The sequence below is a fragment of the [Phormidium] sp. LEGE 05292 genome, assembly GCF_015207735.1.
Taxonomy (GTDB): Bacteria; Cyanobacteriota; Cyanobacteriia; order Cyanobacteriales; family Aerosakkonemataceae; genus Floridanema.
On sequence record NZ_JADEWG010000002.1, the window covers coordinates 57,303 to 172,645 of the forward strand.

Annotated in this window: 98 protein-coding genes and 2 pseudogenes (2 of these 100 cut by a window edge); 65 read left to right on the forward strand and 35 right to left on the reverse strand. The window is 40.5% G+C overall.

What is annotated here, in order from left to right; translation table 11 throughout:
- The 5 genes from IQ264_RS01155 to IQ264_RS01175 all read right to left on the reverse strand — a co-directional run.
- Positions 1-510, reverse strand: partial view of a glycosyltransferase family A protein gene (locus IQ264_RS01155; protein ID WP_193977767.1) — the 5' portion only. 675 nt of this gene lie to the left of the window's left edge; only the first 510 of its 1,185 coding nucleotides appear in the window; it begins with the start codon at positions 508-510; the stop codon falls past the left edge of the window.
- Positions 494-1,678, reverse strand: a complete 1,185-nt coding sequence (locus IQ264_RS01160; protein WP_193977769.1) for a glycosyltransferase family 4 protein — start codon at positions 1,676-1,678, stop codon at positions 494-496. The genes IQ264_RS01155 and IQ264_RS01160 overlap by 17 nt, the downstream gene beginning before the upstream one ends.
- A 90-nt stretch (positions 1,679-1,768) precedes the next feature.
- On the reverse strand, positions 1,769-2,734 hold the full coding sequence (locus IQ264_RS01165) for a glycosyltransferase family 2 protein (RefSeq protein WP_193977771.1): 966 nt from the start codon (positions 2,732-2,734) through the stop codon (positions 1,769-1,771).
- Positions 2,731-3,642, reverse strand: a complete 912-nt coding sequence (locus IQ264_RS01170) for a glycosyltransferase (RefSeq protein WP_193977773.1) — start codon at positions 3,640-3,642, stop codon at positions 2,731-2,733. The genes IQ264_RS01165 and IQ264_RS01170 overlap by 4 nt, the downstream gene beginning before the upstream one ends.
- A 156-nt stretch (positions 3,643-3,798) precedes the next feature.
- Positions 3,799-3,987 (reverse strand): hypothetical protein, encoded by a 189-nt coding sequence (locus tag IQ264_RS01175; protein WP_193977775.1) that lies wholly within the window; start codon positions 3,985-3,987, stop codon positions 3,799-3,801.
- Between IQ264_RS01175 and IQ264_RS01180 the strand changes: the two genes are divergently transcribed.
- From IQ264_RS01180 to IQ264_RS01190, 3 genes are read left to right on the forward strand one after another with little or no spacing between them, the layout of a single operon-like run.
- A complete protein-coding gene (locus tag IQ264_RS01180; RefSeq protein WP_193977777.1) occupies positions 3,977-4,540 on the forward strand; it encodes a hypothetical protein in 564 nt (187 codons plus the stop codon). The two genes, IQ264_RS01175 and IQ264_RS01180, sit on opposite strands and share 11 nt — an antisense overlap.
- The gene (locus tag IQ264_RS01185) at positions 4,518-5,039 is read left to right on the forward strand and encodes a hypothetical protein (RefSeq protein WP_193977779.1); all 522 of its coding nucleotides are present in this window, start codon (positions 4,518-4,520) and stop codon (positions 5,037-5,039) included. The genes IQ264_RS01180 and IQ264_RS01185 overlap by 23 nt, the downstream gene beginning before the upstream one ends.
- A complete protein-coding gene (locus tag IQ264_RS01190; RefSeq protein WP_193977781.1) occupies positions 5,036-5,185 on the forward strand; it encodes a hypothetical protein in 150 nt (49 codons plus the stop codon). Before IQ264_RS01185 ends, IQ264_RS01190 begins: the two co-directional genes overlap by 4 nt.
- On the opposite strand, the gene IQ264_RS01195 is transcribed toward IQ264_RS01190, so the two are convergent.
- From IQ264_RS01195 to IQ264_RS01230, 8 genes are all read right to left on the reverse strand, one after another.
- Positions 5,151-6,176, reverse strand: coding sequence for a tyrosine-type recombinase/integrase (locus IQ264_RS01195; RefSeq protein WP_322744574.1), 1,026 nt, complete (start codon positions 6,174-6,176; stop codon positions 5,151-5,153). The two genes, IQ264_RS01190 and IQ264_RS01195, sit on opposite strands and share 35 nt — an antisense overlap.
- Before the next feature lie 429 nt (positions 6,177-6,605).
- Positions 6,606-9,815, reverse strand: a complete 3,210-nt coding sequence (locus IQ264_RS01200) for a DUF3854 domain-containing protein (RefSeq protein WP_193977783.1) — start codon at positions 9,813-9,815, stop codon at positions 6,606-6,608.
- Between the two features lie 731 nt (positions 9,816-10,546).
- On the reverse strand, positions 10,547-12,067 hold the full coding sequence (locus IQ264_RS01205; protein WP_193977785.1) for a type IV secretory system conjugative DNA transfer family protein: 1,521 nt from the start codon (positions 12,065-12,067) through the stop codon (positions 10,547-10,549).
- A gap of 26 nt (positions 12,068-12,093) precedes the next feature.
- Positions 12,094-12,549, reverse strand: a complete 456-nt coding sequence (locus IQ264_RS01210) for a hypothetical protein (protein ID WP_193977787.1) — start codon at positions 12,547-12,549, stop codon at positions 12,094-12,096.
- Positions 12,550-12,663: 114 nt separating this feature from the next.
- Positions 12,664-14,238 (reverse strand): DnaJ domain-containing protein, encoded by a 1,575-nt coding sequence (locus IQ264_RS33605; protein ID WP_193977789.1) that lies wholly within the window; start codon positions 14,236-14,238, stop codon positions 12,664-12,666.
- Positions 14,231-15,007: a vWA domain-containing protein gene (locus tag IQ264_RS01220; protein ID WP_193977791.1), complete on the reverse strand. Its 777-nt coding sequence runs from the start codon at positions 15,005-15,007 to the stop codon at positions 14,231-14,233. Before IQ264_RS01220 ends, IQ264_RS33605 begins: the two co-directional genes overlap by 8 nt.
- Positions 15,008-15,136: 129 nt before the next feature.
- Positions 15,137-16,753, reverse strand: a complete 1,617-nt coding sequence (locus IQ264_RS01225) for a helix-turn-helix domain-containing protein (protein ID WP_193977793.1) — start codon at positions 16,751-16,753, stop codon at positions 15,137-15,139.
- 233 nt (positions 16,754-16,986) lie between these two features.
- Positions 16,987-18,090, reverse strand: coding sequence for a hypothetical protein (locus IQ264_RS01230; protein ID WP_193977795.1), 1,104 nt, complete (start codon positions 18,088-18,090; stop codon positions 16,987-16,989).
- Positions 18,091-18,448: 358 nt separating this feature from the next.
- On the opposite strand from IQ264_RS01230, the gene IQ264_RS01235 reads away from it, so the two are divergent.
- Positions 18,449-18,883 carry a helix-turn-helix domain-containing protein gene (locus IQ264_RS01235; protein WP_193977797.1) on the forward strand — a complete coding sequence of 145 codons (435 nt, stop codon included), beginning with the start codon at positions 18,449-18,451 and terminating at the stop codon, positions 18,881-18,883.
- 458 nt (positions 18,884-19,341) lie between these two features.
- Here IQ264_RS01235 and IQ264_RS01240 read toward each other — a convergent pair whose 3' ends face one another.
- Positions 19,342-19,809, reverse strand: a complete 468-nt coding sequence (locus IQ264_RS01240; protein ID WP_228061201.1) for a glycine-rich domain-containing protein — start codon at positions 19,807-19,809, stop codon at positions 19,342-19,344.
- A gap of 555 nt (positions 19,810-20,364) precedes the next feature.
- On the opposite strand from IQ264_RS01240, the gene IQ264_RS01245 reads away from it, so the two are divergent.
- From IQ264_RS01245 to IQ264_RS01255, 3 genes are all read left to right on the forward strand, one after another.
- Positions 20,365-21,192 carry a hypothetical protein gene (locus IQ264_RS01245; protein ID WP_193977799.1) on the forward strand — a complete coding sequence of 276 codons (828 nt, stop codon included), beginning with the start codon at positions 20,365-20,367 and terminating at the stop codon, positions 21,190-21,192.
- Positions 21,193-21,537: 345 nt separating this feature from the next.
- Positions 21,538-23,013: an NB-ARC domain-containing protein gene (locus IQ264_RS01250; protein ID WP_193977801.1), complete on the forward strand. Its 1,476-nt coding sequence runs from the start codon at positions 21,538-21,540 to the stop codon at positions 23,011-23,013.
- Positions 23,014-23,030: 17 nt separating this feature from the next.
- A complete protein-coding gene (locus IQ264_RS01255) occupies positions 23,031-24,719 on the forward strand; it encodes a tetratricopeptide repeat protein (protein WP_193977803.1) in 1,689 nt (562 codons plus the stop codon).
- Here IQ264_RS01255 and IQ264_RS01260 read toward each other — a convergent pair.
- Positions 24,716-25,972: a hypothetical protein gene (locus tag IQ264_RS01260; protein WP_193977805.1), complete on the reverse strand. Its 1,257-nt coding sequence runs from the start codon at positions 25,970-25,972 to the stop codon at positions 24,716-24,718. The genes IQ264_RS01255 and IQ264_RS01260 overlap by 4 nt on opposite strands.
- A 336-nt stretch (positions 25,973-26,308) precedes the next feature.
- Between IQ264_RS01260 and IQ264_RS01265 the strand changes: the two genes are divergently transcribed.
- The 29 genes from IQ264_RS01265 to IQ264_RS01405 all read left to right on the forward strand — a co-directional run bounded on the left by IQ264_RS01265 (position 26,309) and on the right by IQ264_RS01405 (position 60,740).
- Positions 26,309-26,560 (forward strand): hypothetical protein, encoded by a 252-nt coding sequence (locus IQ264_RS01265; protein ID WP_193977807.1) that lies wholly within the window; start codon positions 26,309-26,311, stop codon positions 26,558-26,560.
- Positions 26,561-26,635: 75 nt separating this feature from the next.
- On the forward strand, positions 26,636-27,550 hold the full coding sequence (locus tag IQ264_RS01270) for an ATP-binding protein (RefSeq protein ID WP_193977808.1): 915 nt from the start codon (positions 26,636-26,638) through the stop codon (positions 27,548-27,550).
- Positions 27,551-27,553: 3 nt separating this feature from the next.
- Positions 27,554-27,895 carry a hypothetical protein gene (locus tag IQ264_RS01275; RefSeq protein WP_193977810.1) on the forward strand — a complete coding sequence of 114 codons (342 nt, stop codon included), beginning with the start codon at positions 27,554-27,556 and terminating at the stop codon, positions 27,893-27,895.
- Positions 27,896-27,993: 98 nt separating this feature from the next.
- Complete coding sequence (locus IQ264_RS01280) at positions 27,994-28,401, forward strand: hypothetical protein (protein WP_193977812.1); 408 nt, start codon at positions 27,994-27,996, stop codon at positions 28,399-28,401.
- Between the two features lie 207 nt (positions 28,402-28,608).
- Positions 28,609-30,291, forward strand: coding sequence for a hypothetical protein (locus IQ264_RS01285; protein ID WP_193977814.1), 1,683 nt, complete (start codon positions 28,609-28,611; stop codon positions 30,289-30,291).
- 69 nt (positions 30,292-30,360) lie between these two features.
- On the forward strand, positions 30,361-31,881 hold the full coding sequence (locus IQ264_RS01290) for a hypothetical protein (protein WP_193977816.1): 1,521 nt from the start codon (positions 30,361-30,363) through the stop codon (positions 31,879-31,881).
- 33 nt (positions 31,882-31,914) lie between these two features.
- Positions 31,915-33,720 (forward strand): GTPase domain-containing protein, encoded by a 1,806-nt coding sequence (locus tag IQ264_RS01295; RefSeq protein WP_193977817.1) that lies wholly within the window; start codon positions 31,915-31,917, stop codon positions 33,718-33,720.
- 105 nt (positions 33,721-33,825) lie between these two features.
- Positions 33,826-36,177: a GTPase gene (locus tag IQ264_RS01300; RefSeq protein WP_193977819.1), complete on the forward strand. Its 2,352-nt coding sequence runs from the start codon at positions 33,826-33,828 to the stop codon at positions 36,175-36,177.
- 25 nt (positions 36,178-36,202) lie between these two features.
- Positions 36,203-39,223 (forward strand): tetratricopeptide repeat protein, encoded by a 3,021-nt coding sequence (locus IQ264_RS01305; RefSeq protein ID WP_193977821.1) that lies wholly within the window; start codon positions 36,203-36,205, stop codon positions 39,221-39,223.
- Positions 39,224-39,225: 2 nt separating this feature from the next.
- Positions 39,226-40,509, forward strand: a complete 1,284-nt coding sequence (locus IQ264_RS01310; RefSeq protein WP_193977823.1) for a hypothetical protein — start codon at positions 39,226-39,228, stop codon at positions 40,507-40,509.
- A 37-nt stretch (positions 40,510-40,546) separates the two neighbouring features.
- The gene (locus IQ264_RS01315) at positions 40,547-41,080 is read left to right on the forward strand and encodes a hypothetical protein (RefSeq protein ID WP_193977824.1); all 534 of its coding nucleotides are present in this window, start codon (positions 40,547-40,549) and stop codon (positions 41,078-41,080) included.
- A 15-nt stretch (positions 41,081-41,095) separates the two neighbouring features.
- A complete protein-coding gene (locus tag IQ264_RS01320) occupies positions 41,096-43,108 on the forward strand; it encodes a dynamin family protein (RefSeq protein ID WP_193977826.1) in 2,013 nt (670 codons plus the stop codon).
- Entirely contained in the window at positions 43,071-44,660 is a 1,590-nt protein-coding gene (locus tag IQ264_RS01325; protein ID WP_228061202.1) for a dynamin family protein, read from the forward strand. The genes IQ264_RS01320 and IQ264_RS01325 overlap by 38 nt, the downstream gene beginning before the upstream one ends.
- 5 nt (positions 44,661-44,665) lie before the next feature.
- Positions 44,666-45,301: a nucleotide exchange factor GrpE gene (locus IQ264_RS01330; protein WP_193977828.1), complete on the forward strand. Its 636-nt coding sequence runs from the start codon at positions 44,666-44,668 to the stop codon at positions 45,299-45,301.
- A 292-nt stretch (positions 45,302-45,593) separates the two neighbouring features.
- Entirely contained in the window at positions 45,594-46,652 is a 1,059-nt protein-coding gene (locus IQ264_RS01335) for a class I SAM-dependent methyltransferase (RefSeq protein ID WP_193977830.1), read from the forward strand.
- Between the two features lie 88 nt (positions 46,653-46,740).
- Positions 46,741-47,970, forward strand: coding sequence for a fatty acid desaturase (locus tag IQ264_RS01340; RefSeq protein WP_193977832.1), 1,230 nt, complete (start codon positions 46,741-46,743; stop codon positions 47,968-47,970).
- Between the two features lie 95 nt (positions 47,971-48,065).
- On the forward strand, positions 48,066-48,704 hold the full coding sequence (locus IQ264_RS01345; RefSeq protein ID WP_193977834.1) for an alcohol dehydrogenase catalytic domain-containing protein: 639 nt from the start codon (positions 48,066-48,068) through the stop codon (positions 48,702-48,704).
- 500 nt (positions 48,705-49,204) lie between these two features.
- Positions 49,205-50,707, forward strand: coding sequence for a reverse transcriptase domain-containing protein (locus IQ264_RS01350; RefSeq protein ID WP_193977836.1), 1,503 nt, complete (start codon positions 49,205-49,207; stop codon positions 50,705-50,707).
- A gap of 65 nt (positions 50,708-50,772) precedes the next feature.
- Positions 50,773-51,198: a zinc-binding dehydrogenase gene (locus IQ264_RS01355; RefSeq protein WP_193977838.1), complete on the forward strand. Its 426-nt coding sequence runs from the start codon at positions 50,773-50,775 to the stop codon at positions 51,196-51,198.
- A 528-nt stretch (positions 51,199-51,726) separates the two neighbouring features.
- Entirely contained in the window at positions 51,727-52,437 is a 711-nt protein-coding gene (locus IQ264_RS01360) for a glycine-rich domain-containing protein (protein WP_193977840.1), read from the forward strand.
- A 328-nt stretch (positions 52,438-52,765) separates the two neighbouring features.
- Entirely contained in the window at positions 52,766-53,158 is a 393-nt protein-coding gene (locus IQ264_RS01365) for a hypothetical protein (RefSeq protein ID WP_193977842.1), read from the forward strand.
- Between the two features lie 3 nt (positions 53,159-53,161).
- A complete protein-coding gene (locus tag IQ264_RS01370; protein ID WP_193977844.1) occupies positions 53,162-53,590 on the forward strand; it encodes a hypothetical protein in 429 nt (142 codons plus the stop codon).
- Complete coding sequence (locus IQ264_RS01375) at positions 53,591-54,331, forward strand: hypothetical protein (protein ID WP_193977846.1); 741 nt, start codon at positions 53,591-53,593, stop codon at positions 54,329-54,331.
- Positions 54,289-54,993 (forward strand): hypothetical protein, encoded by a 705-nt coding sequence (locus IQ264_RS01380; protein WP_193977848.1) that lies wholly within the window; start codon positions 54,289-54,291, stop codon positions 54,991-54,993. Before IQ264_RS01375 ends, IQ264_RS01380 begins: the two co-directional genes overlap by 43 nt.
- 2 nt (positions 54,994-54,995) lie before the next feature.
- The gene (locus IQ264_RS01385) at positions 54,996-55,589 is read left to right on the forward strand and encodes a hypothetical protein (protein WP_193977850.1); all 594 of its coding nucleotides are present in this window, start codon (positions 54,996-54,998) and stop codon (positions 55,587-55,589) included.
- A gap of 156 nt (positions 55,590-55,745) precedes the next feature.
- Positions 55,746-56,582, forward strand: coding sequence for a ThiF family adenylyltransferase (locus IQ264_RS01390; RefSeq protein ID WP_193977852.1), 837 nt, complete (start codon positions 55,746-55,748; stop codon positions 56,580-56,582).
- The gene (locus IQ264_RS01395; RefSeq protein WP_193977854.1) at positions 56,579-57,826 is read left to right on the forward strand and encodes a hypothetical protein; all 1,248 of its coding nucleotides are present in this window, start codon (positions 56,579-56,581) and stop codon (positions 57,824-57,826) included. Before IQ264_RS01390 ends, IQ264_RS01395 begins: the two co-directional genes overlap by 4 nt.
- Before the next feature lie 104 nt (positions 57,827-57,930).
- A complete protein-coding gene (locus tag IQ264_RS01400; protein ID WP_193977856.1) occupies positions 57,931-59,340 on the forward strand; it encodes an ATP-dependent DNA helicase in 1,410 nt (469 codons plus the stop codon).
- A 680-nt stretch (positions 59,341-60,020) separates the two neighbouring features.
- On the forward strand, positions 60,021-60,740 hold the full coding sequence (locus IQ264_RS01405; RefSeq protein WP_193977858.1) for a hypothetical protein: 720 nt from the start codon (positions 60,021-60,023) through the stop codon (positions 60,738-60,740).
- A 101-nt stretch (positions 60,741-60,841) separates the two neighbouring features.
- Here the strand turns inward: IQ264_RS01405 and IQ264_RS01410 are convergent, their stop codons facing one another.
- Both IQ264_RS01410 and IQ264_RS32575 read right to left on the reverse strand, forming a co-directional pair.
- Positions 60,842-61,984 (reverse strand): IS4 family transposase, encoded by a 1,143-nt coding sequence (locus IQ264_RS01410; protein WP_193977860.1) that lies wholly within the window; start codon positions 61,982-61,984, stop codon positions 60,842-60,844.
- A gap of 315 nt (positions 61,985-62,299) precedes the next feature.
- Positions 62,300-62,593, reverse strand: coding sequence for a hypothetical protein (locus IQ264_RS32575; protein ID WP_228061208.1), 294 nt, complete (start codon positions 62,591-62,593; stop codon positions 62,300-62,302).
- A gap of 28 nt (positions 62,594-62,621) precedes the next feature.
- On the opposite strand from IQ264_RS32575, the gene dnaN reads away from it, so the two are divergent.
- The 4 genes from dnaN to IQ264_RS01430 all read left to right on the forward strand — a co-directional run bounded on the left by dnaN (position 62,622) and on the right by IQ264_RS01430 (position 66,746).
- Complete coding sequence (dnaN, locus tag IQ264_RS01415) at positions 62,622-63,791, forward strand: DNA polymerase III subunit beta (RefSeq protein ID WP_322744580.1); 1,170 nt, start codon at positions 62,622-62,624, stop codon at positions 63,789-63,791.
- A 105-nt stretch (positions 63,792-63,896) separates the two neighbouring features.
- Positions 63,897-65,285: a DNA polymerase III subunit gamma/tau gene (gene dnaX / locus IQ264_RS01420; RefSeq protein WP_193977864.1), complete on the forward strand. Its 1,389-nt coding sequence runs from the start codon at positions 63,897-63,899 to the stop codon at positions 65,283-65,285.
- Positions 65,282-66,220: a DNA polymerase III subunit delta gene (gene holA, locus IQ264_RS01425; RefSeq protein ID WP_193977866.1), complete on the forward strand. Its 939-nt coding sequence runs from the start codon at positions 65,282-65,284 to the stop codon at positions 66,218-66,220. Before dnaX ends, holA begins: the two co-directional genes overlap by 4 nt.
- 112 nt (positions 66,221-66,332) lie before the next feature.
- Positions 66,333-66,746 carry a hypothetical protein gene (locus IQ264_RS01430; RefSeq protein ID WP_193977868.1) on the forward strand — a complete coding sequence of 138 codons (414 nt, stop codon included), beginning with the start codon at positions 66,333-66,335 and terminating at the stop codon, positions 66,744-66,746.
- Between the two features lie 447 nt (positions 66,747-67,193).
- On the opposite strand, the pseudogene IQ264_RS33795 reads toward IQ264_RS01430, so the two are convergent.
- Positions 67,194-67,415, reverse strand: a pseudogene (locus IQ264_RS33795) (helicase-related protein); the annotation flags it as partial.
- A 189-nt stretch (positions 67,416-67,604) separates the two neighbouring features.
- Between IQ264_RS33795 and IQ264_RS33800 the strand changes: the two are divergent.
- The 8 genes from IQ264_RS33800 to IQ264_RS01475 all read left to right on the forward strand — a co-directional run bounded on the left by IQ264_RS33800 (position 67,605) and on the right by IQ264_RS01475 (position 75,296).
- Positions 67,605-67,784 (forward strand): AAA family ATPase, encoded by a 180-nt coding sequence (locus IQ264_RS33800; protein ID WP_193977870.1) that lies wholly within the window; start codon positions 67,605-67,607, stop codon positions 67,782-67,784.
- A gap of 26 nt (positions 67,785-67,810) precedes the next feature.
- Positions 67,811-69,325 (forward strand): ATP-dependent nuclease, encoded by a 1,515-nt coding sequence (locus tag IQ264_RS01445; RefSeq protein ID WP_193977871.1) that lies wholly within the window; start codon positions 67,811-67,813, stop codon positions 69,323-69,325.
- On the forward strand, positions 69,315-71,108 hold the full coding sequence (locus IQ264_RS01450) for a UvrD-helicase domain-containing protein (RefSeq protein ID WP_193977874.1): 1,794 nt from the start codon (positions 69,315-69,317) through the stop codon (positions 71,106-71,108). The genes IQ264_RS01445 and IQ264_RS01450 overlap by 11 nt, the downstream gene beginning before the upstream one ends.
- Before the next feature lie 471 nt (positions 71,109-71,579).
- Entirely contained in the window at positions 71,580-72,281 is a 702-nt protein-coding gene (locus tag IQ264_RS01455; protein ID WP_193977876.1) for a hypothetical protein, read from the forward strand.
- A 17-nt stretch (positions 72,282-72,298) separates the two neighbouring features.
- Positions 72,299-72,580 carry a hypothetical protein gene (locus IQ264_RS01460; RefSeq protein ID WP_193977878.1) on the forward strand — a complete coding sequence of 94 codons (282 nt, stop codon included), beginning with the start codon at positions 72,299-72,301 and terminating at the stop codon, positions 72,578-72,580.
- Positions 72,577-73,050: a DUF7221 family queuine tRNA-ribosyltransferase-like protein gene (locus IQ264_RS01465; protein ID WP_193977880.1), complete on the forward strand. Its 474-nt coding sequence runs from the start codon at positions 72,577-72,579 to the stop codon at positions 73,048-73,050. The genes IQ264_RS01460 and IQ264_RS01465 overlap by 4 nt, the downstream gene beginning before the upstream one ends.
- Before the next feature lie 96 nt (positions 73,051-73,146).
- Complete coding sequence (locus tag IQ264_RS01470; RefSeq protein ID WP_193977882.1) at positions 73,147-73,809, forward strand: response regulator; 663 nt, start codon at positions 73,147-73,149, stop codon at positions 73,807-73,809.
- 134 nt (positions 73,810-73,943) lie between these two features.
- On the forward strand, positions 73,944-75,296 hold the full coding sequence (locus tag IQ264_RS01475; protein ID WP_193977883.1) for a cytochrome P450: 1,353 nt from the start codon (positions 73,944-73,946) through the stop codon (positions 75,294-75,296).
- 13 nt (positions 75,297-75,309) lie between these two features.
- Here IQ264_RS01475 and IQ264_RS01480 read toward each other — a convergent pair whose 3' ends face one another.
- Positions 75,310-76,467: a hybrid sensor histidine kinase/response regulator gene (locus IQ264_RS01480; RefSeq protein ID WP_193977885.1), complete on the reverse strand. Its 1,158-nt coding sequence runs from the start codon at positions 76,465-76,467 to the stop codon at positions 75,310-75,312.
- Positions 76,460-78,385, reverse strand: coding sequence for a type IV secretory system conjugative DNA transfer family protein (locus IQ264_RS01485; RefSeq protein WP_193977887.1), 1,926 nt, complete (start codon positions 78,383-78,385; stop codon positions 76,460-76,462). The genes IQ264_RS01480 and IQ264_RS01485 overlap by 8 nt, the downstream gene beginning before the upstream one ends.
- 172 nt (positions 78,386-78,557) lie before the next feature.
- On the opposite strand from IQ264_RS01485, the gene IQ264_RS01490 reads away from it, so the two are divergent.
- Positions 78,558-79,559, forward strand: a complete 1,002-nt coding sequence (locus IQ264_RS01490) for a DUF5895 domain-containing protein (RefSeq protein WP_193977889.1) — start codon at positions 78,558-78,560, stop codon at positions 79,557-79,559.
- Between the two features lie 70 nt (positions 79,560-79,629).
- On the opposite strand, the gene IQ264_RS01495 is transcribed toward IQ264_RS01490, so the two are convergent.
- From IQ264_RS01495 to IQ264_RS01525, 7 genes are all read right to left on the reverse strand, one after another.
- The gene (locus IQ264_RS01495; RefSeq protein WP_193977891.1) at positions 79,630-80,256 is read right to left on the reverse strand and encodes a hypothetical protein; all 627 of its coding nucleotides are present in this window, start codon (positions 80,254-80,256) and stop codon (positions 79,630-79,632) included.
- A 12-nt stretch (positions 80,257-80,268) separates the two neighbouring features.
- Positions 80,269-82,305: a hypothetical protein gene (locus IQ264_RS01500; protein ID WP_193977893.1), complete on the reverse strand. Its 2,037-nt coding sequence runs from the start codon at positions 82,303-82,305 to the stop codon at positions 80,269-80,271.
- A 115-nt stretch (positions 82,306-82,420) separates the two neighbouring features.
- On the reverse strand, positions 82,421-82,639 hold the full coding sequence (locus IQ264_RS01505; RefSeq protein WP_193977895.1) for a hypothetical protein: 219 nt from the start codon (positions 82,637-82,639) through the stop codon (positions 82,421-82,423).
- 328 nt (positions 82,640-82,967) lie between these two features.
- Positions 82,968-83,279, reverse strand: a complete 312-nt coding sequence (locus tag IQ264_RS01510; protein WP_193977897.1) for a DUF4926 domain-containing protein — start codon at positions 83,277-83,279, stop codon at positions 82,968-82,970.
- Complete coding sequence (locus tag IQ264_RS01515; RefSeq protein ID WP_193977899.1) at positions 83,276-83,623, reverse strand: DUF6883 domain-containing protein; 348 nt, start codon at positions 83,621-83,623, stop codon at positions 83,276-83,278. The genes IQ264_RS01510 and IQ264_RS01515 overlap by 4 nt, the downstream gene beginning before the upstream one ends.
- Before the next feature lie 135 nt (positions 83,624-83,758).
- Positions 83,759-84,748, reverse strand: a complete 990-nt coding sequence (locus tag IQ264_RS01520; RefSeq protein WP_193977901.1) for a hypothetical protein — start codon at positions 84,746-84,748, stop codon at positions 83,759-83,761.
- 212 nt (positions 84,749-84,960) lie between these two features.
- Positions 84,961-85,188 carry a hypothetical protein gene (locus IQ264_RS01525; protein WP_193977903.1) on the reverse strand — a complete coding sequence of 76 codons (228 nt, stop codon included), beginning with the start codon at positions 85,186-85,188 and terminating at the stop codon, positions 84,961-84,963.
- 208 nt (positions 85,189-85,396) lie between these two features.
- Here IQ264_RS01525 and IQ264_RS01530 point away from each other — a divergent pair, with 208 nt between their 5' ends.
- Positions 85,397-87,331 (forward strand): bifunctional 3'-5' exonuclease/DNA polymerase, encoded by a 1,935-nt coding sequence (locus IQ264_RS01530; protein ID WP_228061203.1) that lies wholly within the window; start codon positions 85,397-85,399, stop codon positions 87,329-87,331.
- A gap of 235 nt (positions 87,332-87,566) precedes the next feature.
- Here IQ264_RS01530 and IQ264_RS01535 read toward each other — a convergent pair whose 3' ends face one another.
- A complete protein-coding gene (locus IQ264_RS01535; RefSeq protein ID WP_193977905.1) occupies positions 87,567-92,819 on the reverse strand; it encodes an ATP-binding protein in 5,253 nt (1,750 codons plus the stop codon).
- A gap of 350 nt (positions 92,820-93,169) precedes the next feature.
- Here IQ264_RS01535 and IQ264_RS32585 point away from each other — a divergent pair, with 350 nt between their 5' ends.
- Together IQ264_RS32585 and IQ264_RS01545 are read left to right on the forward strand one after the other, a co-directional pair.
- Positions 93,170-94,402 carry a hypothetical protein gene (locus IQ264_RS32585; RefSeq protein WP_228061204.1) on the forward strand — a complete coding sequence of 411 codons (1,233 nt, stop codon included), beginning with the start codon at positions 93,170-93,172 and terminating at the stop codon, positions 94,400-94,402.
- Positions 94,403-94,616: 214 nt separating this feature from the next.
- A complete protein-coding gene (locus IQ264_RS01545; RefSeq protein WP_193977907.1) occupies positions 94,617-95,501 on the forward strand; it encodes an AraC family transcriptional regulator in 885 nt (294 codons plus the stop codon).
- A 36-nt stretch (positions 95,502-95,537) separates the two neighbouring features.
- Here IQ264_RS01545 and IQ264_RS01550 read toward each other — a convergent pair whose 3' ends face one another.
- On the reverse strand, positions 95,538-97,133 hold the full coding sequence (locus IQ264_RS01550) for an ATP-binding protein (protein ID WP_193977909.1): 1,596 nt from the start codon (positions 97,131-97,133) through the stop codon (positions 95,538-95,540).
- Positions 97,134-97,285: 152 nt separating this feature from the next.
- Here IQ264_RS01550 and IQ264_RS01555 point away from each other — a divergent pair, with 152 nt between their 5' ends.
- Positions 97,286-97,987: a primosomal protein gene (locus tag IQ264_RS01555; RefSeq protein ID WP_193977911.1), complete on the forward strand. Its 702-nt coding sequence runs from the start codon at positions 97,286-97,288 to the stop codon at positions 97,985-97,987.
- A 130-nt stretch (positions 97,988-98,117) separates the two neighbouring features.
- Here IQ264_RS01555 and IQ264_RS01560 read toward each other — a convergent pair whose 3' ends face one another.
- On the reverse strand, positions 98,118-98,447 hold the full coding sequence (locus tag IQ264_RS01560) for a hypothetical protein (protein WP_193977913.1): 330 nt from the start codon (positions 98,445-98,447) through the stop codon (positions 98,118-98,120).
- 183 nt (positions 98,448-98,630) lie between these two features.
- Here IQ264_RS01560 and IQ264_RS01565 point away from each other — a divergent pair, with 183 nt between their 5' ends.
- From IQ264_RS01565 to IQ264_RS01585, 5 genes and pseudogenes are all read left to right on the forward strand, one after another.
- Positions 98,631-98,876, forward strand: coding sequence for a helix-turn-helix domain-containing protein (locus tag IQ264_RS01565; RefSeq protein WP_193977915.1), 246 nt, complete (start codon positions 98,631-98,633; stop codon positions 98,874-98,876).
- A gap of 886 nt (positions 98,877-99,762) precedes the next feature.
- The gene (locus IQ264_RS01570; protein ID WP_193977916.1) at positions 99,763-100,119 is read left to right on the forward strand and encodes a hypothetical protein; all 357 of its coding nucleotides are present in this window, start codon (positions 99,763-99,765) and stop codon (positions 100,117-100,119) included.
- Positions 100,120-100,717: 598 nt separating this feature from the next.
- Entirely contained in the window at positions 100,718-101,209 is a 492-nt protein-coding gene (locus IQ264_RS01575) for a hypothetical protein (RefSeq protein WP_193977918.1), read from the forward strand.
- 18 nt (positions 101,210-101,227) lie between these two features.
- Complete coding sequence (locus IQ264_RS01580) at positions 101,228-101,659, forward strand: hypothetical protein (RefSeq protein ID WP_193977920.1); 432 nt, start codon at positions 101,228-101,230, stop codon at positions 101,657-101,659.
- Between the two features lie 85 nt (positions 101,660-101,744).
- Positions 101,745-101,819, forward strand: a pseudogene (locus IQ264_RS01585).
- Between the two features lie 48 nt (positions 101,820-101,867).
- Here IQ264_RS01585 and IQ264_RS01590 read toward each other — a convergent pair.
- From IQ264_RS01590 to IQ264_RS01610, 5 genes are all read right to left on the reverse strand, one after another.
- Entirely contained in the window at positions 101,868-102,890 is a 1,023-nt protein-coding gene (locus IQ264_RS01590; protein ID WP_193977922.1) for a DUF6753 family protein, read from the reverse strand.
- 89 nt (positions 102,891-102,979) lie between these two features.
- Complete coding sequence (locus IQ264_RS01595) at positions 102,980-103,762, reverse strand: mobilization protein MobD-like protein (RefSeq protein WP_193977924.1); 783 nt, start codon at positions 103,760-103,762, stop codon at positions 102,980-102,982.
- 13 nt (positions 103,763-103,775) lie between these two features.
- Positions 103,776-104,294, reverse strand: a complete 519-nt coding sequence (locus tag IQ264_RS01600; protein WP_193977926.1) for a hypothetical protein — start codon at positions 104,292-104,294, stop codon at positions 103,776-103,778.
- Positions 104,287-105,636, reverse strand: coding sequence for a ParM/StbA family protein (locus tag IQ264_RS01605; protein ID WP_193977928.1), 1,350 nt, complete (start codon positions 105,634-105,636; stop codon positions 104,287-104,289). The genes IQ264_RS01600 and IQ264_RS01605 overlap by 8 nt, the downstream gene beginning before the upstream one ends.
- Before the next feature lie 260 nt (positions 105,637-105,896).
- Positions 105,897-106,814: a LysR family transcriptional regulator gene (locus tag IQ264_RS01610; RefSeq protein ID WP_193977930.1), complete on the reverse strand. Its 918-nt coding sequence runs from the start codon at positions 106,812-106,814 to the stop codon at positions 105,897-105,899.
- A 100-nt stretch (positions 106,815-106,914) separates the two neighbouring features.
- Here IQ264_RS01610 and IQ264_RS01615 point away from each other — a divergent pair, with 100 nt between their 5' ends.
- The 7 genes from IQ264_RS01615 to recG all read left to right on the forward strand — a co-directional run.
- Complete coding sequence (locus tag IQ264_RS01615; protein ID WP_193977932.1) at positions 106,915-107,562, forward strand: SDR family NAD(P)-dependent oxidoreductase; 648 nt, start codon at positions 106,915-106,917, stop codon at positions 107,560-107,562.
- 123 nt (positions 107,563-107,685) lie between these two features.
- A complete protein-coding gene (locus tag IQ264_RS01620; RefSeq protein WP_193977934.1) occupies positions 107,686-109,254 on the forward strand; it encodes a DJ-1/PfpI family protein in 1,569 nt (522 codons plus the stop codon).
- 8 nt (positions 109,255-109,262) lie between these two features.
- Positions 109,263-110,723: an alpha/beta hydrolase domain-containing protein gene (locus IQ264_RS01625; RefSeq protein WP_193977936.1), complete on the forward strand. Its 1,461-nt coding sequence runs from the start codon at positions 109,263-109,265 to the stop codon at positions 110,721-110,723.
- Positions 110,724-111,480: 757 nt separating this feature from the next.
- A complete protein-coding gene (locus tag IQ264_RS01630; protein ID WP_193977938.1) occupies positions 111,481-111,888 on the forward strand; it encodes a plasmid mobilization protein in 408 nt (135 codons plus the stop codon).
- Positions 111,889-113,193: a relaxase/mobilization nuclease domain-containing protein gene (locus tag IQ264_RS01635; RefSeq protein ID WP_193977940.1), complete on the forward strand. Its 1,305-nt coding sequence runs from the start codon at positions 111,889-111,891 to the stop codon at positions 113,191-113,193. It abuts the gene before it with no gap.
- Positions 113,194-113,327: 134 nt separating this feature from the next.
- Entirely contained in the window at positions 113,328-113,786 is a 459-nt protein-coding gene (locus IQ264_RS01640; protein ID WP_193977942.1) for a hypothetical protein, read from the forward strand.
- A gap of 150 nt (positions 113,787-113,936) precedes the next feature.
- Positions 113,937-115,343: the 5' portion of an ATP-dependent DNA helicase RecG gene (recG, locus tag IQ264_RS01645; RefSeq protein ID WP_193977944.1), read on the forward strand. It continues 696 nt past the right edge of the window; only the first 1,407 of its 2,103 coding nucleotides appear in the window; it begins with the start codon at positions 113,937-113,939; the stop codon falls past the right edge of the window.

Below are 115,343 nucleotides of genomic sequence, written 5' to 3' on the forward strand. Positions count from 1 at the left end.
TATAACCTCTTTCTCCATACTTGCGAAGGGAAAAGGGATACTCTTAACCGCTTCTCGCCTCGCCATAAAACCACTGTTATCACAATGACCTATTTCTGGAAATCCATCAATGTTTTGATGGTAGCGACGATCTTCTACACCACAAAGTGCAATTCCATGAGAGGGATTTTTCTCAAGTAGTGAAACCATTTCTTCAAGAAAATTTTGTTGGTAAATATTGTCGTCATCTAGAAAACAGACAAAATCAGAAATATCAAGATGCTTTAAAGCCCACCTCTGTAGTGGATTTGGTGTACCATCAGGTTTGTTAAGTCCTGGCTCTTCAGCCCCAAGAGTACGGCTAAAGCCAAAAGATGTCCGCTTGCTGTGAGCATAGTCACTTGGGAGAACCCCATCTCCAATAACATAATGATGCCAGTAGGGATAAGACTGCCTATCTATACTAGCGCAGGCATCCTCAAGAGATACTCTATTAAGTGTGACTGTAATAATACTAACTTTTGTTTTCATTATCTGTTAACCTTTGATTACCTAACAATAACCAATCAGATTTTGTAACTGAATAAAATAAAGTAGCCAATCGTTTTCCAATTTCAATGGGATTATATTGGGTACGAATGAAGTTATAGCCAAGCTCTATTTCTTTGAGACTTGAACCATCGACAATTGCTTGTGCTATTTTAACAGGATCTCTTTCTGGAATAACAATATGTCCATAGCCGGGTGGGACTGTTTCAGAAAGAGCGCCAACACCATGACTAATGACAAAAGTTTTACAAAGCAATGAATCAATGAGGCTAAGTCCCAAAGTTTCAGGAAACATTGACAGAAAAAGGCAACACTCGCCAGAAGAATAATATGAATAGAGATGATTTCGCGGAATCCATTTATGAAAAGTTACATTTTCATTCAAATCAAGTTCGGAAACCTTCGATTTGATAAAATTAATAAAACGAGATTCTTGGTCAACATCGAATTTACGAGATATTGGTGGCTCTGGCACTAATAGATGGTACATTGGATCATATTTGATTAGTTCTTTCAATACTTCCAATGCTTCTTCGTGTCCCTTACCTGGCTCTGGTCGATGGGGAAATAAGATGTATCGCAATTTTGTATTATTCTGTCCAACTAATTTCTGAAACGATCCCGAATCAGAATGAATACTAAGCTGCGGATCAAAAGGTGCAGGAACTACTTCAATGCGTGGTCGTTTTCGTAAACTATGTATATGAGGAAGCCACTTTTCTATACTACGTCTACTAAAATCGGAAAGCAGAAGAAGCATATCCCAATTACCATCAAACAAGGCTGCACATTCATCAGGATAAAGACATTGAGTGGTAAATGTTAGCATGATTGGCTGTTCAATTACCAGAGGAAATTTTCGGTCTACAGTCCACACCAGATCGATACCTTCTAAGAGCTGAACAATTACTTTGAGGTTTGATGCTTGGCCTTCGGGTGAAGGATCAGTAACTGTCACTTCGCTAAGTACGGGAAAAATCTCGATATGTGTATTATCAACTATTCCTTTTTCGTCACAATAAGGACAGAGAATCCGAAAATTAAAGCCCAGTTTGATGAGAGCTTTAATTTGCAACCATAAAAGTGTCTGAGCTCCACCGGCAAGATTATGAGGATGAAATGGATAATATAGAAACAGTAGTATTCTCATTTGTAGATAAAAGTGTACTTTTAAAAATCACGGCGATGAGGATGCAAACGTAAACTAAAAAAATTGAGTTATAGAAAAACTCTCGGATTTTTATAGATGTTTTAATTTATCATTTTGTTCGCTAAGTGCTCCTTTCTTGCCAACAAAAAAATGGAAAATAGCCTTTATTTTAATCAAGCTTTGTAAGAAATTTTTCATGCGTAGTTGATCTACTATATTTAGAAATTCTTCTACTAAAATTAAACTAATTGATCTAAAAGCTTTTATTCCTCTGTAGTATTGGCTAACGAATAAAAGGCGATTACGAGTCATATAATAAAGTTTTCCTAATGATGTTTCACCTCCTAAAGACTGAGACGCTTTATGATAAACAACTGATCTGGGATCAACAACAACATGATATCCAGCTTGTTTAGCTTTTAAGCACCAATCAACATCTTCAAAGTAAATAAAATAGTTTTCATTAAAGTCACTAATTTCTTCAAATACAGATTTTTTCGCTAGTAAAACACATCCTGGAACCCAATCTACTTTATATAAAGCATTTGGGATATTGGATGTTGGCTCGTTGTAGTAAAGAGCAGTTACTATTCCATTCTTATCAATTGAACCACCGGACGTCCATGCGATAGAGGGATCATCCCAATATAATATCATCGAACTAACAACCCCTATATTTAAATCTTGTTCAGCAGTTTCAATAAGATACGTCAAAAATTTCGGACTTACTTTAGTATCATTATCTAAGAAAAGAATATAATCTGCTTGATGATCGGCATATTTTAAACCAATATTTCGTCCTCCAGCACATCCATAATTATCCTGCTGTTTATAAACTCTAATAGTTGGATGAGCTTGCAAAATTGCATTTACTGAGTCATCTGAAGAATTATTATCAATTACAATTATATGATAGTTAGGATAATCAATCTTTTTCAATGAATTTAAGCATCCTATAGTATCATATTTCTGATTCCAATTAAGAATTATCACTAAAACTTTTGGGGGGGGGTTCATGGATTTCATTTTTTGTGTAGTTAAATAAGCTTGATTCATAAAGAATCTTTTGAAGTCATCGCCCATATCTTGATATTATTCCAAGTTTGAATAACTATTCCAGCTAAAATACCTAACTCCATAGAAATTATCCCAACTATACGACCTATAGAAAAAGAGTTTGGACAAATAGGATCCCAGTATAAAACCCGCTCCATCAGACTTCCAAGATGTGGTTCAGATTCCCTGTTAGTCTTAGATTTAGCAACAAGTAAAACTGCCCATCTTGCACGTATATAATTTTGTCGTGCAAGTCCCAGTAACGAATTGCGATGTCGATAGGAGACAACTGCATCATTACAGTAAGACAAAGTACCTCCATTTATTTGTAAACGCCAGCATATTTCAATATCTTCACAAGAATAATATTCTTCATCAAATCCTCCCAGAAGATCAAATTTATCTTTCCAAATTGCAAAGTTCCCACTAGGGGCATAATCAAGATAGTACCAAGCATTTGGTAGGCCTGAACGAGAAAGAGGAGTGCGCCATTTCTGAATTTTTGTGTCATTTAGACTAACTTCATCAATTCGTCCGCCTACAGCGTCAGCGTGATGAGCAGCACAAACCATAGACAATATCCACTTCTGACAAACACGATCATCTGCATCACAGAAACATAGCAACTCACCTTTAGCAATTTTTGCGCCAGTATTTCGTGCATAAGCTGGACAATAAGTACCTACGGCAGAGACTATTTGAATATTTAGCTTATATCTAAACGACTCAGCAATTTCTACGGTGTTATCAGTTGATCCATTATCTACAACAATGACTTCCCAACCGCCGGGATACTCTTGCTGTACAAGGGCTTCTAATTGAACAGCAATAAATGAAGAAGCGTTTAAGGCTGGAATAACTACAGTTACATATGGAAAGGACGGACGGATTTTAAATATTTCTGACATAAAAAAATGTTTTAGAATTAGGAAAAGTAAACTTCCAAATGTTTGAACTGTCGGTAGAAATAGAAAAACTTAGATCTTGCACTAGGGCTAAACCCCGGGTTTCTTGCAAATAGCTAAACCTGAAAGCCTAGATTGTTCTTAAAGAAACCTGGGTTTTCAGGTCTTGTTGAGAATGGTGCAAGCTCTGAGAAAACAGACTACTGTGGTGACGGTTTCGCGTAGGGACGGTTGCCTGAGTGCTAGACAATTTCCGTTACTGCCGAAACTCTCTCTCCACTGAGGCAACCGCATCTCTTCCCCACCTGAATCCTTGCGAGAAATTGGCTGAATGAGGGTGAGAGCCATACTACTTTATGGTAATAGAGCCGATGAATCCGATTTTCAACATTATAAAGCAAGGATGGTAAGTAGTAGGACACAATTAATTACACAACACTCTGGGCTACAAGCCTTGTCTAGTACCGAAACCGCTTCTAAAATGCAATTTCTAGCCGTAACCGGAGGAACCACACCCGCACTCGACACCAAAGGCCAGCAAATTACCGAAAAAATCCGCAAATTCTTTCCTTTATGCGACTTCGACTTTACCATCGAACGGGAATTAGCAGGCGAACCGGGAGGTTACGTCCTTCAAGTGAAAAGAAGCACCGATGGCTGGCAGAAGCGCGTAGTCATTTCCAGTTCCGATTGCAAGCGAGCCGTTGACTTCGAGCTAGCGATCGAAAAGGGAATGGGAGTCGATGTATCCTGTAACCTCAGAACCGACCAACTCAAAGCTTTACTGCGCGAACGCCGATTGGCTTACCGTTACCGGGTAGGCATTACCTACCAGCTAGCCAACCAACCGCGTAGGAAAGCAAGACAACGGCATCTGGGTGTTCAAAGATGGCCAATTTAAACCGGATGGCACCCCTACCACCGAAGAGGAAACTGGCATTTGCTGGAATCCAAACTTGGGAGCTTGCGAAAAAGGTTTAGATGAGATTAAATCGCCCAAAATCGCCCCACCCAATCCAGAAGCCCTGCCGCAATTGGTGGTCGCCATGCCCAAGAAAAAGCGGCGTTGCTGGGAAATTCCCGCCGTTCTAGCAGCCGAGTACATCCAGCTAGACGACCCTCAAGAACCCCCTCCACTAGAAGGTGAGCCAGTCGATGGAACCGATGGAACCAATGGAACCACTCAAAACCGATTGGAACCAATTTCTGGTTCCAGCATGGAAGCTTACCAGATAAACACTTCAGCTTCTCAAACTTCGACGGAACCATCTGAGTTAGAAAACAACCATCCAAAAACAGCAGGAGCAATTAATTCAGCCCCTGGTGTGGCATCTCAGATACCTTCTTCCGACTCACAAAAAAATGAAGGTATTTTTCCTCGCCAAACTAATGAAGTGTGACGTTCTCTTGCCGCGATCGCAATCAGCCTTCTGGCCTTTATACTTGTTGGACAACCTACACTCGAAAGCGCATTATTGCAGCGGCGACAACTGTACCGTTGGGCATCGGCATCACACCTCAACATCAATTCCCAAAGCCGGATTGAACGCATGACGGTCGTTGACGTGAGCGTACAAAGCAGTTGTCTTCGGGTCTTTATGACCCAACAAATCCTGCACCTGCCTCAAATCTGCCCCCTTTCGCAATCCCAGCGTCCCTGCCGTATGCCTGAGACTATGCGCTGATAGCCGTCGTCCTTCAGTTGCGTTCTCGGTTGTTTTCAGTTTCGCCGCCACCAAATACTCATCCACGATCCACCGAATCCCGCGCCGCGATAACCGTTGTCCCTCAAACCGATGGCTCGCCGCCACGAACAAAGGACTCTCAGGAGCCAGTTCCTCTCCTGCGCTCTCCCTTGCTTGCAAATACTGCCACAAGACCTTACTCAAATCCGGACGCAGCGGAATCGTTCTGATGCTACCCTTCCCCTCTACCCGCAATCCCCAGTTAGACCCAGAGCGCACCAAATCCCCGAAATTCGCCCGATGTAACTCCACCGTGCGCGGCCCTTGCAGTGCCATGATGCCCAAAAGCGCCCGATCGCGCAAACTCTTTCGACTGCCATCGTGAGGAATCACCGCCAAAAGCTGCTTGAGTTCCTCTTCCTGCAAATAAGTCACCCGTTCTGCCGGGTCTAGCTTTTCCTTCGGCGGTTTAATTTGAGCGGCAGGATTTTCCTTTACCAACCCCTTAGATAGTGCCGCCTCGTAAAACCGACGCACTACCGACAAAGTAAGGGCAACGGTAGCTGATTTTTGATGCTTCTCCTGCACCAAATAGCGACGAAAAAGCTTGACATCTTCCTCATTCGCTAAAGCCGGATTGATACTTTGTCGATCGCACCAATCAATATATTGAATGACGCGCCGCTGGTAAGTGTAAACCGTATCCTCTGCCGCATCCCCATTTGCGACATCCAAAGCCAAAAATCGCTCGAACGCCTCTACCATCGCCTCCGTTGTAGGCAAAATAGCGACGCGCTGGTTTTGTTGACGACGCTTGTTAGTAGGTTCTTGGGGCAGCCGTTTGGTTGGCACTTTGATTGAAAAGTCACACAATGCCACTTTACATCAAAGCAGGGAAGGCGGATAATTATTACTACCGAGAAGAGATATTTCTGGTAGCAATAAAGCCATAGAAGCTGTCTCACCAAGACTCTCCAATGCGTTCTGTTCTAAGCTCCGATGAGATACCCCTACATTGTCTAGCCACTGTCTAGACATATAAAAACTGCTCGAGAAATGCTCTAGAAAAATGTGTCGGTTCGCGCATAAGTAAGTTGATTGAAAAATGTTTGTGGGTGTCTGAAACCCCTAGCAAACCTTCAAGACGCTGCTTTGGCACGAAAATTAAACTCAACAGTACTAAGCTAAAACTGAAATTTCTGATTTGTAGCACAAAGGCAGCAGTGCGATCGCATCAGTTTCACTGCACGATAGCAATCAGTTTCAGTGGTGCAAAGAAACTTATTGTTGTAAGTGGTTCTCTTGCCAGTCAAACAAATTCCGCTGTCCGCATCTACCGCTCATTATCTCTAAGAGTGCAGCACGTTCAGTTTCGTTAAAATGCCATCGCCATACCCAAAGCGCACGCATTTGACCGTATTTTTTGGCGATCGCTTCCCAGTCCGCCTTACACTGCATCGCAGACAAAAGCCTAGCTATTTGGCGTGGTTCCTTTTTTCGATCGAACCCCCTAGCACCTGGATACTCGGCTGGCAATTGGATAGATATACCATCTGGACGTTTCACACTAACAGCACGCGGGGTATTGTCCTCTCGGTCTAAACCAGATTCGGCAGAGGCAGGTGAAACTGGTGAAACCGGATGAAACTGAAGTGAAACTGAGGGGGTTTCAGGTTCAAACCCTTGATTAGCAGGAGTTTCAGTCGGTGAAACCGTTGAAACCAAATCTTGAGAACTAGAGGCTAAGTTTGTTTTTAGAGTTTCCTGGTTTCCAGAACAGCTGTAAGAGGCTGAAACACTTGGTATTAGGTGATTAGAGCATGAAACTGAATTTAGTTTCAAAATAGTTTCATCAGTTTCAGTGTCAGCTACAACTTGAGTATCGGGAGGCATATCGTCGCCATCGTTATTATACTCATCACCACCAGAGCTAGGAGGGCGATCGCCCGAGCCGCCATCGGGAGGATAATCTGGCGGATCTGTGTCATCGGAGTCAATATTAGGGTCAATACCAAACAACTCTAGCGGAATTAGCCACGCCTTTTTCATCTTTTTCTTAGGCGAGTTAGGTTTAATCAAGTTCCCTTCGGAATCGCGCCCTACTGTTAACAAAGCCCGCTTATAAGCTAAAACTTCATCCCGCGAAGCATGAAAACGGACAGAGCGATCGACTATGCCACCTACCTTCAATAAAGTGGCTTTGAGGGACTTTTGATTGTAAGTGGCAGGTTTAAAAGCTTTTTGTACTTCACTCCAAACACTCGTCGGATGAATTGCTACCCACCGGACGCCATCTTCATCGGTAAACAAGCGCTTATCCCAACTGCCAACTTCGTCTTTTCCTTCTAACGCCTGGATACAGCGAATAAAGTCAGCTAGAGGGTCGCCATTATTTTCTTCATCATTTTCGATCGGTGTCAGGTTTTCCAGCACCCAAGTCCGAGGTTGTTCGTTTCCTCCGACCAGTTCAATTACCTTTTCGGCATAATAAACGATCAGCGCTAGATTCCAAGCAATGCGTTCGTGTGCTAAGGGCAACCGCGCCAAAAATTCACTGCCAATAGCATTAATTTGTTTGGGGTGATAGCCGATGCCAATTAATGTAGAAAAGGAACCGGACGCTAATTTCATCGCTTCCTTAAGCAATGGAATCGCTATTGCGTTACCGCCTGGGTAAAATGGAACTCTGGCAAAACGAGTGAAAGCCGCGTCGTGTTCGCCGCCAATCATATGGTTGCTAGTGAAACCAATCGGACTGTGGGGTGTCTGACGATTTCCCCTCACTACGCGCGGTTTCGCATTGTACATGGCTTTACAGAATTCATCTAACTCTCTGGCGCTGTCACCGTTACGTGGGGGGTCATCCCAGACTACTGGTAAACTGCCCGTTTTACTGAGATGTTCGTAGACGGCGGAGATGGTGACTTTGCTAATCATCCCTAGAGATGCCCAATTTGTCCCAACTAGAGAAAGCGCCGCTTCTAGTGCAACCGTTTTCCCAGTACCGATCGCACCGTAGGCATTCAGAATGGGGAAGCGTCCTTCTTTATTTAAAATGTTTTGAAAATGAAGTCCAGCAATTACCCAACCGCAACAAAGTAGAAATTGATTGATATTGTCTAGACCAAATACGATTCTTGCTGCTTCAATTAAATGTTTTAAACCTTGAATTCCACTATTGTCTGCCAAAGTTGGGCAGGGAATGAAATCTTCTTTTCCTAATGCTGGGTCGAATACTGTTGAGCTATCGTTCTCGGTTGTTGGTTTACCATCTGCGGTAAACTGAGTGTTGGCAAATACCCACAAGCCGTTTTCTTGTTGTCCGTAGCGATCGATGGAACGAAAGATTTGGCCCTCTCGATGACGGCGGTAAACTGCTTGTTTGGCAGCAATTAAAGCATTGAGTTCCCATTTTGATAAACTGACGACAACAACGAATCCTAAAGCTTTAGAAAGGGCAATGGTGAATTTATCGGGTGATGCCAAGTCAGTGGCTTTCACTAGCACTCGGTATTGGGTGTATTCCCATTCCGGTTTGAGTTGAAGTACGAAACCACCTCCTTCTTCTGAAGTGAGTTCGCGTTCGATGGCGAAGTCGAAATTACAGCGAGGTTCCCAAGTGACATCGCCTTCCTTGTCAGCTTTCCAGTATCCGATGGTTCCCAAGTAACTTTGCGGTTCGTTCCAATCAACTGTTTCTGGTTCTTCAAACTGCTTTTCCCAAACGCTTATAGACGTACATTTGCCAATCACTTCCCGGATAAATTTGGTAGGACCGTGATTCTGGATGTAGTCATCGGCTCCTTTGTTACCGTTGGGATAGCTATCATCGCACTGCCATAAGCCTGTCGCGTTGTACAGCGGGACTTTAAAGGCTTTCAGCTGGTGGGCTAGTTTCCGCTGTGCCCAACATACACCGGGTTTAGTGGCAGCATCAGCATCGAAACAGAAGATGAAACCGAAACCGACTTTGGCGAGTTTCTCTAGTGTGGGAACCAAGTAGCGTTTTCTCTGGGGGTCTTCCTTGCTACTGGTTAATCCCATTTCAACACCCAGTAAGATGACGGTAGCAATACCAATGGCGTTCATCGCCATCCCGGTAAAAACGCCTTCTGTGATGGCTAAGCAGGGATGTCCGTCGATTTTATAAGCTTTTTGTTTGAGTGCTTCTAGATCGTTCCAGAAACGGGGGTCGTCTGGGTGGTGCAGTAGGATGGCGTCGTAGTCGCCTAGAGGTGAGCGATACTTGGGAGCTTTTTTTGTTTTATCGTCTCGCCAGGGTTTGTCGGGTTTGAATTGAATTTGAATACCGACGCCTTCGAGTAGTATCCCGTCAGATTTGGCTGTGTAACCGAGTCGAGATGAGGCTTCTTGGGCGCAGACAGAACGACAATTGGCAACTGCCCAATTTAGAGGTAGCCCGCGCTGTTCGATTTCTTTGATATGGCGAGGGTTGAGGCTCCCAGAAGTGCTTTTGTTATTAAATTCCATGTTTACACCTTCCTACCTACGTTGTTGGTGCAGGTGGTGATGCAGGGAGTTAGACGATACAGGTACTCAACAAGCAGTGAGGCGCTAAATGGCATAGTCTTTAACTTTTTGTGCGCCATGGCGCACAAATTCTGATGTGTTAACTGTTCACCTCCAGCTCGCGGAGGCGGATCTTTGGCTTTACTAGATTAGCAGCCGCCTGTTCACAGACAAGGGACAGTCGTTGGATCGGAAAGATCAGAAAGATCGGATTTGTGAACAAAAATGGAACACTTACTAGATAAAGGTTTCAGGCTACGAAAAAATTTTTTTGGGTAAGGCGAGGGGTATTTTTGGGTAAGGCGAGGGGTATTTTTGGGTAAGGCGAGGGGTATTTTTCTGTGTACAGGCTGAAAAGTAACACTGGTAAGGGTTTGAGGCTTTTGGTTAAACCAAGGGGTATTATCGTTCACTAGCTTCTGATAAAGCTAAAATTTAGGCATATAAAGCTTTTTAGCCTTTTAAGTCCTAGCTGTTTTTCCCGTTCACAATGAGCATCAAACGAAAACCCCCGGTTTACACGAGGGTTCGATGCAGTTCAATAAAACTTGCTCAATTTTTCTAAAACTATCTATATTGATTGGCTAAAGCCTAGAAATAAGCAATTTTTAATAACTAAGATGAATTCTGACTTATGGACACAGAAATAAGGAAAACACGGTTGGCGAATTCATTGTGTGAGTTTCCAATCTTCAATACCTAGTCAAAAACGGTCTGCTAGAAGTTCCACTGCGGACTTGAATAATAGCGGTTCCTTCAAGGTCAGCAGGACGATCGCGAATCTCACGAACACTCAGGATTGGAGTGCGATCGCTTCCTGAAATTCCATGACTGCGGCTACCAATTGACCGACCAACGCTAGTTGAAGGGTCAACGCGATCGCCAAAACTTTTTGATAGGAATTCGGCTGTTTCAACATCCACTCCTGGTAGACAAATAGTGGTTGCACAAAGACCTGCAATCAAGCTTCCTTGATTGGGCTTCTCATTAGTATTGAATTGGCTGATACTTTGAGTGCTGAGGCAAAGTCCGACACCGGCTGCTCTCAATATAGCAGCCGATTTTGGAAAATCAACTGTTTGCTGAAGGGCATGAGCTTCATCTGCAATGAAAGCTACAGGTTCACCACTTAGACCAAAAGCATAGCGACGCAGCATGAGATTATTAAATATTCCTGCGATTAGTTGCGCCATTTGCTTTCCTGTTTCCTCTTCTGCCTCTGGCTGTCCTATTAAAGCAAACATTCGCACACCTGGTTTATTAAAATCTTGTAAGCGAAAGTCTGAGCGACCATCGCAAATACGAAATACATCAGTACGGTCAAAAAACTTTAGCTTGTTCCGTAAGACAAATGTTGCTTTATAAAAATCTGCATCGGAAATTCTGAGGTAATCGCTAAGAAGATTTTCACAATTTCTTTTTGTCTCCGATTTAAGAAAACCAAGCCGAACTTTAGCAGCAGGACGATCTAGGATTGTGGGCAGAATTTGACTGGGTTTTGGTAAAGGCTCTGTTTCCACTAGCAACCACAATATGCCCTCAAGCCAACTTAGATCCCGCTCCCAGAAAATTCCTTGCTCTCTTGGTAATCTTTCTCCCAGTAAGGCTTTAGCAACAACTGCAATATCTTTGTGCCGTTCTACAGAGTCAGTAGAAATTTCTTCAAAAAAGTTCCAGCGTTGTGATTCAGGATCGCTGAGATTCCAGTAACAGAATCGAGCGCCTGTCAATTCTGCATATTTATCTAAACCAAACTCACGCCTTAAGTTTCCTTTCGCATCAATAGCAAAAACTGACTGAACTGAAATTAATTCTTTAATCCAAGGCACGATAAAACGAGTAGTTTTTCCCTTGTTAGGAGGGCCAATTAGTAAAATATGCTGTGGGAGTAGGTCTAGGGGTAGACCTAATTTTTGTCCATCCCGCCCGTTTGCATCTGTTGCGTGACCCAGTTTGATCGATGCCCCTGATGTGTATGTTAGGTGAAAAAGCTTTCCAATCGTTTCTAAGCCTCGATAGTCCCATACATCTCTGTGATGTCTATCAGGTAATTTTCCTTTTGGGCCAACAACTTTTTCAGAGCGCAATGCTTGCCAATCTTTCAACTGTTCATAAAGCCACCTGCTGCCTTTCCATAGCGCTTGTACTAACCACCAACTGATCCGTAGGCATATTATTACTACAAACTCACAACTTTTTTGAAAGTCATTCATAGTTGGAAACTCCAGCACAGTAGTTATCAGTAACGGTTAAAGTATGAGTCTCCTATTTCAGGAGTAACATTACGGTCAGGTTGTTCGCGGTCAAGTTCACTAATTGCTAACCTGACAGTTAAATATTGGGAGAAACACTCGGCAGCTTTAATATCACGCTTGGCTTGGAAAACCTGATTCATTTCTTTAAGTGAGTTATATGAATCAGTGCGATCGAGAAATTCCCAATCTGCACCACGATCAATATAGTATTCTCGCCAAGCTTTACCCTGTTCATCGCAACAGGTGTAAGCAAGCCCTATTGTATTTTCTCTTTTGCTATCCCAGTATAGATGATGATGCAAACCTCTCATGTGGCGATCTGGGTGGTTAGGGTAAGGATATAGTAGGTCACTTCCATCTGGGCGAGTTTCTACTTCTAAGTTCCAGATGCGACCATGAGGCTCTGGAAAATTGAAGTACAATAAACTTGGTCTTGCCATAGTTTTTTTATGATGGTTTACCATTTTTTACTTTAAGTTTAGATTAGCATTTTTTATTTATGTAATTAACCATTTATCTACATATTTGATGACCCTTTTAATTTTTATCTTTAATTATCTAGGTTTGTACTGCAAAGTTTCTTGAAAAAAGTGAACAGCAGGACAAGTACCACCTTCCAAACTGATAACTCCGGGCGGTAACGGACTCGGTTTAATGCACTCCGCTTGTATTAGAATAGCGCGGCTATCACTAACATCGATATTCCAGATAATTTTATCGCCCTTAGTAATAATTTTAGACTTATATAACTTTCCACCTAAATATTTATCTGATTGATGTATAACTGTTACAAAATCACCATCTTTATATACTGACACGCGGACTTTTACAGACTTATTAATGCTACCACTTCCAAGCTCTTCACTATTATCTGCCAATCCAAAACCTAAAGTTAAATTACTGAATTTTGGAATTTTGTTTTGGGTTGTGTCTCTCCAGTCTATAGGCTCAACTAATTGACAAACTATTTTAGCAGGTCTATATTTTAATATGTAGTAATCGAATTTACTACTGAAATTACTAGGAACTGAGTTATAAAGAGATGTTATTGCTATCATATATTGTCCGTTTATAATAATATTTTTAGGTCTTCTAGCATCGTAGTACACCAAATCGCCCAAAGTACTACAGCCATAAGTGTCTATCGTTCTCGCTAAAGAAATAGTTCGAGGAGGAGGTGGTACACTTCGAGTTTGGGATACAGGAGCTTTTATCTTAGGCGATGGTGATAAAGGTGTTTGGGTAGCCTCATTAACGGGAGTATTATTAAGAGTTACGCGAGAGTTAAAATATCCAAATAATCCTATTCCAAGTAGCAAAATCGAGCCAAATATAAGTGCCTGATTCCGGGTTCTTTCTTCCTCTTCTCTTCGTCTAATTTCTTCTTTTCGCCTGCGTTCAGTCTCACTCTTTTCTCTTTCTTCAGCAGCCCTTTTTTCTGATTCTCTTCGTCTCCGGGCTTCCTCCTCTCTTCTGCGTTCAGCCTCTACTCTTTCTGCCGTTTCCCGCCGACTACTCTCCTCTTCCGCCCTTCTACGTTCAGCTTCATATTTTTTCCTGTCAGCAGCGGTTTTTTCTTCTTCCTCTTTCTGTTTTTTCGCTCTCAATAATCCCAAATCAGCCTGTACTCTTCGCTTAAACTCTTCATCAGTAGTGATATCAATAGCTTGTTTAAAATAGCTTTCTGCTTTGTTTAACTTTTCAGCCTCAACAAGTTGAATTGCCAACGCATAAGCTAGTTGTGCGTAGATGTTTCGGCAGTCCGAATCATCAGGAAACAGTTCATACAGACTCTTAGCTACTCTTACAGCCCCTTCAAGGTCATCATTATTAACAAGTTCCTGAATCTGTCGAATTAATTCTTGTTTTTTTATCTCAGCACCAGCTTTCTGCAATTCCCAGTCATAAATTCGCCTTTGATCTGGGCTTTTCAAAACTTCGTATGCTTCATTAATTTCCTTAAATTTGTCTTCAGCTAATTTCCGAATAGCTTCAGGGACGCTCGCCAATTTGTCTGGATGATAATCGTTAGCTAATTTTCGGAATGCCCGTTTAATCTCCTCTGGACTAGCTGTGGGTAGCACACCGAGAATTTCATAATAGTTTGGCTTATTGCTATCATTAGGCATTTGATGACCCTTTTAATTGATTGAGCAACCGCGCTTTAGAACCAGTTAACAAATTGTTAGCTTGAAGTTTTTGAGTATAGCTTTCCAGCAAACCTACTTCCTTCATACAAACCCCAATCAGTAGGTCTACCAAATCGGCAATATTCTCCAAATTTAGGTAAACACCACCAGTTTGACTAGCCAACCAGCGAAACACTTGTTCTGTTGACGAATCTCTACCGCACTGGGTTGCGTAAATTTTGACTCCCTTCTGTCCCAAACTATTGCCTTCAGTTTTGTAATCGTGACCGTAAAGGCAATTAGAGGCTGCATCAATTACACCGTGAGGAGGAGCATCACCGACCAAAACTATAGCCCGACTGCTACCAATTCGCCAATTCAGTTGGTTTGCCTGAAATAGCGCTTCTTCCACAGCTTCAGGCGCATCACCTCCGCCTGTTTTTTCCACTTGTCCGACAAATGACCGTACTTTCTCAAAGTCAGTGGTTAAGTCTAGAACTTTGGTGACATAAGTGGAATTAGCATCACAGTAGTCACCATAGGCGACAACACCCATTCTCACGTTGGGAACAGATTTGTAAACTTCACTGGCGAGTCGGGTTAGTTCGCGGCGCACCTGTTCCAGGTACGGGTACATACTGCCAGTGGTATCGAAGATAAAGGCCACATCCAGCTGCCTGGGAGAAACGCCCTGTGTAACTTGGGTTGGGTTGGGTTCTCCAGAATACTTGGCAAGCGTTTTTTTCAGGATGGATAACTCGCTACTCACCAGTACCTCCAGAGGTAATTTTTTCTATTCTAAAGAATGAATTGAGGGAGGAATATGACTGAGTTTTTGCTGGTGATATGAACGGTCTTCCAATCAATGTCAGATCAATTCCTTAGCTGCGGACATAGCTCAGTGATTGATTTCCAGTGCTTGGGTAAGGCGCTTCTGGGTTTGGGCAGTTATAGGTCTTTTGCCAGTTTCGATCATGGAAACCATAGATTTAGCTAAACCTGCCAATTCAGCAAGTTTAGTGACGCTCAACCCCTTTTCTGTTCTGAGTCTTCTCACTTCTTCTCCTGTAAGCATTGAAAAATTTAAAGACTGCTCAGGCTCAAGTCCAGTATTTGTCTGTTCAGAGCGCTTATTAGTTTTCTGAGAGAGAGGTTTTTTCCGGTTAGATTTCTTGTGCTTTGTAATCTCATCCAGTTTTTGGGCAATCTCTGCTGGAGAACGTACCCAGAGCCTACCAGCCAGTAGCTGTTCAAAACTAGCGCGTGTGCGTTTTGTAATATCAGTTAAGCGTGTCCCCTCATCCACAGTCGCATCCAATGCCCAAAAGGATGCTGCTTCTTCAGGGTCATCGGGGATGCTTGTGAACGGACTGGAGTTAAATAATTCTGGCCAGTACTGAGGTGGATAAGTTTCAGAATCTGGTTGGATACTCCATCCCTTTTCTAGTAAGACTCTCAGCGTAATTTCCCAACGCCTGACCAACTTTTTCCGTTCTTTTGAAGATGTGATGGCTGCTGTAACTAATTCTTCTCCAAAGGCAACTTTCATTAATGTCTCTACAATTAGCGGACTGCCTGGATTGACTTTAGTTTTGAACAGTAACCAAGTCATCAGTCGTGCTGCACCCGGATGGTTATGCCAAATGCTCATCAAGTCGTGCAGCAGTCCCTGAGACAGGATACCGAACTCGTAATAGCCCGCTCTAGAGGTACGTTTTTCCTTATTGAGAAAGTATTGCGCCCAGTTTCCGCATCGTATTTTAAGCGTGAATCCTATGAGTGTCTTCTCACCAATTGGATTTCCCCGCTCATCGTAAAAACAATCTTGGTAGTGCAAAATTGGCTCTGCGATCTCCCAAAGGTAAGTGCGGCTGACGCTAAAGGCTCCAACAGCTCCTTTTTCCGGCCAGGATGCGTACACTAGAAGGTGGCAAGGTTGTTTCGCCAGTTCTAACAGCGATCTTAACTTTTCCTGTTTGTTGAGCTTCTTGTTGTGGTTCAATCCCAAATATCGTTCCAACTGGACATCACTTAAAACGAATTGCTGCTCCCAAGGGCGATCGAGTTGTGTAGCATAAGCAGCATAGATCAAGTGAAGGCAACCAGCGCGAATATCGAATTGCTCGATTAGAGCTAAAGCAGCTTCCCCCTCCAAGACAGCAGGGGGCTTGGTATGTAAATCATCAGTTACCCAGAAAGATATATAGCCCTGACCTTTTGCAACAGGACTTTGGTAGTAAGGCGACCCTTTCTCAGTGTTAAGCCAACTAAGATTCTGGCCTTGCGTAAGAATGTTACATCCTTCCCAAATCAATCTGTTCGATGCCATACAGTTAGTTTGACCATCGGGAAACAAATTGGGACTGGTTGGTGGTCGAGAAATGGAACGGTAGCGCCCCCGCCGTTGGGGTTGACTGCTCCGATCATTTTGAGGAACTGTCTTACCAGCAATCTGTAGCTGTTCTGATGTCCCTACTTGTCTGTTAGTATCGATTCTATTATCTGTCCCTGGCATCACTCTGGTCTTCCCCCAAATTGCTGAATAGGAGAGTGAGCGAAATGGCAGAAGACGAAAGGCTGGGAAATTCCGATCGCACCTTTTGACGCATTAAGCCAGAAAGCTAACAGTTTCAACGGTTGCAAATTGTTTGGGTAGAATCTTAGAACTTCCGGCTGTTTGTTGAAACAGCCTACCAGGGCGATGCACTTTGTCATATAGAAAAAATAGTGAAATTTATGGGGACTTCCTCAAGCAGCAGCTGTTTCTTCTGAAAATTCATCAGCTGTTTCGGTATTTGCACTTACCTTGTATTTGGAAACTTGTGAAACTTCTGAAACTGAAACTTCGATACGATCTACGACTACTGGCGTGGTGCTGTCGCAGGGGTTTGCTACGGTGTCAGGAATAGAAGTAGTTTCAGCAGGAGGGCAACTGTTTGCCTTAAGTGCTGTTTCTAAAACTTTGGCTACCCAGTCCACCAAAACCAGTTCTTCTCTTCTAGCAGCATCTTGTATCAGGGGTTGCAAGTGAGCGGGAAGCTGTAGAGTTAGGGTGAAAGTTTCTGTTGGCAGTGGCGTTCTTTTGACTTCATCAGGCGTTGCTTGTCGATAAGTCCACAATTCGCATTCTGCTCCCCGTTCGTTACCGTCCTTCTCTATAAAGTTCAATTTTCCAAACTGGTAGCAATAAAAACTGTGGGGGTCATCTAGAAACTCTCGGCTGCAATGATAGCAATTCCAGCAGCTGCGCCAATTGGCTCCTACCTCGGTTGAATCTGTTTGTGCGACAGTATCTCCTTCGGGAACCGCAGGCGTTGAAGAGGCAGCGCTTCCAGTTTCAGAACAGGCATCCTCACTCGAAAGTTGGTACTCTTTGGCAACTTGGGCAACATGAGTAGATGTAACTCTACCTGATGGGGCGGTAGAGACGGCTTTGGCCCAAGCTTCCTGTTGTTTTTGGGGAGGCAGTGTCACTAGAGGACGAGTTTGGCGCTCGTTGGCGGGAAGAATTTGTGCGCCATGGCGCACATTTTCATAGACGGTGGCCGCCTCAATTAACTGGTAAGCGGAGCGACGAGACATTTCCCAACGGCAAATGCAATATTCCTCAAAGGTTGCATATTCTTGCCGATAGAGACGCTTGTCCCGTATCTGTTGTAAGGCTTGTCCTATCTCCCAAAATGCCCTTAACCCCCGCTCAACTGTAGCTTCCAAGCTACCCAGTTCCTCTAGTTCAGCCCCTGTTAGTACATTTTCTGGCTGGAAGTTCTGTACTGACCCTTGAGGCTCACTACCAATATCGGAGGACGGGTCAGGTAAATCGGGATGACCAACACTGTGGGAAGATAGCATTTAACTATGGGAATCCTTGCACGTTGCCATAATTAATATGGCAACGTGCAAGTTCGATGACAAGGGGGCTTAAAACTTCTTATCAATTTGCTCCTCTAGGCTAACTTTCCCAATCCTTTTGAGTATTGGGGAGGCCGCGCCTTAGATGAGCCTTCTAACGCCTACGACCACAAACTTCTAAGGGTCATTAGTCCTAAACTGCTTGTAAATCTGGGAGTTTCCTTTTAAATTAGTTAGAAGGATAGGTAACGTCTATAATTTTTAAAATCCCTTACCCTAGTCATGTCTCTTTGACGAGGATAGCGGTAGTGGTGCAAACATTAAAATAGTGTATAGCTATATTTGAAAGGTTACATTTGTGACTACTAGCTCTGTGTCTTCTCTTCTCCAAGCTCGTCAAAAGCGGCTGACTCAACTAATAGAGCAGCTGCTAGAAGAGGGTTGGACTCAAAGTAGTTTAGCCAATGCTTTTGGTGTAGACTTCTCAACCGTACATCGGTGGTTGAGAGGCAAAACCATTCCTGAGTCTGATTCTAAAAATTTTCGGCAACTAGCTCGCGTTAGTGGTGGTACTGCTGCAACACTGCAAATTTATTTAAATGGTGAAATTTCTTTATTAGAATATCGTAACGGTTTTGAGAAGAAAATAACATCAGAAGTAAAAGACAGTAGCAAGCCGTCTGGCTCTGACGATATTAAAAGAGAAATATTAGCAAAAATTAAAGCATTAGATCCAGCTGATATTGTCGATGTAATTTCCTCATCAGTAGCATTTTTAGCTAATCAAGGTTGAATTGACATACTCCCCCATCAAGACTTCGGCGTGAGCATTCAACATTTTCAGGCAGAGTGTGTATTAGTACAGGTAGATGTAGTAGCTAAATAATTATTATTGAACTTTGGACAAAGAAGAAAAGCGTTTCGCGAAGAATGGGCGCGAAGCAAATTGTTGTTTAACAAGCTTTAAGCTTAACCGGGCTTAATTTTTCATTATTAATGATAACTTACGCGCTCTTACTTCGCGCTATTAACTCGCGAAGCATATTTCCTTTTGTCCAAAGTCCAATTATTAGTTACCTGTCTTTTATAGGTGTCTTACTAAGACAGTATAGGTAAAGATGATTAACGGAACACCAATGATGAGAGTGACAAAGAAGCGGTATGTTCACGCTACAATCAAGCGCATCTCCCATTGTCGGTACAAGTGGGCTATCTGAGAAATCAACCCAAAAAAGGCACTCGTCTAATTTTTTATTTGACAATATCAATTCCAAAATGCTTAATAAACAGGAGTTGAGTTTGAGCAAAAGCAGCATTTAAATTCTGCCGTTCTTCCTCTCCGCCTAGACCAAAATAAGGAGAGTGATGGATGAATTTACCAAAGATTTGCTGACAAGCCTGAGCATAAGCAAATGTATTCAAAATATGTTCGTGCCAAACTCTCTGGATTTCCTGCGATGGTGCAATTTCATGTGGATAGAGATACGACAAACAGAGGAACATTTTATAGAGAGCGATCGCCTTGTTAGTCTGCTCTAAACTCCAAGCATCTCCGTAATCAGGATTCATCAGCTTATAGCTAATTTGCGTAAAGTCAAGCTTATTCAGCTTTTCCATGATTTCGTCTTGGGTAGCACAAGCTAACCTATACTCAGAATTTGGCACTTCAGTTTGATCTGAGCGCTCCAACAATTGCTTATCAACGAGATTCTGCGGCATAATACACATATTTACTTCTGGTTTTGCAAGCAGGTTTGAGCAGAAGTGTTATTATTGCTTGCTTTCAATTTTCAGAATCTCAGAGTCCTCAAACCTTTGCCTAGATACAGTTTTTGCTCAGTGTTTAGTTGTGAAACCGATCTGAAACTGATCTTGACAAAGCTCAGGGTAGGTAGATTTGAACTATTTGTAGATGTTGGGTGCAAATCCTAAAATGAGCAGATCGTGAGAAAATAAAAGAATATGAGACAAAATAGCACTAAAAATCACTTGACAAATTCACAGATAGCTTTGTTTAATAAAAACTATATGATAGGGCTTGCTGAATAAGTGGGGAAAAAGGGGAAAAAGGGAAAAGGAGAGGACGAACAAAAAGTGCAAACGTTTTGAAGTTTAGCACCCTATGAGCGATCGCTTTCTTGACCTTTAACGCCGTTTGACCCGTTGATAGACCATAATTTTCGCTTTTTTCATTCAGCAAACCCTATGATAGAGCTTCAAACGATGAATCTCTGGCTTGTATAAGTTTTTTAAGCATCTAGAAGGCAGAGTGTAATGGCAGTTCGCCGAAAAAGACCTACCTTCAAGTTAACTGAGAATGCCAAATTTTTAGCTTCGCAAGCGAGAATAAGGCTGGGCTGGAAACTGGAAGATCCGACACCTCTCAAGTTAGCTAGTCAATATCTCTACCCTAATCAAACTTGGCCAATAGAAACTCAAACAAGATGTCTTTATGCCCCAGGCATATCCCAAGCAACTTGGAAGCGTTTTTTGTATGGCATGGAGCGCATTTCCAAGGATGTTTTTGAAGCCTTTTGTAAAATTTTAGGACTGGACTGGCAGCAAGTAGCTGAATTGGAAAATATTGCTCACACGAACCAGTTCAGTTTCAAAGAAAAAGAACCTCTTACTCCTGTTTATTTTATTAAAGAAATTCACAAAATCAATGAATTTACAAAAACTCATAATAATGAAATTATTCCTATTTTAAAGTCATTTTTGCCTAGCAATCCTTATACTCTACCATCTTTACATACTCCTGTTTCATTAAATATTTACCAACAATCAGAATTAAGCTTTCATAACTCAATATCTATAAATATAAAATGGTTAATGAGTTTGATCGATAAAGCTAGAAATCTTTATCAAGGAAATCAGACTAACAACCAAGAAGCAGCGATTGAAATACTAGAAATTGTTAGAAATAGTATTAATTTTCCGCCCACGTCTGACGAATATTCTCTATGGCTAGTTGTACACTATGAACTTGGTGTTGCATACAAAAACCGGATTCAGGGAGATCATATTGAAAATTTGCGTCTTGCATATAATGCTTTTGAAAAAGTTATGGTTTACGAAATACAGCAAATATCAAACCCTTGAGGAATAAGCATTTGAGACTATATCTAAAGAAATTGCCATAAGCGCGATCGCTACCTTTGGGCTTAGATACTTTAGCCGAAACGTCGATTCTATCGTAAGTTTTCGGTCTACTGACAATTCTCACTACTCGTCCTGGGCTGGTGCGCCGTAGGCGCACCCCATAAACATTAATGTTGATGAGAACGGGAATTTTTTATAATGCCGCCTAAGTAGTTTAGGTAACAATCGGGATTACTTATAACACATAACCTTGCTTTTTGTCAAGTCCCACATTCTGGGATTAAGGTTAAAGGAACTAGCATATAATTGAGCTATTAACTTATCAATAAGCTGATAGTGTATCTTATGCCATCTTTGAAGGCATCCTCTCTAGGACTAATTAAGATCAAGCAAGCTAGAAAGGAAAAAGACTGGAATGTAGATGATCCACAATGGCTTGTAGAGGCTAGCAAGATTATCGAACCAGATAAAAATTGGCAAGATGACAAACTTTACAACATATTTGCCCCAGGTGCTGCCCTACCCACTTGGAAACGTTTTCTTAAAGGACAGGCTATTTCTTCCAATACATTCAAAGCATTCTGTCAAGTTTTAAACTTAAACTGGGAAGATGTTGTAGAGCGTCCTCCAGTTGATGAAGTAGTTTCTCAAGCTAATAGTTCTATAGCATTCTCAGCTTATGATGATAACTGGGTTGGTAAGCAAGAACTACTATCTCAATTAATTAATAAATTAAACTCAAGCTGTCGAATTCTAATCCTCACTGGTATCACTGGTATTGGCAAAAGTGCTACGGCAGAAAAATTAGTTTTTGAACTATTGTTAAAGAATTGTCACCAATTTATTTCAGAAAACTTTGACAATCAAAAACAAGCACCTGATTTTATTAGTGTAGGAGCTAAATGGTTAGATAAGTTTGGAATAACTATCGCAAGCGAAGAACACAAAGAGCCACAACAAATTCTAAATAAGTTAGTTGATTACTTGCAAAACAACGAATTTATAGTCCAGATGGACTCCTTAGAAGAAATATTAGAAGGTAACGAAGAAGAAGGTTGGAGTAATTTCAGAGACGAGTGGTGGAGCAAATTTTTTCATGCAGTCTTATCATCAGAAAGTTTCCGAAGCCAGCTAATTTTAACATCGCAAGATTTGCCAACTTCAATATTCACACATGGCTCTCGTTATCAAAATTTCTGGCATTATCAGCCGTTAAGTGGACTTACGGAAGAAGAACAGTTAGAGTTATTTGATAAAATGGGTTTAGACATTAAAGCAGATACATCTGTTAAAGGTTATTTAAAACGGATTGGCTCTGCTTATGAAGGTCATCCATTGGCTTTGCGAGTAATTACTGGAGAAATAGTAAGTCACCCATTCAATGGGAATGTTTTAGCTTATTGGAGCCAATATGGTGACGAAATAGTAGAAGTAGAAAAAGCTATTGAAGAAGGTAAAGCCGGAAGAGTATCGGCTAATGATACCTTAAAATTACATAATTATACTCAAAAACTAAAGTGGTCTGTGCGATCGCGTTTAGAAAAAACGCTAAATCGCTTAGAAAAAGATGCTTATTATGCCTATATATTACTTTGTGCCGCCTCAGAATATCGCTGCGCTGTTAAAGAAAGTTGGTGGCTAAATCTTTTACAACATTGGGATGATTTGCCAGAAAGTTGGAATGAATATAAAAGCCAGCAATTACTGGATATATTGCGCGATCGTAATTTGATTGAAGAAGTAGTTGAGAATAACGAATACCTAATAAGGCAACACAACTTGATTCGCAGTATTGCACTAGAACATCTCAAAAAATTATGAATAAAGCCAGATAATTTATGGAATTAACAGCAAAAGATAATTTAAATATAAGCACAAATGTTGTTATATCTAGAAAATTTATTCTAGAACAACTTGGTATTACAAAAGAAAAAATTAAGTTTGTTAAATCATTTCGTAAACGGGTATTATATCAAATGATTATTAATTGGGTGATGGATGAACCATTACCTAGTGATTCTAAATTGAAGGAAATTGATAAATATTTACAACCTTACGATATTCTATGCGAACTAGAAGAATGGGAAGCAGCTGCAAAAATTTTATTTAATCGCCTTAATACACCAATCAAAGAAGAATTACACGAACAGTTAGATATTTGGGGATATCATAGTATACGAGTAGATTTATATCTCAAGCTTCAAGGTAAATTAAGCCTAGATTTAGACGTAATTATTCTCAATAGATTAGGCCAGACATATTTAGCTCTGGAACAGTATCAAAAAGCTGAAGAATCCTATAATAAAGCTTTACATATAGCTAATGAAATTAATAATCCCATAGAAAAATTGCTAGCATTATGTGGGTTAGGAAATATTAGGCTTAGGCAAAATGACTGTCACAGTGCAAAGACTTACCATGAAGAATCAGAAAAAATTTTATGTAAAGATACTAATGAAAAGCAAAAAAGGATAATATTTCAAAGTAAAGGTAATTTATGTCAAGCCTTAAAACAGCACAACCAAGCTATTAATTACTATGAAATGAGTTTAAATATTTCCAATAAAATAAATGATCGACGAGGGGCTGCTACTGCACTTTTTAGCTTAGGTAAAAATTATAATTTTATAGGAGAGATGGAAAAAGCTATTAGTTTCTATCTTGAAAGCTTAGAAATTTATTACGAAATTGATGATTTTGTAGGGCAAAGATGTGCAAACTATAATTTAGCTCAAATATATGAAACTAAAGGTCAACTTCATAAGGCCAAATTTCGTTATGAGCAAAGTCTAATTGTTCCTAACGGTTTAGATGATTCATTTATTAAAAATGACAGTTTTTATAGATTAGGAAATATTTGCTATAGGTTGGGTTATTTGACCGAAGCAGTTAATAATTATGAACAATATTTACATAGTATTTTTGAGCGCGAAATAAGGTTTGATGTTTTTCTTAACTTGGCAGGGAGTTATCGGTACTTAGGTCAAATAGATAAAACAATTTTATGTTATAAAAAATGCTTAAATTTAATTAATAATGATAGCGAAAAAAATCCTTTAATAGCTAGCCATGTATTCTGTAACTTAAGCCTTATTTACAACGATAAAAAGGAATTTAAAACCGCAGTTAAATATAGCTTAAAAGCAATAAAAAACTATCAAAGAGTTACCAATAAAAAAGAGGTACTTAAAGGAAAAAGCTACTCGCTTGGAAATTTAGGCATAGCTTTACGAGGAATAGGTAAATATAGAGCAGCGATTAAATTCTTTAATCAAGCCCTTGCTATCGCTGAAGATCTTCATGACTACTCTAATCAAGGAGTTCAGTTACGTGACTTAGGTATCACTTACGAAAAAATGGGAATGTTAGATAAAGCGTTTGAATACTTACATAAATCAGAAGAAATATTAAACCAGCAGGGACTTCCTCAAGAAAAAAGTCAAACAATTATAACTATCGGTAAAACCTATCAAAAATATGGAGAATACCAAAAAGCTAAACTATACTTTAATAAAGCGAAATATTAATTTAGCTGTTGCAAAAGTTTTTGTATTTCCTGTGCTTCCGCGTTCATACTCAAAGCTATAAACCAATCCTTTGCTTTAGTTGCCCAATGGTGTGCTGATTTTAGATCGCCCTGTTTTTGTTTTAACAAACCCATCGATTGTTGATGCAATGCAAGAGAGCGCCAGTCTCGATGTTGTTCCACTACCACAATCCCTTGATTGAGCAAACGGTCAGCTTGCTCTAAGTTACCAAACTGAATGGCAATTTCTGCGCGCCAGTTATTTACTGCCACTTCTGCCCTTTTCCAACCTATTGCTTTGGCATATTGCCGAGCTGACTTATACTGCTCGTCAGCTTTTTTATACTGCCCTATGTGAAAATAGCACTCGCCCTCGTAGTAATGGATGTTGCTCAGGCAGCGATCGCGCACCCGTGAATCTGGCCATTGTTGTCCTAAAAATAGTTTAGCTCTGGTTAAGTGTGTGCTAGCATCTTCAGACAGACCTTTTGCCAGACTCAGCATTGCCTGATAAATCTGTAAATCTATACAAAATACTACTTCCCGGTGGGTGGCTAATTTTTGAGCTTCCTCAAGGTAGAATTTTGCTTCAGATTGGGCTGTTGCTGTATAAGGATCGCGTAAAATACGAGTCAAACCGAGTTCAGCATAAGACTCTGCTATTATAGGGCGATCGCCGCTAGCTTTCGCGGCGACAAGCAACCAGCGTAAAATTTGCTCTCGCTGCTCCCAATGTTGTTCGTAAACATGGCTAAAGTTTTTGACTAACTGCCAGCGATCTACGATTTCCTGATAAGCTCCTCCATCGCGCTCTGAAGCTTCCTTAATAAACTGACTCATCTGCTCGAGCAGATGAGCGAAATCCAAATAGTCCTCTGGTGAGTACCAGTCCCGCCTTTGAGCCTGCCGAACTAGGTGAAAAAAGTGAGACTGTAGTGCCCAACCACCCAGATCGGCTGGATTTGATCCCCGCTGTACCTGCTTTAAATAAGGTTCTAAAGCCGAACGGAAAACATTTTTGTTAACCGTCTTAGCTGGTTGCTCACAAATTAGTGCAGCTAGATTGGTCAATTGGCTGCCTAATTTACGAATGTGGTCTGGAGCGTAGTTAAAATTATATTGAGTTGAAATTTCGTCATACTTCAATCCTTGCCAAAAACCTTGAAACAAAATGCGTTCGGGCCCGGTTAGCGGTCGCCCAAGCCGTTGCTGGACTAATTTAGCAAATAATTCTAAGGATTCGAGAGCTTCCATCGCAGGCAGACAATCAAAATCATGTCCATTCTAAAGCCTATTACGAAGTCTGCCAATGGCCTGTAACCAAAATCTCACATTTCACACTTTTTCCGTACTCAGGTTCTCAATTTCAATCACACTTTTTCTCCCCTATTCAGCCAGTACCATCAGCCAAACTAAGAAGATAAGAGAGTGTTCTTCTCTCTAATATTCCTTAGTACCGAGGTCTGTCGTATGAAAAAACTGGCTTTAGTTTTAATCTCTAGCGTGGCTACAGTAAATAGTCTCCACATTACACCTGCACTTGCAAGCCAAGATGTAATTACTTCCTCGTTCGCAACCGAAAGGTCATCCTTGGAGGTTCCACATAACTATATTGCTCAAGCTAGAAAAGCTTTTACCGTCACATACTTATGGGGTGGGAGAGATATCAACATCAAAAGTGCTGCAACAGGAAAAGTGTATAACGTACAATACGCAAGTTCCATTGGTGCGGAAGTTGGAGATACAGTCACTGTAATCATTGATGATAGCGAGCGGTGGATTACTATCATCAACGAGCGGACAGGCAGCTCTGCTGCAATAACTGGTGTAACGAGAAGGTAGCTTAGGTAGCAGATTCCTGTGAACTAATTTTTTACCAGCAATTGCAATTAGATTAACAGATTAGGAAAGTTGCCCATGAAATATGAAATTTTGCAAAACCAAACGGCATCCAATAAAAATGGAAAAAACCTGCGTGTACTCCAACCGAGTTGGACGCTAGGCGAAATCACATTACCTGCTAGCACCTTGGAACAAATTGAGGAGATGGTTGCCTATATTCGTTATCGAGAAAAGTTGCTAAATGAATGGTGCTTTGCTCGATTTTTGAAAAATAGCGGTGGCTTGATTGTCAACTTTTATGGACTACCAGGTACAGGTAAAAGCATTACTACTGAAGCCCTAGCTAACCTACTTCAGATGTCTATAATCAAAGTCAACTACGGAGAACTTCAATCAGAACTAATGGGAGGTACATCTTCCAACCTTAATAGCCTTTTTCAAGAAGCAGAAGAAACAAATAGTATGCTGATATTTGATGAGGCAGATGCCCTTGTGAGTCCGCGAATTTCTCGCCTCTCTCAAGCAGCAGATCATGACATTAATGCAGTCAAGAGTACCCTGCTTACATTGCTAGACAGGACTCGAAATGTAGTAGTTTTTACGACTAATTTTTTTGGCCAATACGACCCATCTGTACTTAGAAGAATTCTCTTCAATATCGAGTTTTTACCACCGGATAATTCAATGCGAAAAAAACTCTGGGAATTCCATTTATCCACTAATATACCCAAAAGCATTAGCTATGAACGTTTAGCAGAAATCAGTGATGGCTTGTGTGGTGGCGATATTCGCAATCTTACTCTCAAGCTTGGATTAAAATTACTATTAGGTAAGGCTAGTGAGTTGAATGAAATGATTGTTCAGTCAGAAATAGATCGCTACTTAACAACTAAAAATCGTCATCAAGAACTAAACAACACCATAGCTGTAAACTCCCAGCTTACCGACGAAAAGAATGTGAAATTAAATCAAACCCAAATAGAGGAATAAATCATGCCTATCGACATTATTTTGTGGGCTGTTGCTGCTGGAATAGCAGGTTTTGCTGTGGGTTATTTCTGGGATGAAATAAAAGCATGGGCGACCCAAGCTGTCCGGGCTATTTTAAATGGAATCAATTGGGCAGTCGAGGTAACATCCGATGCCCTCACGTATCTAGTAAGGCAGGGTACCCGTATCTATAAAAAGGTGGAAGTTTATGTCAAAAATGTAGCCAGTGGGGGTATTAGACGAGAATATCGACAGGAGTTGATCTCAGAAACCGAAATCCCTGGTGATATTCTGTCCCAACTCAATGCTAAGGGTCAACTTCTAATGATGCGGACTTCTACTTAACCATTTTCTTGGGGTGGGGTAAATATAGCTCGCTCCACTCCAAATCTCTTTAAAACGTTATCAAAAATCCGACAACTACTGTTTAGAGGTTAATAATCATGAGCCATGAAGAAACGCTAGGGCAAAGCTTTGGCAAATTTTTCAATAGTGTTAACCAGGCTGTTAAAAAAGTTTCTGAAGCATTTCAAGAGGAAATGGCTGCCTCCAACTCTCTGTTATGTATCAAAGAAGGAGTATTAGATTTTCATTACATCGAATCAGATATAGCTGGATTACACAAACAATTAAAGCGCGATGGACATGAGGTGCTAGGCAGCCATGTTCTTCTAAACGATCGAACTAACTCGCTGGTGATTAAAGTGTATACCCGTCAAGGTAAGGAAAACTTTGTTAACACAGTTACAACTCCAGTCAAACTTGCTGTCAATATTCCGCCTGACATCGCTCAAGAATTAAAGCAGAAAGGCCACGTTGAGTTGAATGTAAAGCCTGATGTCGATTTTTAGGGGCTTTCGCGTACTTGTGGTGAAAATCCCGGTTCTTTGGGCATGAGGGAGAGAAATGTTTACCCAACAAACATTTAAGCCATATATAAGTCTGCCTTATCACTATTTATCTGGGAGAGCCTGTTTGGGCCTGAGTGCATAAACTATAGACGATTGAAGGTGAGGCCAGTTATAAACGATTCATGGTATCTCAACCAACTGAACTTTATGGACGAGGATTTTGGTACTGACAATTCTGGCAACTTGCTACCTGACGGTATTAGTGAGGACGTGAGAGCGCATGGGCCAAATCATGCTCAAGACTACGTTGGCTCCCCACCACTTACTTTCATTGAACCTACTAACCTAGCCTCAATACTTAATGAGCCAAAGATTGATTTATTACCAGAGCAACACGAGCATCCACTTCAAGAAAATAATCAACATGAACTGGCGCGATCGCTTGAATACCAACCTTTAGCCTATTCAAAGGAGAGTTCTACCATACCTGAACCGCTTCAATTCAATTCTGACCCGAAATTTGACTCTGAGGAAAAGGGAAACTCTACTACAAACCCTGAACTGTGTCAGTTTCACTACGACGATAGGGAAGAATACCTTTCTACAAAACCTGGGTTGTGTCAACTAGATAGCGATACAATAACGAGGAGCGAGGAGTATGACTGTGGTTATCCTGAGCAAACGGATGATACTGATAATTATCTAGGACGAGAAAGTGCAGATAGTGGGTATACATACGGGAGCCACTTTGCTCAATCTTCATACAGTTGGGAAAATCAAGTCAACAATTTCTATGGCGATAATTCAAGCTTATCTGACTTATATACCAACTGGAGTTACGATCGCTCTGAAACTGATGACCAAATTCAACCCGAAAATCAGCCAGATGAGGAATTAAATCACCAAAGTGAGTATATTCTTGGTGATTCTACAAATCAACCTAACTATCTAGTTCACCAGAACTTCGATCCGGAACACCAAGACGGGTTTGTAATTGGCGATCCCAAGCATGAAATGCCTTATTGGGAACACCAAAGTTATTCCCATGACTGCGGAATTAAGGTTCAGCAATTTGTTTTAGAGAGCTTAACAGGAAAGCATTTTTCAGAAAATAGTCTTTGCCTAGAAGCTATGATTGATGGCTATTATGTCCCCGGAGTAGGAACTCCTATTGAATACATCGATCATTTACTGGAAGCTAAAGGTATTCCTATAGAGCATCATTTCAATGGTAACTTCAAGGAGTTGACTGACAAATTGAATCACCACGAATATGTGATTGTTAGTGTTGATTCCAATGTACTTGCTGCACCAGATCAAGGTTCACTTCTAGGAAATCTCGTTCAAGATTATCGAGGAATACCAGGGCAAAAAGCTAATCATGCAGTAGAGGTTATTGGCGTAAATTTTACTTCAGATCCTTTCCACCCAAAAGTTATTTTAAATGATCCTGGAGTTATTAATGGTAGGGGTGTAGAGATTCCATTAGAGCAGTTTGAAAAAGCCTGGGCTGCAAGCGACCATTTTATGGCATCTACCAAATTACATCATGATAATGATTTTATTGCCTCTACCGATAGCCAGCACCATCAAGAGCATAATTTTGCACTAGGTTCATCTTCAGATGTGTTGATAAATGACTACGGTGAAGTATATATGCACGGTGGGCAAGTAGGCTCGGTTCACGACAGAAAATTTTATAACTTTATGGGTGTTTATTTAGGTCGATTAGATGATGATGGCTATATATATGACGCTCATGAAAAAAAAGTAGGCTGGACAGATAATATCAGCGCACATGATATGAATAATACTCTCCTTTTTAGTTCAGGTAGCCGTCTGAAAAATGCTTCTTGGTTTTTATTTGAAAGATTAGGAGGAGTCAGCTAATTATTATGTCTATCAACTCTTCTTAAGCAGCGCCAAAATCTTTTTTATCAAAAATTTTTGGAGCTATATATGGCAAACAATAACAACCCAGGCTTTGGTCAATTAACTGTTTTATATTCAGGGATTCAGTTAGCTAATAACCTAATCAACACTGTTTTTCGGCGTGGGGAAAGAAAGACTGAATTTCAAAGGCAGACAGAATTACAAGAACAGGCACACAATTATCGACTAGACGAGCAATCAGTAGCTAGTAAGCATCGCATCCGAGAAATTTCTTATGCCAAGAAGCTTGAGGCAAAAGCCCAAAAAAAGGGACACCAACATCGGTTAGTAGAGCAAGAAAAAGCGCATGAGTATCGCAAAGTAGAACAGAATGAGGCTCATCAGCAGCGATTGGTAGAAATTGGCTATCGGGCTGACAGAGAGGAAAGCATACAGGCGATCGCCCATCATTACCGCATCGAAGAAAGGGGAGTCGATCATATCTATCGACTGCGAGAAGCTGAATTTTCTAGCGAACTACAACTGTATTTAGGCTTGAAGTTTCGGGAGATTGACTATCAACACTCTACAGAATTAGAGCAACTTCGTAATCAAAATGCGGTTCGGACAGCTGCCATTAACCGCAAGTTGCAAAGACTAGAGGAAAATAGCCCTTTTCTAGACCCTGTTGAGTACGTTGTTGAAACTTTAACCGAGATTTATGAGCGAAATCGTCAACCTTTAGTTCTGATTGCTCCTTTTTGGGACAATACCCGCACTCATAACGCTAATGATGCAGGAGGATTTCCTGATTTTCGATTAGCAATAAGTGTGGCGTGGCAAAAAACTCAGTGGTTTGATGGTGTAACTAGATGTGACGGTTACATATCGCGCCCTCTATTGCGGGGAGATCGGGATATTCACTTTATTAGTGCTGCTCTTGCCAATCTTCCTATCATCTTAATTCATGGTGCAGTTCAAGGTGGATACAGAGTGCATCCGGCGATCGCGTTCTGGAATCTACTTCCCGGACAAGGTGAAACCTACTCTGAGTTAAATCTAGACTCTTTTGACGTGCGATCGCCCAAACCTGGCTCGAATAACAAGCTAGAGTTTGAAGACTTCGTAGCTCATTATTTGGCATCAGTGGTAGGCATTTTAAGCGATGCACACCACCTAGTTTTAGAAGGTAAACGCCCTGATTTGCGGCGATACCTCTCCGACGAACCTGAGAAACTACAGCTATCTGCCCATCAGTTTTGTCTTTACTATGACCTACTTTGTTACCGTGAACCCGATCGAGAACACTTTTATCGTCTCGATCAAGCTTTGATGTTACATGAATGCAATCTTGGCAAAGAAGCAAGAGAGCAAATAGCAGAAGCGTTAATAAGTTGGCATTATCAAAAGTCTCAAAAACATGATTTACCCGATCTTGCCTTACTGTTCAAGTTGTCTCACCAGGGGGATTTGTCATTTATGACTAAACTAGCCGAAACTTACCAAATTATTGGTGAGCAAGACCAAGCTGCCCAAATCAATCAATTGGTTGACGACTTAAAAATACCGAAGTTTGAGCCAATCGATTGGTTTGTCTACGAAAAATAAGCAACTTTATGAAATAAAAAGGAGAAATTTATCATGTCTAAAAATGCCTTAGAAAGCTTAAAGTTTCTTTTTCAAGACCGTCCTGATGTTACAAGGCTACTTGATATACGCGAGTTAGACTTAAGCGATAGGGAAGATGATGCATTTATTGAGCAGCAAGGAAAACAAGAGTTATTTCCGAAACCAGTAAATTTATACGCAACCGGAAGAACAGGTGCGGGAAAAACTACATTAGGAAGACGCATATTAGATCCCAAACAAACAATAGATACAAAGCAAGCAGTTATGGGTTCTACAGGCAAAACTGATTGTACTTGGATGGTGCAATTTTTCCAAATGCTCAGTAATTTGCGCTACTATGACTTACCTGGAGCAGGAGGATGCAATGACACTTATGAAAATATTAATAGAGCCGCTTTGCTGATTCGTCAAGTTGATGATGATGATTTACAACCTGTTGATAAGTTTGAAGTTTGGGATTGTTCTGATTATCCAAAAACCAAGCAAGTGAAGAAAAGAATTGCAACAGTACAACAATGGCAGTCACAAGAAAACCAAGAGTATGTTGCACCAGATATTATCCTCTATGTAGTAGCTCCACACACCCAATTTACTCGTGAAGATCAACGTTATTTGAAGGCATTACTCAAGTTTCAAAAGGAGCGTGGCAGCAAAAATAAAGTTATCTTTGCTCTAAATATTCATCATCAGGACAGAACAAAGATTACAACCCAAGAAAATATTGATGATGCCCGTGAAAAAATAATAAATATTTATCAAAGTTTTTACTCAGATCAACCTCCAATTGTCGAAGTTGATTGTTTGAGAGGAACTGGCATCAACAAAATTACTGAATTAATGTGCAAAATATTGCCTGACAATAAGATCGGTAATATGGGACAGGCACTACAAGACGAACTAAAGGCAATTGCCAAAAAAGAACGCAGCCGTCGTTATCGGCAAGCATTAATTTACATTGCTAGTCGTCTAGCGACTTACAAAGTAGACGAAAAGCTTGGACAACAAGGAATACTGGAAGAAGCATATGCAGCTATTTGTGATTATGCTATTAGAATTTTTAGAGAAGAAGATGCTCGTGCTGCGGCGGAAAGAGAACTTTATGAAATGGTTGACAGCTTTGCTACTGAAGCCAAGCTATCGCGAGAGGAAGCTATCAAAATTTTAGTTCCAGATGTCGTTGAAGAAGATGTTACCCAACCAGAGATAGTAGGGTATACACCTAAGTACAAGACTGTAGATATCGAAGAAGAAGTACCAGATTATCGTGAAGTTACAGAGAAGGTGAAGCGTTCTGCCATTGCACGGGCTGGACTTGGGGTAGTAGAAGGAGTTGCTCGGACAATTACATCTCCAATTAGTGGAATTCAGAAGTTATTTGGAGTGGAAAAAACTATTGGTGACAAGATTCATAAAGAAATCGACAGAGATGCTTATAGAAATGAAAATGTCATTAAGGCGGCAACAAGAAAAATTAAAAAGACAGAAGAGCGCATGATCGGTATGGAAGCGGTAAGACAGGACGTTACTAGGAAAGTGCAAAAGGTTGTGCAGAAGGAAAAAGAGGTTGGCAAGAACTATCTTCAAGGCGGCTACCCCGTAGTTGAAAATCTGCTAGCGATTGGTCTAGGCATAGAGAATGCCGACCCTGCATGGGACTTACAGAATGATTTTGAATCTATAGTCGAAGCAGAACGAGAACAAGTAAAAGCGATGCTTACCAACCAAAAGGATGAAATCAATAAATTGGCAGTGAATAGCGACCCAAGACAGGCTGAAGTAAGAATTATTTGGATTCTAGAGCAGGCTTTGATGAACTAAGTAATAGGACTTAAATAACTTGAGCATTTGTTTGAGTCCAAATCAATATTTGGCACAGTAAATCGCTCAAGTTATTTCATACCCATTTTTAATCAAGAATTGACTATGTATTTTCAATTTAATCCTCCTTCAGATTCTAATATTCGTGCTAGCTTAATTATTGATAAGCTTAGAACTGTAAGCTCTACTAGCACCTATTATACTAATATATTCGTTACCGGAAGGACAGGTGCGGGTAAAACAACACTGGGTAATAAGTTGATTGGTGGCAGCCATTTTATGCCTTCTTCTGGCAGACAAGATTGCACAAATGAAATCAACTTAATTAAATTTGTCAATTGTTTGCAATATTTCGACTTACCTGGAGTATGCAGTAACGATCGTCTAGAAAATTATAATAGAGCCGCACTGAATATTGAACAAATCGAAAGATTTGATGATGAAGACCTGCCGATAGTTGAAAAATTAACTGTGGCAGATTACAGTAAAAGCGAAAATCCTCAAAGGAAAAGTTATAGACTTACAGAGTTCAGGACTCCTGAGTTTGAACCGGATTTAATTTTTTACCTAATTGCTCCTGAAAAGCAGTTTACCAGAGGCGATCGCAAATACCTACGAGATCTCCTGAAGATCCATCGTCAGGTAATTTATGTCCTGAATATGTTTGTCAACAAGCAATCTGAGAAGATATTTGCTGCAACCGAAGCTAATCTGATCGATGCTGTAACAAAAATTATGGAAGTGCATACTTCCTTTTTTGGAACTAACAGTCAACCCACGATAGTTCCTGTCAATTGTTGGACTGGTGAAGGTATTTCAGAACTACTAATACAATCTCAAGTTATTTTGGGGGGTGAAAAGGGTAGGCTTTTTGAGGAACTGATTGCATATCAACAACAAAAAACTCCTGATGAATACAATCGCCAAGTCAACCGTGAATTAGTAAGAGCATTTGCTTATACAGCTTCTCAAAAGGCAAAAACTGGGGTTTACAGTTGCGATCAGCCTTTACATAAAGCCTGTCATTGTCTTTGGGATTTTCTCGCTAACTTACGAAGTAAAGCTGAACAGACATCCTATTTCTTTGGTAAGGATGTTAGTAATCTAGTTAACAAAGTGCTTTCGGGCGCAATTCGTCCACCTCAGCAAGGGATTAATTCAACTGAGGAGAAGATTAGTGCAATTTCTAGGGGACTTGCTTACATTGGTGACAGCATCGAATTTCTTAATGATGAAATTAGCACACGCATTTTTGCAACTCAAGAACAAGCCATTGAGCTTCGCGATCGCCAAATTGAATCATTCAAAACAGATATTCAATCACGCGGAGAAGATATTACCAATTTTGAGCAAGAGATCAGTTATCGACTAGAGACATTAAACTCTCTCATAGCTTCACGCGACTCCTTAGCGGCAGAGATTGATTCTAGAATAGATGCCCATAATGTCCGTGTAGATAAGCTTAATTCTATTCAAATCGAATTGATTCAACGCAGAGAAAATTTAAATTCACGAGTAGAACGATGGAATTCTCGTCTAGAAAGCTACAACTACACAGTCAGTAGGATTAATAATGGTTATGCAAAGCCGAATAGAGATACTATTGAATCTCTTGAACAAGAAAGCGACTGGTTAGACGAAGAAAAATCAAAAATAAAATCCAAGCAAAGATCTCTTGAAAGAGATTTTGACGACTATCACGATCGAGTCAGAGTTATGGAGACAGAAGAAGAAACTCTTCAAAGAATGATCCAACAGCGAACAGAAAAGTCTCAGACTCTTTCATCTGAGGCTAATTCAATTCAACAAATGCTGAAGCAGCGTTCAGAGAAACGAAAATATTTAGATGATGAGGTAAAATTTGCTGCCGCCATTCTCGAATCGTTTGAAGAAGAATTTAGCTCAATTGATAAAAGAGTAAATGAACGAATTAGCGAAATTAACAGCGATCTTGAAATTATTAAATTACGCTTGAGTATTTACCAACAAGATGAAACTAACTCCATACAAGACGAAATTACCGCTTTTCAAGAAGAGGTTAACAAATGTGTAGATCGAATGCGCGACTTTGAACAGGAAATCAAAAAATTTCAAGCCGCTATTGAAGCTTGTGAAGCAAAAATGCTAATTAATAAACTTGTACTGAGGTTAATCATGCAATCTACTAAATATTACTTTGACGAAACAGGTGATTGTGAATTTAAAGACAGCACGGCTGATTATTTTGGCAAAAATGGAGTAGTATTACTATTAAGTTTGGCTCATTCAATTGTTTCTGGTAAAGATATAGAAAGTGGCGATCGCGCTCTCTACAACAGCATTTTAGCTCGAATCAACAAGTTAGGGATGTTTCCCGAACCTCCAACAGAAAACAATGTCAAACAATTTCTGGAATTAAAAATAGATTCACTATTTGATGAATCATTCAATCAAGTAATTAGACAGGCTGCATTATAACATTAGAAAACTTTAGGAATGAACTATGTGGTTAGGTATTGATTTCGGTACTTCTAATTCCAGTGCTATTTTCATGCAAGGGTGGGTTCCATCCTTAGTTGAAATTCCTGGCCGAGAGCAGGTTTACTCTTTGCCAACTTGTGTTTATGTGAAAAAAGAAACAGAAATTTATGTAGGGTATGAAGCTTACAATCAGCGTCTCAGAGATGCAAGTCGTTATAAGGAGCTATTTAAGCGAGATTTAGGTCGAACCAAACCGTATTATATTGGTGATTGCGAGCTTCTACCAGAAGATTTAGTTGTTAAGGTCATAGCAAAGCTCAAAGCTCTTGCAGAGAGCCAATTCAACGTTAAACTCACTAGAGTTACTCTAGCAGTACCAGCCAGCCACCCAGAGCATAAACGCCAGTTGATGGTAGAAGCGGGTAAAAAAGCTGGTTTCAGTCAAGTGGCCCTGGTAGATGAGCCAGTAGCCGCAGCTATTTATTACGCTCAACGCAGCAGTACAAAAGATGGAGAAATTTTGCTAGTTTATGACCTTGGTGGTGGCACTTTTGATGTTGCTTTAATCCAGAGGAGAGGGTCGGGTTACAAGTCTTTGACTCTTCCTTTAGGTGATCCGCAGTGCGGCGGAATGGATTTCGATCGCAAAATCTTTGAAGATTTCAAAGCGCGTTGCAATCTAGAACAGCGTGAATTGCTCGAACGGCAGGATACTCAAGCACTGCGAACTCGCTTTACCTTAAATGATTATTGTCGAAGCCTCAAGGAAAATCTCAGCACCAAGCAAGAAGACTCATTCACAATTCCTTTATTTGGGGAAGAGCAAGAGTATCGGCTAACCAGAACAGCTTTCGAGTTAATGATTACTCCTTACCTAGAAAAAACTCTTCAACTATGCCGCCAGTTAGTGCGAAACGCAGGTTTAACAGAGGAGCAGGTTGACAAGATCCTATTAGTGGGTGGAAGTTGTCAGATCCCTTATGTGCGTCAAGTAATGGAGCGAGAGTTTCAAAGACCTGTACTTCGGTTTGACGATCCGGATCTGGCAGTTTGTAAAGGAGCAGGACTCTATGAAGGGTGGAATCCAGCTTATGAATCACTTCAGGCTGGGATCGATCGCGCAGATGTGGGAGATTATCATGGAGCGATCGAAAAATACAATGAAGCATTACAGATAAATTCCAATTATGCGAGGGCTTATGTTGAACGCAGTCGCGCTCATCTCGAACTCGGAAACCACGATCAAGTAATTGAGGATGTTGAGCGAGCTATCCAGCTTGAACCTAAATATGCAGATGCTTACGGTGGATACGCCGATCTTTACTTTAGATTAGGAGAAGATGAGAGAGCGATCGCTCAGTTTCAACGAACTATAGAAATTAATCCTAATGATATAGGAGCTTATTGCGAACTGGGAAGATGTTATTCAGCTTTAGGAGAAAAAGAAAAAGCTTTAGATAGTTGGCATCAAGCTTTAAAAATAACACCCCAGAGTGCTGGAGATTTTTCTAATCGAGGGTCTATATATCATTGGTTAGAAGAAGAACAATCTGCTTTAGAACAATACAACAAAGCTATCGAACTCAACCACCGCTCTGTAGATGCTTATGTTGGTAGAGCACTCGTTTACGCTAAACTTAAGAATCACCAAGCAGTTACTGACGATTTCAATGAAGCATTAAGATTAAACCCCAATTGTACTCATGCTTTTGGCTGGCGGGGAATCTACTTTTATGAAGAGTTAGGTGATTTTGAAAGAGCGATCGCAGAATTTAACCTTGCTCTAGATCTTAATCCCAATTACATTGCTATCTACAGTCATCGAGGTCTATGTCACACGTTGATGGGCAATGCAGAACAAGCGATCACTGATTTTAAACAAATCTTGCAAACTAATCCTAATGATAGCTCCGCTTATTCTGGTCTTGGTAATGTTTACTCAGCTATAGAAAATTATCAAGAAGCAACTGATAATTTTAATAAAGCATTACAGATAAATCCTAAAAATTCAGTAGCATATTCTGGCTTAGGAGATATTGCTTCCAATCAAGATAAGCCAGAACAAGCTATTACTAACTATAAAAAAGCAATTGAGCTAGAACCTAAATTGGTATCTGCTTATTTGGGACTTGGGAAAGTTTATTTAGTGTTAGGAAATTATCAAGAAGCTATTGATAATTTTAACAAAGCAATACAGATAAATCCTAAAAATCCAGTAGCTTATTCTGAATTAGGAGATATTTTTTATGACCAAGAGAATTTAGAACAAGCTATTGCTAACTATAAACAAGCAATCGAGATCGAACCTGAATTTGTCGCTGCTTATCTGGGACTTGGGCAAGTTTACTTAGTGCTAGGAAATTATCAAGAAGCTATTGATAATTTTAATCAATCAATCCAAATTAATCCTAAAAACCCAGTAGCATATTTTAATTTAGGAACTGCTTTCCATAGCCAAGATAACCTGGAACAGGCTATTGCTAACTATAGACAAGCAATTGAACTCGAACCTGAGTATACTCGGGTATACAATCAGTTGGGTGTAGCTCTTCAGCAACAGGGAGAATTAGATGAGGCTATTTTGGCGTATCGAGAGGCAGTGATGCTAGTGCCTGATTATGCTCGTGCTAACTCTAACTTAGGATATGCGTTATTACAACAAGAAGAAACAGAAGAAGGCATTGAATTCCTTGAGATAGCTAGAGAACTATTCAGAACGGCAGAAAACCACAAAGAAGCTGACGAAATTGATGCGTTTTTACAGAAACGTATTGCCGAAACTTACTATCAAAGAGGTGAAGAGTTTTTTGAACAAGATAAATTTGCAGAAGCGATCGCTGCATACCAAGAAGCTATTCGGATAGATTCTAGTTATGTAGATGCCTATTTTAAAATGGGAATTGCCTCATTCAAGCAAGGTAAGCGTTCTCAAGCAAGTATTGCATTAAGAAAAGCTAGGGATCTATTCAGGGAGCAAGGAAACGAAGAATTGGCAAACGAAATTAATAACTTTTTACGCCGAGAAGGATTAGGGCTAGGATAACTATGAGCAATAATTATTTGTTTAACGATCTGTTTGGCAATCTATTAGATAGTCAAAATTTCATAGATAGTCAAAATTTCACAAGCCAAGAACAATACCATCATTGTGATACTAATACGGATAGCGGTAACTCACAAAAGCATGAATCTGATTATACTCATTCAGAGTTCACCCCTGATGGGAATAACTATCACCTAGATGGACACCAAGATCTAAATTACTACGTAAATGATTGGCACTCTTATCCATCAGAGTTTGACCCTCATCACTCACGGATTCTTGGGAACACAGTAAACCAAACAAACGACTGGAATAATCAGCATTTTGATCCCCATCATCACAGTAATGCGATCGTTGGCGATCCTGCTCATGAGATGCAATACTGGCATCACCAAATTCATTCAGAAGACTGTGCTATTGCTACTCAAGAGTTCGTTTTAGAAAGTCTAACAGGTCAGCATTTTTCAGAAAATAAATTATGTTTAGAAGCAATGAATCAAGGCTGGTACATACCTGGTATTGGTACTCCAGCCGACCATGTAGGCGATCTGATTGCAAAGCAGGGTTTTCCTGTAGCGCATGAATATGGATGCACTATAGAACACTTGGCTGAAAAATTAGATAACCATGAAAAAGTAATCGTGGCTGTTAATGAGAGTATACTTCTAACTTCAAATCAATCTCTCAATAATTATCTTGGCATCCCAGGTCAGGAAGCTAACCATGCTGTTCAAGTAATTGGAATTGATAATTCTCACCTCGATCGTCCAATGGTCATTCTTAACGATCCAGGTGTAGCAGATGGTAAAGGAATGATGGTGCCATTAACCCAATTTGAAAAAGCATGGGCTGCAAGCGATCACATGATAGTATCTACTTATATAACTAATAACTATGAGCTTCATCATTCTGTTAATTTCGCTACACTCCAAGCTCACGAGCAGAATGCTCTTTCTTTAAACAGCGATCGCTTGATATTAGGGTCATCAGACTGTCTTTCTGTACATATATGGAACGATGGCGATGTTTGGCTGTATCGAAATGGAAACCATGTGAGCAATCTCGGTCACATTAATGGACGAACAATCTATAACTCGGCTGGACACGAAGCTGGTTATGCTGGAACAGATGGCAAAGTTTATGACAGAAATGACAAATGTGTAGGACGAGTAGATGCCTGCGGTCATGTTTACAATACGGCAAGTGAAGAAGTTTATACCACTAACAATGGTGTAGTTGGAGGTGCTGCTTATCTTCTTTTGGTGTATTTGGGTGGAATGAAGTAATTATTCAAAAATTGGAGCATTAAACAAGTTAGAAACAATGGAAAGAACTAGAAAAATAGAAAGATTAATCGAGGACATTCGTAAAACTCCTATCTTTCGTCAACTTATCCCAATGGAGGCGCAGATTGGTTGGCCTATCCCTTTACGTCGAGAAAGCAAAGTCTATGTCACTTTAGTATTCTTTGGTGCAAATAGTCGAAGTAAAGGTGAAACAGTCCTTTTTCCGCCCTTTGCCAAAATTACTCTAGATTGGTCTAACCAGATTCCTGTTGAATATGTTAATTTACGCTTCCAAAATCCTTGGAAAGAAGGTAATTGGGAAGCTGAGGTTGGCATTTTTCCTCATTCAGCAATAGCTCAAATAACTGTAGCAGAATATCAGAAAAAACGACAAGAATTACTAGCAATGTATGACGAAATGCTGGATAAGCTAGCACAGGGTGGGTCATTTCTCCCCGACTGGAAAACACGCTTTAAGGAATTGTTACGGCTTTTAATGGAACCTCCATTAGAACCATACTATCGCGCTATTGACGCGAAGTTTTTTGACCATTTTTTACCTCATTATTAATTAGAAGAGGAATCAATGTTTAATTCTCATGAATGGTATCAACAAAAGAAGCAAGAAACATTAACTTTGGTTCAGTCAGCAATTACTTTATCTCAAAACCAAGGCAATCAAAAATTTGACCGACGACTACAGGACGCACGAAAACGTTTGATTGAAGGGAAATTATTAGTAGTTGTATGTGGTGAGTTTAAGGAAGGGAAATCAAGTTTACTCAATGCTCTACTTAATGAAATTAATGACGATCTATTCCCTGTAGATTCAGACATTGCTACAGGCATTGTAACTACTATCAGTTATGGAGAACAAGAAAAAATTACAGTAATTTTAGGAGAACCAGGCAAAGAAGAGCAAATACAAATTCAGAGGCATCAAATTGATGAATATGTTAACGAGCAACGCAATAAGGGAAAACAAGCTCGAATGCTAACAATTCAAGCTCCAAACTCTCAACTTAAAGAGGGTTTAGTTTTGGTTGATACACCTGGTGTAGGAGGATTAAACACACAACATACTGGAATTACATACGGTTTCATTCCTGAAGCTGATGTGATTCTATTTGTTAGTGATGTCAAAGCTCCACTATCAACAGACGAACTAAAATTTTTGAAGTTTATCACAGAGCGTTGTCCTGATATTATTCCTAACATTATCTTCGTCGCTACCAAAATAGATGCTAATGCTAATTATGAAGAGATTGTAGAGAATAATCGGGAGAAACTGTCCCAAGTGCTGAAGCGTTCGGGTAAAGAAATTACCATTATTCCTGTCTCCAGTCATATCAAATTAGAGTATTTAAGATCTAAACATCTAGAAGATTTAGAGGATAGTAATTTCCAAGCACTAGAGAACGAACTTTGGCAACTGCTTAATCAGCGTGGCGGCTACACCTTACTAATGCGATCGTTTGGGGAACTTGGTTCAGTTTTAAAGGAAATGAGAATTCCCCTACAAGCACAACTATCAGCGTGTCAGCAGCAGAGCGAACTGGAGGTGAAAAAACTGGAACAGCAGTTCCAAAAAGAGCGAGAACGCCTAGCCGAACTGGAAACTAACAATGCCAACTGGCAAAGGCAGTTAAACAGAGGTCTTGAAGATATCAGTGTAGAAATATCCAATCAATTTCAGAGAGGGTTTGCTAAGATTGGCACTTGGGCTAATGGATACATAGCAGATGAGAAATTGTTAGTAAACCCGGCAGAAATAGCTGCGCTAATTGAGCGAGATATTGATACATTAATGTCTGCGTTAGGTCGTCAATTGAGTCAAGCAGCATCTAAGTTACATTTTAAGATTGAGGCAACAAGCGGTTTAAATTTAAATTTTGTCGATTCTGAATATTTGGATTGGGAAAAAACTCAACTTTCAACTGAAAATATCCAAATTAAGCAAGCAGGATGGTGGGAAAAAAGTCTGAATGCCACCCGCTCTGCTATGTTTAACGCCTCTGCTGGTTCTGTTGTTGGTGGCGGATTCGGGGCAGCAATTGGAGGTTTTCTTGGTAGTCTGCTAGGAGGTATTGGTGCTATCCCTGGAGCGGTAATTGGTGGCAAAATTGGGGCAGCAATTGGTGGAGTAGCTGGTAGTGCATCAGGTGTTAGACAAGGATTGTCTCAACTTAGAGAGCGAGACTTCGCCTCAGTTAGGAATAAAGTGACACCAATGATTAATCAGTTTATTAGTGAAAGTAGACAGCTTTGTAACCAGAGTTTGACAGATGCTATCAGAAGTTTAAAACGGTCAATGGAGGATGAGTTAAGCGAACAAATTCGACAACTCAAACAAACTTGCGATCGCACTATCCGGTCGATTCAAGATACCCATAGGCTAACCGAACAACAAAAAGCTGAAAAAATTAAGGCTCTTACGATCCCTCTCCAGACCCTAGAGCAAATCCACAAAAGCGTTGCGACTCTAGCTAGTGCTGTAATTAAACAAAAAGAGATGGCAGAACAGCATCAAGTTGCTGTTGCAACTCAATCAAATAAGACAGATGACGCTGATTATGGTGAGGATTGGGCAGATGGATGAAACAACATTACAACAGCAGGTGGAAAACCTCTTTGATTTTTGGTGCGGCTCAATTCAGAATCGTCCTAACCTAGCGAACTTATATCAGACTCTGAAACAGTGTCAGCAGCGACTGCGGCAACCAATGCGAGTGGCGATCGTCGGCAAGATCAAGGCTGGTAAATCCACGATGATGAATGGATTGCTAGGAGAAAAAGTTGTTCCCACTGGTTCAGTAGAAGCGACTTTTAATGTTAACTGGTTCAAGTATGGCGAACAAAAATCCCTACTGGTAAATTACAAAGATGGTAAGAACCCAGAATCAAAATCTTTTGATGAATTAGAACGTTTGACTTTACGAGCTAAGGAAAACTACGATTACTTATTGGGTATTAAATATATTGAGGTATTGTACCCAAACCATATCTTAAAAGAGCTAAATCTGATTGATACACCTGGGTTAGCATCCTATTATCAAGATGACTCAGAAAATACCCGCGAATTCCTAAACTTACACGGTCAAGAACTTACTCAAGTAACTCAATCTGAAGCCTCTAATGCAGACGCAGTGTTGTTTTTATTTGATAAAAGTATTTCTGAGTCAGTTAGGGAAACGATGGCTCAATTTCAGGGCGCTGCCGCAGGACAAGCAACACCCATCAATGCTATTGGTGTACTAACCAAAGTTGATGATTACTGGTCAGATAAAGATCAACCTATTAAAAAAGGTTTAGAAATTGCCGATCGGTTGCAACGCGACCACTCAGAACTAAGGAACTTGTTGTATACAATTCGCCCTATCTGCGGTTTGTTAGCTTTTGGCGCACAAACTTTAACAACAGAGGAATTTAAAACCTTGACCCAACTAGCTTACTTGTCTGAAGAACGTTCTGAGAGATTAATCAAGGATGCAAGACGATTTAGCCAGCGTGATTACCCAGATGAACCAGATATTCCCCCAGCTTCTGAGAGAAAATTGGTGTTACATCGATTGGGACAATATGGAGTATGGTTAGCTTGCACTATTATTCGTTCTGGAGTTAGTGATGCCAAACTACTTGCTAGGCAACTATTACAAAGTAGTGGAATTCCAGAACTATACGATTTGATAGTTTCTCACTTTGGTAATCGGGCTTTTTTAATCAAGCTAAATACTGGATTACAACAGATCAAAGCAGCTTGTTTCTTAGAATGTCAAAGATTGGAAGGTGTAGATTGCCAACTAGCCGCCCAGATAGCAGGACAATTTGGCAGGCTAGAAGACGATGAGCATTCTTTACAAGAACTAAGAGTTCTACGGAATTATTACGAGGCAAAACTTAATTTCAGTGATGCTGACGTAGAACAATTATTGGCAGTAACTGGTGAGAATGGAACCTCATTAGAATCCCGCTTAGGGCTGGCTGAAAATACTGCTGTATCAGAGATGATTTCTACCGCTGCTAGAAGGGTGCAAGAATGGAATCAACGAACAAACGATTATTTAGGTGCTGATGGTCAAACTATTGATGCCGCTAGAGTTTTAGCTCATTCTTACGAAAGAATACTTTATTCACTCAAACACAACAAATAGGTCTTATGGATAGTTATTTTGCGCTTTTTGAAACCTTTTCCCCTTGGATATTACTGATTTTAGGGACAATTTTTTGGTTACTCCATAACCAAAAGCTCCAAAAACAACGGCTAGAGGAACTCGATTTAGCATGTAGAGTAGAGGCGATCGCCCGAAAGTTGAGCGAGCTATCGCCAGAAGCTCCCGAGCAATCCCAGAATGAGATAGTCACGTCCCTAAGATCTACTTACTCATTCTTAGAACGGTTGTCAGAAAAAGAAGTCATATCTGAAAATTTTCAAAAAAAGGTAATACCTGAAAACTATTCCGAACCATCAGAGAAACCTTTACAACTATCTGGTACAGCCAAAGAATTAATTAAAGTTCGAGATTGGGTATTACTTGCAAAAACTGGGAGTGAATCTATAAAGCCTGAAATGTTCGATTCTTTATATCGTCAGTTAGGGCAAGTCTTAGAAAAAGAAGGAGTAACTTCTTTAGAAGAAACTGGTACATACAATGTTGAACGGCAACAAATAGTTGGTACACAGCCTACTAACGATCCATCGCTAGACGAGCAGATTTGTGAAACCATCAGACCTGGGTATCTGTTTCAAGGCCGCTTAATTCGATCGCAGGAAGTTGTTATCTATACAACATAAACTAACTGTATTAAAACACTCTAGTCTTGCATATAGGCATTCTTGGGGAAACAGACCCCCCACAGTAATACAACGCCTGTTTAAGTTTTTTCGTCCTTCCTCGGAGGCATGATAACCATAGTTCTTTAAATTTTTATTTGCTGATTGTCAATACTCATTTTAGATTCAGTTTCATACTGGTGGGGTGATCTTATTTTGCGTCTGGTAAAACGCTTATCTATCAAGCATTCTGAGAATCAAAGCCAAGGTGAAAACCAGGCTGGTAGCGATACAGATGACTTGAAAGAAAAATATGAACACAAACCACCGCTATATTCAGCCCCTTGTTGAGGAAAGATTAGAAACCCGGTTAGGTAATAGCCAATCTAATCAGTTTGTACGCATTCAAGATTTGAAGCCAGCAATTTTTGAATCAGTAAATCAGTGGCTATTTTATCTGCACGAGCAATTCCCTCAAGTATCAAAGGTTCTCGATCTAAACTCCATCAATAACCGCCTTCACTACTTGATAGATTCCGGTCAAATTGGTACTAACGAATTTAGTGAAAATGGTCGAGGTGAAGAGTATACGAATAGCATTGAAATCTATCCGCTAGCTCGTCAAGAAGGCACTGTTGATTTACTCAAGCTAACCCATCCTCAAAAGGAAATCAGATTTTCAAAGAATTATCTTGTAGCAGATTTGCTAGCAGGAGATGGGTATATCAATAAAATTTCCAATGCCTTATTGTCTGAAGAGCAGAGACCTACTGTGCTTAATTCAGATTTATCTTCATACATGATTAAACGCTGCCTTAACCAGGGTTTTGCTGGTATGTTACAAAGCGCAGATGACTTATTTTGGTTCCTTTCTAAATCAATTGATGCTGTCATTTTTGCTTATGGTACGCATCATATTCCAAAAGAACAACGCCCTCAAGCAGCCCGTGAAGCTGCTCGAATTCTGAAACAGGGTGGACGTTGGGTAATGCATGACTTTGAAGAAGGCTCTAGCATGGCTAATTGGTTTGCTCAAGTAGTTAATAAATACTCTAAAACTCGCCATGATTATCCCCACTTTACTCAGCAAGAGATGTTGAATTTAGCTCAGTATGCTGATTTGGAAGATGTGCAGTTAGACTATATCCCCGATCCATTTGTTGTCCAGGCTCCCACAGAATATGATGCTGTTTCGCTCTTAGCTAAATACGTCATCAATATGTACGGTTTGAGTGCTCTGAATGGTGATATCGAGAAAACTGTACAACTTTTGGATAAATACTTTGGGCTTCGTGTTTGCCAAATTCAGTCCTCTATTTATGAAGCACGGGTTGTCCGCAATGCTCTGGTTTGTCACGGTACAAAACCCTAGCTAGCTCTATCTGAGGCAGTTAGTTTTTTTTTGAATTGACTGCCTTCGGTTTTTTTTTGAGTCATACAAGATTAACTGAGGTTTAATTATGCCAAACATAGATTTATCACCTAAAGTTGAGGTGAAATGCTCTTTATCTTCGGAGTCTAGAACAAGCCAAACCGATTATAGAGAGTCAATGGCAAAGTTACCAGGTTTCATGCAAGGCTTACTTACTTGGGTAACAGGCAAACCCCTCAAAGAGCAATTATTACAGACTAAAACCCCAATCTACCATCTAGCAATGGTATTGACAATTTTGCTCGTCGGAACTTTACTGAGTATTTTTGCTGTACTCGCTCAAGGGGTTTGGCTACTACTGCTATTGCCAGGTTGGATTTTTACTGTTTCAGGGGCGCGTCAGCTTCAAGTAGTAATTGTTCATCATTGCGCTCACGCCAATTTTACCCGCAACCGCTCTTTGGATCGGCGCTTAGGTCAGATTATTTCAACCATCCTTCTATTCAGAGAATTTGATGGGTATCAGCAGGATCATATAAAACATCATGCAGATCCTTCTGCTGTTGATGACGAGACGGTCAAATTTTTGCGCTTGCTCTTGGGCATAAGAGAGGGAATGAGCGTGCGCGAACAATGGCAAAGATTGTGGTTCAGCTTAGTGTCACCCATTTTCCACGCTCAGTTCCTAGCTGCTAGATTAATTTCTAGCTTGGGTTCGACTTCTGTTACTCATAGAGTTTTAACTTGGTCATCTCTGATTATTGTTCTGACAATGGTAACTTTAAGCAGCAGTTGGCATATCTTCTTAATAGTATGGGTCTTTCCCCTGACAGTGCTTTATCAAATCAGTACCACTTTGCGTCTTTGTTCTGAGCATCTCCGTTTACCAACCCTCAAAGATAATGCCAGAAGAGATAAGCAATCTTACAGTCAAGCCACAGTTGGTATATTTCTAGGAGATCCAGTACCCGATTTTACTCTGCCTTTCTGGTCGCAATTAAAGCAGTGGTTTTGGTGGTATCTGAGACTGGCACTAATACATATTCCAACTAGAGCCTTTATTCTGGTAGGCGATTGCCCCCATCATGATTATCATCACAGACATCCAAACGGCAATTGGGCTAACGCAACAGTTGCGAGGCAACAAGATATTGATGCTGGGTGTCCTAGTTGGAATGAACCTTACAGAGAAGTAGCTGGTTTATGGGCAGCAATTGAGTTGGCTTTCCAATCCATTAGCCAACAAGAACCTGTAGTTATTGCCCAAACTAACGAGCCTATTCACAAACTCTATACCGTAAGTGCAGAAGAGGGATAGTATTGTCAGGCAGTCGGCTCAGGGTTATTGATTGTAGTGGGTTCTGAGGAATTCCTCTAACCCATAATTTTATTGCCTATTCTCTAGGAGTAACTATGAAGGCAATTTTAGTTAAGAACTACGATGGATCGGAACAGTTACAGCTAACTGAAGTGCCACAACCAGAAATCTCCCCTGTTGATATTCTGATCGAATTGGAAGCTGCTGGGGTGAACTTTGTTGATGTGTATGAACGCTCTGGGGTTTATTCCAATCTTCAACTACCTTATATTCCTGGTAAGGAAGGTGCAGGGGTAGTTGTAGGTAAAGGAGAGATGGTTAAAAACTTTGCTATCGGCGAGCGAGTGGCTTTTCCTTATATTAATTGCGGTAGCTATGCTGAATATGTAGCGATTCCAGCTTCTCAAGCCGTATCCTTACCAGCAGAGATTGACTTTATCACAGGTGCTGGTTGTTTATTACAGGGGTTAACTGCTCATTTCTTAACCCATGATACTTTTCGATTAGGAACGGGGCATACTGCTTTAATCCACGCAGCTGCTGGGGGAGTAGGTCTGCTAGCAGTGCAAATGGCCAAGCTAAGGGGAGCGACAGTTATTGGCACTGTTTCAACAGAAATCAAGGCTCAAATGGTTAAAAAGGCTGGGGCTGATTATGTAATCCGTTATGACCAAGAAGATTTTGTCGTGCGATTCGTTGTAGCCGAATCAGTGAATAAAACCACAAAAAAATAACGCTACTCACAGCCATTTAGAGGCTGTGAAACTCTCAAGATGATGAGGGTGCAAGCCCCTCCCATCAGGTAAGGATGTGACTCCCAATCTAGCCACAGCGACCAGACTCGGAATTCTGGAGACTGAAGCTGGCAGTAGGGCGCAATCAGAGCTTGACCGAAAGCACACTGGCGCTAGGGAAGTTCCCAAGGTGAAACATAGCCTAAAAAAGCAACTCATCTTCAAGCCGGACGGAAAAGAATAACCCCCCGGACTTCGCTAGAGTAAAAACTCGCTAGCTTATGCCAAAGAGACTAGCCTTACCTTGGGTTTCTAGCAGTTGAAATGGCTACACCTAACGGAACAAGACAATCGCTTGAGGGAACGAAGAAAAACGAGTCTAAGGTCTTGGGAAAGGTCGAACCCCAGGTAGACATGACGAGATGTGGAACCCCTTAGATTCGGGTAGGATTCAGCGTAATTGCTGAAAGGCAATCAGAATACAGAAATAGGAGTAGAGCATGATTGGGCGCAGCCTAAGTGCTAGCGAATTTTGGAAAAAGCTACCCTGGAAGCAATTTCGGCGTAATCTATTCCGCCTACAAGTAAGACTGTACAAAGCTATTCGAGCCAATGACCTGCGGAAAGCTAAGTCATTACAAAAGCTAATTCTGAAGTCCCGTGCAGCAAGGCTATTGGCAATCCGTCAAGTAACACAGCTAAACGCAGGAAGGAAAACCCCCGGTATTGACGGCAAAGCGTCCCTGACACATCAAGAACGCTTAGATTTGAGTACAAGACTCAAGTTGAATGTTAACACCTGGAAGCACCAAGGGTTGAGAGAAATTCCTATACCAAAAAAAGATGGGTCAACCCGGATTCTCAAAGTGCCTACCATAGCAGATAGGGCTTGGCAATGCCTCGTCAAGTACGCCTTGGAACCTGCACATGAAGCTACATTTCATGCTCGGAGTTACGGATTTAGGCCAGGAAGAGCGGTACAGGACGCTCAGAAATTCCTGTTCTTAAATCTAAACTCAAAAGCGAATGGAAGCACTAAATATGTCATCGAATTAGACATCGAAAAATGCTTTGACCGAATAAGTCATACCGCCATCATGGATAGACTCATTGCCCCACTAAGCATTCGCAACGGGATCTACCGTTGCCTAAAATCAGGAGTAAACCCAGAGTTCCCAGAACAAGGAACGCCCCAAGGCGGAGTATTTAGCCCACTATTGGCTAATATTGCATTAAACGGTATCGAATCCATACACCAATCAGTCAGGTACGCCGATGATATGGTGTTCATATTGAAGCCCGAAGATGACGAACGAAAAATACTTGACAAAATCAGTCAGTTCCTTTCTCAAAGAGGAATGAAGGTTAGTGAAAAGAAGACAAAAATCACCGCATCGACAGATGGATTTGACTTTCTAGGATGGCATTTTAAAGTGCAAAAGAACGGAAAGTTTCGGAGTCAGCCCTCTGAGGAAAACTTCAAAAAGTTCCGAGAGAAGGTCAAGAAAATCGTCAACAACTCGAATTATGGGGCAATGGTTAAAGCCCAAAAGCTAGCACCCATTGTCAGAGGTTGGAGAAACTATCACCAGTTCTGTAAGTTAGATGGCCCAAGATTTAATTTATGGCACATCAACAAGAGAGCCTGGAAGGTATTCAACAAAGAAAGTAAGCTTAATCGATATCAGGTAGATGACCTGATAAGAAAAGCATTTCCGGCTGTCCCTTACCACGAAAACAAATTCGTAAATGTTAAAGGAGACAAGTCACCTTTCGACGGAGATACTCTGTACTGGACAAAGCGCAATAGCGCATTGTATGACGGTACGACCTCTAAGATGCTTAAAAAGCATAACCATACTTGTGGATACTGTGGGCTTCTCTTCATCGGAGAAGAAAAGGTGCATCTGCATCATATAGACGGCAATCATAGCAACTGGAAAACTAATAACTTAATGGTTGTACACGAAAGCTGCCACGATTATATTCACATGAGCAACTAAGATTGTCGGAAGCTGGGTGCGATGAAAGCCGCACGCCCAGATTTAACTGAGAGGGGCGAGGGGTAATGCCCTCCCTCGACTCAACCTCAGCCGTGATGGATTGGACAGATGGAGTCGGTGTAGATGTTGTTTACGACTCTGTGGGAGTGGCTACCTTCAATCGCAGTCTGCAAATTCTCAAAAGTCGAGGCTTATTAGTTGTGTTTGGCCAGTCTAGTGGTGTAGTCCCAGCAGTAGATTTGAACTCTCAATTAGGAAATCGAGATAAGAAGCGTGGCTCTTTTTATATAACTCGTCCTGTAATTCGACACTATATTGGTGATGAATTAGCTTTAAAGTCAAGAGCAGACGAATTATTTAAGTATATAATTACAGAAGCTATCAAAGTTCTGATTGGGTATCAATACGATTTGTCAAGTGCAAAAAAAGCGCATGATGATTTAGAGAAGCGTTTAACTATAGGAAAATCTATTTTGCGAATACCTTTTTAAGGTAATAGCTGGTAAATAATATAAGCATAATAATTATATGGTTATTATGGTTTACCAATTCCGGCTAACGTTTCTAACGTTGAAACCTCTGCCACCCAAACCTTCTTAACGGGGCTTAGACAAATTCTGGGCTTAAAACGGCCTGTATTCCTTTCTGGTCAAGAGTTTTAGATCGAAAGGGATATATAAGCCTAAAACCCAGTCGTAGCAAGGAAAACTAAAAATTGACCTCAAAATCTCTTGACGACTGGATTTGAGCCTATTTTTAAGCTAAATTCTGTCTAAGTCCATTCAAATAATACGAAATAGCGAAGCTAATATTTCTCAGTATTGGAAGTTTTTTACCTTATTAAAAATTTGATTGTTGGATCGGTTTTAGATCACTTAAAGCTGTCCTTATTGATCTTTTTTTGGCTATTGCTAATTTTAAGGCAACTTGAGATTTTGATATTAGAAAAGGTGCTGCTTTATAAATAAGCAAAGCAGAGCCTACCAGTAAAACACCTACATAATTAAGACATAAGAAGAATGACACACTCTCTAATAACCCAGCAAGAGGTTAGGTTAAATTGTTCAGTTCAACTGGTCGATCAACAGATTGAGTCCACCTTCTGTCAGACTAGGAGAATTACTCTCCCTCTTTTGATGGCTATGCAAGAGAAGGAACGACAACTGATCGCAACGAATGATCGCCAGAATATCGACGGTATTCTTCGATTCTTACAAAATTTGAAAGTTATTAATCTCGAAGCGTTGGCTTTAAGATTAATGAATCCAAAAACGGGTTTTGGTTGGAGTCATCAGCAGACTCTACGGGCGATCGCTCGTTATTTTATGTTCTTGTTTCTGATGTATCTATATCCAAGTGGTGTGATTATCCCGACAAAAGAAATTGACCGCGTGTGGCATACACACATTATTGACACGCGAAGATATGAAGCCGACTGTTTAATGCTTTTCGGTTACTTTTTGCACCATGATGTTTGTGGTAACGAAACTGAGGCAGAGGAACAAGCTTTGGATAGTGCTTTTACAGAAACAGTCAAACTGTTTGAAAATCACTTTGGTGCAGAGATTTTAGCAGACGCAGACAATGAAGACTGGCAAATAGTTGCTAAGAAATCTCCACAACGAGGGGCTTGCCTGCGACCAAGGCCAAAAGAGCGCAGAAATGAAATAGCTAAGCTAATACCAGTGGCGTGCGACATGAAGCCATCTACTAAGCACAATAATGCTTGATGATTGAGAGGCTGCCCTCTCCAGAGAATCCTTCTGGAGGGGTGCATCCGTCTTTGTAACTAGCAAAATAACCCACATAATGCCTCAAAACATCGCCCGTGGCTTACAGCTGACGGCGGTATTCGTAACCAATCCACGATTAGCAACCGTAGGTAAAGCTACAGTCTGACGTTGCTTTTCTACCAATTCGCTCAAAAAATCAGTTGGCATTTCTACCAGTAATGCTTCTTTGACTTGCTTTTGTTGTGCTGCTGTGACGCCTAATTATTACTATAAAAAATGGCTAGCGCCATTGGAAAAGATGATTTTGATTGTTAAATAAACTTTGATGAACAACAAAGAAGAAAACCTTTTAGAAAATGTTGAGCAAATAGAAAATCAAAATCCCAACATTAGCTTTGAAAAGGCTGCCCTGATTATAGGAGTACAAATCCTGCCCCAATTTGAAAGTTCTTTAACCCGTTGTGTCATCCTGAGTGCGGGTATCAAAGGAGAACCACCTCTTCTATCTAGTTGTACGCTGACTGAACTGCTAACTGGTATTCCCATTCAAGAAACTTTACAGAAGTTAGAAGAAACATTACCCGAAATCATTGAGACATCTAGAAATAGAAAAAAGGCCAAGCAACAGGAAGTCCAAAATATTTCAAGACGCATCCATACTCCACAATCATTGCCGGAAAATCATGACAACAAAAGCACTCAACTTACTCTATTTTAGAATATGCAGTACATCTTGAAACTAGAAGGCCAAGATATTCCTCTGACTCCCGAAGTCGCTGCTAGTGACCAAACAATTCGGGATGCGATCGCTCCCTTTTTCCCCGACGCTACCACTGCCGAAATCAAGCGAGAAGAAGCGGATGGAATTACTGTCATTCGCTTAGTCAAGAAAGCAGGTACTAAGGGAAATGTAATGCAAAAGCTGGCGACTGCTGAAAATCAACTCAATCCAGCGATCGTACTATCATGGCAACTAAAAATGGCTGAAATTAAAGGTGAACTAACATTAGAAACTTTGTTAGGAATTCAGCCTTTGATTCAAACAGCTATTCAAGAGAGCGAACAATGGCAAACTGATATAAGCAGAGCAATCTGTCACCTCAAAAATTGCCAATCTATGCCCTCGATTAAACCCATTATTGGCATCTAAATGATGGAACTCAGGAAATATCAAATTCCTCTTTCTGGAGGAGACTGCTTTGAATACCTGCAATTCCTTCAGTTACAAGCAACCCTGCTCCATCTTTATCAAGAACTTTTTCCCACTCAATGGAACAATTCTACCACTGGGCTGTTTCAAAAATCTTGTTCTGTAGTCTATACAGACCGAGAACTTGAATTTTTGAAACTGCTCAATTCATGGTTTCCCATTGAATATTATGATGACCTGGAGGCGATTGAAGAACGATACGAAGAAATTCCCATCTATCCCCAAAATTTTAGCTGGTGGAATGAAGACTTCGAGCAACTCAATCCGGTCGAACAATTCATCATCAGTTTACTAGGCTGGGGATATGACCTAGAAGAATGGGAATCCGTCTTTGGTTTTACCCCTACCCACATAACACCACCAGAACAGATTGATTGGGAAAAATTAGAACAGCTATCTCTTGCTAACGAAGCGCCTCTGCAATACTTGTACAATGTCGTTAGCATTATCGATCGCAGTTCAGATTGCATTTGGATTGATATTACCGACGAATGCTGGGAATCTTTACCTTGGACGAAAGAGAATATTCTGTACTTGAAAAACCAGTGGGAATTGGCTGTGGAATTATCGCAGCAGATGGCAGCATTTTCTGAATGGTTGACTGTCAACGTCGAACACAGGTATAAAGCTTTTAATTTATGGAACCAAGCCCAGAAAAGCAGTTCGCATTGCCCCCATTAGACATAGGAAGCATTGCCAGAGCTATCATTTCTAAAACCGAGCTAGGCCAAGTACAAGCCCAGCTTTTATTCTTAGAAGGACAGTACGTTTTTATCTACCAGGAACAAGAAAAAACACACTGTAAATTTCTGTCACCCACTGCCTTAGCACAAGCCTTTGCCCATACTGATATTGATTCGGGTTGGCTAAATTCTCATACCGTTCGCTGGGGTCATGGGTTATCCGGGGAATGGGTAGTGCAGTACTATCCACCCCAACAGTATCAAATTCAAATCCATAACGAGAAATGGCAAATTCCTCTACCCGCGTTCGTATTTGCAGGGTATCAAACTAGGTACTGGATTTGGGCATCGAAAACCAAACAATTTGACCCAGATGCCCCTTTGTACGCTGCACCTTTGCCTAATGTTTATGGCGATGGTGCAATTTGCTTTGGCGAACTGCATCCACCTAACTGTTGTGAAAGCCAGATAAGACGAACTTGGGAATTATTTTGGCAGAGTAATTTCAGCAATCATCTAATTCAAGGAAAATCAAAGCGCTATCCTCAAGACGTGCTTAAGCAACTAATGCAGGTTACGAACAAACGAAATTATCCCATCAAAGATCTAGTGCTTATCAATAATTCTCTCAGTGAAATTTTGTCAGCAATTACGAGATGAATATGACTCAATTTGTAGAGTATAAAACGGCTCTACATTCAAGTTTACCTCCGATGAGTGCTAGCGCACTCGAATATTGGTTATCTAGAAATGGCGTATTTGTTAGAGCGCAGCGACAAGGAATTAAAGCTTGTTTTCCAATCGCCAATTGTCGAATTGCTGGATTGGCAACAATAGAACCTTATTTCCAAATGGAATACCCTCGTGTACCGATGGAAATAACCAAATTGATGTTATTACTTAGTGAAGACGCGGGTGAGAATGAAATACTTTTTCACCTATCCTTTAGAACTGGAAATTGGCATTTAGAAGTACCAGCCCAAATTGCTACGCCAATTAGCGTTACGCCGTTAATAAATTCGCTCGATTCATCTTATGAAAGAGCTTTGATTGAAGTGCATTCTCATGCCAATATGAGTAGCGAGTTTTCGGAAACAGACAATCGTGAAGAAACTGGATTTAGAATATTTGCAGTTTTAGGTAAGCTGAAAAGCCAACCGGAAATTAATGCTCGAATTGGCATTTATTCCCACTTTTACTCGCTTCTTGCATCTTGGGTATTTGAGCTACCACCGACGCTGGTTGAGAAAGCGTGAATTTAGGGTACTTGTCGCACCTATTTTCTGCGATAATGGGCTTTCCTTACACACGAGAATCAGTATGGTTGATTAACCTACTGATTCTTTTATTAGAAATGAAAACTATTTTTAAATAACTCACAAAATTTACCGTATTTTCGCGATCGAAAATATATGCTAAACCTAACTTACAGCAAATCTGTACCAATTTTAACTCGCAACAGCCAACAAATCAACATCTGGATTATTGGAACTGGGGGAACAGGAGGATGGCTTGTACCTAATATAGCTAGGCTACTCAAAGTCTTAGAAACAAGTACCAACAAAAAGGTTAGTTGCACTTTGGTAGACCCCGATGTTATTGAAGCTAAGAACATTGCCAGACAGAACTTTATTCAGAGTGAAATAGGCTGCAATAAAGCTCTAGTTTTAGCAACTAGATACAACCTGGCATTGGGATGCAACCTAACTGCGATCGACAAATCTTTTCAGCGAGATTTATTAGATAATTATTGGAGAGGTTTAACAGTAATTATCGGCTGTGTAGATAATGCAGCAGCCCGTTATCAAATCAGCCAATGTTTGGAATTCAATCAAAATAAAGAACCGAATATTTGGTATTTGGATTGCGGCAATCACGCCCATTCAAATTCTGGACAAGTATTATTAGGTTCAACCAATCAATTTGAACTTAAAAACGCTTTCGACAACCCAGAAAGTCCTAGCTTTTGTATCAACCTGCCTTCACCTAGTTTGCAGCATCCTGAATTGTTAGAATCTCAACCTGAAGAATTAAGCGATACTACACTTTCTTGTGCGGAAATCGCATTACGCAATCGGCAAGGATTATTTGTTAATCAACAAGTAGCTACGATTGCTACAGAGTATGTCAAAGCGCTGCTATTAACAGGAGGATTGAGACGATTTAGTACCTACTTTAATGGTGATATTGGCTCGATGCGATCGCACTACATTTGGACTAGCAATCTAGCTCAATATAACTCAAAATGAACCAACTTTTCAACCTCAACACGACAGACCAAAATCCAAACAGTTTGCTCGAAATGACTGATGAGGAAATCCAAAGCTTAGAAGTTCTAGACGTAGTAGCAGTTTTTGGAGCATCCCTTCCTCAACCAGAGTTAGTAAAACCGCACCTGTTTAATTTAGGCGATATTGTAACTCAAGGTCAGCATTATGGAGTGGTAACTTCATTAACTGAAACAGACCGACCTATAACTATTACCTGGGATGGAAGGAGTGATTCTGAAGCCGATGCTTTTGCTTATACACTCGACGAAATTCGATTTTTTCAAATTTCGATCGTTTCACAATTTGTACCGCTCAAAACTCTTCTAGAGCTACCAGCGAACACGACTATGCAGTTTGGCAATGCTAAATTGGTGAAGTTGAATCAGACGAGAGTTTTTTTACTTGAAGAAGTTACCGAGCATCATCTAATTATTCGCTCTCTTGACGAGCGATTTCGCTTTACTAGACAACTGTTTCCCGGACGTTTATTTGCTTGTGCTGTAGACATTCCAATTCTCGATCGGCCCGAAACAGCTAGCCCTTTGACTCTTTTAGAACTAAAAACGAGATTAAGGGTACATCTAGCCTTGGCTATGCCTAATAATTTGGAACTTATCACTACTGCGAAAAAGCAGCAAATCTTTCAGGAGTTGAGATGTTTACTAGCAGAAGAAAGGTATGATGATTTTCACCTTAATGCTGCTTGGGAAGAACTTTGGCAGCAACAACTAAAAAGTTTAGTTCAAGACCGAGATTTTCACGGGATTTATCTTGGTTCGCGTATCCTGAGACAGCGAAGTGGAATAAAAATATTCGGAACAATTGTCGAATTAAATATTGAACTTCTGCGACCTTTTCAAATTCAATGGGATAGTGGAGAAGTTCAAATTTACAGTTTAACTGAATTGAGATGCTTGGGCATTACTCAAATCGAGCCAATCGCTAAATTATCGCCGAATGTTGCTTACCAAGTTAGTGGGGATGGTTCGTATTTTAAAGCTTGGATTGGCTTTCGTACCAAAGCGCTAGCTAAAGCTTGGTGGCGTTTTATTAAAAAGCAAGTCGGCTACCTCAGCCACTTGCAAGACTGCTATACTCCAGAACTTCGCCATACTGATAAACGGTACGAATATGGAGTAGAGAAGTATCGACAAAAAACTCTAGCCAAACGCATAGAGGCTCTCCAAAAAGTAGCAGAACTCAATTTAGAGCAAATACCCTGAAATGAAGGAGTAGACAATAATAAAAATTATGACTACTCCGCAATTACTTTAATAAGCTAACGCTTAGATTGTTGGTTGATGAAATTATCAATTGGAGCGAATAGATGATGCAAAGTTTACTAACACATCCTCAAATAATCAATCCGCCGTATCCGTTTAAGCTGAAACCACAACAGCAACAAGCTCTCTCAAAATTAAGAGAATTCTTGTCAAGCACAGAGTCCTTTTTTCTATTATGTGGCTATGCTGGTACGGGAAAATCTACAATCATCGTTCAGTTCATCAAAGAACTACTAAAACAAGGCAAACGAATTGCACTGACTGCTCCCACTAATAAGGCTGTTAATATTCTCAAAAAGATGGCAACCAAGCACGGTATTTTAGGAGTTGATTTTCTGACGATACACCAACTTTTAGGGTTAAGTATGGTCAGCAAAGAACAAGATAAAGTCTTAGAACAGACTACTTCTAGCAGTCTCCATTTGTATGACATCATCTTTCTCGATGAATGTTCGATGGTGGGAAAACAATTGTGGAATTGGATAGAACGCAGTTTTGAAAGGACGTTGTTTAACCACCGCAAGTTAATTTTGATGGGAGATTCTGCTCAACTTAATCCAGTCGGAGAAAAGCGAAGCCCTAGCTTTAGCGTTACCGCTCGAACGTTTCTGACTGAAGTAGTCAGACAAGCTGGAGAAAGCCCAGTACTTGATTTTATCACTGATTGCCGTCAAGCAGTTAAAAGTAAAAGTTCTAATTCGTTTTTTCTCCCCCATTCTCAATATAAAAAGGGGGATAAATCGAATGGAGCTTTTAAAGTTAAGACAGAAACATTGCTGCAATATGCAATTAAAGTCATTCACTGTAAATTTGCCGACAACCCAGATTGTTTTAGAATTCTCTGCTGGACTAACAAACGAGTAGACTATTACAACCAGATAATTCGAGAACAAATATACGGGATAACTGCACCCCGATTTGTTCCAGGCGAAAGGTTAATTACCAAAAAGCCAATTATGGCTCCCGATGGCAAGACGGTAATTTTATCAACTTCAACAGAATTTACAGTGAAAGAAGTGGAAACGAATCAGCACTATGGTTATCGAGTCTGGCTGCTCAAGATTGTCACCGATGATGGAATGGTGCGGCAAATTTTTGTGCTGCATGAATCGGAGAAAAAGCGCTATGAAGTTGAATTGGAACAGAAGCTTAAAAGTGCCAAGCGTAATGGATTTTTGTGGCGCAAATATTATTGGTTCAGAGATGATTTATTTGCTGATGTTAATAATTGTTTTGCACTGACAATTCATAATTCGCAGGGTAGCACTTTTGATGGGGTAGGGATTGATGGAGATGATCTGGTGACTCGATTATTGATAGGAGATGATATGAGTGTAAAGCAAAAAATCAAAGAGTACCACCGCTTGTGGTATGTAGGAGCATCGAGATGTAGGGAACGGCTATTATTTATAGCTCCTAAAGAACACCGAATTGCGCGATTGCATTGTAGGTAGAATTTTTTTGATTAGCTTCTCAAAAGTTTTGAGTAAAGTCTCGATCGCTTGTTGAGGTTTGTGTACGGTACAGAAATGCGGCTGGGTTTTAAGAAGTAATTTAGAGAAGCTAGACAGGTAGAAAATTCAAACAACTTAGGCAGGACTTTACAATTTGTGAAGTCCTGTTGTTTAAGTGATAATCAGAACAGTTGAGCTTGTAAATTATTTACAGCCTGACTGAGCCTTTAATGCGCGAATGGTTCCGCTATTCAAACTTATCTAAATTTCTATTAGAGATTGGAACACCGCAAAAACATCTCTGATGTTGGTGAGGAAGAAGGGTTAAAACTTGCGATTGCTTTCAATGTCTATCATTATTCAAAAATCGATCGGTAATAGGTTTTAGAGAACATCACCATCCATTATTTTTTCTATATAAAAGTTGTTTCGGCTTGAGCTAATGGGAAAATATAACACAGATAAACAAGGTAAGGTTGTAAGTAGTTGGACAAAAGCCATCGACACTGTGTTAAGGGTTGTAAAAACTATGAAATCGTTACCAGCAGGCTGATTAACCAGCTTTATAAAACTTAAGACAGTTAACATTATTTATGTCCGACTACTTAATTCGGAATGCTTGACATTTTTTTCATTTTTTTATTAAGATACTCATCAATAATACTCAAAATATAATAATAATGATCGATCTGTTAAATTTACCAAACCTGGTTGTTAATCAAGGCAAGCTCCCCACTGTACCAGCGATCTACTTCGTCCGATATGGGCGTAAAGTATTATATATTGGCAAAACCGGAAACCTCCGGCAACGTTGGGCAGGAAAAAACCATCATCTTTGGGAGAAGGATTGGTTCTCTTATTGGGTTGAGACAGGTGAGGATATTCGCATAGCCTGGTTAACATACTCAGATATGCTGTGGTCTAACAAAACAGAGCAGATGTCCAAACTTGAAAAAAATCTGCTCCAACATTATAAACCGTATTTCAATGAACGGAACCTGGAACCAAAGCCACCTATCAGACGGATTACTATTAACCTTAGCTTGGGGGATGAATTCAAGTCAGTTTGCAAACGTAGTGGGCTAAGCATGATTGAAGTTATTAGCAAACTGATTCAGGAGTGGTTAAAGAATCCCGTAACTATCCAAACAAAAGATAGCAGCAAAGCCAGGTATGAATACTCCTATTCTTCTTCCTCTCTATATAAATCGAGCAGACCGAAGCAGGTTGCCATTGCTCCAAGCTTATGGGATGAATTCCAGTCAACTTGCGGGCGTAAGAATCTAACAATGAATGAAGTTGCTAACGCACTAATCCAGAACCTACTTGATTACTTAATCACTCATTCGTATAATTATGTAACTATTCACAGGGGGTTCCAATTTTATGCGATACACTAAATATTTTGTAGTGGTTTGTAATAAATTGGTTTGCTAATTGCTACTGTATCTCATAAAAGCGGGAACTGCTGGCAATTAATTTTCAGGGGGCGACAACGGAGCTAGGAAGCTTGCTGGATCTGGGTTATAGCGTTTAAACCCCGTTGATAAAATGAGCGCTTATTGCGAACAGAAGTGACCAATTCCTCAACCCACTCCTGACACTCATGAAAGGCGGCTATCCAATTGTGACCATACAAACCGATCCAGAAATTGCTATGCCTTCGTTTATTTCTCCCTGCTTCCTTTGGCCGACAAATATAAGCTGATTTCCCTAAAGTGCTTATTTGTTCCCCTTGTAACCAAGCCGTGCTCATCGCGATAGCAATCAATAAGATTAAACGTACTAATTTATCCTGTGAAGCTTGAGAACCTTCTAGGTTATAACCACCAGTTTTACAATCCTTAAACATTGCTTCAATCCCCCAACGTTGTTTATAAGCTTTTACCGCTGTTTCTAAATCACTTAAATTAGTTAGGAGATACCAAGGTGATTTTTCTTGTTTATTTTTATATTTCCTGCGCCAATATATAGCCAAATTAAACCGACCAAAACCTTTTTTTTGGGTAATGTTAATTTCTGAGAAAAATTTTCGTTGACCGGGTGCTAGCTGAATACTTGATAGGGAATTAAATTTTTTTCTTTTCAGGCGAAAAGTCGTATCCTTTTTTTGCCTCAACACGAACTTGACACCTTGACGGTCTATCCACTGCGCCAAGTCTACACTGTGGAACTCTCTGTCCCCTACAATCACTATTTGATGAGTTTTAAATAATTTAATTACAGGGCGCAAGACGACTTGTTGTTCTCTCAAATCACTCGCACCTTTTTTAGATAATAAAATCCAAAATATCGGGAAAGCGCGTTTTTGATAAATCGCACTGGCCATCAGGATATTATTCTCTTGCCAAGCGGTTCTATCCAAGGCAATAATCAATCGTTTTCCTTTGGGTATGCGTTGATTAACAATTTCTTTAATCAGGGGAAACCACACCAAAACTACGCTTAACCTAGTCAAACTTAAAAAACGTTGTAGATGGCGACGGCGACTGTTCTGTTGAATTGGTAAAGGCAAGGTTGCAGCCAGCCTTTCTATTTTTACTTGTTTCTGGCTTTGCAGCAGCCATACTAATAATTTTAATGTAATCAGTTGGGTTTCAGTCAGATATTTTTGGAGATGGTTTTGAGAGAATTCAGGTAGCATATTTATCACGGTCTTGTTGAAATAATAAGACCGTTCTTTTTTACCACAAGAAGAGCAGCTAAATTCAGTTTTATTTTTCTCTCAATAAAGTTTGTTCTCAATAAGCTGGGAAATTTTTCACCCAGTCTGAACCTTACAACCCTGCATTCATCTTGGTTTCGGGGCGCTTGTCGCCCCCTGAACAATTAATTACTCAATACCTCTGCAAAATACTTACAGACTCAACATTTTTCGATTGAATTATTGCTAGACTTAGCAACGAGCGATCGCCAATCCCACAAGTGTCCCCATCATCGAGGCACTATGAGATTGATATTAGTTCACATCTGCTACCGCAGTAGAAATCCAGATAATCAAACTGGGTTCAATCATGACAAAAGCTCCACTCAAAAAATTCACTACAGTAGAAGCAGATACTCCAAGAAAAACCTCCAAGAAAAAGCGGCCATCGACTGCTAAATCTTCAGTAGCGGGTGAAGAGAAAGTACGCAGAGTCAAGGCTACATCACCTCTAACTAACCAACCCGAAACAATCTCTCCAACTGAGGTTGAAGAAGTTTCCGAAACCTTAACCCCATCCCCCTCAACTGCATCTGAAGTTGAAATCATTTGCAATTCTAGAGAATTCAACGATTACGTGCAAGCCCTTAAAACCATAATTCCTAATAATAGCACCCACCCTATCTTGTGCAATGCACTAATTGAAGCAGATGCAGATGCACAACAATTGCACCTGACAACCTATAATTTGGAATTCGGTTTGCAAGTGAGTTTCGATGCTACAGTCAATCAACCGGGAGCTTTGACACTTCCTGCACCCATACTTGCTGAAATTTTAGGTAAGTTTCCATCTGGTCGTCTCACCTTAAATAGCCAACTGACGACTTCAGGTACAAACACTCCATCGGTTAGTGCCACGATGAAGATGTCAGGAAGTCATCACGTTTTACGCGGACTTTTGAGTGATGAGTTTCCCCCTATTCCCAAGGTAGAACAAAAGCTGCTTTCTCTGCCTGCTAGCGTATTATTAGCAGCGCTTAAAGGTAGTTTATTCGCTGTCAGTTCTGATGAAGTTAAAAGGATTATAACAGGCGTTCATTTCCAACTGAGCCACGATAGCGAAAGGGGACTTGACCAATTGAGGATTTGCACAACAGATGGTCATCGAATTGCCATGATTTTAGGATTAAGTGAAAGCAGCGATAATCCCAATCCTTTGATGAATTCCCCGGTACAGTTCACCGTACCTGCTAAAACACTTAAAGTCTTAGAGCGCAATTTAAACCCATCTGACCGTCTCTCTATCTACTACAATATTTCGACTCAAACTTCGCAAAAATTTGTAGCATTTCGGTGGAAAAACTGGCATTTAACCAGTCAATTATTGGAGGGAGAGTATCCCGATTGTAGCCAAATTATCGATCCATACAGGAATCGGTTCGATCGTGAATTACTGATTGAGCGATTGGCATTGTTGAAAGCTTTAGAGCGTTTAGCGACTCACAGCGATAAATCTCATGTTACGGTCGTTTTAGAATTTAATTCCGAGCGGCAGCAAGTTCAAGCATCAATTAGTAACGCTATTAGTGCTGGAACTGAAATCTTGGATGCCAAAATTATTGGAAGTGACTTGAAGCTGAAGTGCGATATTCGCTATCTAATTGAAACTGCCAAAGCGATTTCTAGTTCGGATCTGCGAATACTTTTGGCAACACCTACAACACCCATTTTGATATCCCCTTTTGGCACACCAGCATCGGGAGAAGCTGCGATCGAATCGGAGTATGTTCTCGCACCACAAGAATGATTAATTGCAAGGGAGAAGGATTTTTTAGTTTTCCTACTCTCCCTATCCTTAAATTTTTCATCCCCTAACGGGGAGTTACTCAGCACTTTGAATAAAACTCGAATAATGCACCAACCATTACCGCTCAAATATCGACCAAAAACCCTCTCAAGTTTAGTCGGTCAAGAACCAATTAAAACGGCGCTAACAAATGCCGTTACTTCCATTAAAATTGCCCCGGCTTATCTGTTTACAGGGCCAAGAGGAACGGGTAAAACTTCCACAGCACGTATTCTGGCTAAATCTCTCAATTGTCTTAGCAGCCAAACTCCCACAGCCACTCCCTGCAATAAATGTACATCGTGTAAAGCAATTGATGCAGGCAATAGTTTGGATGTGAGTGAAATTGATGCTGCTAGCCACAATGGGGTAGAAGATGCTAGAGAATTAATCTCTAGTAGCAATTTTGCGCCAGCAATGAGTCGATATCGGGTATTCGTTTTAGATGAATGCCATCAGCTTAGTAGTAGCGCTCAAAATGCTCTCCTCAAGTGTATTGAAGAACCACCATCTCATGTGGTATTTATTCTTTGTACGACAGAAGCGCACAAAGTATTACCAACTATTAGTTCGCGCTGTCAAACGTTTAACTTCAAAGCACTGTCTATTGAGGCAATTGTCGGACAATTGTCGAAAGTAGCTCTTCAGGAATCGATCGCGATCGCAGATGAAGCAACTAAACTTATCGCACGGCATTCTGAGGGTGGTTTGAGAGATGCTTTGCAATTGCTTTCTCAATTATCGCTGATGGGAGAAGAAATTACACCAAACCATGTGATAGAAGTGTCTGGTGGGATTTCTTCTAACGATTTAGCTGGTATTGTACGAGCTATCTGTGCAGGTGATGTGCTGGCAGTATTGCAATCGGCGAGAACCCTGATTGATAGCGGTAAAACACCGAAATTAATCCTCAGTAGTATGCTGGCAGTTTATCGCGATTTACTGATCGTTAAAAGCGTACCCAAAAGTGAAAGTGCGATCGCGGGAACTCTTAGCTACTCGCAATTGCGACAAATCGCTAGCAGCTTGGATTTCCATAGCATAGATGCAGCTTTAATGCAACTACAAAAGTCGGAGAGTCAATTGAGAATGACGACTAATGGTGCTACTTGGTTAGAAGTATGTTTGCTCAACTTGATTCAAAAGAGCGAACGCCAACCGTTACGAGAACAGCAAGTAAGTCGATCGCAGTATAACGGGAATGGAAATGGTACAACTAAAGATTTGGATTCGGTTTGGGGTCAGGTTATTGAAGCAACGAAACCAGCTAATCGCACCCTACTATCTCGTGCCAAATTAGTAAGCTTAAAGGATGGTAAGTGCATATTAGCAGTGCAAGCATCTGATGTCAAAAAGTTTCAAACCAATATTGTATTGGTAGAGCGAATTGTCAGTAAAGCATTGAGATATTCCGTTACGGTTGCCATCGAACAACAGGAGAAAGTTTCAGCATGATAACGCTATTGATTGGTAACGATACTGAAGCGATTAAGCGAGAATTGGCAAGTTTAAAAGTACAAACGCATCCAGTGTGGCGAGACTTTAACGTGCATCGATTTAGTGCCGAACAATTGAGTGCTGCGATAATGAGTGCTTTGTCGGTTCCTTTGGGTGAAGGTAGCAAACTGATTATCGTAGAAGGCTGTGATTTTAAACAGTTTGGCGAGATGGGATTAGAGATTTTGCAACCTTTATCTATGCTACCTAAAACTACCCATTTGGTGTTTATCGCTACTTCGATTGATAAACGATTGAAGGTAAGTAAACATTTGCTATCGTTAGGCAAGCTGAAAGAATTTAATTTGATTCCACCTTGGCGTACCGACTTAATCGAACAAGCGATCGCAAATACTGCTAAACAGATGCAGCTAACTATTGCTCGTGATGCTGTTAGCTATTTAGCACAAGCGATTGGCAATGATACTACCAGAATGGTGAAGGAATTGGAAAAGCTAGCTGTCTATGCAGCAGGTAAGCGGATTACCAAAGAGCAAGCTATTTTGCTAATTCCTACTACAACCAGCAATAGTTTACAATTAGCTCAAGCCTTATTGGAAGGTAAAACTATTGAGATCGTTCGGATAGTACGTGAGTTGCTATCGAGAGCAGAATTCCCCCTGGTAATTGTTGCTACTCTCATCACTCAGTTTAAGACATGGTTGTGGGTAAAAGCAGCATTGGTAGCTAAACGCTCTGAAGAGGAAATTGCTAGTTTATGTGGATTGGGTAATCCGAAAAGAATGTATTTTCTGCGGCAAGAGGTGAAGGAGATTTCGATAAATTATTTGTCAAGAGCGCTTTCTATGCTGTTTGAATTAGAAGTTGAACTAAAAAGTGGAGAAAAGGCTGATTCGATCCTGCCAGCATTGTTGAGAATTTGCCTTTCTTAAAGGGTTGGAACTTTCCCTATCTGCGAAAATTGAATTGTCAATAGGCGCTATTGGTTAAAAACCAGTAGCGCTAACTTGTAATGCTGTGCAAAAATTAAATGTAGGTTTTTGAATGAATCCATCCATAGTAATTACTTTAATCGATCCAGACTGCAGCTATTCTCTCCCTGCTCGTTGGGGCAATGATTATCAAATCGATAGGATTGAAAAAGTTTATCTGAACGGGCAGCAAGGATTATGCTTGCATCTTTCTAGTTTACAAGATGAAAAAATTGATACTTTCATTCCAGGGTGTCAGCCAATTAACTGCACTACTGAATACCCTTACTTTTACTTACTTTGCTTACCAAACGAAATTCCTCCTGCGATTGGAAGTGCATGGGGAAACTTGTATCGAATATCAGAATGTTGTCAAGTTTTAAGGAAAAGTTATTTTAGCAAAGAAAAGTATTGCTTGAGATGGCATTGGAGATTAACGCTCAGTATGAGGAGAGAACCAATTAAACTACTTCCTCCTGTTCAGTAAAGATTAGCAAAAAAGTTGTTTGTAGTTAATTTATTTGAGTTGTAAGTCAGCGCTTGAGATCCCCGACTTCTCTTGTCAAGTCGAGGATCTCGCCTTATGTAGGCGGTAATCGCAGGGGGTTTAGGCAGTGCGGAGCCGTTTTCGATCGCGATTCCCCGATTTTGTGGACTTTTTGCTGCGGGTGGGTGTGGATGGTGTCTGGGACTTTCTCTGGCTACTGCGACGTTGATTCGATTGCTTCGGCTTCGGTTGCTCTGCCGCAGGGGGAGGTTGGCTTGTACCCTGGAATCACGTATGAGGGAAGGGTTCGATTGAGCAACCGTTCGATGTTCTTCAGGAAGGGATATTCATCGCTACAGACCAGGGAAACGGCTTGTCCAACGTTTCCAGCGCGACCTGTGCGACCGATGCGATGCTTTTATCAAAGAGGTCTGAGAGCTATAAGCCTCATCCAGCAACCACTTTAGCCTCGTTGTCGCCCCCTGAAACGTTGGGCAGTTCAAAGTTCACCACATGGGGAAGCTGGTCGATATCTAGTCCCCGCGATGCTACGTCGGTGGCGACTAATACCCGCACTTTCCCTTGCTTAAAGTCTTGCAGCGCACGGGTGCGGGCTGCCTGAGTTTTGTTGCCATGAATTGCGGTGCTTTTGAGCCCATCTTTAGTAAGCTGCTCGGCTAGACGGTTGGCTTTAGGTTTTTAGAGTCAGCCCATTGAGGTGTTGGCAGGGTATAGAGTTTCCTGATCGGTGTATGAATTGGAGTTGCTCATTGAATGCTTTCAATTCTAAGGTCTAAACTAGCGATCGCGTGTTTCTGAAGCTAGAATATAGGGTAGTTTGCACAGTGTTTAAGCCTTATGAGGATTTCTACGCTTGAGATCAAGAACTATCGGAACTTAGATGGGGTTAAAATAAAGTTTCATCCTACAACAAACTTCATTATTGGGGAGAATAATTTAGGTAAGTCAAATTTACTCGATTTATTAAATATTATATTTAACAAAAATAATTTTTTGAATCAGATTTTTGGAATCTAGATAATCAAATTCAAATTAATTTTTCATTGGGACTTTCCGAGCTTGAGCAAGGATTTTTTGATGATTTGTTTGATCCTAACAACAGAGAGGAAATAAATCTAGTAGCTATTCAAGAATCTCCTGATGAAATAATTAAGTTTCAACATCAAGAAACACAAACAGCTATTCATAGTAGCAAAGTAAAATGCGTCAATTACATAAACTATGACTCACTGAGGAATCCATCATCTGAACTAAGCTTTTCTAATAATAGAGGTGTTGGTAAATTCTTGCATCATATTATAGTCAAGTATCTAAGAAATGGCAGTTTGCAAGACTCTGACTTTGTAATTACTGAAAAAATTGATGAATTTATAATCGGAGTCAACCAATCTTTGCAAAAAATTAAATCGTTTCGAGATTTCTCGGTGCAAGCTGTTAGGGAAGAGAATAACGAGAACTTGTTGGCAAAGCTCATATTATTAGCAGATGATAATAATCGAACTTTGGAAAACTTAGGTTATGGCGTACAGTTCTCAATAATTATCACCTTGTCAATTCTCGAAAGGTTACTAAGCCTTAGCCAGCAGCGTTTAGATAGATGTATTGTCGAAGATAGCTCAAGTGGAGAAAAGTGCATTCCAGTTTTAATAGGGTTGGATGAACCGGAGATTCACTTGCATCCTTATGCTCAAAGAAGTTTAATTAAATATCTTATGCGAGTAGTAAATAATGATGATCCAGATTTTAGCTCTCTTCTTGCAGAGATATTTCAAATAGATAGATTGCTTGGACAAATTATAGTTGTTTCACATTCGCCTAACATTTTACTAAATGACTATAGACAGTTTTTAAGAATCTCTAAAGATGACAATGGTTCTATGGTTGTAAAAAATGGGTTTGATATAAACCTAGATACAGCTACTGAAAAACAGCTACTCAAGAATCTGCCTTATGTTAAAGAAGCGTTTTTTTCTAAAGTAGTAATTTTGGTTGAAGGCGATAGTGAACTTGGCGCTTTCCCTATTTTTAGTGAAAAAATGAATGTCGATCTAGATGAATTAGGAATTAGCGTTGTTCAAGCAGGAAGCGCTGATTCGATTCCACCTTTAATGAAATTGCTAAATGAGTTTGGTATTCAAAATATAGGAGTAATGGATGCTGACAAGAGAGCCAGTCATAGTGGTACTCCAAATTTGTTTTTCACGCAAGGAGAGGATTTTGAAGAAGATATGTATGATAGCTTCAATATCGCAGATTATGCAAAATATTTAGAGGAAGAATTCCCTAATTATACAAAGGTTAATTTTTTCATGGGAAAGGCTAGGAGCATCAGCGTTCCTCTTGATCCTCAAAACCTAATTCATCCTCAGTTAGCTTCTTTATCCTCAGATAAAAACCAAGAACTCAAAGATATCTCAAAACAGGATATTCTCCCTACTTTAAGAAAAAAGAAAAGTCTTCTTCTTGGAAGAGATTTAAGTAAATACGTTACTGTAATTCCTCAAGTATATAGAGATTTAATTCAAAAAGCAGTTGAATTATCGAACAATGTTAAGTGAATCAGAACAGAATCAATTATTACAGAAGCTCAGAACTCTACATTCTGACGATGAAAAGCAGCTTGAGGTTGTCTTCTCGGAGTCTAAGAGACTTATTGTTGAGGCTCCTGCGGGCTACGGAAAGACGAAAACCATGATTAGTAAGGTAGCTTATCTACTAGCTACTGGACAAATTGCTCATCCCAAAAAAATCCTTGCATTAACATTCAGTGTTAATGCAGCATATAAAATTAAAAAAGAGCTTTCTGAACATTTGCCTTACCTAATTCAGTCCATAAATTCAAATCAACTTAGAATAAATCAGAACTTATTTGTCTCAAATTATCATGGTTTTTGTAGGCATATTTTAAAAAAATATGGTTATTTGCTACATTCTAAACTATCCAATTTAGATATACTGAAATCTGTAGATGATTCCAGAAACGAAGAAATAACTGAGCTTCTAAAAATATCTTATGATAATGCTTTAATGTTTACTAAATATAGTGATGCTGTTAAAAAGGTAGACAAACAATATCTATCAAAATTCTTCCATCGATACACAGATGGAATCATAGAAAGGTTTCTTGATAAGGATTATATAAGTTTTAATGGAATCCTTGCGCTTACTTTAAGGCTATTTCATGACTATAGTGAAGTGCTTCACTTCTATCGGGGTTATTTCCCCGTGATTATTGTGGATGAGTTTCAGGATACAAATGTTTTAAGCTGGGCTTTATTAAAGAAGCTAGTAGCTAATAAAACTCAATTAGTTTTTATGGGAGATTCCTTGCAAAGGATATATGGCTTTATAGGCGCTATACCGAATTTAATGCTTGAGGCAGAGCAACTATTTTCTATGGAGCAGATAGTACTTGAAAAGAATTATAGATTTATGTCTAATCCACAGATGCTTCAACTGGATAAAAATATCAGACTAAATGCAAAGAAACCTGATGCTCCAGCTATTCAAACAAATGCGAAGATTCCATTTATATTTGCTAATAATCAACTAGAAGAAGCCAAAAAAATCACACAACAGATAAGTTGTTTGCTATCTTATGAAGATGGTCAACTGTACAAAATTGCAATTTTAGTAAAACAAAGAGGAGTAAACATTGAGAAAATTATTGAGGTACTTATCGAGAAGGGTATTTCCTATTTTTATGCTCTCTTTGGTGACGATGATCCAGAATATTTATTATTTCATAGAGAGTGCTGTTCTCAATTCACCGCTCAATTAAGAAAGGATATTAGAATTTCCAAAGTAACCCTAAGAAAGTTTTATCTTAAAATTGAAGAAACATTCAAACATAGTAGCAGTCCAGTAATAAAGTCATTGCTGAATTTACTAGAAGTTTTTTTGTCCAGGGTCTTAAGCGATTACTCATTTCTAAGCGCCGAAGATAAATTAATCCTCATAAGAGATACTTTTGACAATAGAACACTAAAGCAAAACATGGAATATGTTAGTGAGAGTGTCATTATATCAACCATTCATGGAGCAAAAGGATTGGAATGGGATTATGTATTAATGCCAGATATGGAGCAATACTCTATGCCTAACTGGTATGGACTCTGCGGAGCCTGTAACCATAAAAGCAACTGCAATTTAACTGTAGATAGTAGAAATGAAAAAAATTTCATAGAAGAATTAAGCGTGTTCTATGTAGGTGTAACTAGGGCAAGGAAACAGGTTTTATTTTCTGCAAGTAGTACTCGTTTCAAAGCAAACGGAACTACACAACAGGCAAACTTGAGTTGTATGCTAAAACTTCCTGGTATAACTCTTGTGGAGCAATAACTGTTTATCCAGCCTTCAAACTGCTAGAGCTGCGGAATTTGGTCTTTTTGTTCTTTAGTCAGGGTGTTATAAAGGGCTAATTCTCGCTCTCTATACGATTAATTTAACAGGTTTTAATATTGCGGGTACGACAAGCCGACCGCAATATCGATTTACCGATTCAGAGCCAAATGTTAACTATATTGTAGCTTTTCGGTATTCAGATTCAACTCGATCCGATTGGAAATTTATCAAAATAATCGAGCGATCGCCAATGAATTGCTTACACGGGAATCAAACCAACTCATTGGTGGGCTTTGATGGAAGTTCGTTCGTAATGTTTGTGGCAGTAGCGTAGTGGTTAAAAATATTTGGTACTCCGTTATGCAAAACTACTCTATCTAAATTGCTTTCCCATTTTTGGTAAGAACGGAGAATTCAAGTGGCTTAAGCGCCACTTAAGTTTCTGAATTATCGCTAACTTGCCCAACAATGCACCTGCTAACTTTATCAGATCTTAAGCCAATTGTAATTAACAAATCAAGATCTCTAGTTTCTACCTACATTCAGCAGCAATTTCAGTTAACACTTAAACAAACATTAATGGGATTGCCCGTAGAGCCAATACTTGATAAGTATCCCCAATTAAAACAATGGATATGTTCGCTGAGAGAACTTTTACCCAGCCTATTTATACCGCACAAAAAACTCTTCATTGATTTGACACTTACTGCTCAACTAGAATGCAAGTCATGTAGGGAAAACCGTACTTCTTCTGGTTGTAATCACGTAATAGAAGTTCGGACAAATGTGGGAATAGTTAGAGAAAGACCCCGGCTGTTTGAATGGGGGATTAGACATCCTCTTCTGAGTTACTCCGATCGAATTAAGTTGTGGGTAGCCACTGAATATTTTCAGATAAACCCTAATGAAATGCGACTGACTGTTTTAGCACTGCATCCGACCGAAGCTGCTCAAAAAGTAGTATTTAGCTGGGATAGCAAGCAACACAAGCGCACCCGCAATTGGTTGATTAAGAGAATTAACGAAAAAATAAGTCAGCCATATCAGCCATCTATTGCTATTCCCAAAAGTAATACAGATACAGGGAATGTAATAATTCCAACTGACGACACAGTTAGAGCGATCGCTCTAGTAAAAAGTATAGACGAAATCGATGAAGTACCGCTTTAACTAATCAAAAACAATCGATGTCTGTTAGATTTTATATCGGCTGTCACCAACCAGCCGATGCCCAATTTTTTTCTCACTGCTGCATCAACTTCAGTCGGCTACGAAATCGCAAGTATCGTAAAGGTTTCAGCCCACAACAGTGGATTTTAGATGCCGGAACTTTTGCAGGATTAATGCCTAATTTGGAAGAATATGCTGATGCAGCCCATCGGTGGAGTTGGTGCGGCATTCTGGAAGCTGTAGTTGCACCAGACTTGCTATGTCTGCCTCAATATCTAGAAAAACTGGTTTGTCAGTGAGCCAACATCAAGCTCAAACAATTATCAACTACGACGCACTCAAAAAATTAGTCAAAAATCGAGTCTACTTGATGCCTGTTTTGCAAGGCTCAAACTCTGAAGACTACAAGCAACATCTCTACGACTACGGAAACCGACTTTCATTGGGAGCTTGGGTGGGGGTTGGCTCTTTATCTGGCAGAAAACCCGATACAGTAGCTGGTATTTTGCAAACAATTCATCGCTTAAGACCAGACCTCAAATTACACGGGTTTGGCTGTGGAAAACGAGTGCTAAAGCATTGGCAAAATCGCCGCTATCTTTGGTCTGCCGATTCCAGTGCTTGGTCAAAAGCAGCACAACTGGAAAAATTACGGCGTAGTTGCAGTTCTAATCGTCCAACCGAAGCAAGTGCATATTCGTTAGATATCAACAGTTTCCAACCTTCTACGCAGACAGAACTATTTCTGTTGTCAGAGATATGGTGTTAAAAATACAACCTCTTCTTCTCCCAATCGGTTGATGGCGTTTCCAAACTTCCCCGGAAAAGATAGTGGAAGAAACCAGAGTCAACAGCACAGGTAAAAATGACTACCAATACTGAGATTAAGGCAAAAACCGTTCTGATCGTGGAAGACAACCCGATGTTGCAGGTGGGACTGCGGCACGCACTCTCTGCCCAGCCTGGACTGAAGGTGATAGGACAGGTCGAGGATGGTCTGCAAGCCGTGAGTACAGCAGTCCAGCTAAAACCAGACATTGCCTTGGTTGATATCGAATTACCCGGCATGGACGGCATTACGCTTACCCAGCGAATCAAGGACGTACTACCGGACACCCGCATTATCATTTTCACCCACTACACCAATCCAACTAAAGTGATGGCAGCTTTATCGAGTGGGGCTAACGGATACTGCGTTAAAGGTGTTAGTATACCTCAACTAGAAGCAGCAATCATGGCAATAGGAGAAGGAAACTGGTATTTAGATGCTAAAATTGCCGACTGCGTGTTGCAAAACATCAGACAACCGCTGCCCGATGGGGAAGAACTAGAAGAAGTACGACTTACCGAACGTGAAATGCAAGTGTTGCAACAACTTGTGGAAGGTAAAAGTAATACAGAAATTGGTCTTGAACTGGGGGTGAGTGCGAACACGATTAAAGGCCACGTACAACAGATCATTCACAAGCTCAAGGCAAGCGATCGCACTCAGGCAGCAGTTAAAGCGTTACGCTTGGGATTAGTATAACCTGAATTCGACATCAGCGATCGCTGCCATTTTAAGATGTTGTGTAAGCGCTAATTTGCAGTTGGGTTAAGATAGGTGAAAACAGCAGGGTTAGGTTAAAATTCTAGTTTACGCTCTTGAGGTAACCAGAAGCTATGACAATTAAACAAATTCCGAAAGTTAAAATTCCTAAATTTATCCAACAAATTGAATCAACTTTAAAGCCATTAGAATTTTTAGAACGTTGTGCCAAAAATTATGGGGAGCTTTTTTTTACTAATTCCTTTGGTAATTTAGAAACTTTAGTTGTTAGTCATCCACAAGATCTACAAGAGATATTTAACCCTACTAATAAAATTCTTGATGCTCCTGGTGCTGCCAATGAAATCTTTAAACCTCAACTTGGAGAAAATTCATTAATTGTACAAGATGGAGAACGCCATCAAAAACAGCGAAAGCTAATCATGCCTCCCTTTCATGGGGAAAAAATGCTTAGTTACGGGCAACAGATTTGTGAAATTACTCAACAAGTTACACAACAACTCAAACCAGGTGAAAGCTTTATTGCACGTCATCTATGCGAAGACATTACCATGACAATTATATTAAAAGTAGTCTTTGGTATTGAGGGAGGATTAAGATTTGAAAATTTGAAAAATTTAATGTCAACTTGGCTGGGTTTGACCAGTTCACCAATCAGCGCCAGTGTTTTATTGCTTCCATTTTTACAAAAAGATTTAGGTGCTAGAAGCCCTTGGGGAAAATTTCTCCGTTTGCGACAACAGATTGATGAACAACTGATAGCAGAAATACGGGCGCGTCGCCAACAAGCACGATCGAGTCGTTCTGATATTCTGAGCGTGCTAATGCAAGCAGAATATGACAACGGAGAGACTATGAGTGATGCCGAATTAAGAGATAACCTTTTAACTTTACTGAACGCTGGTCACGAAACTACTGCTACTGCGATCGCTTGGGCTTTATACTGGATACACCAACAGCCAGAAGTTTATGAGAAAATATTGCATGAGTTGCACGGTTTAAATACTCCTGACCCGCTCAAAATTGCTCAACTTCCTTATCTGACAGCCGTTTGTCAAGAAACTTTGCGGATTTATCCTGTCGTTCTTTTCACTTTTCCGAGAATTACGCTCCGGTCTGTTAATTTAAGGGAGTATCAAGTTGCTTCTGGAACGTATGTCACACCTTGTATTTATCTAACTCATCGTCGAGAAGATTTATATCCCCAACCAGACCGATTTCAACCAGAAAGGTTTATCGATCGTAAATATTCATCTTATGAATTTTGGCCTTTTGGCGGAGGTTCTCGTCAATGTCTGGGTCAAGTATTTGCTTTGTTTGAAATGAAATTAATTTTAGCAACAATTCTATTAAATTATCAGTTAGAATTAGCGGAAAACACCCTGGTTGCTCCAGCGCGACGAGGTTTTTTAATGGCTCCTAAAGGTGGTGTAAAAATGAGTGTTTTGGCAGATACCACGATTTGAAAGTTTTCTGGCATCAGGCTAATGGCAAAGTAAACCAAAACAGCGTACCTTTACCCAACTCGCTTTCAACACCAATTTGCCCACCATGAGCTGATACGATTTGGCGACAAATGTAAAGCCCTAAACCAGAGCCAGTACGATCTTTTGTGTCTTTCCCCCGCACGTAAAGCTCGAATAATTTATCGCATTCAGCCTTGGGAATGCCTACGCCATTATCAGCAACAGTTATTCTTAGCATAGATGTTTTAGCATCTACTTCGGCATCCAGTGTTAAAGTAATACCCGGTGGATTGTATTTGAGCGCATTGCCAATCAAATTTTCAAACACTCGCCACAATTGCTCTGGATCGACATGAATATAGGGTAACTCTGAAAGAATACGATTGTTGAGGACAACTTGTGATGAAGTTAACATCGGAGACCAGCTTTTGATGACACTGGTTATCAAACCATAGAGCGAAATTGATTGCAAGTTTAACGGATAATTGCCAGTTTCTAACTTTTGCGTTTCCACCAAAGAATCAATTAATTGAAGTTGTCGAGCGCAACTAGCCAACATCATTTCTACAGCTGGTTTGTCAAGTACAACATTTTCGGCACTATTTTTCAGATAACTTTGCAGGAACAACGAAATACCTGTCACCGGATTTCGCAAATCGTGGGAAACAGTATGAACAAAAACTTTCAAACGCCTTTCTGCTTGCTGTCGCTGTTTAATTTCTCGTTCTAACTGAATATTGTGTTGAGCAAGTTGTTTGTTTTTGGCAAATAGTTCCTGTTGATAGCGACGTATTGCTAATTGCTGTTCTACTCTCGCTAATACTTCAATTGGTTCAAACGGTTTGGTAATATAGTCAGCACCTCCCACCTCAAACCCTTTCACCTTGTCAAATACATCATCGGCAGCGCTAATAAAAATAATCGGTATTTGTTTGGTAATATCGGATGCTTTGAGTCGTTTGCACACTTCATAGCCATCCAGATCTGGCATTCGGATATCGAGTAAAATTAAGTCAGGCACTTGCAGCGCGATCGCTTTCAATGCCCTTTCCCCACTTACCACTTTTCGTACCCGATAACCGCTATCAACTAGCATCGATGACAGCAGCCGAATGTTATCGGGAATGTCGTCAACAATCAGAATATCAGGTGATACCAAGTTTTCAGCCATTACGCACCCCGCTAATTGCTCCGTTTTTAAATAGTTCCCGAAAATTGCCCAAAACTCTCTCCCCAGCCGCTTTTGGGTCTGACTTGACATCAGCGGTTGTTACTGGTTCGGTTGGGTCATTGGGTAGCGGTAGCAATTGATACGCAGCACGAATGCGATTATCGAGTTCTGTATCGATATCGATTGACTGCTTGGTTTTCGGGTCAAGTGAGTGCCAATAAGCTCGTTTTTCCAGTTGCGATCGAATGTTCGTGTCCCACAGTGCTTCCGACTCTTTAGCGCGTTTGAGGTCGCTAGGCTTCACAGGAACTTTCAGGGGATAGGGAAATAGCGCTTCCGTACCAGAACCATAAGCAGGAGACGTAATTACGCACTTACCTTGGGGAAACCTTAGAATTTCGTCAACACTAATCAGCGGTTTCTTTTGCAATTGTTCGTTCCAGTTGACAGAACGACTGGTCTGATGACCCATCGAGCTACCCGTAGAGCGATTTTTTACCAGTACTTCCACTTCTCCGTAGCGTTTAGAGTATTTCTCAGCAGTATCGTAATCGCCTGGATTGAATAGCACGTGGGTAGAAAGGGCACTAGCGATCGCAGCCCCTTTTTTATCCCCATAGAGGTTGTACAATTGGTTCAAGCTCTGAATGCCGACAATGGGGACACCGCCAGCACTGCGATATTCGTTAGCCCATTGATCCATGCGATCGAATTTCAGTGAGGGGAATTCGTCCAAACAATACACGAAGGGTTCTTTTCGCACTTTAGACAAATTGCTGACAACACACAAGTGAATAGCAGCAGCTAAAAGCGGCCCAACTACAGCACGTCTTTGGTCATCTAATTTGAAAATAATGCACTTTTTCCCTTCTAAAACGATAGGAATAGTGCTTTGACCGATAAACGCTCGCAGTAAATCTTTTTGAATGAAAGCAGAATAAGTTGCTTCTGCTGTTGCTTTGATACCCGCTACCGTTTTTTCAGCATCTTTGGAACTTAAAAGTTGAGAGAAACTAGCAGCAATCCATCGATCCATTTTCAAAGGATGACCGTCAGGACGATGAACAGCATGATGAATGCGCTTAACAAAATCTGGTAATTGAATGATTGCGTAGACCATTGCTAAATCTGGATAGGGACTACCTTTAGCTAGCTGTACCAATCCCTTCGCCATCAACTCACCAGCTTTCTCAAAAAATTCGTTACCTTTGCTATCTCCCAAACTCGCATTACGCGCAATTACTGAACCAATTTCTGCTGCCATGACTGCATCTTGAGCATCTCTCATAAAATCTAGGGGGTTAATTACACCCGAATAAGCTTCCCCCGGTGCAAACACTTGCACGTCATAACCGTAACGAACAGCTAAGGGAGCGTGTAATTTCATTTGCTCACCTTTTTTGTCGTAGATAATGACTGGAAATCCTTGTTGAAATGCGCTTTCAACTAAACGGTCAATAACGCTAAATGTTTTACCACTACCCGGCGCACCAATTACCAAAATACCGCGTTCGGCATGAGGGAACCAAACAGTAGGAGAAGCACTTAGTAAGGTTTGTAAGTAAGAGCTTAAACCCTTTAATTTACCAGGTAGCCAATAACTTGGACTACCACTCCACAAGGTTACAGGCTGTCGTTTTTTTTCTTTAATTTGTTTGAGAGATAGACCTGTGGCTGTCATCTTTTCTGCTACACCACACAAGCGTCCAGATGTTACTTTACCCTTGCCCGTTCCCACCATTTTGGAAAAGATGATTAATGCCAAAAACATTCCTAACATTCCCAGACCTTCTGGGTTCATAAACTGACCTATTAATCCACTAAAATCAATACCAATTAGCGGGCGTTTAGTTGGTTGGCTTGTTGTTTGCAGCAGAATCGGTTGGGTATTATGAAGAATGAATTGATGATTTTGCATAGTTACTTCATTGAATTCAGATTTTGGTTATTTCTATTAAATTTGCATTAAAAAAATTAAAACATTTGTTAAATTTGAAATTCGTTGATATTTCCAGTTCTACACTATTTAACACCCTTCTGTAACGGCTATCGCCTTTAATCACAGGCAATATTGCTGAGGATTTTTCAAAATGGTTAAAGCTAATAATGCTAAATTGCCGAATCAAAACGGTTCTAGACAAAAGCAAACAACTCAATTTGAAGTAGACCCAGAATTACTGACTCCTCAATACAATCAAACTAGACGACCTTCTTTACCCTACGGCATCATCATTAATGACAACCCGGCTGGCATTTTAATTCCAACCGACCAACTCGTAAAAGCTGAGTGGAAAATGATGCCGACAGAAGAAGAGTTGATGACAGTTGAGTTAACTGAAGCCGTAACCGGACTATTTCTGAGTAATGCGCGGATGTTAGTGTTAGCTTTTGTACCAGAGTACATTCGTTTCAAAGATATAGAAGAAAACGGTGATTTAGCTGGAACATTTGTTGGTTTGTATGACGAGTATCGTCAAAATCTGGATAAAAAGACGCAGGAAGTGTGTTCGGAACACGCTCTCATCTTCCTTAATTCCAAAAACCAACCGTTGCATAAAATTCCAATTGTGGTGCGATTTAAGAACGTAGCACTTTGGAGTTTTAAGAGCGCTCGTGAAGAGTTTTATCGTCACTTGGAAAAAGTATTTGCCGATTACTTTGAAGTAGATTATAGCGGCAAGACTGACAAGTGGCGTTCTTTGGGTGTTATCAACATCAAGTTTCAAGCTGTCAAAGAAGGCGAAGGAAAGAACAAGTCATTTTGCTGTAAAACGGCTAACATTATCAAGCCAACTCTGGAAAATCTGCCCAAACTATACTTGGGAACTCCCGAACATAAGAAAACATTTTGGGGGTTACATCAGGATATAGCTGGGTTTATAGAGGCTGGGGAATCACAATTACCTGCATTAGCTAAGAGTGGAGAACCGGAGGAAGTTGAGGTATTACCTACTGTTGATAGCCGTGGTAGTAAAAATAAATCGAAACCACTTCGTCGAATTAAACAAGTTGAAGAATCTGATGCTGAACTAGATGAATTGGATGATTTTGAAACGATTGAAGTTGATGCCTCTGTTGATTTAGAAGAGTAGGTAATGGGGAGTGGTGAGTAGGGAGTGGTAAAGAGATTTTATCCTTTATTCTTTCCTTTTTACCTTTCCCCTACTCTTTACTCCCTACTCCCTGTTTCCTCTTTTCAACCAATTGATAAGTCAATCGGTCGTAACAAAATTTAAGCTGAGTTTGACTGTTACTGGATTGTTGAGTAACCACCAAACAAGGCATTCCGTTATAAGTTGATTCAGCTTCAGCTTGGAATAAAGGAATTTTCGGTGGTAGGTTGGGATTGAGATAAGCTGTAAATACCTCTTTTGGCATCTGGCTTTTATCAAAAGGAATTAAGTATCCAACATAAAGACAGCCGATTTGACCGCAGAGGTTAGGTTGACGAAAGTCATAGATGTTTAATACACCTTCTCTACCCTTTACTTGCCACACCTTCATTTTGTCGATCGCTGTTTGAGGATCTGCTAAACTGCTGTGAGATTGTACGATTTGAACTAAAGTTTCTGTTGGTGTAACTTCAGCAGCATTCTGCCAGGAAGATAAAGTCGTTTTGGCTGAACTGCTAGAACTGCAAGCGGTAGTTCCTAACAGCAGTGTGATGACGCTAAAAAGTATCAAACCAATCCGAAACCAATAAGCGCTGCGGTTTAACCAAGCTGGTGGATTTCTAGATGGAAAGGAAACTGTAGAAAAATTGTTTGTAATTTTCGCATTTTTTAGCATCTTTTTTTGCTCCTAATGAATGAAAGTAGATGTACCAATTGTGATGGCGATGCTTAAACCAACCAGCAACCAAAACGTTCGCATCTTGCGGGGATGAAGAAACTGTGTGAAGTATCCGATTAAGCCTAGAAGTAAGCTAATGAGTGAGGCAGTCTTTAAGCGAGTGGCACTCAACGCAATACCAGAACTAAGAGAATTAGTGTGGTGAGAATTAAATAAGCAATCGCCTTTGGTGTTGTAGTTATAAAGCTGTAACACCTTTTCTCCGTAAGATTTGAGCGAGTAACCACCGTAAATATCGGAGTAGTTGGCATCTACTTTACTGCCTTCTCCCCCGAAGTGCTTCTGTGCTACTCGTTCGATGAGGCGATCGCCTTCAAACAATTGTCCGGTGGTAGGATCGACTTGAGAGCGAGTGCGATCGATACTTTCAGCTAGTGTGTTTTGCAAAAGCCGATCTTGCACCGCCGGGGGGAAGAAGCGGAATAGTTCTTGTGATGTGGGTTTTTTACCGCTGTTGACTTGCTTGAGGAATTCAGTACCCCCAGCAACAGAACCGATCGCTTGCTGCACGTCTTCTCGGTAACTCATCAATTGATAGCGACCTAAAGCCATACCGCAATTAGTTCCCCGATCTGCACAAACGTAAGCGCCAATGGCTTGATAGTCGCCGCTATCTGCACTTTCGAGGTTAGCGATCGCTTCTCTTAGGCTGGCAGTATCCACATCACCGATATAACTACTCTCCCGCACGCATCCAGGTTGGCTTTTCAGTGGCTCAGTTTGATTTGAGTTAGAGTTAGAAGGTATAGGCTGCTTGGGTTTTGAGGATTTGGCAGCATCAGTGGAACGAGACACGCTTTTTGAAGAACCGCCTTCTAGCAAACCCACAAATATCGGCGAATTTACGCTGTAACTGAAAAAGGGAATTGGGCCAATAATGTAAGGAGATTTACCGCAGGGAAGGCTTAAGCGAAAATAAAGTGCGGTATTGACTGTATCGTTAGTTTCATCTGGCTCCATTACCACTACTTTGAAAGCTTTACCAAAGGGATGGCGACCCGTTGGTTCCCAACCTGCCAAACAACCAGAACCGCCTCGAACTTCCTGATATTTTCCACTAATCCACTGTTTGCCTTCCAGTGGGCCAGACCTGCGACGACCGGAGTTTTCTAAATCATCAAGTTCGATGTAAGCGCAGTTTTTGGTACAAGTAACTGCAAATCCTTCAACATCAGAACCGGAAATAGTGTTTTGGCGCTTGCTTTCAGATGCACCATAAATCATGTCAATTCGCATCACTCCACCGCCTACTTCTGCCACTGGTACTGGAAATTGAGAAAGCGGTAGCGTCGAGAGCTTGGGAATATCAGCTATTCGTTCGGTTTCCCAACCAGAAAACTGTTCTAAATTTACGCTAGTCAGGTTGGGTATTTGTGCAATTGAAAACCCAGATAAGTCAATTTGGTTAAGTTGAGTTTGTGCTAACTTCGGTACTCGTTCTATTACTTGATTAAGTGGTAGGTTATTTAATTGGGAATTATCGAGAGATATTTGAGAGGTTAAAGCTGCGATCGGTGGCACTTCACTCAACCGAAATTGACCTAGATTGGGAACAATTTCGACCAGATGGCTGAGGGTTTGCTTTCCTACTAATGGAAAGGCTGACAAAGCTAAATTTTGCCAATCTGTGCTATTAGGTACGAGTTTTTTAATTGCTGCCAATGAAAGGATTTCTGGTTTAAGGTCGCTAATATCTGCTAGCTGTAAAATTTGCTCTAGTTTATCGCCTGTTTGCCAACTTCTATTACCAACGCTTCCTGCATTGGGAACTGCTGAAAAATCGCTAAAGCTAATCTGATTCCAGTCGGGTAATAATACTTTAGCTTGTTCTGATTCCCAAATTCGAGTAGGTAATGGATTGGCGTAAGCCATTGATGAAAAGCTTAACCATATAAACACAGAAATTGCGAGCGGTAATAGGAAATTACATCGCTTTAAAATACTTTTGACATCAATGCAGTAATTGAATTGATTGGAACGGTTCATTGGGTTCACCGTTATCTTTCTGTGGCTTTGACGAATAAAGAAAGGAGTGGCAAGTAAGTAGTAGAGAGTGAGTAAAAAGCTCTACTACCTATTTATCACTGCCTGTTAATAAAAGCTAATCAAGCTCTAGTTCTAACTGTGGATTGGAACGAGTAGGTGAATCTGTCCAAGCACTGTCAGCTAGATTAGATGAGTCGTAAACGTTTTCTTGATAGCCATCATCAAAGTTACCTTGCTCTACCTTCTGAGGTGAAGCGTAACCCAAAGTATCTTCATCGGCATAGTATCCAGAATTTTGATAGCCTAAATTTGGCTCGAAAGAAGTATTGTTCATGGTTTAGATTAAGTCAGCTAAGTAAACAACTTCAAACTAAATCATGCTGAACATCTATTACTTCACCAGAACTGGTAATTCTTAACCATTATAGTTACCCCCTCCACTTGGAGGGGAGAGCCTTAATATTAGTTAGTTTATAGAGTTACAACTTATCGTCTACTGATTATTAATTATTTAAACTATAGTTCCTTGCTGGCATCGTGAGTAAACTTGGGTTATTAGTAAAGCCAGCGCTATGATTAAGAAACAATGATTTTTTTGACAAATGCAAACAAAAGCGATTGCGCCAAGCGCACCAGCAAAGCCAATTGCACTCTCAAAATAATCACCTTTGATACAAAGCACGAGTAAAATCTAAAACTTCTCGTTTACGTTCTTCAGATAAATTACCGAGCGCAGCTACAATCTGTTCTGATACTGATAACCAACTCTTAGTTTTAGCCTTCCAAACCACTATAAATTGATGAGATTGCAGCGAACAAAGAACCTCAGTTTCTCCTTCTTCGTTAGTAAACTCTACCTCATATTTACCATAACCATAACAATCTACAATTGCTCCTCGCGTTCCCGCTAAAAGATTATAATTAGGCAAATTAATTAGCAATTCAATTACATCAAATAATTCTGCTTCAATCATCTTGTCCTCCGCACAAAAAGGGTTACTAACCTAGCTGCATCACTACCTAGCTCTACTATCCAACCTGTACGCACAATTTCTTGCTGTCCTTCGGTTCCAGTAATTTCTAAATCTACTCGATAACGTTGTCCATGTTCATCAGCTTGTCCTAAAATTGCTTCAGCATCAAGCGCTTGTGCTGAAATTTGTTCTAGCAGAGGCTGATAATTATCTTTGGTAAAGCCTAAATGAAGTTGAAACATTACCGCTTTGTCACCGCCTATTGGGTTGTCAGGATTAAGCGCGTATTCCGTCAATTTACGGGGGTCAATGACAAGGCGACTAACGATATCTCCTAGCTTCATTCTGGTTTACCTTAGATTGTAACTAAACGTCATAATGCTTGCCCCAAACAGAGACAAACACTGATATACTTGACAAAAACTGAAATCCGTGTATCTCAATTAAAGTATCTGCAAGCCGCTACTACCTCAAAAATATCAGTTAATCTGATTATCGTCAGTTAGCCCAGAATCCAGTTCACTTGGACAAATACCCGGTGGCACTTTCCACAGCTTCATCGGTGCAAAGCTGCGATGGTGCGGATTTTTGGCAATTCTATCGGGTTCTCCAGATACCTTAACACCAAGGGAACGAAGCTTAGGTTTGGTAGCAAAATGTAATCTCGAACCCATTGTATCTACTGCATAATGAAAATCCCACTGAATCATTTTTTCGTTAGCATTATCGGGAACCCAACCGCAAGTAGCTTTAGTGAGATGAGCGATTTCATAGAATAATGGAATATCGTACTGGAGAGCAATTTTAGTAGCCTGGTGCATCGCATCAACAAAAGATGCTGTGAAGTTGAATGTACTGGTTATCCACCAATAAAGCGAATTGTATCCCTGCAATTTGGTAGCCTCAAAAATAGCGGGATAGTAGTAATTTTTGGAGTCGATTACTACAGAAACGCAATGCTGACATCCTATTTCTTTAATTAAGTCAATGCCATTGTAATATTTGAGTGCTTCCTTGACTGCGATCGCTCTCTGTTGTACGGTGACTGCTTGGGCTAAGCGATGCTTCACTCCCTCTATACCACCCAAGATAGCAGAAGTAGTAGCACAAGCCATCTGATTTCCCAAAACTGCATCATATCGCTGCGGATTGGTGGGTGTTAGTGATGGCTTGTTGATAAGATACCACCCATCTCCTTCTCGCTTCCAGCCCGATCGATCGCATAACCAAAATCGATCGCCGATAGCAAATACGTCTCCGATTCGGCTAGAGCGAGATAGGGTAATAACCTCTACCTTGGGATTATTAACCCCGGAATTATTATTGAGGTTCTGAGTAGCATAGAATGCTTCCATTAAAGCTTTTACTTGCCGTCTAGATTTGCAACGTACAATTGCTACTTTAGTAAGTAATAAATAATCGATTTCTGTAAAAATAAGCTGATGGCAGTGATATACTTCGAGTTTCATATTTTCACCTCCTAATTAAACTTGACAACAAATCAGCTATTTTTGCGTAATGTTCGATGCGGTTCGTAGTTAACAAGCAATGTCGATTTTATTGAGAACGCTGAATAAATTAAATTTATTATAACTCTTTAAACGCTCACTTAATAGCAAATTAAATGAGTATTAAATTGCCCTATAACTAAATGATTTTATAGGTTAGGGCAATTTAATACTCATTTAACGGTTAACTCTGCTGCTTTCAAAACCGCTTCAATGTTGTAATCAGTTGGTAGCATAATAACTTGGTAGCTGTAATTGTCCAATGATTGAGTATCAGGATGATTGTCCAATAAGTTTTGAACAGCGTCGCAAAATATATCTTGTCCGTAGGTTTCCAAAATAGAACCTAGTTTGGCGATACAGTCTTGCATTTGTTTATTTCTTGGTTTGAATTGTCTCATCTTGGTTTAACCTGTTAATTGATAATTGTTTGTTAGCAAGCGTAACTTTAGTCATTAGTTAGTTTTCATGGTACACCTGTACTTCAGCTAAAAGAGTAATGATAATTAGCTAAAGATTTAATGACTAAGTTACCAGTTTTGAATTGATTTTACTCTCTTCACTTACCGCGATCGCGGTAGCTAAAAAAAGCTAGTATTTACCACCGTTATGAAACTTACTGCCAAATCAATTCTTCGACTTTACTCCTCTCCCCGCACCAGTAAAGATAGTCCTGGCTCTTTTTATTCTTGGTCGGAAACCCAAGTAATGATGAAGCACAACCAGTCAGCTAACCTTCTTCAAAATAAACCTCATGCCATTACAATTAAAAACATTAGCTCTTTCAATTACCCTTATCAACTAATCAATAGTGCTGCTGCATTAGAAACAGCACTTAAACCCTTTTGGCAAGCAAAAATTATCGGTATTGATTGTGAAACTGAAGGGGGAACTGACCCGCATCAAGCGAAAATTCGTCTCGTTCAGTTGGCTATTCCGAACCATCCAGTTGTCATCGTTGATTTAGCTGCAATTGACAGTGAAGATTTGTCACCATTACGCCAACTTTTAAGGGGAAATGCGCTCAAAGTAGGACACAATCTCAAATTTGAATGGATGATGCTAACACAAGCTGGCTTACAACCAAGCCGTCCTTTTTTTGATACTTACCTCGCTTATCGAGTCTTGACAGCCGGACTTAAGCGTAGTTTATCCCTAGAAGCGATCGCTGACCAATTACTAAATGTCAAACTAGATAAGCGATTACAAACAAGCGACTGGTCAGGTGAATTAACAGCCGCTCAATTACAATATGCAGCTATAGATGCTGCAATTGTATTACCTTTACGAATTTACCTGAAACGTAAACTAAAACGAGCTTTGTTGTGGGAGACAGCTTTACTGGAATTCGCTTGTTTACCAGCAGTTGCACAAATGGAACTAAATGGGATGTTGTTAGATAAAGCACAATGGCAATTATTGAAAGAACAGCTAGAAGAACAACAGAAAGCACTTGCAAGAGAGCTTTCATCATTGCAAATCCCATCCCCGAACAAGCAAATTTCTTTACTTGCAGAATTCACTAATTCTATCAATCTTCGCTCTCCCAAACAAGTTTTAGCTGCTTTGCAAGCTCAAGGAGTTTCGGTTTCTTCTACTAACACTCAAACTTTAATTCCTTTAGCAAATGAATATCCAGTTATTCAAGCATTACTGGATTATCGTAGTTTATCAACGCGAATTAGCACGTTTGCTGAAGGTTTACCGCAACACATTCATCCCGTTACCGGACGCATTCATCCAAACTGGTTTCAAATTGGAGCCAAATCGGGTCGGTTTAGTTGTCGAGAACCAAATTTGCAGAATATTCCTAGAGATAAAGCAACTCGACAATGTTTTAAAGCCGCAACGGGCTATGTTTTACTAAAAGCAGATTACAGTCAAATTGAACTGCGAATCATGGCAAAAGTGAGTGGCGATCGCCTTCTGATTGCTGCTTATTCAAAGGGTGAAGATTTGCACAAGTTAACTGCTTCTTTAGTATTGGGTAAGCCGTTATCTGATATTAACCCAGAAGATCGACAGCTTGGTAAAATCATCAATTTTGGCTTAATTTACGGTATGGGAGCCAAGAAATTTAAGAACCTGGCTCAAGTTGAACATGGTAGAACTTTGAGTTTGAAAGAAGCTTCACAGTTCCGAAAGCGCTTTTTTGAAAGCTATGCTGGAATTGCTGAGTTTCACAAGAATGTACGGCAGAATTGGTTAAAAGGAATGCGAGAGAGTCGTACTTTAGGAGGAAGAAGAAGACTTTGGTCTAAAGATTCTAAGCCATTGCTTAACGAGATGTTGAATAACCCGATTCAAGGGCTGAGTGCTGATATCACAAAACTTGCACTAGCCAAACTATTTGCACCCTTGAATCGAACAGGAGGCAGGTTGATTTGCGTAATTCACGATGAAATCTTACTAGAGTGTCCGATTGCAGAAGTAGAAACAGTCAAAGCTTTGCTGAAACGCTCTATGGTGTGGGCTGGAAACAAGTTTTTAACGCCAATCCCTTGTGAAGTCGAAATTCAGATGGTTAAGAGTTGGGGCGGTTAGTTTTTGTCGTCATTTAAAGTTTGGTTTGGTCGCGATTTAAAGCCAGTTTTTGCCGCCCCATAAAGCTTGGAAACGCTCGCACCAATCAGCAATCAGCGATCGCGTTCCGAATCAGAAACTTATCCAAAGTGTGGGTGCGAGCGTTCAATTCATCCTGGCTGGGCATCGTACCTTAATAAACAACCTAGTTTCTAGAGTAATAACATAACTTTCACTTGCAAAGCTCAAATTAGACTTACAATATCTTACGAGAACGAATAAGATGTTCTCGGAGATAATATGCTCTTGATGAAGCAGTTTCAACAATTGCATTGAGCAGCACTAAACATGACTCATGCAAATTCCTTGACAAAGGTCCAGGTTGATCAATTTGTAGAAAATACTGAATAGCTATTTCCAAGTAGAACGCAGTATTCACTCCTGAAAATAAACGAGTTCCGCCTTGTTCTCTTTGATGCCTTGATAAAATGTGTATCCCTGATTCAAAGAAAATTGAGCGAAAGTGATACATAAGTGACGCTAATGCTTCAAACACATCTGGATTTTTTCCAGCATTTTTGAAGAATTCAAGTAGTAAGTCTTTTCCAAGAGCAATATCCTGAGTTTCGTAATCAGATTTTTGCCAGTCTAAATCGACTTTCAACATGCCACGAATTAACTTGCGCTTGTTATTTTGCCACCTATGGTTAGGACTATTACCAGTAACCTCAATAGCTATCTTCTGTATCTTTTGCGATAATTCCCTCCATAGTTGCCAATAAACTTCCTTCTTACCTTGTCTCTCAGACTCTACAGCAACACATACAGCAAGGTAATCAACAAAAATGGGTGCTATTTCACAACCCATTCGTAACTGCTCAATATAATCCTGAAAACTGGAACTGTGTAAGTGAAACAAATATTTGGCAAAACGTTTTGTAAATTTTAATGGCATTTCATAATGAATTTCAGTTTCATCGTTCTCTTCAGAATATTTTGTATTTTCTCTTTGCTCATCTTCAAAAAAGATAGTCAGCATATTCGACAGAAATTTAATATGGCTAGGTTCTGTTGAGCCATCTGGTATCATCAAGCATGGGCTTAAAAGATACCAAGAGCTATGTGATTGAAGCGTAACTTGTTCAATCTGATCGGGAATCTCACCACGTGAAAATCGAACGCAGAATTCATTTTTCCTTTCTTGCAGCTTAGTAATCTCAGCCTCTCTATCAGCACCCTCTAGGCTATATATTCGCCTCTTTGTGAATCGGTTATCTTGGTCTTGCTCAAATCGGGCGTACTCAAGTGCTCCAATAATACATTTTTGAGCGAATTCAGGATCTCTTTGCCAAAGATGATTTCTGATACCCTCGGCTACTTTGTGCCGAACATTTTCATTAATATGTGTTAATGCAATAGCAATTAACCTTTTAATGAAAAACTTCTTTTGCTCCTCAAAAGCAAAATCCAACAAGATTGGAAGAATAGATGCAGCAGCAGATGTACCGTCGTGATCCGTTGCATCTGCTTGCGCTGTTGGGTTATCTGAGTCTGCATTCGCTGTAACTGTTTGAATTATTAATTCAACACACCATAAAACATCTTCTTCATTCAGTTCACTTGAATAGTCTCGAATAAAACTAGCAGCAGCAGTGACAAAAGCACCAAAATACATTGCTGCTAGATCACCAACGGCACTAGACTGGAGTTCTTCAAATAGCTCTTTTGCTTCAGCAAGAGCCTCATGCCACGTCGCATAGTATTCATTCTCTAGCGGTTCGTGTTCAAAGGTTTTTCTCGCCCAAACATAAAGTGCAGAAAAGCGGTTTTGTATTAGCAACTTTTCTTGAGCTTGCTGCTGAATATCCTTTAGGTCAGGTTCTAAATCTTCGGGCTCGAAAATAATTCTGTTATTCTCTTTATCCTCTACAGGTTTCCAACCACGACTATCAATCCTATGTAAGAGAAATCGTGTCGTTTCATCTTGTGGTTCAGATGCACGTAGCAAATCAATAGTAGCAAGTGCTTCATCTCTCCACTCGGAAAACTGAAGGCGCACAATCAACGTCTCTAAATGTTCTGCCCGCCACGGACGCAAGGCAGCAGTACGTCTCTCTTCTGAATAAAGTTGAGAGAGTATATCTCTTTGAAAACCAGAACGATGCCAATCAATTTCATTGCCACCTCGTTCATGAATAATCCGATTCCGATCCATGTGATAAAGCTCAGCAGTACGTAGAAGTGGTAGCGCAGATTTCCCAACTTTTGCAGGAAAACCTGTTGCTACAGAAGCTAGTACTGCTGTAGGCATAACTGAGTTACTATTCCGCATAATGTAGTTAAATAACCACTCTAGATTTTCCGATTGACTGGACTGCATTAAATCAATCAAGGAGTTTTCCAGCGCCATTAAAGCAGATTTTAATAAACACGGAACATTGGAATATCCTCGGTAAGCACCCCAAAAGTCACCGGAGTAATACTGATAAATTTTGGCTCCAGTGTTTAGATGGATAGGTATCACTGCATAGACTAGCTCTGCATATTCTTGTGTTCTCGATTGGTGTGATAGATACAATTCAGAATGAACATATGTTTCTACTGCTTTATTCAGTAGTCTCAAAATAAAATCCAAGCCTTTTTTCGGATAAAAGCGAAGCAAATGCTGGAATATACCCTTAGAACCACTGGCTGGAAAGAAATTAAATTTGTGTGCGTGCAAGCCAAAACGATTTTCGATCTTTAAACTACTTGCAACTATATGTCTAGGTCTATCTTCTATTTCTTCTATAAACCACTCAAACCATGCCAATTTCATGAGGCGGTTGGGCATATACTTACAAAAGAAAGCTGATTCAATTTCCTTCAAAGCCATTTGACAGAAATCTTTAGCATAGGATAATCGACTACCTTGGCTTCGATAAACAAGAACTTCAGATTCTAAAAGATTGACAAACTCTTTACTAATGGCTGGAATTATTCTAAAAATAACGCTAAGTAGCTTTTTTCTATTAACATTATCTCCATGTAAATCCTTAAGAGGAGCTAACAAGTGAAGAGCTAGCAATCCCGCTTCACGGGCTGGTAATGGTAAGTCCTCATTTAGATTTACTAGGGAAGACCAATTACTTAGAACTTCTGTTATGTGCGGTAATAAACTCTCAAATACAGAATCTTTGTTTTCAAGTAAGAAACGAATCAGGGCTTTCCATGCCTGACCATAGGGTTTAAGAAGTAAGGCATCAACTAAAGATTTATCATCATTTTGTTTGAGTTTGGAAATAATTTTCTGGTCTGGAGTTTGGCAAGCTATTCGGAGTATGAAGCAAAAACGTTTCAGAAGTTTTCCATTGCCTAAAAAAAGCTGATCCTTTAAAGAACTGAGGAATTCATCTGGATTCTCGCCTTGAAGTATCGCAGCAATAGTTTCATCCTGCCAATAGCTCTGGATATTTTGACTAGTAAGAACAGAGCGCACAAAATCACCAATATTCTCACCATATCTTAACTTTTGATGAAGCCATAAGCGAAATGCACGGTTTATTGCAGGTTCATGACCGATTGCATCAAGGAAATCTTGTGTTCTTCCTGAATACCTTCGATAAGCATCCTCAATGTATTGGTCAAGCGCCCAGTCCTCTAGAACATCATGCGATGGGCTAACAAGACTGTTTGTGGAGTCGCGACGAACTAAGTTATCTTCTTCGAGCTTGAGTACAGCCTCACCATCAAATTCAGTCTCAGGAACTCCATAAACCATTTGCTTAGCTCTACTGACTGCAACATTGATGAAAGCTTGCTTTCGCTTAAACGGCATTCCATTTGCTCGCTCTTGTTCTTTTGCAATTACATTTCGCCAGACTGCAACGCGGAACTCCTTTTCACCATCCTGAGATATAAATTCCGTTCCGGTCTGAAGAACCCTACATGCTAAATCCGCAAAAAACGGAGATTTTAGCAACGGCTTCAAATTCGGATTGTCAGAAATTCTTTGCAAGGGTTCAAGTCGTTCACATAAATTCTGAACTCGATCATTACTAAAACCATTTAATGTAAGTGTTTTAAAGTTAACTCCAAAAGGCTGAAGATAGTTAAATGTTATTTGTTGATACGCATAGTCACGACCAGTAGCAATCACAGTCCAACTTTGACGCTTACTCAGTAATTGAAGCAAGTCTGTAAACGCTGTTGTTTTCTCTAACTCAAGAAGCTTTTCAAGCGACTCGATGATTAAGTACTTTTTGGGCATTAAAGCGAAGCTTGCTTCTATATCAGAAAGTGAACTTCTTAAGCCCATTGCTGAAAAAACATTGTCAAGATGGGACTGCTCTAAATCCTCAGTGCGTAGACAGAATATAGGAGCGCTTTTACTTATATAGTTTGAAAACTTTTGTATCAGGCTAGATTTTCCAGAACCACGCTCTCCGGAAACAAAAACGAAGCTAGAGGTTTCAGTCAAACTGAGCAGTTCAGAGAATACATCCGGTTGCTCAATATGAACTCCACTAACAGTAGTCCTTATACCACCTAAAATGTAATTGCCATGATCCTTGAGCTTGGTGATATCTGATGACCAACTGGAGGAACTAACAGTGCTAAAAGCAGTCCGGATATCATCTGGCAAAGTCTCTAAAGTGATTGTTCCTGCGTTCTGATTTGCAGTCTGAACAGCATCAACGACTCTTGCCCACAAAAATAGCGCAGACTCATTTGAATATTGCGCAATTAGATTTTGAATCAAGGATAAGGTACTTCCTGACTCTGTATCCAAATCATAGCCAATGACATGAAAAGCTTTTAGGAACTTCCATATTTGTTGTTCCAAAATAGTTGTGTCGAAACTAAAGTCAATATTTACGGCAGCCTTTAATAAAATGTATACTAACTGAGTAAGTCCTAAATCACAAAAAGCCTTAATTTGGCAAAAGAAATATTCCATGAGGTCAACTACTAACTTTTGATATCTTGTTTTATTTGCTTGATTCAGTTGAGTCTTAAATGCTTCTAATTTATTTCTTTTCGCATCACTACTAAAGTTAGCAGTATTAATTTTGGTGAAAAATTCTGCTTCATTTTCAGCGTGCCTTGCCCACTCCAAAATAGGTCGCACATCGTTGATGTCAGTTGCACTTAGAAGACCTGTGATAAGAGCGAGAGCATCAGTGTCAGGATCGAAACTTTCGTCATTGAAATCATTCCAGGTACTTTGAATGACTTCAGCAAAAGTTTTATCGCTTGCTGTGATGCTGATGTCATGCTTGATTTGAGCCAGCAATCTTGCTTCTTTCTCTGTTTCTGGCTGGTTAGCAAACACAATGAAATCATCAGTATTAAAGCCAGCATAATGCCCTTGCAGCTTAATTTTTACAATTGGAAAAAGTGGTAAGCAGGGCGCAAGCCGACCCGAAAGCATAAGAATGGTAAAAGCTGCTTGAACCCGTGTTTCAAAATTTACTCCACCTCCCCCCGTGGAAAAGGGGTTACTTTGCTGTTTTGTTGGCTCTGGCATTTATCTTTAGTGCTCCTTTAGATTAACCTCTTTATCTTAGCTTTTCATCACATCGATCACCCTCAAGAACTATGTTCCAGAGATCCTTGCTTAATCTCCTGCCTTTCTCACAAACTAATTGAGAAGCTAATTTAGGGGTAAAAAATGAAGGGTAAAAAAACCAGGGACTGGGAAACAGTCGCTTAAGAAAATTTTAATTCAAATTTGCAACCCCGTTGCTAAATTGTCAAATTAAATAAATACTCATCACCAAGTTTGTGAGAAATGCGGGGTTAGGGTCACCTTTCACCGTTGCTTAAGTCGAGTCTGAAGCCTATGCGATCGCGCTAACAAATTTCGAGCTTTCACCAATGCCCGATTTTCTTCAAGCTAGCGTCACCGCGATCGCGGTCAACGGGTGGCAATACTTTTTGCTTATTGTTACCATGAAAAAACTAATTGAAATTCCAACAATTGGCCTGAAAGCTCGCATCGAACTTCGACAAAAATTACGGAAAGATTCCTACCAAATTAAAACCAGGAAAGATTTAATTCCTAACTTCAATCGGAATTTAGTACATGGCTGGATGATGCCAATCCTGGCGCAAGTAGACCGTTGCCTTTGGGGAAGATGGGATTACTGGGGGAGATGTCAATTAATTCCGGCTCACGCCTGGACTCGGTGGAAAATGGAACCGATGTTAGCTCTTTTAGAAAATAGAAAACCCGAACCATTGCCGGAGTCTGTCATTCAAGAGACACTACCTAACGAACCAATTCCACAAATCGATTGGGAGTATTCAAGCGTAGCAGAAAATATGCTGAACAATACTCTCAATTGCATTCCCAAACATGGGGAATGGCGAACTTGGAGTGCATGGGAATATCTCGAATATTTCTTGGATTGGACTTTATTTGGTTTCGGTCATCCAGCTTACAAAACTCTGCCAAAAGAACCAGCAAGTTGTGAAGGAGCATCGATGCGTCTTTACCAAATGTTCGATTTGTCTGCTCTTTTGCTATATCCCGAAGATTATTTGGGTAGAATACTACCCGATATTTGTGGGAAAAAGGCGCAGAGGAATGCAGGATTTTATCCAACACCGCTAGTAGTCGGTAGCTTCATGTCTCAAGTAATTAGCGCTGGCAAAATAGACCGAACTTCTAGCTTTAATGAACCTGCTTGCGGTACGGGTACTTTAATGTTGGCACAATCTAATTATTGTTTGTGTGGTATCGGTCAGGACATCGACCCAATCTTGTTGAAATGTGCTTTGTTTCAGTTCTTTCTGTACGCGCCTTGGTTGGCAATTCCGATTTGGTGGTTGGGTCAAACTGACCTTTGGCTTGGTAATACCTTATTAGCCGAAAAGCCTAAATCGATAAATGCGGTTTATTGGTATGAAGAATGGTTTGAAAATGTTGAAAATACAGAGCAAGAGGAAAAGAGCGAACAGGTAGAGTGCAAAAGTGTTGAGATAGTTGAACAACCAATACAAACAGAAACAGTGATTCAAGAAATAGTGCAGGGAAAACGCAAGCCGAAGAAGAATACAACTTCAGCTAAACAAATGACTTTGTTTAATTTGGATGATTTTACTTGAATGCTTCCGTAACAAATTTCAAGTAAATCGGAGAAAGTCAAACGTAAGTAATACCAGTGGTAGGGTAGTTACAAACCTACCCTACTAAACAAATAAGACAGTTTACTAAACTTAACGAAGTTTCAAAGCAAGTTTCAATAAATTGAGCAATTTCTGTCAAGCTTTGATGAATTACCAGGGATTAGTATATTGATAGACCAAGAGGATACACCATTTGACTGAATCTGTTCTTAATACCTATTACTCTAGATTTCGCCAAGTACTTGAGTACATCGATTCTCATCTAGACGATGACCTTACTATCGAGCGACTCAGCAACGTTGCTGCATTCAGTAAGTATCATTTTCACAGGCAGTTCTCCGAGCTTTTCGGAATTGGCGTATACAAATACATTCAACTCAATCGCTTGAAACGCGCTTCTTATCAACTTGCCTTTCGCCAAAGGATGCAGATTGTCGATATCTCGCTGGCGAGTGGCTATGAAAACCATGAATCGTTTTCTCGTGCATTCAAGAAGAGTATAGGGCAGACTCCAACAGAATTCAGAGAGTATCCCCAGTGGAATCTTTGGCACTCGACTTACCAAGTATTAAGTAACATAAGAACCGAGTATATGAAACAAGAGAATCAGTCCGCTACCGTCAAACTAATTACTTTTAAAGATACCAAAGTTGCCGTTCTCGAACACCGTGGCGACCCCAATCTCATCGGGAATTCCGTGCGAAAGTTTATCGAATGGCGAAAGCAGAACAATTTGCCACCTTCTGTCAGCGCTACTTACAATATCCTCTACGATAATCCAGCTGATACTTTGCCAGACGACTATCGCTTGGATATCTGTGTATCAATACAGCGAAATGTGGCTGATAACCAGTTTGGAGTAGTAGAAAAAATTATTCCAGGTGGTAGGTGCGCTGTATTGCGGCACATTGGAGCCGATGCTAATCTTGGAGAGAGCATCACTTATCTTTACTCGAAATGGCTTCCTTTGAGTGGTGAAGAACCGCGCGACTTTCCACTGTTTATTCAAAGAGTTAGTTTTTTTCCAGATGTAGCCGAACATGAAGCAATTACCGACGTGTTTCTTCCCCTCAAGTAATTGTTGAATTAGCTGATTTATAATTGCTAGTGTTAATCATTTGATTCTGGGTGGACGGTACTCAAATAACTCTTGCTCAGTTACGGCGAATTTAGAAACATCTTCACCCGATGCAGGTTTAGCAAATGAAGCTTGGTTGCGAATGGCTTGAATATCCTCGGAACTCCTTTGAGATGACAATACAAACTGATTTCTTTGATAGCGTAAGTCAGCTAGTTCAATTTTACCGGGTCTGCCTTCACAATACGCTCGTTCGGCACAACGTTTGACGGCATTACCAATCTCTGCTGGAGTAGCACCAGCATAATCTGATAGTAGCGAATACCATTGGCGATCGCTCCAAGGATTTGGTTGACCTGACCCAAATTGTTGAGGAAAATATTTAGCTAGGTGCAGATTGAAAATCTCGTACCTTGCTCCATTATGGGGTAAATCTACAAACCAAATACCACCATCATCAAATCTACGAATCAATTCAGGAGGTAGCATTCCCAATCGGTTAACGGTAGCCAGCATCAGCACATCAGAGGTGTGTTCTTGCATCCAAGTAAGCAATTTCTGCGATAGTCGTCTGGCTACACCGCCGTCTGCATTTGAATCCCACCCGGCAAATCCTTTATCGAAATCATCTGCAAATAATACGCATCCGCCCAAATGTTCTGCCGTTTCTAAAATTTTAGCTAAAGCGCGATCGGGATTGGTACTACCTAAAACATTGCCCCAACTCATCGCTAGTAGTGCATAGCCTAATTTTTTAGCAGTCAGTTTTGCACTTAAACTTTTACCAGTACCGGGTGGCCCCCACAACAGCATTCCTTTGGGAGGTTTGAGATTGTATTTTTTAGCCTCTGGTTCTAATAGCTTGACTACATCGTTTAAGTATGTATCGAGTAAGTCTAAACCACCTGCAAAAGGAACGTCAGGTTTGGCAATGAATTCTAATCCTTGGTTTTTCAGTTGAGATATTTTATGCTCTAATACTAATTGGGCAATCTGTTCAACTGAAGAAGTTAGAGTTAGCGATCGCTCCAGCACCAAGCTAATTTCAGCAATAGGTAATCCCTGACAAGCTCGTATTAATTGTTTTTTCGCTGCTACTTGCTCGTTATGACACTCTAAACTGTTAGTGCGATCGCAGAACTTATTCACTAAACCTGCTACTTCAAAACTATTAGGTAAAGAGCATTTTAAGATAGGTATTAGTGGCTGTAGTTTATTAGGTAATTGGATGTAATCGCTCAAAAGTACCCAATATTGTTTAACTTTGCGCCACTCGGATTGAAAGAAGGCATTGGCTAATTGAGAAACTCTATATAGTGGCAAACAAGGGCTAGATGATTCTAAGATATCTTCTAGCAAAAATATGCCTGGTTCGTCAGACTCTAACAAAAATTGCAATACATCATCTTCCACTTTTAAGTCAACTGATTCTAAAATGCAGTGACCGTTGATATATTTTATAACTTGAATTGTTGAGTAAGCTGAATTCCAATAATAAGCATTCAGACTTTGATGACAAGCAAATTGTGCAAATGTTGATAGTACTTGTTGTCGGTCAGCACTATAATATTCTAGCCCCACAATTGGTGTACCTTGTGCTATTAGTTTAGGCCAGTCGTTGATAGTTTTCATGGCAAGTTGAACGGATTATTTTGATTACTAACAGTTTGATAGACAAAGTTAGGAGAAATCTTCCTACGATTGAGCGAAAGCTTACCCCTCTAATTGGACGGTAGTAATTATGCCTAGCGGCATTCAGAAATGAAGTTAAGTTCAGTGTCGATATGGCAACAACCAAAAAACAAACAGCCGCCTCTTCTAGAACTACATCGAATGCGGCAAACGGTAAATCGAACGGTAACGCTGCACCTTCTAGCACGAAGTCAAAGCCAGTTGAAGCGGCTAAGAAACCAAAACCTCAGCTTTCTCCAGAACAGCAAGCTGAAGAATTGGTGAAGATTATTCGCAATGCCATTCACAAGAAATATGGCGTGACTATTCAACGCCGCGACAGTCGCGTTTCTACCAAAGTCGGTCATGCTGCACGGGAAAAGTTGGGCTTGGATGTACAAGCTCAAATTAACAAGCGTAATGGCAATGGCAATGGTAAGAAGTTTGATTGGCAAGACTGGAATAATACGGTATTTCCCAAATTGTTCGGTCGTCCTGATGCTCTCAAATACGATACAGAAGTGGTAGCTATGGCAATGAGTAAGCTGTACGATAGCGTTTCTGAGAATACAGAAATGGCAATTGCTGACTTGGTTGAATTTAACGTCCAGTCACTCAAGCGTCGTAATGAGATTGCCAAGGAATCTGAAGTTGAGGATGACGACCTCGATGATGAAGAGGATGATGACGAAATTGATGATGCTCTCGATGAATTGGATGATGAGGAGGATGACGAAGACGAAGATGAAGATGAAGACGATGAAGAAGATTTTGAAGTAGACGAAGATGAAGAGTTTGAGGAAGACGACGAATAACCTGTAACTGTTCGATTGCTAATATCTTATGTAACGCTGCTATACTCTCTAACCTAACAAGTGTTACATAAGATTCAGCTTTTGCTTCATATAGCACCAGTCTTATGTAACGCTAGAACTACTGTATGCGTTACATAAGATTTGATGGTAATTCTTTACCAACATAAAAACTGACTACTTTTCCGTTACTCCGTTGGTAGCCGTACCAATAGGGACCATGCGGGCAACGACGGCAGTTTTCTTTTCCGCAGCGCACTTTTTCTAAACGGTAGACAATTGAGTTAAAGCGGCGCACGCTCAGCGCAACTCGTCCCGACTTAACTGGTGGTAACTCAAACTCTTGTGATAAAGATTCTAGTTGTTCGATGCGAACAGATAGCCAGCTTTGAAGCTGTTTTAATTCATCGGAGTTCCAGCGCTCTAAAAGCCGAATGACTTTTTCTTTTGGCGTGAGTTTCATTAACTTGCTTAACCTCCGCGCCTATAAGAGTGAATTGCGATCGCTCACATCCCCAGAAAGCAGGTCAGAAATTTTCTATACCATATATGCACTATTGTAGCGCTAATGCTCTAATAGTGCATTAATAGTTGTGATAAGCTTTAAATAAAGGGAAGTGTAAAAGCCTCAACAATAGGAACCCGAATGGCTAGACGAGTTCTGTTGCTCGGAAAATGGAATCTGGCAGCAATTATGGCTGACAGAAGAATAAGCGATGAAGAGTTAGCCACAAAACTTGGGGAACTGACTGGTAGAGCGCCACATCCGAAAACTGTCTATAAGTGGAAGACAGCAACAGAGCGCCCTAACATCCGTCTCGACCATTGGGATGCCCTACCACTTGTCCTCAACTGTAGCCACGCAGATTTGATCGGGAAGGAAGAAAACTAAATTATGCGATCGTATGGCAAGCACTTCCTAATCTGGCCTTGTCTTATGTAACGGTAAAACGGAAGAGGCAGTGTAAGCGTTACATAAGACTCAATTTCAGCCAAAGAGAACCGAACAAATATATATCTATAGCTCGACCTGCGATAGTCAATATTTTAAGTTGTCTTATGTAACGTTTGCTGTTTTTTAATTCCAAAAAACGTTACATAAGACGCTTACCATCATCAACCCCGATCTATGCCCTAGCTGTATTTTTAAAAAAAAGTGGTGGAATTTAAAATAAAGTAGTGGAATTTAAAATAAAGTTTGAGAAAAAGGGCGGATTTTAGGGTAAGGTAAAGCTCACCAGAGGTAAAATCCTACCCCCTCTTGCTTTTCAGGTGATGCGCTTAGTCTAGAACTTTATTATTTCAAGCTTATACTGAGATCTTGCACCTTCTCAATAAGGGGAGGGTGAACGCTACCCAACCTACGAAATAATCAACTTTTCAGGCTGTGATTTTCGCAATAAGATAGTGGTGCAAGATATGAGTATACCCTCTCTTGGTTTGATTGCTGTGAAATTTGAGAACTTTATTTCTGTTTGTTGCCTGACTTGCTACGCCAATTTAAGCTTTCCAGCCTCCTTTATTCCACAACTTTATTTTAAAAATACAATAAAAATAGAGTACTATTGCAGCCCCACCCACCTCCCTAGTTACGAATAATCAATAATTTTAATCAAATTGACCTAAGTCAAAATTTTGACAATCGAGCCAAAGCTATAAAAAACTAGCCTCTATCGATGCCTTGCTTGGTGAAGCAATTGCCTAGAAACCGAATCTTAAAAATAGATTCGACTGTCGTCGCTTCAGTTGTGAAGTTAGTTAAACTAGGAGCGCCAATCATGGCTAAAGTCAAAGCTCAAACACCAATGCAAAAGCAATTTGCAGAAAGCTATGAAGAACAACGTAAAGAAATGTTTCTTCATGTCGCACGCGAACTGACAGGTCGTGCCAAGCAACGGCAATTACCCAAAGGTAAAGCATTGGATTGGGAGAAGTTTAACGAGTATTTCAACAACTTCTATGCCGAGCATACGGCTGATGAAATGCTTGATGAACTCCTGAGCAACTGTTATTGGCTTGCATCCGAACAAGCCATAATCGAATTGCACTTCCGTTACGTGCAAGATGCAGTAAAAGCATCTAAACGTAATGCCAAAGATGAAGACGATGATAATAATGATGACTTCATCAAATAAAGCTCAAATCTATTAAATCAATTTGAAAGCCGCTTTAAGCGGTTTTTCTTTGACCCACCACCCACCCCATCGGTACACAACAAAAAGCCGCTATCGCTGCTAGTAATAAAAACGCCAATCATTCTAAGTGATAAATTTTCTGCCAAGTGCGATGCCTTCAACACCCCTTACTTTCACCCTTCAAACCAAATTTTCTAAAGCGACGAAGTAGCTAACTTAGTTCTCTGAACTGCTCAATTTGCTTTTTACTTACCAACAAAACCTTCCCCAGCCCAATGGGTTATTTCAAGAGCGACGGCTGGTAAAAGTGATTAAAAATTTATTCGTTTTCAGGAGTCATTTCAACAATGAATCACAAGGTTTACCTACTCCAAAGGTGGCCCGATCTGAAAACTGATTCTTGGGTTTGGGTGATTCAAACTATACCTGCTTAACTTTGGATTAGCGATCGTACTTAAGAATTTGAAACTAGGAAGTACCAATTCAGTTGCTTTGCTGTCAATACCTCTAAAAGGTCAATTCCAAGGTTTTTAGTTAAGGGCAGATTTAATTTCTAGCGGCGATTGCCGCTACCCTAAAAAAGCTTGAGTGAACGCAAATGTATCAAGAATTGCAAGATTTACTAACTTTCGCAATCGAAGCGGTAGCCATTATAGGGTATGGTGGTATCTTCGCTCACTACATTTTAACTAGCGCTTTTGCTAAACAGCTAGCATCGCCACCATCTGAAACCGTACCAAATGTATCTACCAACGAAACAGGGGAAAAAACAAGAAAAGATGCGACAAACACAACAGAGAGAAGTACCACAAATACCATCATCTGCACAGTAAATACAAGTAGCACTAATACCAATTGTACTGCTCTTGAAGTGCCAGAATTAGGTCAAATTGAGAACCTTACCCTTCGCCAATGCCGTGCAGTTATTCGCTTTTTGAACGAAACTTTGCCAAAAAGCGATCGCATTAGACTGAAAATTAACGGAAAGGATGCACCTACATCTTGGTTGCGATCGCAAATTAGGAAACATTTAGAAGATAAGCAAGAGCAAATTACACCAACAATTGAGCAAGTTTTAAAAGCTAGTTAAAACGGCGAGTGCCAGAATTTGAGTGTAATTATTGCCTATTCCAGCATGATTAACATCCGAAGATACAATTCCAAACTACTCAACAAACCAGGTGTTTTGTACTGTGGCCGAGGTCGTACTATTGAAGACCTCGGCCTCGGTAATCCCTTCAGCCATAAGTCAGGAACAGCCAGATTTCGAGTTAAAACATTAGCAGAATCCATTCACTGTTACCAAGCTTGGCTGCATAAATTGCTAAAAGCGTACCAGAAACAACAAACTCACAAATTAGAAAATTGGGAAAGAGCTTATTTGAGGCGAGTTATTAAACTAGCCAAAGACATTGAGTATGGTGTAATCACTGACTTGATGTGTTTTTGTATTGACTTAGAAAATTATCAACAAGATGATTCAAAACCATACAAGTGTCATACTCAAATCTTGTATGAAATAGCGCTCCAAATTAAATAGGTAGATACCAATCAGTCAACAAAACTCTCAGTTTCACACCGAGAGTTTTTCTTTTTTTTACCCCTAGCGGGTTAATAGCCGAAAAGAAGCTGTGGCCAAAAGGTAAAGGCAGCCTCAATAAGACGATGGCTTTTTGAGGGTTCGATTCCCTCCAGCTTCATTTATTTTCATGGTAAAGTTACTAAGAATCCCTGCATGATAGCTATATTTAATTAGCGCTAAATTGCCTTTCTTTTGGAGAACGAGTCCACAAAGTACAAAATCCTCCTTTGGAAGCTTTTCCTTCAACTGTTAAAGTAACTCCCAAACGGCTAACTTCAGTTTCACAAAGTTTTTTGCCATTCTTTTCGCTCAACAAGGCTTGATTCCAGCTCATAAACTGACGAGCGTATTTCCCTTCATTACTCATTGCCCAGCGAATAGTATCGACATTCTTTTGAGCAAATTGACCCTCGTTGCTTAATCCCCATTCTAATGCAGATGCTTCTTTCAATGTTAACTGTCGGAGTCCAGTTGGGTCGAGTTCTGGTGATGGAGTAAAACGGGGAATTGCTAATCCAACGAATACACCTATTGCAATTGCACCAAACACCACGCCACTGCCAAAAATCACCGACCAAATATCATGAGCTACTTTTTCTAATGCAGCTTGTCGCACTAAGGTTTTAACTGAATTAGAGATATTGCGGCTTTGTACTGTAACTGCTGCTTTACTCTGACGTTCTAGAACTTCTCGGCTAGACTGCGCCCAATTATCAACAAACTGTTGTACTTGGTCTATTTCTTGGCTGATAATTGCTTGAGAATCGTTTAAGTCTGATCGCCATTTAGATTGCCACTCTTTAAAGAAGTTGTCAATCTCATCTGGTTTCTGTTCTAACAGTAATTCTAGCTGACCTGTAGCCAGTAAAATGATTAAAAGGGGGTCATTTTTATCTAGACCGTATCGGTAAGCTGTGTTGATGACATTAGCACGGAATTCGGGGTCTTTCCCTTTCAGCACTTGGCTGATTAATGATTCGGTATTTCGCTCGTATTTTGGTGGGGCAGATAGAGGCGATTCATTCTGCGATCGCTTTGTTTTCAGTTCATCATCAATAGCTTCCCAAAACTCTTGTTTGTGAGGAAACTTATTATCTGTTTCTGGTATTGTATCTTCAGTTTCAGCTAATTCAGATCTACCTAATTCTTCAGCAAATTCGTCTGGTTCTAAAATGTCATCATATTGCATTGTATTAACTCCCAAATAAGGTTATAATAAGTACACCGCAGATTGAAGAACAATCTGGGTGTTTTGGTAATCAACTGCATTGATAGACATCAAGCAACAGTTTTATCTGGTTGTTTTGCTAAAGGTGGAATGGCATCTAGATTAGGCTGAATCAAGCGATTTGGTGCATCATTAAACAAGCCAACATTTTCGATTAGACTGTAGGATTCTTCGAGAAAAGTGTGCAGGCGTTGTTGGCTAATCAAATAAAAGTCTGGATGGTTCATTGCTTGAGAGAAAGACAATCGCTTCGTTTCGATAAACTTCTTTTCCTTAGCACTGAGTTTGGGAAAGTCTATAACGGGGATTTGGTGTTTGCTAATCAGTTGCAGGATGTCGTTATGACCTTGCATATGTGACCAATCTTTACAAACACCAAAATTACGTACCAAAACGTGCTTTAGTTGACCTTCAAAACAATTGAAGGAGTCCATAAACATTTTGATACTGTCAGGCGTACCGCTACATAAGAACCACTTGCAGATATCAACTCCTGACTTTTCTAGAAAGTCGGGGGAAACTAAGCCAGCTTCATCAATCCATTTGTTGATAATGCCATAAGCGCGAGCGGGTAGATTGACAATGACTGGGGTTTCCAAGGCAGTTTCAAAAATGATATCGATGTCGAAGAAGTTTTCTTCATCTTCGACTAAGGCAACTACTTGCGCTTCATGTTCGGGATAGCGTTGCTTTACGTCAGCATTTTTGGAATCTCCATCGATTAGCGTGTAAAGGAGGTCGTACTTTTGATTGTATTCGACTAGCACGCAAGTAAACATCGATTTGCCGATTCCGCCTTTTTCCCCATCTACTAAATGAATTCTGTTTGGCATATATCTCCTAGTGCTAACTAAATGTGGGGCCGAGCATTGCTGGGTCAAAATTCGTTAAATTAAATCCATCTGTATCCGCTGCGAAGTCATCAGGCTCGACTGCTGGCTCTTCTAACTTACTGACTGACTCTCTTGGAGTAGGGAAAGGAAAAACTGGCTGACTTGCACTCTCAGCTTGATACTTCAAGCCTAAAAAGTAAGGCGCACATTTAGGATGATGAGCGCAGCCTCTGGCAATTAATAGTGACCCTAACTGTTGTCGATTTAACTCCAAGCTTGCACAAAGATAATCTACATGATTGAGTAAGGCATCAATACAATGCCAGCCCAATTGATGAATTTGTTCGGAAGAAGCTGTACCCGTTTTTTGATAAGCTAAAGCTTTCCAAAATGCCTTAAACGCTTTAAATGCAGCTTCTTTAGAGTCGTAAACAGGATGATTGAGCAGGTAATTCAATAAAATTCCTTCATCAGAATCAATATACGGCTGACACCGAAGTTGATACCAAACCCGCTGTTTTTCTTCACTCATGGCTGATTTTTCCATTTAAACATGACTCACTGTTTTCTTTTTTCTTTCCGCTTCCCCGGTAAGGTCCTGATAATAGGGAAACGGCATCCAATTCACCTATATCTTTGACACTAACCGCCGCTACAGGAGAGGTTTCTATATCAGTTGTTTTGGTACTCGATTCAGCAGTAAATTCGTCAGAAGACTCAACAATTTCCTCTGTTGATTCGACCTCAGTTGCTTGAGTAGCCTTATTACGCAATCCCTCAAACTGAGATTTGAAATAAATAAACAAACCGTAAGCATCTGCTAAACGATGTCCTAACTGATGAGGGTCTAATTCTGGTGGTACTGAGATACCTGCGTGCCAAGATTGAGCGTAACGGGAATAGTGAGAACGTAATTCAGGTTTGAGGTATTCAGCTGTACCGCCGCAAAAGACGATTTCATCGGTATCGGGGGGTAGCACTTCATCTAACCAATGGGTTAGCATCCTCGCATAGTCAGAACGAGATTGTTTCACAGCGGCAATTAATTCATCTACCTCACGCTCTCTAGCAGCTTCATCGCGATTGCGTGCGATACGGTAGAAGTAAGGACGGTTGTATCGTTCGCCTGAAATAGCGATCGCTTCTGCTAGCCGAGCCAGATCGTAGTTAGAGGTGCGCTCTTGTACGAGTTCGACCATTCGTACCATGCCTAAGTCGGATGTTTTGCCTTTACCGACAGCACCCCTGGCAGCTACCACTAGAGAGGCATTGCGAAATCCCACCATTGCAAAGGCTGTTACTCTGGTTTTGAAAGCGGCTCCGAGTTTGCTATTGTGAACGATAGAAATACCCCCTCCCTCTTGCAGGGCTTGGGTTTTATCGAGTTTGACTGAAAATCTGCCTGTGGGGGTTTCAAATGAGGCAGCGGCGCGACTCAATAGCTCGAAGAATTGTTTGGAGTCATTGAACTCGCCAGGGGGTAAGAAAACTGCGATCGCTATACTGAAGTGATGACCTAAGTCTAATTTTCGCGATATCACCCATAAAGCTGCTAAGGCTTTGTACAAGGCGCTACTGTATTTGAGGCCATTCAATCCGATGTGTGCATTGAATTGGGATGCAGCTAAGTAACCGACTGCTCGACAATCGTTGTTAATGGCAACCCAGGCAATATTTTCGGGAGAGGTGGAGGTCAAGTTGGGCAAGGTGTAGGCGTTGGCTGTATCTCGGCTTACTGGCCCTACTTGTGATTCCATGATAAAGGAACTGGTTTGACCCTTGTGTGACCCTTGGTAAAAGACTCTGGTAGATAAGCCACCAAAATCCATTACTGCTATAGCATCTGGGACGGCAACTTTTTTTGGTCTGGCCATAAAGTATATCTATTTACTGCTGCCTTGATGCTAGGAGCAGAGGCTTAGAGTAAACTTCACCAGGGTTGGTATTTTTGGTTAGTTAAATTAAACCCCTCTAATTGGAGGGGATGTTTTTCTCGATACTTCTATAGAACCCATTTAACATCTTTTAGAATTTGAATTAGGGTACTCGAAACCAGCTGCGCTAGTTCGTGAACTACCACGTAGTTGATGACAAATTCATTTAACAAGTGGACAACTTAAATAAACTTACCAAATTAAATAGCTTGACAAACGATTTTGATTGTTTGTCTTAACCAGAAATTAGCAAGGTCTTTATCGACTAGCTTACTCCACAGTAATGAAACAGTCCAAGGCTCTATTTCTAAAGGAACTTCAAATATTTGTAAAGGACATAAAGAGATAAAACTTTTGGCTAAACGAGAAGGAATTGCTGCAACTAGATCGCTTTTTGATACGATCTCCGGTATGGCTAAAGCATGGGAAATTGTCAAGGCCACGCGCCTTTGGAGATGGTAACGAGCTAATAACTTATCGATTTCTCCCGTTGCATCCCGTCGCATTGTAAACAACGCATGAGGCAAACTGGCAAAGGTTTCTCTTGACATAGAACCATCTATTAATGCAGGATGTCCTTGGCGGACAATTCCGATGAATCGCTCTTGAAACAAAGGTTCGATCGATGTTTGCTGCGGTGGATTGGGAAACACTCCTAACGCGACATCAAGAACTCCCTGCTCTAACATTTCTTTAACATTATCTTTTTCAAATCCCATCAGTCGCAAGTTAATTCCTGGCGCTGTTTGTTGACAAATTTCCCATAGCTTTGGCATCAGTATATAGCTCACCGAGTCCGAATTGCCGATCGCAAAACTGCGTTGAGAAGAAACAGGATTAAAACCCCGATTAAATTCGATAGTTTGGCGAATTTGTTGCAATGCTGCCAAAATACCGGGAGCCAAAGCCTTACATTTGCTTGTTGGTTCCATTTTCGCGCCAATGCGGATAAATAGCTCATCCTCAAATAGCGATCGCAACCTTCCTAGCGCCGCACTCATAGCAGGCTGTCCCAAATATAACCTTCGAGCGGCAGCCGTGACGCTGCGTTCCTCAAACAAAGCCTCAAACGTCACCAGTAAATTTAGGTCGATCGTCCCCAAGTTTATCGATTTCATTGATAGTGACTATGCTTATAATCGATTTGATTAATTCATTCTAGCCTGTTACATTGCCAGTAATAACAACTGCGTTTCTTAGTTTGAGGCTTGTAAGGGTATGAAAAAATTACTTGCAATTGTCGGTATGGGTGAGGGGAATGGACTGGCAATAGCACGTCGCTTTGCTAAAGAAGGGTATGCGATCGCCATGCTAGCTCGCAATGAAACTAAATTAAAGGAATTTAAAAACAGCTTGCAAACAGAAGGGTATGAAGCGCATTATTTCACTGCCGATGCGGGTAACGAGAACTCGTTGAAATCTGCCTTTACTTCTGTGAAAAACATTGCAAATCCAGAAGTCCTTGTTTACAACGCAGCAGTGCCAAAAATGGTAAATGTTCTGAATGAAACCTTTGATAGTTTAACAAATGATTTCCAAGTAAACGTAGCAGGAGCATTAGTAGCCGTACAATCAGTGTTAGCCGGAATGCGACAGCAAGGAAAAGGAACTATTCTACTGACGGGTGGCGGATTCGCTTTATATCCCAGTCCAGATTTTGCATCGCTATCTATTGGGAAAGCAGGTATTCGCAGTCTAGCCAAAATATTGAGCGATGTCTTGAAAAATGAAGGCATTCGAGTGGGGACGATTACTATTTGCGGTACAGTTAATCCAAGAGATCCGAAATACAACCCAGAAAGCATTGCAGAAAACTACTGGAATTTTCATACCCATCCTGAATCCGAATCCGAAATTGTCTATTAAATAGGCAGAAGGCAGAAGTCAGGATAGAAGAGGGTTTTAGCTAAGTTTACTTTTGGTTACATACTTTTTTTCAGGAAGTATCTTCCTACTTAATAACACAAAATTAACAGGAAAAATTACCCCATGACTAAAATTTTAATCGTTACCACCAGCCACGATCGCTTTGGTGCAGATAATTCCCATCCGACTGGAGTTTGGCTAGAAGAATTTGCAGTTCCTTATCTAGAATTCCTTCAAAACGGAGTCGAGATGACCGTCGCCAGTCCCCAAGGCGGTGCTATGCCAGTTGACCCGCGCAGCTTACCAACAAAAGAGCAAGAAAAAGAATGGCAACCAGCCATTGAAGCAGCTAGGAATACTGTTAAACTTGCAGATGTAAAATCGGCAGACTTTGATGCGATTTTCCTGCCTGGGGGTCACGGCCCAATGTTCGATTTGCCTGATAATCCAGATTTACATCGCTTGCTGCTTTCATTTTATGAATCTGGGAAAATTATTTCTGCTGTTTGTCATGGTCCTGCGGGATTAGTAGGTGCGACTTTAGCTGATGGTACGCCATTGGTGGAAGGTAAAACGCTCACATCTTACACTTATTCAGAAGAAGTTGCTGCCAAACTCGATAAAGATGTACCGTTCATTCTGGAACACCGACTGCGCGAGTTAGGTGCAGATTTTGTAGCTGGTGAAAATAAAGCTGACCACGTTGAACGAGACGGACAATTAATAACCGGACAAAATCCTAATTCTAGTGCCAGTATTGCTCGTGCGGTTATGGCAGCTTTAAATAACCAATTGCCACTGATTTTTGAGCATACTATTGAAGAAATTCTCCCAGCTAAAACCATTGCCGAATTTCCAGTTAACAGTTTTTTAGAAAACATTGCCATTGATGCAGAGGGTCAGATTTTTATTACCAGTTACGAATCAGGCCAGATTTACCAATTGACAGCTAATGGTGAATCCAGTCTGTTGGCGACAATTGATGGAAATGCTGCTGGTATTGCTCTGGCACCGGATGGGAATTTATTGGTAGCAGGGAATAGTGGTAAAATTCCTGCTGTTTTTCGCATCAGTCGCGATGGTACAATCGAGATTTTACTGACAATAAACGATGCCATTTTCTTAAATGGGATGATTTATTTAACAGGCGATCGCTATTTAATTGCTGACTCCTACAAAGGCGCAATTTGGGAAGTTAACATCGCCGAAAAAACTGCTAACATTTGGTTGCAGCACGAACGATTAGCGCGAAGCAATCCCAACCATCCTTTCCCCGCAGTTAACGGACTGAAAATTTACGGTAATGCCCTCTACGCTTCTAATACTCAGCGCCAACATTTAGTGCGAATTCCACTGTTAGATAATTACGCACCAGGAACACCAGAGTTATTTCTAACTAACGTTAACCTTGATGATTTCGCTTTCGATGCGAGTGGCAATTTGTACGGCACAACTCACGTTTATAACAGCGTCGTGCGAATTTCAATTGATGGGAAAGTAACGACTATTGCTAAAGCAGAACAGGGGATGACTGGCAGCACGGCTTTAGCATTTGGACGCACAAAAAGCGATCGCGCGGCAATTTACGTCACTACTAATGGTGGCATGAGTCTGCCTCCTGCTACTGGAGTTGGCAAGGCGTTAGTAGTGCGCCTTGAGGTAGGTATTGAAGGACTGGTAATGCAGCCATAAGGAAACCGATGCAACTGAATGTCACTTCCACTCAGATTTATGGAACTTTCAAAACAGGGGAATACTTACAACTCGAAGGTACGCTATCTGGTGAATTATCATCAGCAGAACCAATTCCGGATTTAGATAAAGTAAAGTTCGAGCGGCGGGGAATGGTGGAATATTCTTCTACCTTCATGCTGCTAGTACCTTTAGACCCGCGTCGTGGCAATGGGACATTGCTGTTCGATCCGCCCAATCGCGGCTTTCCTTGTTCGCATTATCTCTACAACAGCCCTCCAGATAATCCTTTGCCTGTTGGTTCTTTCGATGTTGGCAATGGATTTCTCGAAGATCGGGGTTTTGCGATCGTTTCGATGCAGTGGGAATTGGGACGGGGGATGAATCTTCCTGCCTTTATAGACGAAGAGGGGCAAACTCGCTATGTTGAAGGCGTGGCGTTAGCAGCGATGCGGGATTTCCTCGATTGGCTGAGACATTCACCAGAAACTTTACCGGGACTGGCATCTCCCTTATCAGCAGCAATTAAGTGCGTGCTGGGAGTTGGCTGGTCGCAAACCGGGCGATTGCTCAAAACATTTGTGCTGCAAGGTTTTAATCGGATCGGACAGCGCTTGGTTATTGACGGTATCCATCACCAAGCTGGGCCAACTGGATGGCTGCCGATCGTACAGTCCGGGACTGGCCCAACTTCTAGCGCGATCGGCGTTCTTACTCCTGAAAATCCCGATTTGCGAGGTATTGTCGAAGAACCGCTCTCCCTTACCGACTTCGTGCGAGTTTTGACCGAACGCGGGGAGACAATACCGCGATCGATTTTTACGGTGATGTCGCTAGACTACTACATTTTGCGGGCATCTTTATTTCGCACAGGGGCAAGGGGAACTCAGGATTTACCCGTACCGGATGCAGCCAGAATTTATGATGTTGCTGGAGGCGCTCATGCCATTATTCCCGCACCGGGTTGTCTGCGCGATCGCGGTAAACTCGACTGGCGACCGATTATGCGTGCCGTACTGTTGCATTTGGATCGCTGGGTAAAGGATAATGTTGCCCCACCACCAAATCGGTTGATGCCACTAGCGGCTAACCCAAATGATTCTTCGGTTTTACAAGCTCCGGCTCACCTTCCTACAGCAGTGGTTCAGATTCCCAAACTGAATAGTGATGGCAATCCCATTGGCGGTATTCGATTACCGGATTTGGCAGTTCCTCTCGGTACTCACGGCAGTCCCAACGCACCGGAAAGCGACTTTAGCTGTTTTATTTGCGGGTCTTTTGTGCCATTTGCAGGGAGTGTTAGCGAACGTCTGGCTGATGGTGACGATCGGCTTTCTTTACAAGAACGTTATGCCGATCCCCAACAGTACCTCTCTCTCCTAAGCGATGCAGCTAACCAACTGGTTAAAGAGGGTTTTTTGCTAGATGACGATCGACTGATGATTTTGAGCGATCCCCATTGGACGTGATTTTTGCAATAGACATCTCCAACATATAAACTCAAAAGTCTGAAAAAAATCTTAAACGTACCTGACTGATAAAAAACCCTAAAAATAACAAATCTTAGGTCCAATCGATTTGTGGTTGTATGGGGAGTAATGGGGAACAGTGTGGCTAGATGTGGTTTGATGTGGCAATCTCTTCATCACTAACTAGCAATTAAATACCTTTTTTCCACACTCCACCACATCTAGCCACATCCAACCACAAAAATTGACAGTTAAAAGAAATGACTGAGAATGACGCTTTATCGGTAGTAGCAAGCAATGGTATTGTCCGTACAAACTGACTTTTTAGTGACTAGAGAATAATCAATACTCTCCCTCCTTGTGCGGAATCCCAACCGCACCGGAGGGATAAAGACAGTTTAAGCTTTTTATTAGATTTAATTACATTCTGTAGGTAACAATGCTACAAAATTAACAGAATATTAAGCAAAGACCTAGTAGGAAATGGGATAACACTTTGAAGCAGGGAGTAACCTTACTTGCAGTATTTGGGGTGTCTTTTATATAGAAACATCTGTGTAATTTAAGAAAATGCGATCGCTCGCCAAGCCACCTCATCTATAAAGTCCAGATATTGTCCCGCGTAAAAACTTTAACGATGAATCCCCTCCATCTGGAGGGAATCGTTAGAGGGAGTGAATTTCAGCTTGTAAGAGGTTTTCAGAAAATAGGATTTTTCTTTAACATGGGGTAACTTTTAAATAGTAGATAGTACCAGATGAAACTGAAAAACAATCGTCATACTAAATATAAAGAAGTACTGTCAAAAAGATTTGAATTGAGATTAACTGACGCAGAGTACAAACAAATCGAAACTTTAGCCCAAGAAGTTAATCTAACCATGAGCGAATTTGTCCGTCGTACTGTAGCGAGACGAGCAATGCCCCGTCCCCTAGCAGCATTCGACCTCAAAGCGTACCAAGTCTTATGCCAAATTAATACCGAACTACGCCAAGCTGGTAACAACCTCAATCAAATTGCCAAAGCTTGTAACACTTCCGTCATGCTAGGAGAACCAGTAACAGTGAATCGATCGCTATTACAAAACATTCAACAACTACTCAAAGAAAACCAAACTTTAATTCAAAACATTGCAGCCCAAATCGCTCAATCAACACAAAGATAGATGATCGGTAAACAAATTAAAGGTAGAGGATTTAGAGATTGTCTCGATTACGTACTTGGCAAGAAAGGCGCTTACATAATTGGTGGTACTATGTGCGGACAAACTCCTGAAGCACTCAGTACCGAATTTGCCATTACCAGACAACTTAAACCACATCTCAAAATAGCAGTATTCCATGCCACTTTGTCAGTACACGCCAAAGAAAAACTCAATTCAGACACAGAAAACGATCGACGTTGGTGTAGTGTAGCAGACGACTACATGAAAGCAATAGGATTCGATAATAACCAATATGTTGTAGCCAAACACACCGATACCGAACACGACCACATTCATATTGTAGGCAGTCGCATTCGCTTTGATGGAACAGTAGTAAATGATAGCTGGGACTATTACAAAAGCCAAGAAGTAATTCGATCGCTAGAAACTAAGTACAGTTTAGAAACTACCGCACCCAGTTGGGAATCAGAAAAACGAGCGCAGACAACAGCAGAATATCGGAAAAATCGCGACAGCGGACAAAAGAGCGTGCGCGTGCAATTGCAATCGCTAATAGATGAGTGTGTTGCCTCCCGATCGACCATGCCAGAATTGATAAAACGATTGCAGTATGAAGGTGTAGAAGTACAAATTAGAATGACAAGAACTGGTTCCATTAAAGGCATTTCTTACGAACTAAATGACATTGCTTTTAACGGCACTCAATTGGGTAAAGCATATACTTTTCATGGATTGCAGAAATATCGAGGTATTAGCTATGACTCAGAAGATAACGAGCTTCTGAAAATGCTAACGCAACAACAAGAAGTAATAGCTGAATCTAGCGAACTTCTGACGGGCAAATCTTTACCCGAAACAAACAGGCACAGAGATGCTCTTACAGTTGATTTGATTACCTCGGACACATTTGATAGTGATGATAGTAATTTATCAAAAGCTACTCCAGAAGTGCGATCGCTTTCTCTACAGCCTAAGCCGAATCCTTATAAACCTACTGAACAAACTAGCGAAGCCAAAGTTGAACAGAGCAGTCAAATAGATACGATAATTGCGATTGCTTTAGATGCTTTAATTGCTGTCTCTTCAGATCGCCAAACACTCGGTCAATACAACATTCTATGGAATCAACCTCAATTAAATCTCTCAATTAGAGCCATTGATAGGGGTGAAATTCTTAAAGCAGCTTTTACTGTAGATGGAACCTATCAGTTAAACGCTTGCCAACTTACCGAACTAGATATAGAAAACTTCCAAGCTTTTAGCAAGCAACAGCAACAACGACAAATTCAGTTAGAACTAGATTAAATCTTAACCCCTCCAACTAGAGGGGTTAATTTTAATTAAATGTAATTACCTGCTTTGGCGAAGTTTATTAAAAGCATAAATAATACGATGCTTTTAGAAAGATCTAAAAATTTCCAAATTTGAGGTATTGAACAATGGAAATAGCCAAGCATCACATCTTTCAACCGGGAAACGACCCCATCTTTGTCGAATTGATTGAAGTGCCAACAGATAGTAACTCGTTTATCTACTGCACTTCTGCTGAATCAACAGCAACAGTAGTGGGAGCCAAGTTAAACGCTGTTTTCAAATTTGCTACAGCCGAAAAACTTGAATATTTTGCTGAAGAATTAGCAGAAAAATCATTGCCCAATAAGTTGATAGTAGAAGGAAACGTTGCCCCTGTCACGCCAATTGGTTTAAGTTTGGCATTTGCTTTTTGGATGTCTCTGGCACTTAAAGGCGATCTGACAGCACAAAAGTTAGTAGCCTCTGTCTTGAAATTTACTTGGCAAGGAATTATTGACCGAAGTTTGAATAAACGCTCGTCTGAATTATCTCAACCACAAAAAATAACAAACAACCACGCCAAAGAAAAAGCTACTGTACCCTAAAGCTATTTCGATGGAAATGAAGGAGTGAGGAAAATGATTCTTCACTCCTTTATTTTTAATGAAGCTAACGCTTCGCTATTAGAAAAAACAAAGCAGTGCTAAAACTACAGCACTATTCGTTTGATTCGACTCAACCTAACCAATCCCGATATGAACAACCTTTCGGTCAAACCTAACTTACAAAAAATGCTTGGTATAAACAGTGCCGATGCCAAAAAACTAGCACAATTAGGATTGAATACGATTGCCGATTTGCTCCACTATTTTCCTAGAGAGCATTTATCAATATTACGCACTCGCATTAGCGAAGCTCACACAGGAGAATACGTTACTATCGCTGGTAAAATAGTCAACCACGTCATCTTTAACAGCCGTAAAAAACCAGAATTAACCTTGCAAAAATGGATTATTCGAGATAAGACAGGCCGAATTACCTGCACCCAATTCTACAATCATAGCTATTACCGCCCGCAACAATGGCGAACCGAACAATACAACCTCTACAATCCAAGTGCGATCGTATTAGTAACTGGCAAAGTCAAACAAGATAGTTATGGACTAACCATCAATAATCCCAACATTAAAGTAGTGAGCTTGGCAGATGCTAAAGCTAGCGCAAATTCAATTACACCTATCTATCGGTTAACCAAAGGTGTCACAAATGAGTTAATTCGGCATTGTACAGAAGCAGCGATCGCACAAGCTGGGGTATTACTCGATCCGCTTCCAACTAAACTACGTTCTCGTTTTGAACTGATTGATTTAGCAACTGCGATCGCACACATTCATTTTCCCCCAAATAGCGATAGCTTGGAAAAAGCTCGCCGGAGATTGGCATTTGATGAATTCTTTTACCTACAACTAGGACTCTTGCAGCGCCGATACTCCTTGCAACAACAGCCAGGGTATCCGCTCATAGCCACTCGAAAACTGCTCAACCAGTTCTACCAAAGGCTACCGTTTACCCTCACCCAAGCACAGCAGCGGGTAATTGATGAGATTCTATCCGATCGGTCGCAGTCTACCCCCATGAATCGCTTGGTGCAGGGGGATGTGGGTGCGGGTAAAACAGTAGTCGCCGCAGTTGCGATGCTAGCGGCAATTGAGTCTGGCTACCAAGTGGCACTGATGGCACCGACGGAAGTGCTGGCACAGCAACACTTCCGTAAAATATCAGCATGGCTTGAACCGTTGGGAATCCCAGTTGCACTACTAACGGGTTCCACTTCAACTAGAGAACGTCGGTGCATCCTGCAAGAACTAGAATCAGGGAAATTGTCATTGCTAGTTGGTACTCACGCTTTGATCCAAAATCCAGTCAAATTTAAGCACCTGGGGCTAGCGGTGATTGACGAACAACATCGGTTTGGAGTCTCTCAGCGAATTAAATTATCCCAAAAAGGCATCACTCCCCATTTGCTAACGATGACCGCGACTCCCATTCCTCGCACTTTAGCATTAACTTTGCACGGAGATTTAGATATTAGTTTGCTCGACGAACTGCCACCGGGGAGGCAACCAATAGAAACTAAGCTACTGACCGAGCGAACGCGAAAT

What these genes read in the sequence shown, in the direction of transcription:
- IQ264_RS01160 (WP_193977769.1), bottom strand. Translation starts at nt 1,678, where the DNA reads ATGAGAATACTACTGTTTCTATATTATCCATTTCATCCTCATAATCTT.
- IQ264_RS01165 (WP_193977771.1), bottom strand. Translation starts at nt 2,734, where the DNA reads ATGAATCAAGCTTATTTAACTACACAAAAAATGAAATCCATGAACCCC.
- IQ264_RS01170 (WP_193977773.1), bottom strand. Translation starts at nt 3,642, where the DNA reads ATGTCAGAAATATTTAAAATCCGTCCGTCCTTTCCATATGTAACTGTA.
- IQ264_RS01175 (WP_193977775.1), bottom strand. Translation starts at nt 3,987, where the DNA reads ATGGCTCTCACCCTCATTCAGCCAATTTCTCGCAAGGATTCAGGTGGG.
- IQ264_RS01200 (WP_193977783.1), bottom strand. Translation starts at nt 9,815, where the DNA reads ATGGAATTTAATAACAAAAGCACTTCTGGGAGCCTCAACCCTCGCCAT.
- IQ264_RS01205 (WP_193977785.1), bottom strand. Translation starts at nt 12,067, where the DNA reads ATGAATGACTTTCAAAAAAGTTGTGAGTTTGTAGTAATAATATGCCTA.
- IQ264_RS01210 (WP_193977787.1), bottom strand. Translation starts at nt 12,549, where the DNA reads ATGGCAAGACCAAGTTTATTGTACTTCAATTTTCCAGAGCCTCATGGT.
- IQ264_RS33605 (WP_193977789.1), bottom strand. Translation starts at nt 14,238, where the DNA reads ATGCCTAATGATAGCAATAAGCCAAACTATTATGAAATTCTCGGTGTG.
- IQ264_RS01225 (WP_193977793.1), bottom strand. Translation starts at nt 16,753, where the DNA reads ATGCCAGGGACAGATAATAGAATCGATACTAACAGACAAGTAGGGACA.
- IQ264_RS01230 (WP_193977795.1), bottom strand. Translation starts at nt 18,090, where the DNA reads ATGCTATCTTCCCACAGTGTTGGTCATCCCGATTTACCTGACCCGTCC.
- IQ264_RS01240 (WP_228061201.1), bottom strand. Translation starts at nt 19,809, where the DNA reads ATGCCGCAGAATCTCGTTGATAAGCAATTGTTGGAGCGCTCAGATCAA.
- IQ264_RS01245 (WP_193977799.1), top strand. Translation starts at nt 20,365, where the DNA reads ATGGCAGTTCGCCGAAAAAGACCTACCTTCAAGTTAACTGAGAATGCC.
- IQ264_RS01250 (WP_193977801.1), top strand. Translation starts at nt 21,538, where the DNA reads ATGCCATCTTTGAAGGCATCCTCTCTAGGACTAATTAAGATCAAGCAA.
- IQ264_RS01255 (WP_193977803.1), top strand. Translation starts at nt 23,031, where the DNA reads ATGGAATTAACAGCAAAAGATAATTTAAATATAAGCACAAATGTTGTT.
- IQ264_RS01260 (WP_193977805.1), bottom strand. Translation starts at nt 25,972, where the DNA reads ATGGAAGCTCTCGAATCCTTAGAATTATTTGCTAAATTAGTCCAGCAA.
- IQ264_RS01270 (WP_193977808.1), top strand. Translation starts at nt 26,636, where the DNA reads ATGAAATATGAAATTTTGCAAAACCAAACGGCATCCAATAAAAATGGA.
- IQ264_RS01275 (WP_193977810.1), top strand. Translation starts at nt 27,554, where the DNA reads ATGCCTATCGACATTATTTTGTGGGCTGTTGCTGCTGGAATAGCAGGT.
- IQ264_RS01280 (WP_193977812.1), top strand. Translation starts at nt 27,994, where the DNA reads ATGAGCCATGAAGAAACGCTAGGGCAAAGCTTTGGCAAATTTTTCAAT.
- IQ264_RS01285 (WP_193977814.1), top strand. Translation starts at nt 28,609, where the DNA reads ATGGACGAGGATTTTGGTACTGACAATTCTGGCAACTTGCTACCTGAC.
- IQ264_RS01290 (WP_193977816.1), top strand. Translation starts at nt 30,361, where the DNA reads ATGGCAAACAATAACAACCCAGGCTTTGGTCAATTAACTGTTTTATAT.
- IQ264_RS01295 (WP_193977817.1), top strand. Translation starts at nt 31,915, where the DNA reads ATGTCTAAAAATGCCTTAGAAAGCTTAAAGTTTCTTTTTCAAGACCGT.
- IQ264_RS01300 (WP_193977819.1), top strand. Translation starts at nt 33,826, where the DNA reads ATGTATTTTCAATTTAATCCTCCTTCAGATTCTAATATTCGTGCTAGC.
- IQ264_RS01305 (WP_193977821.1), top strand. Translation starts at nt 36,203, where the DNA reads ATGTGGTTAGGTATTGATTTCGGTACTTCTAATTCCAGTGCTATTTTC.
- IQ264_RS01310 (WP_193977823.1), top strand. Translation starts at nt 39,226, where the DNA reads ATGAGCAATAATTATTTGTTTAACGATCTGTTTGGCAATCTATTAGAT.
- IQ264_RS01315 (WP_193977824.1), top strand. Translation starts at nt 40,547, where the DNA reads ATGGAAAGAACTAGAAAAATAGAAAGATTAATCGAGGACATTCGTAAA.
- IQ264_RS01320 (WP_193977826.1), top strand. Translation starts at nt 41,096, where the DNA reads ATGTTTAATTCTCATGAATGGTATCAACAAAAGAAGCAAGAAACATTA.
- IQ264_RS01325 (WP_228061202.1), top strand. Translation starts at nt 43,071, where the DNA reads ATGACGCTGATTATGGTGAGGATTGGGCAGATGGATGAAACAACATTA.
- IQ264_RS01330 (WP_193977828.1), top strand. Translation starts at nt 44,666, where the DNA reads ATGGATAGTTATTTTGCGCTTTTTGAAACCTTTTCCCCTTGGATATTA.
- IQ264_RS01335 (WP_193977830.1), top strand. Translation starts at nt 45,594, where the DNA reads ATGAACACAAACCACCGCTATATTCAGCCCCTTGTTGAGGAAAGATTA.
- IQ264_RS01340 (WP_193977832.1), top strand. Translation starts at nt 46,741, where the DNA reads ATGCCAAACATAGATTTATCACCTAAAGTTGAGGTGAAATGCTCTTTA.
- IQ264_RS01345 (WP_193977834.1), top strand. Translation starts at nt 48,066, where the DNA reads ATGAAGGCAATTTTAGTTAAGAACTACGATGGATCGGAACAGTTACAG.
- IQ264_RS01350 (WP_193977836.1), top strand. Translation starts at nt 49,205, where the DNA reads ATGATTGGGCGCAGCCTAAGTGCTAGCGAATTTTGGAAAAAGCTACCC.
- IQ264_RS01355 (WP_193977838.1), top strand. Translation starts at nt 50,773, where the DNA reads ATGCCCTCCCTCGACTCAACCTCAGCCGTGATGGATTGGACAGATGGA.
- IQ264_RS01360 (WP_193977840.1), top strand. Translation starts at nt 51,727, where the DNA reads ATGACACACTCTCTAATAACCCAGCAAGAGGTTAGGTTAAATTGTTCA.
- IQ264_RS01365 (WP_193977842.1), top strand. Translation starts at nt 52,766, where the DNA reads ATGAACAACAAAGAAGAAAACCTTTTAGAAAATGTTGAGCAAATAGAA.
- IQ264_RS01370 (WP_193977844.1), top strand. Translation starts at nt 53,162, where the DNA reads ATGCAGTACATCTTGAAACTAGAAGGCCAAGATATTCCTCTGACTCCC.
- IQ264_RS01375 (WP_193977846.1), top strand. Translation starts at nt 53,591, where the DNA reads ATGATGGAACTCAGGAAATATCAAATTCCTCTTTCTGGAGGAGACTGC.
- IQ264_RS01380 (WP_193977848.1), top strand. Translation starts at nt 54,289, where the DNA reads ATGGAACCAAGCCCAGAAAAGCAGTTCGCATTGCCCCCATTAGACATA.
- IQ264_RS01385 (WP_193977850.1), top strand. Translation starts at nt 54,996, where the DNA reads ATGACTCAATTTGTAGAGTATAAAACGGCTCTACATTCAAGTTTACCT.
- IQ264_RS01390 (WP_193977852.1), top strand. Translation starts at nt 55,746, where the DNA reads ATGCTAAACCTAACTTACAGCAAATCTGTACCAATTTTAACTCGCAAC.
- IQ264_RS01395 (WP_193977854.1), top strand. Translation starts at nt 56,579, where the DNA reads ATGAACCAACTTTTCAACCTCAACACGACAGACCAAAATCCAAACAGT.
- IQ264_RS01400 (WP_193977856.1), top strand. Translation starts at nt 57,931, where the DNA reads ATGATGCAAAGTTTACTAACACATCCTCAAATAATCAATCCGCCGTAT.
- IQ264_RS01405 (WP_193977858.1), top strand. Translation starts at nt 60,021, where the DNA reads ATGATCGATCTGTTAAATTTACCAAACCTGGTTGTTAATCAAGGCAAG.
- IQ264_RS01410 (WP_193977860.1), bottom strand. Translation starts at nt 61,984, where the DNA reads ATGCTACCTGAATTCTCTCAAAACCATCTCCAAAAATATCTGACTGAA.
- IQ264_RS32575 (WP_228061208.1), bottom strand. Translation starts at nt 62,593, where the DNA reads ATGATTTCAACTTCAGATGCAGTTGAGGGGGATGGGGTTAAGGTTTCG.
- dnaX (WP_193977864.1), top strand. Translation starts at nt 63,897, where the DNA reads ATGCACCAACCATTACCGCTCAAATATCGACCAAAAACCCTCTCAAGT.
- holA (WP_193977866.1), top strand. Translation starts at nt 65,282, where the DNA reads ATGATAACGCTATTGATTGGTAACGATACTGAAGCGATTAAGCGAGAA.
- IQ264_RS01430 (WP_193977868.1), top strand. Translation starts at nt 66,333, where the DNA reads ATGAATCCATCCATAGTAATTACTTTAATCGATCCAGACTGCAGCTAT.
- IQ264_RS33800 (WP_193977870.1), top strand. Translation starts at nt 67,605, where the DNA reads ATGAGGATTTCTACGCTTGAGATCAAGAACTATCGGAACTTAGATGGG.
- IQ264_RS01450 (WP_193977874.1), top strand. Translation starts at nt 69,315, where the DNA reads ATGTTAAGTGAATCAGAACAGAATCAATTATTACAGAAGCTCAGAACT.
- IQ264_RS01455 (WP_193977876.1), top strand. Translation starts at nt 71,580, where the DNA reads ATGCACCTGCTAACTTTATCAGATCTTAAGCCAATTGTAATTAACAAA.
- IQ264_RS01460 (WP_193977878.1), top strand. Translation starts at nt 72,299, where the DNA reads ATGTCTGTTAGATTTTATATCGGCTGTCACCAACCAGCCGATGCCCAA.
- IQ264_RS01470 (WP_193977882.1), top strand. Translation starts at nt 73,147, where the DNA reads ATGACTACCAATACTGAGATTAAGGCAAAAACCGTTCTGATCGTGGAA.
- IQ264_RS01475 (WP_193977883.1), top strand. Translation starts at nt 73,944, where the DNA reads ATGACAATTAAACAAATTCCGAAAGTTAAAATTCCTAAATTTATCCAA.
- IQ264_RS01480 (WP_193977885.1), bottom strand. Translation starts at nt 76,467, where the DNA reads ATGGCTGAAAACTTGGTATCACCTGATATTCTGATTGTTGACGACATT.
- IQ264_RS01485 (WP_193977887.1), bottom strand. Translation starts at nt 78,385, where the DNA reads ATGCAAAATCATCAATTCATTCTTCATAATACCCAACCGATTCTGCTG.
- IQ264_RS01490 (WP_193977889.1), top strand. Translation starts at nt 78,558, where the DNA reads ATGGTTAAAGCTAATAATGCTAAATTGCCGAATCAAAACGGTTCTAGA.
- IQ264_RS01495 (WP_193977891.1), bottom strand. Translation starts at nt 80,256, where the DNA reads ATGCTAAAAAATGCGAAAATTACAAACAATTTTTCTACAGTTTCCTTT.
- IQ264_RS01500 (WP_193977893.1), bottom strand. Translation starts at nt 82,305, where the DNA reads ATGAACCGTTCCAATCAATTCAATTACTGCATTGATGTCAAAAGTATT.
- IQ264_RS01505 (WP_193977895.1), bottom strand. Translation starts at nt 82,639, where the DNA reads ATGAACAATACTTCTTTCGAGCCAAATTTAGGCTATCAAAATTCTGGA.
- IQ264_RS01510 (WP_193977897.1), bottom strand. Translation starts at nt 83,279, where the DNA reads ATGATTGAAGCAGAATTATTTGATGTAATTGAATTGCTAATTAATTTG.
- IQ264_RS01515 (WP_193977899.1), bottom strand. Translation starts at nt 83,623, where the DNA reads ATGAAGCTAGGAGATATCGTTAGTCGCCTTGTCATTGACCCCCGTAAA.
- IQ264_RS01520 (WP_193977901.1), bottom strand. Translation starts at nt 84,748, where the DNA reads ATGAAACTCGAAGTATATCACTGCCATCAGCTTATTTTTACAGAAATC.
- IQ264_RS01525 (WP_193977903.1), bottom strand. Translation starts at nt 85,188, where the DNA reads ATGAGACAATTCAAACCAAGAAATAAACAAATGCAAGACTGTATCGCC.
- IQ264_RS01530 (WP_228061203.1), top strand. Translation starts at nt 85,397, where the DNA reads ATGAAACTTACTGCCAAATCAATTCTTCGACTTTACTCCTCTCCCCGC.
- IQ264_RS01535 (WP_193977905.1), bottom strand. Translation starts at nt 92,819, where the DNA reads ATGCCAGAGCCAACAAAACAGCAAAGTAACCCCTTTTCCACGGGGGGA.
- IQ264_RS32585 (WP_228061204.1), top strand. Translation starts at nt 93,170, where the DNA reads ATGCCCGATTTTCTTCAAGCTAGCGTCACCGCGATCGCGGTCAACGGG.
- IQ264_RS01550 (WP_193977909.1), bottom strand. Translation starts at nt 97,133, where the DNA reads ATGAAAACTATCAACGACTGGCCTAAACTAATAGCACAAGGTACACCA.
- IQ264_RS01555 (WP_193977911.1), top strand. Translation starts at nt 97,286, where the DNA reads ATGGCAACAACCAAAAAACAAACAGCCGCCTCTTCTAGAACTACATCG.
- IQ264_RS01560 (WP_193977913.1), bottom strand. Translation starts at nt 98,447, where the DNA reads ATGAAACTCACGCCAAAAGAAAAAGTCATTCGGCTTTTAGAGCGCTGG.
- IQ264_RS01565 (WP_193977915.1), top strand. Translation starts at nt 98,631, where the DNA reads ATGGCTAGACGAGTTCTGTTGCTCGGAAAATGGAATCTGGCAGCAATT.
- IQ264_RS01570 (WP_193977916.1), top strand. Translation starts at nt 99,763, where the DNA reads ATGGCTAAAGTCAAAGCTCAAACACCAATGCAAAAGCAATTTGCAGAA.
- IQ264_RS01575 (WP_193977918.1), top strand. Translation starts at nt 100,718, where the DNA reads ATGTATCAAGAATTGCAAGATTTACTAACTTTCGCAATCGAAGCGGTA.
- IQ264_RS01590 (WP_193977922.1), bottom strand. Translation starts at nt 102,890, where the DNA reads ATGCAATATGATGACATTTTAGAACCAGACGAATTTGCTGAAGAATTA.
- IQ264_RS01595 (WP_193977924.1), bottom strand. Translation starts at nt 103,762, where the DNA reads ATGCCAAACAGAATTCATTTAGTAGATGGGGAAAAAGGCGGAATCGGC.
- IQ264_RS01600 (WP_193977926.1), bottom strand. Translation starts at nt 104,294, where the DNA reads ATGAGTGAAGAAAAACAGCGGGTTTGGTATCAACTTCGGTGTCAGCCG.
- IQ264_RS01605 (WP_193977928.1), bottom strand. Translation starts at nt 105,636, where the DNA reads ATGGCCAGACCAAAAAAAGTTGCCGTCCCAGATGCTATAGCAGTAATG.
- IQ264_RS01610 (WP_193977930.1), bottom strand. Translation starts at nt 106,814, where the DNA reads ATGAAATCGATAAACTTGGGGACGATCGACCTAAATTTACTGGTGACG.
- IQ264_RS01615 (WP_193977932.1), top strand. Translation starts at nt 106,915, where the DNA reads ATGAAAAAATTACTTGCAATTGTCGGTATGGGTGAGGGGAATGGACTG.
- IQ264_RS01620 (WP_193977934.1), top strand. Translation starts at nt 107,686, where the DNA reads ATGACTAAAATTTTAATCGTTACCACCAGCCACGATCGCTTTGGTGCA.
- IQ264_RS01625 (WP_193977936.1), top strand. Translation starts at nt 109,263, where the DNA reads ATGCAACTGAATGTCACTTCCACTCAGATTTATGGAACTTTCAAAACA.
- IQ264_RS01630 (WP_193977938.1), top strand. Translation starts at nt 111,481, where the DNA reads ATGAAACTGAAAAACAATCGTCATACTAAATATAAAGAAGTACTGTCA.
- IQ264_RS01635 (WP_193977940.1), top strand. Translation starts at nt 111,889, where the DNA reads ATGATCGGTAAACAAATTAAAGGTAGAGGATTTAGAGATTGTCTCGAT.
- IQ264_RS01640 (WP_193977942.1), top strand. Translation starts at nt 113,328, where the DNA reads ATGGAAATAGCCAAGCATCACATCTTTCAACCGGGAAACGACCCCATC.